At 38.6% G+C, this 115,343-nt stretch carries 106 protein-coding genes and 2 pseudogenes (1 of these 108 running past the window's edge); 94 read left to right on the forward strand and 14 right to left on the reverse strand.

Features of this window, described 5'->3' with window-relative positions; translation table 11 throughout:
* Positions 1 to 185, reverse strand: a pseudogene (locus tag M028_RS29600) (transposase); the annotation flags it as partial.
* A gap of 549 nt (positions 186 to 734) precedes the next feature.
* Between M028_RS29600 and M028_RS0107655 the strand changes: the two are divergent.
* The 7 genes from M028_RS0107655 to M028_RS0107685 all read left to right on the forward strand — a co-directional run bounded on the left by M028_RS0107655 (position 735) and on the right by M028_RS0107685 (position 8,343).
* A complete protein-coding gene (locus tag M028_RS0107655) occupies positions 735 to 1,982 on the forward strand; it encodes an NAD(P)-dependent malic enzyme (protein WP_026573387.1) in 1,248 nt (415 codons plus the stop codon).
* A 158-nt stretch (positions 1,983 to 2,140) separates the two neighbouring features.
* Complete coding sequence (locus tag M028_RS0107660; RefSeq protein WP_026573388.1) at positions 2,141 to 2,893, forward strand: sulfite exporter TauE/SafE family protein; 753 nt, start codon at positions 2,141 to 2,143, stop codon at positions 2,891 to 2,893.
* A gap of 130 nt (positions 2,894 to 3,023) precedes the next feature.
* Entirely contained in the window at positions 3,024 to 4,652 is a 1,629-nt protein-coding gene (dcuS, locus tag M028_RS0107665; RefSeq protein WP_026573389.1) for a DcuS/MalK family sensor histidine kinase, read from the forward strand.
* Positions 4,624 to 5,331, forward strand: coding sequence for a response regulator (locus M028_RS0107670; protein ID WP_026573390.1), 708 nt, complete (start codon positions 4,624 to 4,626; stop codon positions 5,329 to 5,331). The genes dcuS and M028_RS0107670 overlap by 29 nt, the downstream gene beginning before the upstream one ends.
* A 120-nt stretch (positions 5,332 to 5,451) precedes the next feature.
* The gene (locus M028_RS0107675; RefSeq protein WP_026573391.1) at positions 5,452 to 6,798 is read left to right on the forward strand and encodes a 2-hydroxycarboxylate transporter family protein; all 1,347 of its coding nucleotides are present in this window, start codon (positions 5,452 to 5,454) and stop codon (positions 6,796 to 6,798) included.
* A gap of 277 nt (positions 6,799 to 7,075) precedes the next feature.
* Entirely contained in the window at positions 7,076 to 7,591 is a 516-nt protein-coding gene (locus M028_RS0107680) for a DUF1456 family protein (protein ID WP_026573392.1), read from the forward strand.
* A 227-nt stretch (positions 7,592 to 7,818) separates the two neighbouring features.
* A complete protein-coding gene (locus M028_RS0107685; RefSeq protein ID WP_026573393.1) occupies positions 7,819 to 8,343 on the forward strand; it encodes a DoxX family membrane protein in 525 nt (174 codons plus the stop codon).
* Positions 8,344 to 8,426: 83 nt separating this feature from the next.
* Here the strand turns inward: M028_RS0107685 and M028_RS0107690 are convergent, their stop codons facing one another.
* The gene (locus tag M028_RS0107690) at positions 8,427 to 9,665 is read right to left on the reverse strand and encodes a MerR family transcriptional regulator (RefSeq protein ID WP_026573394.1); all 1,239 of its coding nucleotides are present in this window, start codon (positions 9,663 to 9,665) and stop codon (positions 8,427 to 8,429) included.
* A gap of 176 nt (positions 9,666 to 9,841) precedes the next feature.
* On the opposite strand from M028_RS0107690, the gene M028_RS0107695 reads away from it, so the two are divergent.
* The 16 genes from M028_RS0107695 (at position 9,842) to M028_RS0107770 (ending at position 27,022) form a co-directional block, all read left to right on the forward strand.
* Positions 9,842 to 10,036 carry a DUF3311 domain-containing protein gene (locus tag M028_RS0107695; RefSeq protein ID WP_026573395.1) on the forward strand — a complete coding sequence of 65 codons (195 nt, stop codon included), beginning with the start codon at positions 9,842 to 9,844 and terminating at the stop codon, positions 10,034 to 10,036.
* Positions 10,033 to 11,505 (forward strand): sodium:solute symporter family protein, encoded by a 1,473-nt coding sequence (locus M028_RS0107700; RefSeq protein ID WP_026573396.1) that lies wholly within the window; start codon positions 10,033 to 10,035, stop codon positions 11,503 to 11,505. Before M028_RS0107695 ends, M028_RS0107700 begins: the two co-directional genes overlap by 4 nt.
* Before the next feature lie 47 nt (positions 11,506 to 11,552).
* Complete coding sequence (locus tag M028_RS0107705) at positions 11,553 to 12,728, forward strand: M20 metallopeptidase family protein (RefSeq protein WP_026573397.1); 1,176 nt, start codon at positions 11,553 to 11,555, stop codon at positions 12,726 to 12,728.
* A gap of 249 nt (positions 12,729 to 12,977) precedes the next feature.
* Positions 12,978 to 14,924: a GTP-binding protein gene (locus tag M028_RS0107710; RefSeq protein ID WP_026573398.1), complete on the forward strand. Its 1,947-nt coding sequence runs from the start codon at positions 12,978 to 12,980 to the stop codon at positions 14,922 to 14,924.
* Between the two features lie 216 nt (positions 14,925 to 15,140).
* Positions 15,141 to 15,707, forward strand: coding sequence for an RNA polymerase sigma factor (locus M028_RS0107715; protein ID WP_035423932.1), 567 nt, complete (start codon positions 15,141 to 15,143; stop codon positions 15,705 to 15,707).
* On the forward strand, positions 15,685 to 16,461 hold the full coding sequence (locus tag M028_RS0107720) for a hypothetical protein (protein ID WP_026573400.1): 777 nt from the start codon (positions 15,685 to 15,687) through the stop codon (positions 16,459 to 16,461). The genes M028_RS0107715 and M028_RS0107720 overlap by 23 nt, the downstream gene beginning before the upstream one ends.
* Positions 16,451 to 17,323, forward strand: coding sequence for an ABC transporter ATP-binding protein (locus M028_RS0107725; protein ID WP_026573401.1), 873 nt, complete (start codon positions 16,451 to 16,453; stop codon positions 17,321 to 17,323). Before M028_RS0107720 ends, M028_RS0107725 begins: the two co-directional genes overlap by 11 nt.
* Positions 17,320 to 18,444, forward strand: a complete 1,125-nt coding sequence (locus M028_RS0107730) for an ABC transporter permease (RefSeq protein WP_026573402.1) — start codon at positions 17,320 to 17,322, stop codon at positions 18,442 to 18,444. The genes M028_RS0107725 and M028_RS0107730 overlap by 4 nt, the downstream gene beginning before the upstream one ends.
* A gap of 133 nt (positions 18,445 to 18,577) precedes the next feature.
* Positions 18,578 to 19,507 (forward strand): glutaminase A, encoded by a 930-nt coding sequence (glsA, locus tag M028_RS0107735; RefSeq protein ID WP_026573403.1) that lies wholly within the window; start codon positions 18,578 to 18,580, stop codon positions 19,505 to 19,507.
* Between the two features lie 392 nt (positions 19,508 to 19,899).
* Positions 19,900 to 20,805 (forward strand): heme o synthase, encoded by a 906-nt coding sequence (cyoE, locus tag M028_RS0107740; protein WP_026573404.1) that lies wholly within the window; start codon positions 19,900 to 19,902, stop codon positions 20,803 to 20,805.
* A gap of 752 nt (positions 20,806 to 21,557) precedes the next feature.
* Positions 21,558 to 21,695 carry a cytochrome c oxidase subunit 2A gene (locus tag M028_RS32700; RefSeq protein ID WP_133337487.1) on the forward strand — a complete coding sequence of 46 codons (138 nt, stop codon included), beginning with the start codon at positions 21,558 to 21,560 and terminating at the stop codon, positions 21,693 to 21,695.
* A 13-nt stretch (positions 21,696 to 21,708) separates the two neighbouring features.
* Positions 21,709 to 22,176, forward strand: a complete 468-nt coding sequence (locus M028_RS0107750; RefSeq protein WP_026573405.1) for a cytochrome c oxidase subunit II — start codon at positions 21,709 to 21,711, stop codon at positions 22,174 to 22,176.
* Positions 22,177 to 22,190: 14 nt separating this feature from the next.
* Positions 22,191 to 23,888 carry a cbb3-type cytochrome c oxidase subunit I gene (locus M028_RS0107755; protein WP_035423935.1) on the forward strand — a complete coding sequence of 566 codons (1,698 nt, stop codon included), beginning with the start codon at positions 22,191 to 22,193 and terminating at the stop codon, positions 23,886 to 23,888.
* Between the two features lie 658 nt (positions 23,889 to 24,546).
* Positions 24,547 to 25,179 carry an SCO family protein gene (locus M028_RS0107760; protein ID WP_026573407.1) on the forward strand — a complete coding sequence of 211 codons (633 nt, stop codon included), beginning with the start codon at positions 24,547 to 24,549 and terminating at the stop codon, positions 25,177 to 25,179.
* A gap of 3 nt (positions 25,180 to 25,182) precedes the next feature.
* Complete coding sequence (locus tag M028_RS0107765; RefSeq protein WP_026573408.1) at positions 25,183 to 25,740, forward strand: hypothetical protein; 558 nt, start codon at positions 25,183 to 25,185, stop codon at positions 25,738 to 25,740.
* 211 nt (positions 25,741 to 25,951) lie between these two features.
* The gene (locus M028_RS0107770) at positions 25,952 to 27,022 is read left to right on the forward strand and encodes a branched-chain amino acid aminotransferase (protein WP_026573409.1); all 1,071 of its coding nucleotides are present in this window, start codon (positions 25,952 to 25,954) and stop codon (positions 27,020 to 27,022) included.
* 100 nt (positions 27,023 to 27,122) lie between these two features.
* On the opposite strand, the gene M028_RS0107775 is transcribed toward M028_RS0107770, so the two are convergent.
* Genes M028_RS0107775 through M028_RS0107785 form a run of 3 tightly spaced genes read right to left on the reverse strand, consistent with a single transcriptional unit; the run spans position 27,123 to position 30,720 of the window.
* Positions 27,123 to 28,208 (reverse strand): GerAB/ArcD/ProY family transporter, encoded by a 1,086-nt coding sequence (locus M028_RS0107775; protein ID WP_026573410.1) that lies wholly within the window; start codon positions 28,206 to 28,208, stop codon positions 27,123 to 27,125.
* A 49-nt stretch (positions 28,209 to 28,257) separates the two neighbouring features.
* The gene (locus M028_RS0107780; RefSeq protein ID WP_026573411.1) at positions 28,258 to 29,460 is read right to left on the reverse strand and encodes a Ger(x)C family spore germination protein; all 1,203 of its coding nucleotides are present in this window, start codon (positions 29,458 to 29,460) and stop codon (positions 28,258 to 28,260) included.
* Between the two features lie 45 nt (positions 29,461 to 29,505).
* Positions 29,506 to 30,720: a Ger(x)C family spore germination protein gene (locus M028_RS0107785; protein ID WP_026573412.1), complete on the reverse strand. Its 1,215-nt coding sequence runs from the start codon at positions 30,718 to 30,720 to the stop codon at positions 29,506 to 29,508.
* Between the two features lie 233 nt (positions 30,721 to 30,953).
* Here M028_RS0107785 and M028_RS0107790 point away from each other — a divergent pair, with 233 nt between their 5' ends.
* Together M028_RS0107790 and M028_RS0107795 are read left to right on the forward strand one after the other, a co-directional pair.
* A complete protein-coding gene (locus tag M028_RS0107790; RefSeq protein ID WP_026573413.1) occupies positions 30,954 to 31,187 on the forward strand; it encodes a hypothetical protein in 234 nt (77 codons plus the stop codon).
* 17 nt (positions 31,188 to 31,204) lie between these two features.
* Entirely contained in the window at positions 31,205 to 32,317 is a 1,113-nt protein-coding gene (locus M028_RS0107795; RefSeq protein ID WP_035423937.1) for a GerAB/ArcD/ProY family transporter, read from the forward strand.
* Between the two features lie 46 nt (positions 32,318 to 32,363).
* On the opposite strand, the gene M028_RS0107800 is transcribed toward M028_RS0107795, so the two are convergent.
* Positions 32,364 to 33,968 (reverse strand): spore germination protein, encoded by a 1,605-nt coding sequence (locus M028_RS0107800; protein ID WP_026573415.1) that lies wholly within the window; start codon positions 33,966 to 33,968, stop codon positions 32,364 to 32,366.
* 206 nt (positions 33,969 to 34,174) lie between these two features.
* Between M028_RS0107800 and M028_RS0107805 the strand changes: the two genes are divergently transcribed.
* Positions 34,175 to 35,290 (forward strand): GerAB/ArcD/ProY family transporter, encoded by a 1,116-nt coding sequence (locus tag M028_RS0107805; RefSeq protein WP_197031386.1) that lies wholly within the window; start codon positions 34,175 to 34,177, stop codon positions 35,288 to 35,290.
* A gap of 149 nt (positions 35,291 to 35,439) precedes the next feature.
* On the opposite strand, the gene M028_RS32705 is transcribed toward M028_RS0107805, so the two are convergent.
* Complete coding sequence (locus M028_RS32705; RefSeq protein WP_155925514.1) at positions 35,440 to 35,580, reverse strand: hypothetical protein; 141 nt, start codon at positions 35,578 to 35,580, stop codon at positions 35,440 to 35,442.
* A 378-nt stretch (positions 35,581 to 35,958) separates the two neighbouring features.
* Between M028_RS32705 and M028_RS0107815 the strand changes: the two genes are divergently transcribed.
* The 3 genes from M028_RS0107815 (at position 35,959) to M028_RS0107825 (ending at position 40,275) form a co-directional block, all read left to right on the forward strand.
* On the forward strand, positions 35,959 to 37,347 hold the full coding sequence (locus M028_RS0107815; RefSeq protein WP_026573417.1) for an amino acid permease: 1,389 nt from the start codon (positions 35,959 to 35,961) through the stop codon (positions 37,345 to 37,347).
* A 319-nt stretch (positions 37,348 to 37,666) separates the two neighbouring features.
* A complete protein-coding gene (locus tag M028_RS0107820) occupies positions 37,667 to 39,268 on the forward strand; it encodes an FMN-binding glutamate synthase family protein (protein ID WP_026573418.1) in 1,602 nt (533 codons plus the stop codon).
* A 125-nt stretch (positions 39,269 to 39,393) separates the two neighbouring features.
* Complete coding sequence (locus tag M028_RS0107825) at positions 39,394 to 40,275, forward strand: fumarylacetoacetate hydrolase family protein (RefSeq protein ID WP_026573419.1); 882 nt, start codon at positions 39,394 to 39,396, stop codon at positions 40,273 to 40,275.
* A 51-nt stretch (positions 40,276 to 40,326) separates the two neighbouring features.
* On the opposite strand, the gene M028_RS0107830 is transcribed toward M028_RS0107825, so the two are convergent.
* The gene (locus tag M028_RS0107830; protein ID WP_442852777.1) at positions 40,327 to 40,956 is read right to left on the reverse strand and encodes a GntR family transcriptional regulator; all 630 of its coding nucleotides are present in this window, start codon (positions 40,954 to 40,956) and stop codon (positions 40,327 to 40,329) included.
* Positions 40,957 to 41,183: 227 nt separating this feature from the next.
* Here M028_RS0107830 and garR point away from each other — a divergent pair, with 227 nt between their 5' ends.
* The 26 genes from garR to M028_RS33835 all read left to right on the forward strand — a co-directional run bounded on the left by garR (position 41,184) and on the right by M028_RS33835 (position 71,657).
* Entirely contained in the window at positions 41,184 to 42,077 is an 894-nt protein-coding gene (gene garR / locus M028_RS0107835; protein WP_026573421.1) for a 2-hydroxy-3-oxopropionate reductase, read from the forward strand.
* A 3-nt stretch (positions 42,078 to 42,080) separates the two neighbouring features.
* On the forward strand, positions 42,081 to 43,502 hold the full coding sequence (locus M028_RS0107840; RefSeq protein ID WP_026573422.1) for a four-carbon acid sugar kinase family protein: 1,422 nt from the start codon (positions 42,081 to 42,083) through the stop codon (positions 43,500 to 43,502).
* Positions 43,503 to 43,574: 72 nt separating this feature from the next.
* Positions 43,575 to 44,897: a gluconate:H+ symporter gene (locus M028_RS0107845; RefSeq protein ID WP_026573423.1), complete on the forward strand. Its 1,323-nt coding sequence runs from the start codon at positions 43,575 to 43,577 to the stop codon at positions 44,895 to 44,897.
* A gap of 336 nt (positions 44,898 to 45,233) precedes the next feature.
* Positions 45,234 to 45,428, forward strand: a complete 195-nt coding sequence (locus M028_RS0107850) for a YezD family protein (protein ID WP_155925527.1) — start codon at positions 45,234 to 45,236, stop codon at positions 45,426 to 45,428.
* A gap of 138 nt (positions 45,429 to 45,566) precedes the next feature.
* Positions 45,567 to 46,604 carry a sulfate ABC transporter substrate-binding protein gene (locus M028_RS0107855; RefSeq protein ID WP_026573425.1) on the forward strand — a complete coding sequence of 346 codons (1,038 nt, stop codon included), beginning with the start codon at positions 45,567 to 45,569 and terminating at the stop codon, positions 46,602 to 46,604.
* Positions 46,605 to 46,618: 14 nt separating this feature from the next.
* Positions 46,619 to 47,455, forward strand: coding sequence for a sulfate ABC transporter permease subunit CysT (gene cysT / locus M028_RS0107860; protein WP_026573426.1), 837 nt, complete (start codon positions 46,619 to 46,621; stop codon positions 47,453 to 47,455).
* A gap of 15 nt (positions 47,456 to 47,470) precedes the next feature.
* On the forward strand, positions 47,471 to 48,319 hold the full coding sequence (gene cysW / locus M028_RS0107865) for a sulfate ABC transporter permease subunit CysW (protein ID WP_081810685.1): 849 nt from the start codon (positions 47,471 to 47,473) through the stop codon (positions 48,317 to 48,319).
* A 34-nt stretch (positions 48,320 to 48,353) separates the two neighbouring features.
* The gene (locus M028_RS29605; protein ID WP_051590962.1) at positions 48,354 to 49,424 is read left to right on the forward strand and encodes a sulfate/molybdate ABC transporter ATP-binding protein; all 1,071 of its coding nucleotides are present in this window, start codon (positions 48,354 to 48,356) and stop codon (positions 49,422 to 49,424) included.
* Between the two features lie 123 nt (positions 49,425 to 49,547).
* On the forward strand, positions 49,548 to 49,778 hold the full coding sequence (locus M028_RS0107875; protein WP_026573428.1) for a hypothetical protein: 231 nt from the start codon (positions 49,548 to 49,550) through the stop codon (positions 49,776 to 49,778).
* Between the two features lie 350 nt (positions 49,779 to 50,128).
* Complete coding sequence (locus tag M028_RS29610) at positions 50,129 to 52,063, forward strand: PhoX family protein (RefSeq protein WP_035423940.1); 1,935 nt, start codon at positions 50,129 to 50,131, stop codon at positions 52,061 to 52,063.
* A 210-nt stretch (positions 52,064 to 52,273) separates the two neighbouring features.
* Positions 52,274 to 53,647, forward strand: coding sequence for a YncE family protein (locus M028_RS33310; protein ID WP_197031388.1), 1,374 nt, complete (start codon positions 52,274 to 52,276; stop codon positions 53,645 to 53,647).
* 12 nt (positions 53,648 to 53,659) lie between these two features.
* Positions 53,660 to 55,027, forward strand: coding sequence for an alkaline phosphatase family protein (locus tag M028_RS33315; protein WP_197031389.1), 1,368 nt, complete (start codon positions 53,660 to 53,662; stop codon positions 55,025 to 55,027).
* A 138-nt stretch (positions 55,028 to 55,165) separates the two neighbouring features.
* Positions 55,166 to 58,258: an efflux RND transporter permease subunit gene (locus tag M028_RS0107890; protein ID WP_026573429.1), complete on the forward strand. Its 3,093-nt coding sequence runs from the start codon at positions 55,166 to 55,168 to the stop codon at positions 58,256 to 58,258.
* Positions 58,259 to 58,435: 177 nt separating this feature from the next.
* The gene (locus tag M028_RS29620; protein ID WP_051590963.1) at positions 58,436 to 59,059 is read left to right on the forward strand and encodes a nucleotide sugar dehydrogenase; all 624 of its coding nucleotides are present in this window, start codon (positions 58,436 to 58,438) and stop codon (positions 59,057 to 59,059) included.
* Positions 59,060 to 59,121: 62 nt separating this feature from the next.
* Positions 59,122 to 59,643: a phosphatase PAP2 family protein gene (locus tag M028_RS0107900; protein WP_035423961.1), complete on the forward strand. Its 522-nt coding sequence runs from the start codon at positions 59,122 to 59,124 to the stop codon at positions 59,641 to 59,643.
* 317 nt (positions 59,644 to 59,960) lie between these two features.
* A complete protein-coding gene (locus M028_RS0107905) occupies positions 59,961 to 60,578 on the forward strand; it encodes a sugar transferase (RefSeq protein ID WP_133337625.1) in 618 nt (205 codons plus the stop codon).
* An 18-nt stretch (positions 60,579 to 60,596) separates the two neighbouring features.
* On the forward strand, positions 60,597 to 62,054 hold the full coding sequence (gene tuaB / locus M028_RS0107910) for a teichuronic acid biosynthesis protein TuaB (protein ID WP_026573432.1): 1,458 nt from the start codon (positions 60,597 to 60,599) through the stop codon (positions 62,052 to 62,054).
* A gap of 2 nt (positions 62,055 to 62,056) precedes the next feature.
* Positions 62,057 to 63,232, forward strand: a complete 1,176-nt coding sequence (gene tuaC / locus M028_RS0107915) for a teichuronic acid biosynthesis protein TuaC (protein WP_026573433.1) — start codon at positions 62,057 to 62,059, stop codon at positions 63,230 to 63,232.
* Between the two features lie 18 nt (positions 63,233 to 63,250).
* Entirely contained in the window at positions 63,251 to 64,585 is a 1,335-nt protein-coding gene (tuaD, locus tag M028_RS0107920; protein ID WP_026573434.1) for a UDP-glucose 6-dehydrogenase TuaD, read from the forward strand.
* A gap of 65 nt (positions 64,586 to 64,650) precedes the next feature.
* Positions 64,651 to 66,012: a teichuronic acid biosynthesis protein TuaE gene (tuaE, locus tag M028_RS29625; protein WP_051590964.1), complete on the forward strand. Its 1,362-nt coding sequence runs from the start codon at positions 64,651 to 64,653 to the stop codon at positions 66,010 to 66,012.
* Positions 65,996 to 66,682: a hypothetical protein gene (locus M028_RS0107930; protein WP_026573435.1), complete on the forward strand. Its 687-nt coding sequence runs from the start codon at positions 65,996 to 65,998 to the stop codon at positions 66,680 to 66,682. Before tuaE ends, M028_RS0107930 begins: the two co-directional genes overlap by 17 nt.
* Positions 66,683 to 66,849: 167 nt before the next feature.
* The gene (gene tuaG / locus M028_RS0107935) at positions 66,850 to 67,608 is read left to right on the forward strand and encodes a teichuronic acid biosynthesis protein TuaG (protein ID WP_026573436.1); all 759 of its coding nucleotides are present in this window, start codon (positions 66,850 to 66,852) and stop codon (positions 67,606 to 67,608) included.
* A gap of 16 nt (positions 67,609 to 67,624) precedes the next feature.
* The gene (gene tuaH / locus M028_RS0107940; protein ID WP_026573437.1) at positions 67,625 to 68,782 is read left to right on the forward strand and encodes a teichuronic acid biosynthesis protein TuaH; all 1,158 of its coding nucleotides are present in this window, start codon (positions 67,625 to 67,627) and stop codon (positions 68,780 to 68,782) included.
* A gap of 28 nt (positions 68,783 to 68,810) precedes the next feature.
* On the forward strand, positions 68,811 to 69,701 hold the full coding sequence (galU, locus tag M028_RS0107945) for a UTP--glucose-1-phosphate uridylyltransferase GalU (protein WP_026573438.1): 891 nt from the start codon (positions 68,811 to 68,813) through the stop codon (positions 69,699 to 69,701).
* A 407-nt stretch (positions 69,702 to 70,108) separates the two neighbouring features.
* Positions 70,109 to 71,068, forward strand: coding sequence for an NAD(P)H-hydrate epimerase (locus M028_RS33830; RefSeq protein WP_051590965.1), 960 nt, complete (start codon positions 70,109 to 70,111; stop codon positions 71,066 to 71,068).
* Positions 71,040 to 71,657 carry an NAD(P)H-hydrate dehydratase gene (locus M028_RS33835; RefSeq protein WP_051590966.1) on the forward strand — a complete coding sequence of 206 codons (618 nt, stop codon included), beginning with the start codon at positions 71,040 to 71,042 and terminating at the stop codon, positions 71,655 to 71,657. The genes M028_RS33830 and M028_RS33835 overlap by 29 nt, the downstream gene beginning before the upstream one ends.
* On the opposite strand, the gene M028_RS0107960 is transcribed toward M028_RS33835, so the two are convergent.
* Positions 71,654 to 72,742, reverse strand: coding sequence for a GIY-YIG nuclease family protein (locus tag M028_RS0107960; protein WP_331280310.1), 1,089 nt, complete (start codon positions 72,740 to 72,742; stop codon positions 71,654 to 71,656). The two genes, M028_RS33835 and M028_RS0107960, sit on opposite strands and share 4 nt — an antisense overlap.
* Before the next feature lie 58 nt (positions 72,743 to 72,800).
* On the opposite strand from M028_RS0107960, the gene M028_RS32000 reads away from it, so the two are divergent.
* Both M028_RS32000 and M028_RS0107965 read left to right on the forward strand, forming a co-directional pair.
* A complete protein-coding gene (locus tag M028_RS32000) occupies positions 72,801 to 73,124 on the forward strand; it encodes a YnfA family protein (RefSeq protein WP_081810686.1) in 324 nt (107 codons plus the stop codon).
* A gap of 113 nt (positions 73,125 to 73,237) precedes the next feature.
* Complete coding sequence (locus tag M028_RS0107965) at positions 73,238 to 73,849, forward strand: class I SAM-dependent methyltransferase (RefSeq protein ID WP_026573440.1); 612 nt, start codon at positions 73,238 to 73,240, stop codon at positions 73,847 to 73,849.
* 360 nt (positions 73,850 to 74,209) lie between these two features.
* On the opposite strand, the gene mqo is transcribed toward M028_RS0107965, so the two are convergent.
* On the reverse strand, positions 74,210 to 75,718 hold the full coding sequence (gene mqo / locus M028_RS0107970; protein WP_026573441.1) for a malate dehydrogenase (quinone): 1,509 nt from the start codon (positions 75,716 to 75,718) through the stop codon (positions 74,210 to 74,212).
* Between the two features lie 709 nt (positions 75,719 to 76,427).
* Between mqo and M028_RS29635 the strand changes: the two genes are divergently transcribed.
* The 17 genes and pseudogenes from M028_RS29635 to M028_RS0108055 all read left to right on the forward strand — a co-directional run bounded on the left by M028_RS29635 (position 76,428) and on the right by M028_RS0108055 (position 89,948).
* A complete protein-coding gene (locus tag M028_RS29635) occupies positions 76,428 to 77,858 on the forward strand; it encodes an amino acid permease (RefSeq protein ID WP_231510784.1) in 1,431 nt (476 codons plus the stop codon).
* Positions 77,859 to 77,909: 51 nt separating this feature from the next.
* The gene (gene phnW / locus M028_RS0107980) at positions 77,910 to 79,043 is read left to right on the forward strand and encodes a 2-aminoethylphosphonate--pyruvate transaminase (RefSeq protein WP_026573442.1); all 1,134 of its coding nucleotides are present in this window, start codon (positions 77,910 to 77,912) and stop codon (positions 79,041 to 79,043) included.
* Between the two features lie 150 nt (positions 79,044 to 79,193).
* Positions 79,194 to 79,979 (forward strand): DeoR/GlpR family DNA-binding transcription regulator, encoded by a 786-nt coding sequence (locus M028_RS0107985; RefSeq protein WP_026573443.1) that lies wholly within the window; start codon positions 79,194 to 79,196, stop codon positions 79,977 to 79,979.
* Between the two features lie 69 nt (positions 79,980 to 80,048).
* Positions 80,049 to 80,567 carry an MgtC/SapB family protein gene (locus tag M028_RS0107990; RefSeq protein WP_026573444.1) on the forward strand — a complete coding sequence of 173 codons (519 nt, stop codon included), beginning with the start codon at positions 80,049 to 80,051 and terminating at the stop codon, positions 80,565 to 80,567.
* Positions 80,568 to 80,831: 264 nt separating this feature from the next.
* Positions 80,832 to 81,031 (forward strand): annotated as a pseudogene (locus M028_RS32710) (saccharopine dehydrogenase); the annotation flags it as partial.
* 158 nt (positions 81,032 to 81,189) lie between these two features.
* Positions 81,190 to 82,002 (forward strand): phosphonoacetaldehyde hydrolase, encoded by an 813-nt coding sequence (phnX, locus tag M028_RS29640; protein WP_051590969.1) that lies wholly within the window; start codon positions 81,190 to 81,192, stop codon positions 82,000 to 82,002.
* Positions 82,003 to 82,065: 63 nt separating this feature from the next.
* Complete coding sequence (locus tag M028_RS0108005) at positions 82,066 to 82,560, forward strand: BMC domain-containing protein (protein ID WP_231510785.1); 495 nt, start codon at positions 82,066 to 82,068, stop codon at positions 82,558 to 82,560.
* Positions 82,560 to 84,032, forward strand: a complete 1,473-nt coding sequence (locus M028_RS29645; RefSeq protein ID WP_081810688.1) for an acetaldehyde dehydrogenase (acetylating) — start codon at positions 82,560 to 82,562, stop codon at positions 84,030 to 84,032. The genes M028_RS0108005 and M028_RS29645 overlap by 1 nt, the downstream gene beginning before the upstream one ends.
* A 24-nt stretch (positions 84,033 to 84,056) precedes the next feature.
* Entirely contained in the window at positions 84,057 to 84,338 is a 282-nt protein-coding gene (locus M028_RS0108015; protein WP_026573446.1) for a BMC domain-containing protein, read from the forward strand.
* A gap of 3 nt (positions 84,339 to 84,341) precedes the next feature.
* The gene (gene pduL, locus M028_RS0108020) at positions 84,342 to 85,124 is read left to right on the forward strand and encodes a phosphate propanoyltransferase (RefSeq protein ID WP_026573447.1); all 783 of its coding nucleotides are present in this window, start codon (positions 84,342 to 84,344) and stop codon (positions 85,122 to 85,124) included.
* A 5-nt stretch (positions 85,125 to 85,129) separates the two neighbouring features.
* Entirely contained in the window at positions 85,130 to 85,948 is an 819-nt protein-coding gene (locus M028_RS0108025) for a hypothetical protein (RefSeq protein ID WP_026573448.1), read from the forward strand.
* A gap of 7 nt (positions 85,949 to 85,955) precedes the next feature.
* Positions 85,956 to 86,237, forward strand: a complete 282-nt coding sequence (locus M028_RS0108030; RefSeq protein WP_026573449.1) for a EutN/CcmL family microcompartment protein — start codon at positions 85,956 to 85,958, stop codon at positions 86,235 to 86,237.
* Positions 86,238 to 86,262: 25 nt separating this feature from the next.
* Positions 86,263 to 87,396 (forward strand): alanine dehydrogenase, encoded by a 1,134-nt coding sequence (gene ald, locus M028_RS0108035; protein WP_026573450.1) that lies wholly within the window; start codon positions 86,263 to 86,265, stop codon positions 87,394 to 87,396.
* A 209-nt stretch (positions 87,397 to 87,605) separates the two neighbouring features.
* Positions 87,606 to 87,881, forward strand: coding sequence for a hypothetical protein (locus M028_RS0108040; protein WP_026573451.1), 276 nt, complete (start codon positions 87,606 to 87,608; stop codon positions 87,879 to 87,881).
* 241 nt (positions 87,882 to 88,122) lie between these two features.
* Entirely contained in the window at positions 88,123 to 88,266 is a 144-nt protein-coding gene (sda, locus tag M028_RS0108045; protein WP_155925518.1) for a sporulation histidine kinase inhibitor Sda, read from the forward strand.
* A gap of 389 nt (positions 88,267 to 88,655) precedes the next feature.
* A complete protein-coding gene (locus tag M028_RS0108050) occupies positions 88,656 to 89,549 on the forward strand; it encodes a DMT family transporter (protein ID WP_026573453.1) in 894 nt (297 codons plus the stop codon).
* A gap of 18 nt (positions 89,550 to 89,567) precedes the next feature.
* The gene (locus M028_RS0108055) at positions 89,568 to 89,948 is read left to right on the forward strand and encodes a RidA family protein (RefSeq protein ID WP_026573454.1); all 381 of its coding nucleotides are present in this window, start codon (positions 89,568 to 89,570) and stop codon (positions 89,946 to 89,948) included.
* Positions 89,949 to 90,147: 199 nt separating this feature from the next.
* Here the strand turns inward: M028_RS0108055 and M028_RS0108060 are convergent, their stop codons facing one another.
* Complete coding sequence (locus M028_RS0108060) at positions 90,148 to 90,342, reverse strand: hypothetical protein (protein ID WP_026573455.1); 195 nt, start codon at positions 90,340 to 90,342, stop codon at positions 90,148 to 90,150.
* 449 nt (positions 90,343 to 90,791) lie between these two features.
* On the opposite strand from M028_RS0108060, the gene M028_RS0108065 reads away from it, so the two are divergent.
* From M028_RS0108065 to M028_RS0108085, 5 genes are all read left to right on the forward strand, one after another.
* Complete coding sequence (locus M028_RS0108065) at positions 90,792 to 91,268, forward strand: DinB family protein (RefSeq protein ID WP_026573456.1); 477 nt, start codon at positions 90,792 to 90,794, stop codon at positions 91,266 to 91,268.
* 72 nt (positions 91,269 to 91,340) lie between these two features.
* A complete protein-coding gene (hemG, locus tag M028_RS0108070) occupies positions 91,341 to 92,723 on the forward strand; it encodes a protoporphyrinogen oxidase (protein WP_026573457.1) in 1,383 nt (460 codons plus the stop codon).
* A gap of 532 nt (positions 92,724 to 93,255) precedes the next feature.
* Positions 93,256 to 94,695: an N-acetylglucosamine-specific PTS transporter subunit IIBC gene (gene nagE, locus M028_RS0108075; protein ID WP_026573458.1), complete on the forward strand. Its 1,440-nt coding sequence runs from the start codon at positions 93,256 to 93,258 to the stop codon at positions 94,693 to 94,695.
* A gap of 172 nt (positions 94,696 to 94,867) precedes the next feature.
* Positions 94,868 to 95,533, forward strand: coding sequence for a hypothetical protein (locus M028_RS0108080; RefSeq protein WP_197031391.1), 666 nt, complete (start codon positions 94,868 to 94,870; stop codon positions 95,531 to 95,533).
* A gap of 1 nt (position 95,534) precedes the next feature.
* Positions 95,535 to 96,239, forward strand: a complete 705-nt coding sequence (locus M028_RS0108085; RefSeq protein ID WP_026573460.1) for a hypothetical protein — start codon at positions 95,535 to 95,537, stop codon at positions 96,237 to 96,239.
* Positions 96,240 to 96,396: 157 nt separating this feature from the next.
* Here M028_RS0108085 and M028_RS0108090 read toward each other — a convergent pair whose 3' ends face one another.
* Positions 96,397 to 97,137: a class I SAM-dependent methyltransferase gene (locus M028_RS0108090; RefSeq protein WP_026573461.1), complete on the reverse strand. Its 741-nt coding sequence runs from the start codon at positions 97,135 to 97,137 to the stop codon at positions 96,397 to 96,399.
* A 255-nt stretch (positions 97,138 to 97,392) separates the two neighbouring features.
* Between M028_RS0108090 and M028_RS0108095 the strand changes: the two genes are divergently transcribed.
* From M028_RS0108095 to M028_RS0108105, 3 genes are read left to right on the forward strand one after another with little or no spacing between them, the layout of a single operon-like run.
* On the forward strand, positions 97,393 to 98,751 hold the full coding sequence (locus M028_RS0108095) for an APC family permease (RefSeq protein WP_026573462.1): 1,359 nt from the start codon (positions 97,393 to 97,395) through the stop codon (positions 98,749 to 98,751).
* Positions 98,752 to 98,764: 13 nt separating this feature from the next.
* Positions 98,765 to 100,378, forward strand: coding sequence for an amidohydrolase (locus M028_RS0108100; RefSeq protein ID WP_026573463.1), 1,614 nt, complete (start codon positions 98,765 to 98,767; stop codon positions 100,376 to 100,378).
* Positions 100,375 to 101,247 carry a carbon-nitrogen hydrolase gene (locus M028_RS0108105; protein ID WP_026573464.1) on the forward strand — a complete coding sequence of 291 codons (873 nt, stop codon included), beginning with the start codon at positions 100,375 to 100,377 and terminating at the stop codon, positions 101,245 to 101,247. Before M028_RS0108100 ends, M028_RS0108105 begins: the two co-directional genes overlap by 4 nt.
* A 40-nt stretch (positions 101,248 to 101,287) precedes the next feature.
* Here M028_RS0108105 and M028_RS0108110 read toward each other — a convergent pair whose 3' ends face one another.
* Positions 101,288 to 101,653, reverse strand: a complete 366-nt coding sequence (locus M028_RS0108110) for a DoxX family protein (RefSeq protein ID WP_026573465.1) — start codon at positions 101,651 to 101,653, stop codon at positions 101,288 to 101,290.
* 583 nt (positions 101,654 to 102,236) lie between these two features.
* On the opposite strand from M028_RS0108110, the gene M028_RS0108115 reads away from it, so the two are divergent.
* From M028_RS0108115 to M028_RS0108180, 12 genes are all read left to right on the forward strand, one after another.
* Positions 102,237 to 102,842, forward strand: coding sequence for a hypothetical protein (locus M028_RS0108115; protein ID WP_155925522.1), 606 nt, complete (start codon positions 102,237 to 102,239; stop codon positions 102,840 to 102,842).
* 148 nt (positions 102,843 to 102,990) lie between these two features.
* On the forward strand, positions 102,991 to 103,488 hold the full coding sequence (locus M028_RS0108120; protein WP_051590973.1) for a shikimate kinase: 498 nt from the start codon (positions 102,991 to 102,993) through the stop codon (positions 103,486 to 103,488).
* The gene (gene aroD / locus M028_RS0108125; protein WP_026573468.1) at positions 103,488 to 104,252 is read left to right on the forward strand and encodes a type I 3-dehydroquinate dehydratase; all 765 of its coding nucleotides are present in this window, start codon (positions 103,488 to 103,490) and stop codon (positions 104,250 to 104,252) included. The genes M028_RS0108120 and aroD overlap by 1 nt, the downstream gene beginning before the upstream one ends.
* A gap of 307 nt (positions 104,253 to 104,559) precedes the next feature.
* A complete protein-coding gene (locus M028_RS0108130; protein WP_026573469.1) occupies positions 104,560 to 105,573 on the forward strand; it encodes an ABC transporter ATP-binding protein in 1,014 nt (337 codons plus the stop codon).
* A complete protein-coding gene (locus tag M028_RS0108135) occupies positions 105,554 to 106,522 on the forward strand; it encodes an ABC transporter ATP-binding protein (protein WP_026573470.1) in 969 nt (322 codons plus the stop codon). Before M028_RS0108130 ends, M028_RS0108135 begins: the two co-directional genes overlap by 20 nt.
* Positions 106,523 to 106,578: 56 nt before the next feature.
* Positions 106,579 to 108,192: an ABC transporter substrate-binding protein gene (locus tag M028_RS0108140; protein WP_026573471.1), complete on the forward strand. Its 1,614-nt coding sequence runs from the start codon at positions 106,579 to 106,581 to the stop codon at positions 108,190 to 108,192.
* Between the two features lie 88 nt (positions 108,193 to 108,280).
* On the forward strand, positions 108,281 to 109,288 hold the full coding sequence (locus M028_RS0108145) for an ABC transporter permease (RefSeq protein ID WP_026573472.1): 1,008 nt from the start codon (positions 108,281 to 108,283) through the stop codon (positions 109,286 to 109,288).
* Positions 109,289 to 109,300: 12 nt separating this feature from the next.
* Entirely contained in the window at positions 109,301 to 110,203 is a 903-nt protein-coding gene (gene nikC / locus M028_RS0108150) for a nickel transporter permease (protein ID WP_026573473.1), read from the forward strand.
* A gap of 798 nt (positions 110,204 to 111,001) precedes the next feature.
* Positions 111,002 to 111,658 carry a GntR family transcriptional regulator gene (locus M028_RS0108165; RefSeq protein ID WP_051590970.1) on the forward strand — a complete coding sequence of 219 codons (657 nt, stop codon included), beginning with the start codon at positions 111,002 to 111,004 and terminating at the stop codon, positions 111,656 to 111,658.
* Between the two features lie 15 nt (positions 111,659 to 111,673).
* The gene (lhgO, locus tag M028_RS0108170) at positions 111,674 to 112,891 is read left to right on the forward strand and encodes an L-2-hydroxyglutarate oxidase (RefSeq protein ID WP_026573477.1); all 1,218 of its coding nucleotides are present in this window, start codon (positions 111,674 to 111,676) and stop codon (positions 112,889 to 112,891) included.
* A 306-nt stretch (positions 112,892 to 113,197) separates the two neighbouring features.
* On the forward strand, positions 113,198 to 114,136 hold the full coding sequence (gene glaH, locus M028_RS0108175) for a glutarate dioxygenase GlaH (protein ID WP_026573478.1): 939 nt from the start codon (positions 113,198 to 113,200) through the stop codon (positions 114,134 to 114,136).
* 215 nt (positions 114,137 to 114,351) lie between these two features.
* Positions 114,352 to 114,807 (forward strand): N-acetyltransferase, encoded by a 456-nt coding sequence (locus M028_RS0108180; protein ID WP_026573479.1) that lies wholly within the window; start codon positions 114,352 to 114,354, stop codon positions 114,805 to 114,807.
* Between the two features lie 47 nt (positions 114,808 to 114,854).
* On the opposite strand, the gene M028_RS0108185 is transcribed toward M028_RS0108180, so the two are convergent.
* Positions 114,855 to 115,343 carry the end of a sigma-54 interaction domain-containing protein gene (locus M028_RS0108185; RefSeq protein WP_026573480.1) on the reverse strand. It continues 906 nt past the right edge of the window, so 489 of the gene's 1,395 nt are visible here — the last part of the coding sequence; its start codon lies beyond the right edge, outside the window — the gene reads right to left on this strand; it ends in the stop codon at positions 114,855 to 114,857.

Here is a 115,343-nt window from a genome sequence, read left to right on the forward strand (position 1 = left end):
TTTAAGGAAGGGGCATAAGGACGTTGTCCATTGGGGGAATACAACGGCTCACAAAGTTTATCTGCAAAGGTAAAGTCAACCACTTGTTCCACTCGGCTCCAAAAAGGATGGGGAGGAACCGAAGAGAAGACTTCATAATCTGATAGGGTTAACTGACCAAATGATTTATATTGAATGTGCGCCATCACGATCACTCCATACGTAAGATATATCTTAATTTTACCGTACATATGGAGTGAGGTGATTAGTAGATTGGAAAATTTGGATAAAGTTTGTGAAAAAGGGGTTTTTTATGAGTTAATCGACGGTCTCAAATATTCGTCTATTTAAAGCTTTTTTTATGAAAATTTCTAATTAAGCGAAATTGCTCCGTCTATTTCTCTGATCGGGTGCTTAACCTAATTCCCCAATCTATAAACAGTGCTGCAAATGACAGAAGTCTTACCCGAAAAAGGAACCCTTTAGAAAATCGCTCTGAGCGTTTTTTATTGGAGGGCCAGCTACAAGTTAATGGATTGCTAATCCTGTTTTTGAGTGGAAATATACGAGGTCAAAAAGTAGCATTTTTGAATCCTTTGCTTTTTTTAATTACAAAATCTATCAAAAATTGGATGGGGAGACTAAGATATAGGTAGAAAAACAAGGGTCCACTAAAAATGGAAACGTTTACCGCGGTGGAATTATAAACACTGTTAAAACATCGCTACAATAAACTTTTTTGGGGGAATATCAAAATGTCAACTTTAAGAGATGCAGCATTAAAAATGCATAGGGATAATCAAGGGAAGCTTGGGGTCTATTCCAAGGTCTCCGTCCAGAATGCAAACGATTTAAGTTTAGCCTATTCACCTGGTGTGGCCGAGCCTTGTTTGGACATTCATGAGGATGAGTCTAAAGTCTATGATTACACTTCAAAGGGGAACCTTGTTGCAGTTGTTTCAAATGGAACAGCGGTTCTCGGGCTTGGAAAAATTGGACCAAAAGCGGCAATGCCAGTAATGGAAGGAAAGGCAGTACTATTCAAATCCTTTGCAGATGTGGATGCATTCCCTATTTGTCTGGCAACAACAGACACAGATAAAATAGTCGAGACGGTTAAGCTGCTAGAACCCACTTTTGGGGGAGTAAACCTGGAGGATATTGCCGCACCGCAATGCTTTGAAATTGAGGACCGTCTGCGTAAAATTTGTGATATTCCAGTTTTTCATGACGATCAACATGGGACTGCGATTGTAACAGTAGCCGGTTTAATTAATGCATTAAAGTTGGCTAATAAGAAAATTGAAGATATCCAAGTAGTCGTCAATGGTGCAGGTGCAGCAGGGGTAGCGATCGTGAAACTCTTATTACATATGGGAGTCAAAGATGTCATTTTATGTGATACAAAAGGGATTATCTATGAAGGCCGAACCTCCGGAATGAATCCATTCAAGGAAGAAATGGCGCAAATAACCAATTGGGAGAAAAAACAAGGAACGTTGACGGATGCTCTTGAGGGTGCTGACGTGTTTATTGGTGTATCCGCAGCAGGAGCAGTAACGAAAGAGATGGTTCGTTCCATGCAGTGCGACCCAATTATTTTTGCAATGGCCAACCCAGTACCAGAAATTATGCCGGATGAGGCAAAGGAAGCAGGGGCCCTTGTAGTGGGAACAGGCCGATCTGATTTTCCAAACCAAGTCAATAATGTGATTGCTTTCCCGGGGATTTTCCGTGGCGCATTAGATGTTAGGGCAAAAGAAATTAATGAAGAAATGAAACTTGCTGCTATTTATGCGATTGCTGATTTAATTTCCGATATAGAACTTCATGCAGATTATGTAATTCCTGACCCATTTGATCCAAGGGTTGCAGCTCATGTAGCGGCCGCTGTTGCCTCTGCTGCAATGGAAACCGGGGTGGCTCAAATAAGTATAAATCCAGAAGAAATTAAGCAACGTTTATTAGAGCAGGTTGGTGGTAAAGAACTAGAGCTCGTATAGCTTAAAAGCATAATTTTTCAAGGTGGACTATCCCATACTAGCTGTGGGATAGTCTTTCAAATTATGGTTGCAAAAAGTCTAGTATAATAAAAACATAGATTATCTTGGATGGATTGACACTATGATCATCAAGGCTTTTACACACGGAGGGGATGGAATTGGCGATTGCGCTTACGATGTTTGGTTTAGGGGTATTACTAGGATTTGTCGGGGCAGGAGGATCTGGCTTTATCATTGCCATACTTACGGTTTTGTTTGGAGTTCCTATCCATACCGCTTTAGGCACCTCGCTTGCGGCAATGGTATTTACTACGTTGTCAGGAGCATACAGTCATTTCCGTCAAGGAAATATTTCAGTAAAAACCGGGCTCATTGTCGGAGGATTTGGGGCAGTAGCTTCCTTTTTTGGTTCCAAGCTGGCCGGCTTGATACCGGTCCAATCCATGCATTGGTTAACAGCAGGGATGTTGTTCTTATCCGCCGTTATCCTAATCGTCCGTTTGTTTATGGTTCAAAAAATAACGGGCAACCTCAGAAATGCTTCCACAAATCCTCTAAATTCTATTAGGAGAGCCGCCTTTGTAGGTATTATTACAGGATTGCTATCTGGTACATTTGGGATTGGGGCTGCACCCTTCATCCAAATCGGGCTTTTGGTCATCATGGGGCTTACGCTTAAACAATCTGTTGGTACAACCATGCTTGTAATCTTACCAATTGCATTGGCAGGAGGAGTTGGTTACTATTTCGAGGGATTTCTGGACTTCGGATTGTTACTAGAAGTAGTTGCCGGAACGATGATTGGTTCATATGCTGGGGCAAAGTTCACAGGACTAGCTCCGCAACCGGTATTAAAAAGCGCAATGGTTATTACACCCATTGTGGCAGGGGCCATTCTTTTAATAAAGTAAAGATGACCTAAAAGACTGCGAAGTAACTCCTAACAGGAAGCTTCGCGGCCTTTTTGTGTTTACTAAGAGATTTACCGACATACTAGGATTAGTATGAAATGTTGGGGAAACCTGCCAGATGGAGGGGAATATGAAAAAAGGAAGATGGAGCTTACAGTCGGTTATTATTGTTTTCGTATGTGTGGTGGTTGCACTTTCACTTTTAATAACAGACATGCTGATCAGTTCGAGGGTGGCTTCAGGGACGAAGGAGAGCCAGGAAGAAAAAGCGGGAAATATTGCTCGAATGGTCGCGCATAGTCCACTTGTCATTGATGCATTGAGTGGCAAACGGGATGACAAGGCGATCCAAAAATTCGCAGAGGAAATGAGAAAGGTAACGAACGTCTACTTTATTGTAGTAATGGATATGAAAGGGATTCGTAAGTCTCATCCTGAATCTAAAATGGTAGGAAAACCTTTTAAAGGCGGAGATCAGGGACCTGTCCTGAAAGGAAAAGAGTACACATCCATTTCGAAAGGCTCTCTCGGACCGTCCTTACGCTATTTTACGCCAATAAAGGACGGGGCTGGGAGACAGGTTGGTGCGGTAGCTGTCGGGATTTCCTTGGATAATGTTGAAAAGGCCGTTCAAAAGAGCCGAACCGGGGTCTATATCGGGACAGTGATTGGTATCTTAATTGGTATAGCGGGAGCGGTCATTTTAGCTAGATATATTAAAAAAATCCTATTAGGACTTGAGCCATTTGCAATTTCCAAGTTATTGGAAGAGCGTAGTGCTATGCTGCAATCCGTGCACGAGGGTATTGTCGCTGTTGATCAGGAGTCGAAGGTAACTCTCGTAAATCGGGCGGCTTTAAAGTTGTTTGAAAAAGCAGGCCTTCAAGGAAATCCAATCGGTAAAAGTATAGAGGAGTATATGTCCTCCGACCGCTTAAGCGATCTATTAAAAAAAGGTAAAACCGAGTTGGATGAAGAACAAAATTTAAATGGCATTACCCTATTAACTAATCAGGTACCTGTTATTGTTGGCAATAAAGTAGTGGGAGCGATTGCGACCTTTCGTGATAAGACAGAAATGCAACTGCTTGCTGAACAATTGACAGGAGTGCGGATATATGCTGATGCACTTCGGGCCCAGGCACATGAGTTTATGAATAAACTTCATGTGATTTTGGGGATGGTTCATATGGGTTATTATGAGAAAGTTGTTGACTACATTAATGAAATGGCAGGCCATCGTAAAAATGAAATCAGCTTTGTAACAAATAAGGTAAAAGATCCTGTGTTAGCAGGATTTATCATTGGAAAGTTGAGTTATGCTAGGGAGTCAGGGGTGGAATTATCGGTTTCCTGTGATCTCCCGCTTCCACTGCCGGCGAATGCCAATGTTAGTCACGAACTGATTACGATTGTTGGAAATTTAGTTGATAATGCGGTTCAGGCTGTAGATAATTGTTCAACTAAAAAAATAGCCATAGACTTTGATTATGGCGATGATATTTTAACCATTGTAGTAAAAGATACAGGAAAAGGGATGAATGAAGAGTTACAAAACAAAATTTTTCAAAAGGGCTTCTCAACAAATGGAGAAAATCGGGGGTTAGGACTGTATCTTGTCACGCAAGCAATTAACAAGCTGGAAGGCGAATTAATTCTCTCATCCAAACCTGGAAAGGGAACTGTTTTTACCGTATATCTACCATATAAAGTTGAGGGGGGGAAGCAAAATGATCACCGTAATGATTGTCGAAGATGACCCTATGGTAGCGGAATTAAATAAACGATACCTTGAGCAAGTGGAGGGATTTAGATTAACCGCAATGGCACCATCAGTGAGTGAGGCAATAAGATTGTTGGAGAATCAAGAGGTAAATCTAATTCTCTTGGATATATTCATGCCCGGCAAACAAGGTCTGGAACTGTTAACTTATCTTCGTGAAAAGAATAAAGAGACAGATGTAATCATCATATCGGCTGCGTCGGATATGGAGCGGATCAAAAAAGCATTAAGATATGGTGTTGTTGATTATTTAATTAAACCTTTTGAATTTGAACGGTTTAATATAGCATTGTCTTCTTATAAAGGTCAAGTAACGGTTATTCAAACACAGCCTGTGATCAGCCAAGAGGTACTCGATACGAAACTTTTGCACCGCGAGGACAGGCCGCTGATTGAAGAACTTCCAAAAGGGGTAACAAAGGATACATTGAAACAAATTTGGGAAGCGATTCAGAAGCTAAAGAATGCTCCCTTTTCAACTGAGGATGTTGTAAACCTTGTGGGGATTTCTCGAGTATCCGTACGGAAATATTTAAATTTTTTAAAAGAAATCGGCATTCTGGAAGTAAAAGTGATTTATGGTACTGTTGGAAGGCCCGTTTATCAGCATGAATTCAACCGATTTAAGGAACATCTCATCAAAAACTTTCTGTAAGCAGTTTAAAGGCTGCTTACTTTTTTTATTAACAAAATTACTTTCTAAACTTACATAAACTATGAAAGCGCTTTTAGCAAGAATATTATAGAATTATAAATCAAGCAGGGGGATGAACGTATGGAACCGGTAAGAAAGCTGGAACCGCTTACTGCGGTAACGGGGGAAACAAAAGAAAATAAAAGCTTTTTATCCAAATTAGCTAGTATCAAAATCGGAGTAGTACCGCTCCCGCTTTATATCATTATCGCAGTTGTTGTTTATGCAGCTGCTGTTTATAAACAGCTTCCGGCAGATATGCTCGGCGGATTTGCCGTTATTATGGTCATGGGAATTTTTCTAGGGGATTTAGGAATGAGAATCCCAATCTTAAAGGATATTGGCGGACCAGCCATTCTATCACTCTTAGTTCCTTCTATTTTAGTCTATTTAAATGTAATTAATACGACTGGGATGGATGCTGTTACCCAGTTGATGAAAACATCCAATTTTCTATATCTTTACATTTCCGTTTTAGTGGTAGGTAGTATTCTTGGAATGAATCGCAGGGTATTGATTCAAGGGTTTACCCGCATGTTTGTACCGCTTATTGTTGGGACCATTTCCGCTGTAGTCGTTGGAGCTTTGGTTGGCTTACTTTTTGGATACAGCATTAAACATACGATTTTTTACATCGTTGTTCCGATTATCGGAGGCGGAATTGGAGAGGGAATTCTTCCTCTATCATTAGGTTATGGTCAAGTACTTGGAAAAGCATCTGAAACCTTTGTTGGACAATTAATCCCAGCTGCAGTTATCGGAAATACAGTAGCCATCATTTGTGCCGGTCTTCTGTCACGCTTAGGTGAGAAAAAACCAGAACTTACTGGCAACGGAGTGTTAGTCAAAACAAAAGGCGGCGATGGCATTACGGGAGCAACGTCGATTGATAAACCAATTGATTTTTCATTAATGGGTGCCGGACTTCTTATTGCCTGCAGTTTCTTTATTTTAGGTGGTCTTGGGAATAAATTTCTTGGTATTCCCGGTCCGGTGTTAATGATTATTGCAGCGGCTGTTGTAAAAAGCATTAAAATTATGCCAGTAAAAATGGAACAAGGTGCTTTTCACTTATATAAATTTGTATCAGGCAGTTTGACCTGGCCGTTAATGGTTGGCTTAGGAATGCTTTATATTCCACTTAAGGATGTTGTGAAAATTGTAACTCCTGCCTATGTTATAATTTGTGTTGCTGTTGTTTTAGCCATGATGAGCTCCGGTTATTTTGTAGGAAAATTGATGAAAATGTTCCCCGTTGACGCAGCGATTGTTACAGGATGTCACAGTGGGTTGGGTGGAACAGGGGATGTAGCGATTCTATCTGCTTCAGGCAGGATGTCATTGATGCCATTTGCCCAAGTTTCCACAAGAATCGGCGGTGCCTCAACCGTAATTTTGGCAATTATGTTACTGAAACTATTTAGTTAAATTAAGTAAATTTTGACCCAGTTATCATACTGGGTCTTTTTGTATACAAGCAAACAGTGTCGTACTAATGCTAACCTATATGGTCAACTAAATTGACATCAAATAGAACGTTTTGTATAGTAAGGGCGAAGATGATAATGGGAGTGAATCGTTTGATTTCTAACTCTGAATTACAAAATTTAGATCTTATCGATTTAATAAGCGAGCGTCATAGCTGCCATTTATAATGGCGAGAGCTGGAGATATAATAGTAAGGATTGTATGAGGAGGTTTCATAATGAGTATGACAAATAATGATATCTTAATTCGATTAAGATATGCTCTAGATATTAAAAATACCGATATGGTAGAGATATTTAAACTTGGCGGCATTGAATTAACAAAGGAAGAAGTACTAAAGGTCTTAACAAAATCAAATGACGATTACAATGATGTTGATATAGAGGAAGATGAAAATACTATTAAATGCAATAATTTCATGTTCGAGTCATTTTTAAATGGACTTATTATCTTTAAAAGAGGGAAACAAGACCCAAAACCCGGACAGCCTGAAAGACCAGCCATGACTATTAAGGATCATGGAAGTGTTAATAATGTATTACTGAAGAAGTTAAAAATTGCACTATCGTTAACAAGTGAGGATATGATTGAAATATTAGAAGATGCAGGTGTCACGATCACAAAAGGAGAATTAAGCGCACTATTACGAAAAGAAGGACATAAAAATTACAAAGTGTGCGGGGATAAATACGCTAGAAATTTCTTAAAGGGATTAGCAATTCAATACAGGTAATAAGGTAAAGATCCTCACTAATTGGTGAGGCTTTTTTAATTTCATCCTATTTCTTTTACCTATAAAATGGAGTTTCCACTACATTTGTGTAACAAATATTTAAAAATGATAAATTATTTAAGTTGTCTTTAAGAGAATGTTAAATCATGAACAAACCCCCCTTTTGTGAAAATAAATCTGTTAAGTTAAGGAGGTACTTTAAACTAATTTCCTAGGGAGTGTTGCAAATGGTAGTAGATTGGTTAAGACAAAATAAAATAGCATCAGGTTTCTTAACAGTTCTTCGTTTATATATTGGTTCTGTATGGATTACTGCAGGTGGGCAAAAATTATTAAGTGGTGGTTTCGATGCTTCTGGATTCTTAAAAGGAGCAATTGCCAACCCGGTCAAAGGACCGGACGGGGCGGTTGAATTTGGGTGGTATGTTGACTTCTTAAAACATGTAGCATTGTCTAATGTTGATGTCTTTAATAAGGTTATTCCTGCCGGAGAGTTTTTAGTTGGTTTAGGGCTAATCTTGGGCTGCTTAACAACTGCTGCTATGTTCTTCGGTCTTTTAATGAACTTCTCTTATCTGATTGCTGGAACGATTTCTTCTAACCCAATCGATATTTTACTAGGAGTGATCATCCTCTTTGCGGGCTTTAACGCCGGAAAACTCGGTCTTGATCGCTGGGTGATTCCATTTATTCGCCAAATATCATTTAAAAGAAATAAAAAGTTGACAATCCTAAAATTGGAGAATGACTAAATTGTAAAACAGTTTTCATAGAACAAGTTAAATTTTGGAATTAAGTAAAAAATAATCCTCACCTGATTGGTGAGGCTATTCTTTTATTTTGCAATGGAATATGCTGCTTTGTACGCCAATAAGTTCATTTTTTCATTTTCATCATGATAGGAGAAATAACTGCCAGGTTTTTTCGTAAAGCCTACTATTTCCTTATTAAGGTTAGTGAGATGATGTTCATGCATTTCTTCTTCCAAAAAGTTTAGTTGCAATGCCTTCGGGTTTGGCGTCGGATAAATTGATTGAATTTTTTTCAATGATTTTGAATTCGCTTCATAAAAAACAGCAATCCCTATTATGAAAGAATTATCTTTTAGATACCGTGTTAAAATTTGAATCGGTGATTCCTTATAAATCAAGGAATACTGAGTAAGAGACAAACTATCGATGAAAAAATCGATTGAATGATGTGCTAGTGGTAGATGCAAATCACTATTGACGATGTATAAAACCGATAAATCTGGATGAAGTTTTTCAATGCATTGCTTTAATGTTTTAATCGTTTCAAGAGAGTAGCACGTAAAAATATAGGATGTATTTTTAGAAAGGGAAGAAAGATATTTTGGCAACATCATCAAAATTTCAATGTTTGTTTCTAGCACTATTTTATTTTCCAGTTGTTGTAGTGTTAATTCGTTATACATCCATAATTTACTCTTTTCAAGTAAACTTATAAAACCAGGATTCCATCTCTCTACATCAGTCTCATAAATGGAATATTTAAAGGGCGACGACTGCAGGTTGCTTGTAAACAGAATGCCATCTTGAATTTCGGCTAGGTAGCCACAGCTGCAGTGGAGATTCCCTTCAAAGATCTGATGCCCCTGTAGGGAAGCATTTTGCAAACTTAATCCACTTTGGCAATACGGACAAGAAAGAATGGGGACAAAAAGTAATGGAACTCCCTTTTTCTCATTATCTTGTTCGAAATTTTCACATACCTCTGTATTAATCTTTGTATCAATTGAATGAATGACATCTAAAATTTGATCCTTTTCTTCGATTAACTGGATCTTTTTTTCAACGAGTAAGTTTCTAAAGTAGCTTGCATCTCCATTATTCCCGTTGTTTGTTAATCGTTTAAGAGATAAGATTTTATGAATTTCTTTTAATGAAAAACGATAGAACTTAAGTTCATTAATTAAGGCCATGTCTTCAAGACAGATGGTATTCATCTGATATTGTGTGTTATTTTTTTCTGGAATCAAAAGTCCCTTTTCAATATAATGTCTTACTGTATCAATCGAAACATTAAAGTGTTTAGCGAACTGTCCAATCTTCATAAAGATTCCTCCTGCTTGATTCCGATTAAACAAAAAATGGTGTTACACCATTTTTTTATCACAAATCCCTCTAAAATAGCGCTTGCAATTGTGTTAACCCTATTTATTAAACTAATTATACAGAAAAGTTAAATTAATTCGGAATAATGCTTTAAAAAATTTTGAGGGGGTTATTTATGAAGAAAATCTGTATTTTGTTATCGATTATCCCATTTATTGGCTCGTTGACTGTTATTAATAAGGTAGAGCCCTATGTCTTAGGGATGCCCTTTGTCATGTTCTGGGCAACCCTATGGCTTGTTCTATCTGCCATCGGTATGGGGATTAGTAATTTACTTTACCCAATTGAAGAGGATGGTGAGGAATCATGAATGTTTCTCTACTTATTATTTTAGTTTTTCTCGCTTTTTCCATTTATATAGGAATTCGGGCGAAAAAAGGAAAAGAAATGAATCTAGATCAGTGGGCAGTAGGCGGACGAGCCTTTGGAACGATTTTTGTGTTCCTGTTAATGGCCGGCGAAAACTTTACTACCTATACTTTCCTTGGGGGAAGTGGTGGGGCATATGGTCTTGGCGGCCCAATGATTTATGTATTTAGTTCGCTTTGCTATATTGTCATGTATTGGTTCTTTCCTCCTATTTGGAAGTATGCAAAGAAAAACAATATTTTGACCCAATCTGATTTCTTTGTCAGCAAGTATAATAGCACAAAATTAGGTGTTCTTACAGCTGTTGTAGGAATTATTTCTCTTATTCCATACCTAGTTCTTCAATTTAAAGGGTTAGGGATTATTGTTTCAGAGGCTTCTTACGGGGCGATTTCACCGGCGGTTGCCATATGGATTGGGGCGGTTTCCGTTTCAATTTATGTAACAGTTTCAGGGATACATGGTTCTGCGTGGACAGCGATTGTAAAGGATATCTTGATGTTAGTTGTCATTTTAGTTATGTCTATTTACTTACCTTACCATTATTATGGTGGATTTACGCCAATGTTTGAAAAAATTAATGCTGCTAAACCTAACTTTTTAACTCTTCCTAAATCCGGTTACGGTTTATCCTGGTATATTTCAACGTGCATCCTTTTTGCCCTTGGTGCATCGATGTGGCCGCATTTGTTTGCTGCTAGTTTAACAGCCAAAAATGCACATATTTTGCGACGTAATTCAGCCTTAACGCCACTTTATCAGATTGTCCTAATTCTAGTATTATTTATTGGCTTTGCCGCTGTTCTAGTAGTTCCCGGATTAAAAGATCCAGATTTAGCCCTATTTGAACTAGCTAAAAAATCATTTGACCCATGGTTTATTGGAATCATTGGAGGGGCCGGATTATTAACGGCGCTTGTACCAAGTTCAATGTTATTAATGACTGCATCCACGCTAGTAGCGAAAAATGTGGTCAAAGTTTTGAAACCGGATACAACGGATCAACAGATTGCCCGTATTGCCCGCACATTTGTACCAATCCTTGCCCTATTGTCTGTTTATTTTACATTTAGAGGCGGGGAAATGATTTTCATGTTATTAATTATGGCCTATGGATTTGTAGCTCAGTTGTTTCCAGCCTTATTTTTTAGCTTATGGAAGAAGAACCCTGTTACATTGCAAGGAGCATTTGCGGGAATCATCGCTGGTGCCGTAACAGTTGCTTTAATGACTATTACAAATTCTACCATTGCGACATTATTTCCTCACTGGCCACAAGTCATTAAGGACATTGACAGTGGAATTGTAGCGCTGGGAGTTAACCTGATTGTTACGATAGGAGTTAGCGCTATAACAAGAGTAAAAAATGTTTCAGAAAATCAACTTGAAAATGTGGATGTTAATTCTTAATCATGCTTCACAGTTTAGGTGAAAAGTTAAAGGAGAGAGATAAATTGATAACCAAACAAATTACTATAAAAGATGAAGTGATTACATGGAGAAGGCATTTACATGAAAATCCAGAACTTTCTTTTAAGGAAGTTCAAACATCTGAATATGTTTATAATCTATTAAAATCTTTTACAGGATTAGAAGTAACAAGACCAACAAAAACAAGTGTTTTGGGAGTGCTAAAAGGCGGAAAACAATTGAGAGAAAAACAGCCGACTATTGCTTTTCGTGCAGATATGGATGCACTTCCAATTCAAGAGGAAGCGGATATTGAATTTCGATCAAAGAATCCTGGAGTCATGCATGCCTGTGGGCATGATGCACATACCGCTATGCTGTTAGGTGCAGCGAAAGTCCTTTCTGAAAAGAGAGATGAAATAGCCGGAGAAATCAGATTTATTTTCCAACATGCTGAGGAAATGCCTCCAGGCGGGGCAATCGAGCTTGTTGAAAAAGGCGTTGTGGATGGCGTTGATTATGCTTTTGCCCTTCATGTCACACCATATGAACAATCCGGTTCGATCTGCATGAGGGAAGGTGTGCTTTGTGCATCCAATGATGACTTCGAAATAAAGGTCATCGGTTATGGGGGACATGCCTCCACACCTGAATTAACAGTTGACCCGATTGCGGTAGGGGTAGAAATTGCCTCCAACATTCAACATATTGTATCAAGGAAACTACCAGCCTTACATTCACCGGTTATTTCTATTACAGAATTCCATGGGGGGAGTGCCCTCAATATTATTCCAGAGACGGCAGAGCTTGGTGGTACCATACGTGCAATCGACCCAGATATCCGTATAAAGGCTAAAAACTATGTCAACCAAATTGTAAAAGGTATTACCGAAGCACACGGCGCTCAATATGAAATTGTTTGGCATGAAGGCTATGAAAGTGTGGTAAATGATAAAGAGGCAGTTGAGATTACAAGAGAGGTAGCAAAAGATATTTTTGGAACAGAAAATGTAATCCAGGTAGAGGAGCCTTTATTTGGCGGAGAAGATTTTTCAGCCATCGCCCAAAAAGTTCCTTCCTCAATGCAATTTATTGGTGTTCATCATGAAGGTTTTGGTGAAGCCTATCCACTCCATCATCCAAAATTTAAAATCGATGAGTCCGCCTTACTATACGGGGTCGATTATTTTGTAGGGATTGCAACAAAATTATGTGGTAAGTAAAAGAAAAAGGCATGCACCTTAATACAGTTGGATGTGACAGTATTTTCTATTAAAAAAAACAAAATACATTTCAACGAAGTATTATAAATAAAAGCCGATAAATTGTGGGATAAGGACAGGAACCTTGTCCCTATTTTTTTTATAAATAGTCCGACTCTTTCATGTCTTTCATTATAAGTGCATCCATGATAATACTGATATAATGGTTAGGATGATAACTGTAGCGATAGAATAGGAGCACCTCGGAATATGAACAAAACAATTGGAATTTTAGCACATGTGGATGCAGGAAAAACCACTTTTTCTGAGCAGCTGCTTTTTCATACAAAAAGTATTAAAAAACTTGGGCGAGTGGACCACCAAGATGCCTTTCTTGACAGTCATGAGATTGAAAAGCAGCGCGGCATTACCGTTTTTGCTGACCAAGGTATGTTTGAATACGGAAATTCAACCTATTATCTAATTGATACACCCGGGCACGTAGATTTTTCCCCAGAAATGGAGCGGGCCATCCAAGTGATGGATTTTGCGATTATCCTGATTAGTGCAGTTGAAGGCATTGAAGGGCATACAGAAACGGTTTGGAATCTGCTAAAAAAACACCATGTGCCCACCTTCTTTTTTATTAATAAAATTGATCGTACCGGTGCAAATGTCGAAGAGGTACTTAAGGAAATTCGCAGTAATTTCACCAAAGATCTTTGTGATATATCAGCATCCTTATCAGATAGAACAATGTCAGAAGAATTGATGGAATTTATCGCCGAGAGGGACGAAGAAGTATTTGAGTACTATATGGAAAATGGGTATGAACCAGAATTATGGCTGGAAAAAATGCAATCCATGATTCATTCCGCGGAAATTTATCCTTGTGCGAGCGGTTCAGCACTGCAGGATATTGGGGTGAAAAACTTCCTGGAAAAGTTTGATTTATTAACGGTTACAGACTTTGATAGCAATACACCACCTTTTGCAGGCCGGGTTTATAAAGTCCGTTATGATGAAACCGGCACAAGAGTCACTTTTATCAAAGCATTAAGCGGTACGTTAAAGGTACGCGATGGGATTGCATGTGGAAATGGTGAGTTGGAGAAGGTAACGCAAATCCGTATGTATAATGGCAGTCTATACCGGCAAATCGACCAAGTTTCTGCAGGCGAGCTTTTTGCAGTTACCGGTATCACAAATGCTTCTGTTGGTGACGGGATAGGCGCCCTAGAGGAAAAAGCCGTATATGAGATGGTCCCAACACTAAGGTCCAAGGTCGTATTTGAGCCCGGGGTGAATCCAAAGGAAGCATTAAAATATTTTCTTATGCTGGATGCTGAGGACCCTTCGCTCTATGTAACTTGGGAGGAGCGCCTGCAGGAAATTCATCTTCAAGTCATGGGCGCCATTCAATTAGAAGTACTTGAGCAAATCATATTCGAAAGATTTCATTTAAAGATCGCATTTGAACAGCCAGAGATTCTTTATAAGGAAACAATTGAAAACGAAGTTATTGGGTACGGTCATTTTGAACCACTAAAGCATTATGCCGAAGTGCATTTAAAAATCGAACCTGGAAATCGAAACAGCGGAATTCTTTATGAAAGCAGCTGCCATACCGACGATTTATCCATTGGCCTGCAAAACCTAGTAGGACAGCACCTAGTTGAACGGGAACATCACGGTCTCTTAACCGGTTCACCGATTACTGATTTAAAAGTAACGCTCTTAACGGGAAGAGCACATAATAAGCATACTCATGGCGGGGATTTTCGGGAGGCCGTATTTCGTGCCTTGAGGCAGGGATTGGAAAAGGCAAATAACATCCTGCTCGAACCTTTTTACCACTTTAAAATTATCGTTACGAGTAATCAAATGGGTCGTATCTTATCAGATGTGCAAGCTGCCCATGGCCGGATTGACTCCCCAATGACTCATGGCGATAAAGCCATCTTAACTGGAATCGTTCCTGTTGCGACCTTTATGAACTACAGCATGGAACTAGCCTCTTTTACACAAGGGAAAGGGCGAATGAGTCTAACCTTTGCTGGCTATCACCTCTGTCATAATGCAGAGGAGGTAATTGAACACATTGGATATGATAAAAATGCTGATCCGGACTATACTTCTTCCTCGATCTTTTGTTCAAAGGGACAAGGCTTTACCGTAAAATGGGATGAAGCCGAAGGAATGATGCATTGTTTATAATTATAATTTTTTCAAAGAGTGCATTCACAAGAAGCCAAAAGTGTTATTTCTAAACACTTAAAATCAGCCAGCCTGTAATCTCCATCATCCACGGTGGGGATTATTTTTTGTTTTGACCCATCGCTAAATTTGGGTATTTAATAGAAATGTAAAAAAGTTTTCGATTTCTTAAATCTTTTTTTAACTCAATTTCGTTACCTTATCGGAGGTGTAGAGATGACCGATTTAGAACTAATTGCTGAGGTGAAGAAGGGCAGCAGGTCTAGCCAAGAAATATTGGTGAGGCGACATTATAAGCTGGTCTATAGTTTTCTTTACCGAATGATCGGGGATAAAGAGCTGGCAAAAGATCTGACGCAAGAGACATTTATTAAACTCTTAAACAATATAACAAAATTTCAGCCATCCTCCGATTTTAAAAGCTGGCTTTTAACTGTAGCGAGTAATCATGCAAAGGACTTTTTAAAAAGCAAGGCTCATAAGGAAAGCCAAAATACCTATGAGTTGTATGAAAATGATGATATGAGAACTGTGAAAAGTGTTTCCTCTATATTTGAAAAAAATGAGAAGAGAAAAGAGATGAAGCGGGCACTTGAGGCGCTTCCTGATTTCCAAAGAGAGGCGATTCTGCTTAAATACTACAATGAAATGAAGATTTCGGAGATTGCCGCAGTGACGAATGCGAGCGTTCCAACCGTGAAATCCCGGCTAAAGCAGGGCCTTAAGAAACTCGAACATTACTTGAAACGGGGTGACCTAAATGAACAACATCGAAATGGATAAGGAAATCAAGGAGTTTCTCGATTCTTATAAAGTCGACTTCCCCGATGTGGAGGAAATGGAGACTTCGATTGAATATATCATGTCTAATGTTAACCCGATTGAAACCAGGGCATTGGTTTTTCAAAAACGAGCAAGATCACTGATTGTTAACTGTACACGCGAAATGTTGAATTTTGGCTGGCTATTTTGGGGTCTTAATGGAATGTTTGTCCTGCTTGGCGTTATCAGCCTTATCCAGTGGAGGGCCAATCCATATATAACAGTATTTACTCTAGCTCCTTTGCCGTTTATTGTAGGGATATTTGAAATTCTGAAAAGTAAAGATGAAGGGTTAATCGAGCTTGAAATGACCTTAAAATACAATACTCAGCAAATCTTTGTTTCGCGGCTTCTTGTGGTTGGGGTGTTTAACTTACTGATTAATCTAACCATATCGTTCATTTCCTCCATGGTGAACCCGGATATTATTTATACAAGACTGCTTATGTCTTGGACGGTTCCTTTTGTTGTAGTATCAGGTCTTGCCTTTCTTTTTGCCATGAAAACAAAAGGGAATGTGGCAAGTGGAATTATGCTTGCTGTTTGGTTTGCTGTTTGTTATGGAATGATGCAAGTTGAAGCGGTAAGGGAAATTCTTTTAAATATGAATATCCGGGAAATGATCGGAATTCTTCTAGTTGGAGTATTTCTTTGGGCATTCCAGATCATGAAAATAAAAAGAATGGAAATGAGAGGGGAAAACTATGAAACTTAAAATAAATAACCTATCCAAGGTATTTGGGGATAAACGAGCGGTAGATGGTGTCAGTGCAGAACTGACAAATGGAGTTTACGGATTTCTGGGGGCCAACGGGTCAGGTAAAACAACCTTGATGAGGATGCTCGCGACCGTATCGAGACCGACATCAGGGACGATTACATTTAACGGGGAAGATATCACAAAAATGGGTGACCGCTACCGTGATCTTCTTGGATATCTCCCGCAGCATATCGGTTATTATAAGAATTTTACCGTTGAAAAATTTCTCTATTATATCGCCAGCCTAAAGGGAATTGAAAAAAATGAGGCGCAGCAAAGAGTAGCGGAGTTACTTGAGATTGTAAATCTATATGATAAAAGAAAAGTGAAGATGGGGAAATTATCAGGTGGAATGAAGCAGCGTGTCGGTATTGTCCAGGCGCTGCTAAATGACCCGAGAATATTGATTGTGGATGAACCGACAGCTGGGCTTGATCCGAAGGAAAGAATTCGTTTCCGTAACCTTCTCGCGAAAATCGCTTATGACCGGATTGTTCTTTTATCGACCCATATTGTGTCCGACATTGAGTACATTGCAAAGGAAATTCTGATTATGAAAAACGGGCTGCTGATTGAAAAAGATACGCCTCGAAATTTATTAGGTCAGATTCAGAATATCGTCTGGAGTGTTCCTGCAGAGGAGGCCGAAATACCATCCTTCCAGGAATCCTTTAAAGTGGGGAATATCGCAAGGAAACCAGAGGGAATTGAATTAAGAATTATTTCTGAGGAGAAACCGGCCGATGTCGCTGTCAACGTCCCTGTTAATCTAGAAGATCTATATCTCTATTATTTTGATGAGGGGGTGGGGGCATGAGTTTGCTTAAATGGGAGCTAATGAAGATCTTTAAACAAAAAAGTCTTTATATTATTGGGATTTTTTTGTTTGGCTGGTTTACGATGATAGCCATGGATGTAGAGAATCAGAAAATCACACAGGAGGTCTTTAAGAAGTGGGAGGGTCCGATTACAACCGAAAAGGTAGAAAAGGCGGAAAAGGTAAACCGTCAACTAACAGAATTTTTTTCGAAACAGCATTCTCCTGATCAACGAAAATCTGCGGAATCTGCGGTTGTAGAAAATATCGCGTATAGCCAAAATATTAAAACAAGGATTAAGGAATGGAATCAGGATCTTAATAAATTAATCATAGAGGCTCGTGAAAAAGGAAATACCTCCTTAGCTAACAAACTTGAACTTCAGAAAAAAATGTACAATGAAGTGAAATTAGACAGAATTTCTTATTCGGCTGCCCCGAGGGAAGCAATCGATTTTGTGAATGTTTTTGGGTTGATTATATCAGGGGTGTTCTTGTTAATTGGTTTATCCGGAATTTACTCGAATGAGCATTCTTCAGGAGTTGAAAATTATATCCTCAGTACAAAAAATGGCCGAGTGAAGACGATGAGGGCGAAGCTTTTGGCAGCATTTATTTTTGCTGCAGTGGTAGTTTTCAGTTGGGAAGGTTTTAATCTTATGATAAGAACCCTTATTTATGGAACAAAAGGTTGGGACCTTCCAATTCAGTATTCGTATAAATACTTTACATCTCCTTACAGCTTGACGTTTATGGAGTATCACCTGATTCAAATTGGCATCCATTTACTTGCGGCCCTTGCTTTTGCAGGAGTGATGGTGCTTGTATCGACTCTATCAAAATCAACGGTTATTTCCTTTTTCGTCTCTGGATTCCTTTTCGGTGTGCCGCTTCTCACCCAAAGTATAATGGATGTTGACTCGATATGGCTTAACAAGGCATTGACGTTCACCCTTACTAACATTATGAAGGTAGAAGATATGTATATGAATTTTGTTTCGGTGAACATTTTCGGGTTACCTGTTCTTGCTCCATATATCGGAATTATGGTGTCGGTCATAACTCTTTCTCTATCCATCTTCCTAGCAAGATTTTTGATAAGAAAGAAGCAGATTGCATAATGGGGTCTCTGTTAAGGGGGCTGACCTCCATCGTTTTAAGTGGTGGAGGGTTTTTCTGTTCTCATTCTGCCCATTTTTATTCTGTTTTTCATAATCGCTATATTATTTGCTCATACTACTATGGGTGATGGATATGCCATGTCAATCAAGTGACGAATTAAAGCTATTGGTAAAAGAAGCAAAAGCGTGTACAAATTACGGTAAGGTTGCAGACTATATACCTGAGCTAGGAAAAGCGAACCCTTACGATTTGTCCATTGCGATTAACTATCCTGACGGGAGATGTATCTCAGCTGGAGATATAGATAAAAAGTTTACATTGCAAAGTATCTCGAAGGTTATTAGCCTAGCACTTGTTCTAATGGAAAGAGGCTCTCCTTATGTGTTTGAGCGGGTGGGGATGGAACCAACTGGAGACCCGTTCAATTCAATTGCAAAATTGGAGACGATGGCCCCAGCCAAACCGTTAAACCCAATGATCAACGCTGGGGCCCTTGTCGTGACACATATGATTAAAGGGCCTACTGTAGAGGAGCGGTTTCATCGGCTATTAACATTTATCCGCGAATTGATCGGAGACGATACTATTGGCTATTGTGAGAAAGTAGCCCGTTCCGAATTTGAAACAGCTAATTTAAATCGTGCATTATGTTATTTCTTAAAGCAGCATAAAATCATTCAAGAGGATGTCGAGACATTACTCGATTTATACACAAAGCAGTGTGCCGTTGAAATGAACTGTTTGGATTTAGCAAGGATTGGAATGATTTTTGCGATGGATGGTGTCGATCCACTTACCGGGAAACGGATTATGCCGGATGATGTCGCCCGAATTTGCAAAACCTTTATGGTAACGTGCGGAATGTATAATGCTTCAGGCGAATTCGCCATAAAAATTGGGATTCCCGCTAAAAGTGGTGTTTCTGGTGGGATCATGGGAGCTGTTCCGGGGAAATTTGGAATCGGAATTTTTGGCCCTGCACTGGATGAAAAAGGTAATAGTATTGCAGGGATCAGGCTATTAGAGCTTTTATCAAATAATTATCGGTTGAGTATGTTTTAGCAAAGGCATGAATCTTTCTATGCCTTTGTTTTACTTTTTAAATGATAATAAGTCCAACTTAACCTATAGGAAAATAGTTAATTAAGTTTCGGAAAATTCAAGCCAAAGTGATAATATAAATATAGGTGAATTTTTATCACGAGGGGGAAATTGTATGAACATGGTTGGCATTGTAGGAGGAACAGGGCCGGAGTCTTAATGAAAAAATTAAAAAGAGTAAGCAATAGTAAGCGGGTTCTAGTTTTTTTGAAAGGGGAAAATTTCTCCACAGGAAGTGTGGGATGAAAGTATGGTAATATAGGGGAAGGGAAAATGATATATTCACAATGGATTCTATATTAACTTCCTTATGAATAAACTTTTTCCAACCACTTTTTAAGGGACGGTTTTAAATGAACACTATTTTAGCGAAAGAACGAAATACTTCTACTTTTTTTGCGGATTTAAGGTTGATTATAAAGGCACCGGTGTTAATCGCAAATGTACTTCCTGTTTTTACCGGGTTTTGGCTGGCACTTTATTTTACCAATGAATCATTAACCAATCATTGGGGGTTATTTTTACTAACCATGATTGGCAGCACATTGGTAATGGCCGGAGCACTTATTATCAATAACTGGTATGATGTTGATATTGATTCTGTAATGGACAGAACGAAAAATCGTCCAACCGTAACGGGGCATTTTTCACTAAAAGCGGTACTGGCAATGGGAATCACTTTAACCCTACTCGGTTTGGCCCTTTTACTTTTTACCTCCATTGAAGCAGCTATTTGGGCATTTATTGGTTGGTTTACTTATGTCATCTTGTATACGATGTGGTCAAAACGGAAATATACGCTTAATACTGTAATTGGTGCTATTTCAGGTGCCGTTTCTCCTGTAATCGGCTGGACAACGATTGAAACTAGTTATCATATCGTACCGATTATTTTGTTTCTGATTTTATTTATTTTTCAAATGCCGCATACCTTTGCAATTGCAATGAAGAAATATAATGAATATAAAGCAGCAGGTGTTGCGATGCTTCCTGTGGTTCGTGGATTTGAAATGACGAAGCGGCAAATTTTTGTTTATAGTGCCTGTTTGTTACCATTGCCATTTTATTTAGGGTCACTTGGCGTATCCTTTATTGTCATTGCCACACTGCTTAATTTAGGGTGGCTGGGTGTGAGTATTTCTGGGTTTTTCACTAAAAATGACCATAAATGGGCTCATTTCGTATTTCTTTATTCAGTCAATTATATAACGATCATGTATCTGGTAATGATTATTGTGACATTGCCGATATTTAAGTAAAGAAAAGGTCTTATCAATTTATATTGATAGGGCCTTTTTGTTGTGAGATGGAAGGTTAGTGGTTTAATTGCCCTGCGGATAGGAATATTCACTTATACGGGAATCAAGAGCCGTCCTCAGTGCCCGTGGAAGCTTGAATTTCACAGACATGGGAATCAAGAGTCTATCTTGATGCCCGTGACCTCTTAAATTTCACTAACATGGGAATCAAGAGCCGTTCTCGGTGCCCGTGGAAGCTTGAATTTCACGGACAGGGGAATCAAGAGTCTTTCTAGATGCCCGAAACCTCTTAAATTTCACAGACATGGGAATCAAGAGCCATCTTCGGTTCCCGTGGAAGCTTGAATATCACAGACATGGGAATCAAGAGTCTTTCTTGATGCCCGAGACCCCTTGAATTTCACAGATATGGGAATCAAGAGCCGCCCCCTGTGATCAAGACAAAAAACGTGTTAAAAAAGCCCTCCAACGATCTTCAAAATTATTTGTTCATCAATTTGTCAATTTTGCAAACGAGAACCCAATTTACTTTTCTTTTAATAATATTATCACCGTGAAAAGTCTTATAAACGTGATAATGACGCGGCTTTGGTTTACCCCGACGAAAGAGAAAGAATATCCTCGGAAATTAAAAAAACCCTTATTTTTCCAAACCTACTGAGAATTACAATCAATGTGTGATTCACCTCATATCTGTAAAATGAATTCAAAACTAAGATGTAAGTAAGAAAACAAAAAGGGGTTGATTTTAGGTGGGAGTTAAAAAAGTTAACCAGAAAAAAGAGCAGGAGGCACCACTAAAAGGAACATGGATTTCCGTTGGTGTGGTTGGAGTGGTCATTCTTGCAACTTATTTACTACTATATGGGCTCTATATGTCCAGAGTATAAGGGGGGAAAAAAAATGAAGATGCATCTTGATGAAAAAATATGGCTAACCTTAAGCTTCGGAATGATAATGATTTTTATGTTAATTACCGGGTATCAAGCATTTGCCTTAGAAATGGGACCACCAAGTAATATGGAAACGATTGACCCGCAAAAAGTGGATCAAACAGCGCCATTCGATAAACCTGGTATTAAGCAAATAGGCGAAAAAGAATACGAAGTCGTAATGACGTTACAAGCTTTTAGCTTTAATCCCGGAAATATCGAAGTACCTGCAGGATCAACTGTACATTTTACCCTAACCTCAAAAGATGTGGTCCACGGATTCGAAGTGGCGGGAACCAACTTAAACACAATGATTGTACCGGGACATATTCAAAAAATCACCCAAAAATTTGAGAAGCCGGGTACCTATTTAGTTTTATGTAATGAGTATTGTGGAGCCGGTCACCAAATGATGAGTACAACGATTAAGGTGAAATAAAGGAGGGAAGTAAAGTGGAAACAGGGATACCGCAATCTGGATATTCAAAAACAGTAAATGGAAAAATTAACAATGTAATGGGGATTAGCCATGAGGATGCAAGGCTGTCAAAATCATATATATTTGTCGCGTTTGCAGCAATACTTCTCGGTGGTATTTTAGGACTTGTACAAGGACTGAATCGTGCAGGACTATTGGAATTACCATCATGGGTGAACTATTATCAAGTTTTAACCGCACATGGATTATTATTAGTAGTTGTTTTAACAGCATTCTTTACCATTGGCTATTTCTATGCAGCTCTTTCACATAACTTAGGCGGGCTCCTGCCGAAAGTAAGAATGATGGCCTGGATTGGCTTTGGAGTGAAAATTATTGGATTTGTTTTAGCTGTTATTCCAATCATCATGGGCGATGCATCTGTCATGTACACCTTCTATCCGCCAATGGCAGCTGCACCAATGTTTTATATTGGATTAGCATTAATTGTTGTAGGTGTTTGGATGTGCGCATTTGGAGCCTTTATCCAAGTGGCTAATTGGAGAAAGAATCACAAAGGACAGCATGTTCCGATTCTTTCTTACTTTGCAACGGGAGTTTTCGTTCTGTTATTCTTTGGTACTCTGCCCGTAGCGATCGAAGTAATCGTCATGATTATTCCTTGGTCATTCGGATGGGTTAAGACGATTAACGTTATGGTGGCTCGTACACTCTTCTGGGCCTTTGGACACACATTAGTTAACATCTGGTATTTAACCGCGGTTTCTGCTTGGTATGTCTGCGTTCCAAAAATTATCGGTGGCAAGCGCTGGAGTGACGTATTAACCCGTGTAGTTATTATTGCATTGGTTATCATGAATATTACTGGTGGATTCCACCACCAAATCGTTGACCCTGGTATTAAAGAATCCATTAAATTCATGCACGTATTTATGAGTTTAGCCATTGGATTCCCATCTTTAATGACTGCATTCGCATTGTTTGCTGTATTTGAACGTACTGCAAGAAAGAAAGGCGGAAAAGGACTAGTTGGCTGGTATAAAATGATGCCTTGGAAAGATGTTCGCTTCCTTGCTCCATTTATCGCAATGGTTGCCTTTATTCCAGCTGGTGCAGGCGGTATTGCTCAAAGCACAAACCAGTTAGACCAAGTAGTTCATAATACAATGTGGATCGTAGGACATTTCCACTTAACACTCGGAATGTCTGTTGTCATGACTTTCTTTGGAATTAGTTATTGGTTAGTTCCATATATCTCAAAACGTGTTCTAACACCAAAAATCAATCGATTAGGCTTGATTCAAACTTGGATTTGGACCATTGGAATGGTTTGTATGTCAGGAGCCATGCACTGGGTAGGTTTACTCGGTTCTCCACGGAGAACTTCTTTTACAACCTATGGTGACAATGCAACAGCATTAAGCTGGAGCCCGTATCTGTTTTTCTTGGCAATTGGCGGAACATTGTTAATGATTGGTGTTATCCTCCAAGTAGTTGCCGTATTTAATATGATGTTCTTGGCACCAAAAGGTGAAACTGAATTCCCAATTGCCGAAGAGGAAGAAAACGCAACTAAAACACCTTATATAACAGAGCGTTGGGGACTATGGATTGTAATCATGCTTATTGTTGTTGCGATGGCCTATGTCATCCCGTTAACTGAATTTATTGTAAACGCACCTCCGGGTTCACCACCATTTAGAACTTGGTAAAAAGCAGGTTGAAAAAGAGATAGCTCGAGGGTTGGGCTATCTCTTTCTACTCTAGGCTATGTTAAAGAACGATGTTGATTTTTAAACAAGGCTGTTTTCGTAAAATTTGTTGCTTTCTTACTAATTTATACTCACATAAATACTATTGTATAAAGCTGACGATTTCAAAGATATTCGAGTCCGAATGGAGCTCTGATTCAGACAGGGATTTTGATTTCGAAGCCGATTGGGTCCGAATGGAGCCCTGATTCAGACAGGGATTTTGATTTCGAAGCCGATTGGGTCCGAATGGAGCCCTGATTCAGACAGGGATTTTGATTTCGAAGCCGATTGGGTCCGAATGGAGCCCTGATTCAGACAGGGATTTTGATTTCGAAGCCGATTGGGTCCGAATGGAGCTCTGATTTAGACAGGGATGTTGATTTCAAAGATGGTCGAATCCGAATGGAGCCCTGATTCAGACAGGGATGTTGATTTCAAAGACGATTGAGTCCGAATGGAGTCTTAATTCGGACAGGGATAATTGATTTCAAAGACGATTGAGTTCGAATCAACAGGCTCTTTAACCTATTATAAAATCAACAACCAAGTTTAACAGAGCTATACTCTATAGGAAAATGCACAAAGGTAAAAACAAAAGGTTTGGGAAGTGATCTCCGTGATCAAGCGTTGGCATAGTAAAGTAGCAGTTTCTATTGTTATATTATTTGGTTTTGTTTTGTTCTACACAGGTACAGATGGGTTTCATGCATTTACTGCCGAAACAGCAAGAGTAAATAAACTAATCGAAAATAAACCGAAATTCCCCAAAGTTACCTTAGAGGATAGCAATGGAAGAAAATATTCAATTTCTGAATTTGAAGGAAAATATGTATTTATTACATTTTTATATACAACATGTACGAGTGTTTGTCCGCAATTAGAAATGAACATGTCTCAGGTTTATCAAAAGCTGCCGAAGAAATATATTGGTAGAGACATTGTTTTCTTAAGTATCAGTTTTGATCCTTCAAGGGATGACCCTGCTGCATTGGACAGATATAAGAACGCCTTTCATAGTGATGGGGAAACATGGAGGATGGCGAGAATTCCAAACAAGGCGGAGCTGCATGCCTTGTTAAAAGAGTTTGGAGTGATTGTCATTCCTGATGGAAAGGGGAATTTTACCCATAATACTGCATTTTACTTAGTGAATCCGAAGGGCAGTTTAGTTAATGTTATGGATTATAAAAAAATTAATGAAACAGCAAAGACACTCGGAAACATACTTGAAAATAAAACGGGGGAGTAATCAATGAAACAGTTTATTTATGGTTTGCTTTTATATATGGCCTTAATGATTCCCCCTGTTGCTCATTTTTTAGAATCGATTATGATTGTCCATATGCATATGCAAATGCCGCTTTTGGTCTTTTCAGGATTTTTAATGGCACGATTATTTCAAATAAAATTCCCTCGTTTTTTTGAAAAGTGGAATGGCAATGGTATTCCGGGAATTATGTTATTTTTAATCATCGCTGTTTATTGGACGATCCCGAAAACCATGGATGAAACCTTAACAATCCAGAGCGCCGAAATATTTAAATTTATCAGTTTGCCATTCATTGGAGGAATCTCGCTTCGTGATAGTTGGAAAAAACTTAGTGTGATGGGAAAAAACACTGTTATTATCATTTTTACTGTTAAATATTTTGGCATGGGTTTGTTATATATTGAAACACCCGTGCAATTATGTAATAACTATTTGATCATTGACCAATTAACTCTCGGCTGGGGGTTTTTGACAACGGCCATTTGCTTAGTCATCTATTTAATCTACACCGCTGTGATTGATCGTTCGAAATATGAGTAAAATAGAGAGACAGTATTTAATTACTCACGTATGTAAGGAGTGTGTCTGCTCTTTTTTCTTTTTCCAGAAACTATTCATTTTTGTTTGATTTATTTTTTAACACGAAATGAATTAAATGTTGTAAAATAGTCATAAGATTATCATTATTATGTAAATATAATTCATGATAAAAGATTAATGGTAGGATAGGACCTGGATAGGAGATAGGAAGATGAAAGAATTACAAATTGACGTTACACTTAGTTCAACAAGAAAACAAAAACCAGACTTTGACAACCTTGTATTTGGAACGGTCTTTACGGACCATATGTTTATCTGGGATTACACAGAGGGAACGGGCTGGCATGATCCGCAAATTATTCCTTATCAACCAATCACTCTCGATCCTGCTGCGATGATTTTTCACTATGGTCAAACGGTTTTCGAAGGACTTAAAGCATATTTGACAAAAGATGAGCAGGTTTTGTTATTCAGACCTGATGAAAATATGAAAAGGTTAAATCGCTCTAATGACCGTTTATGTATGCCGGCAATTGATGAGGAATTGGCTTTAAGTGCATTAAAACAATTAATCTCTATTGACCGGGAGTGGATTCCGGGAGTAGAAGGCACATCTCTTTATATTCGGCCATTTATGATTGCGACAGAACCACATCTTGGGGTTTCACCTTCCAAGAGCTACCGATTTATGATTATTCTTTCACCAGTAGGTGCTTACTATAAAGAAGGAATTAACCCGGTTAAAATTGCGGTTGAAAATGAGTATGTTCGTGCAGTAAAAGGTGGAACCGGAAATGCGAAAACGGCTGGTAACTATGCAAGCAGTTTAAAGGCTGGGGAAATTGCCTATAAGAACGGTTACTCTCAGGTGCTATGGCTAGACGGGAAAGAGCAGCGCTATATTGAAGAAGTGGGAAGTATGAATATCTTCTTTAAAATCAATGGAGAGGTGCTTACCCCTGAATTAAATGGCAGCATTCTAGAGGGAATCACTAGAAAATCAATTATTGAGCTTTTAAAATATTGGAATGTGCCGGTTGTAGAACGGAAAATTTCAATCGAAGAAATTCAGCAGGCTTGTCACGAAGGTACTTTAGAGGAAGCCTTCGGGACAGGAACAGCAGCTGTTATTTCACCAATCGGAGAACTCCTTTGGAAAAACGAAAAAATGGTTGTCAATAATGGCCAAATCGGTTCAGTATCCCAAAAATTATATGATTCCTTAACCGGAATTCAAAATGGAACCGAGCCTGATCCGTTTGGCTGGACCGTTAGAGTATAAGAGTAAATTATATCTAAATTAAAGAAAGGCATCCGCAGTAAAATTGCGGATGCCTTTTGCATTTCTCAGTGTAACAAATGTGGTAAACAAATAAGTGGAACTAGCCCTTTTTCCTCACCATACCCACGACCAGCAGTATTAGTGGAATAAGAAGGCCAAAAGGGAGGGAAAATACTGTCCACCATTCAGCTTGCTGATTTGACTCAACAATATTTTTATTTACAATAAGGGTGAGAATAAGCGTGATGAACCCTAAAGGAAAAGTTAAACATTTATATTCTCTAAGTTTTAAAATTTGACCCATACATAAAACCGATGCATAAAAATAAAGTGTGATTTTAATATAGGTTGTTGTGAACCATATGAACGCCATACCCGCTTCAATCCGTTGCCAAAAGCCAGCAATATTAATTTGTAGGGCTAGAACATAGGATACAAATTGCTGATTTTCGGAAAAATAAGTTCCGAGGCATAGAATACTGATTAATGTAACAAGAGTTAAAGCACTGCCACCCATTATTGTTCCAAGTAAAAAAGATTTTTTCGCTTTTATTGTTCGGTTTACAGCAGGAAAGACCATTAAAAACAACACTAATTGCAAATAGGGGGTTCCAATTGATTTAAAGGCTGTTGCTATTACTGGCTTTATTCCATTTCCTAAGATTGGTTGTAGTTGCTGAAATTGAATCTCCGGGAAAATCGAAATGATAAAAATAACAAAAAGTAATAAAACAAATGGAAAGAAAATTTCAAAAGCGCGTGAAAAGGGCTCTAATCCATAACGGACGCCCATCATCACAATGATGATAAAAAGAATATGAATCGCAAGAATGGGAGTATCCGGCAAAATTTGTACGGTAACGAAATCTCCAATTTGTCGAACAAAATTGGCAGTACTAAGAAAAAAATAAATAAAATAGAGAAGGGATATGATTTTTCCAAGCCATTTTCCACATATTTTTTCGCTATACTCAGCAAGGGTCATCGTTGGAAAACTACTTCCTAGTGTATTAAATAGTAATACCAGTAAAAGTCCCAGTCCGACCACAAGAATATTTGCTAGCCATGCATCTTGCTTCGCAGTATGTATGAGCCCGGATGGGACATACAAAATACTGCCGCCGACGATAAATGAAGCAACCATTATTGTAAATTGATGGGGTGAAATCTTACCCTTCTCAAGCATGCTTGTTCCTCACTTTTCCATTTGGGATTAATCCCTTTAAGACTAAGACCTATTTATTTTCCATTTTATTAAGAGGAGAATTATTGATTGTACCAGTTTGCCGGATCTTCATATCAACTTTGACGGTTACAGGCATCTGTGAAAACGTTTGGTCCCAATCCTTTTTATATTTTATCCAATCATTCGGTGCAGAACGATCGAGTGCTTCACCGAATCCGAAAATATCCGTTTGATAGTCTTTTTGAACATGGTGTATTGCCGTCTTAATGATTTCAGTAAGCTCTTTTTCTGTTTCTTTTTCTATATAGGAAATTGATTTTGGATTAGTTAAATCTAAGCCCTGACATTCAACTTCGGCAACATTTCCTTTTATTTTAGCCTGTACAAACCCATGTGGTTCTCCCTTAATCATCTCTGTCTTTAGTTTGGATTTTGTGTGAACCACTTCAATTACTACTTTTCCACCTTGTGGGCATTTTATATATCCTACGCTGCTCTTCACTTTTCCTAAGGCGTAATGAATGGCTCTACCTTCTCTTTCATTCATCCATCCAATCAGTTTATCATTTTTAAAGATCGCCATTCCTTTATATTGCAGGATGGTATTTGGTTTTGTCTGATCTAAATTTTTATTCGTTTCACCTGCATGTTCGTTTCCTATTATTTCAATCCCAGTTAAGATAGGGTTATTTCCTTCGCTCACCATGTTAGATGTTAGCTTATCTAATGTAACCCCCTCGGTTGGAGACCATGAGTTCGCTGATGTCTCGAGTGAAGCAAATAAACTATTCGCTGGAATCTTTTCTAATGGGGTTAATATTTTTAAAACAGCTGATGCATTAGAATTCTTGGATACAGCAATATAAAAATCATTCCGTACTTCTGAATTTCTTAATAGAAGGTCAATGGTTTCGCCAATCCCTTCTTTTGCTAATTTTTCTCCGATGACAAGAATTCGTAAGTGGGCAAAATAAAGCTTTCTTGGAGCAACCGTTGTCACTTTTCTTAATGCTTCGAATAATGTTTCTCCCTTGCTTTGATAAACAACTACGGGTGCTTTTCCACTGCCGCCTTTCTTAGAAGCAATTTCACTAGGATTCACCACTTGAGCCGTTATAATAAATTGATCATTTTCTTTATCTATTCCTAATCCTAATAAAATGGAAAGTTCATTTAATTCTCTTCGGTTCCAACAACCAGAAAGAAGGATAATAGAGCAGAAAAAAATGGTCATAAGGATTTTTCTTTCCATATAAATCCTCCAATCTGAATCAAAGATTCATAAGCAAATCATTCATTATGAGTCAGGTTTGTCCTTAATTTTATTTAAGGGAGAGTTTTTAATCATACCTATGTCATGTAAATTTACTGTTACTTCGATCTCTACCGGCATGGTTTCAAAGATTTGTATCCAATCATTTTTGATCAAATGCCAGTAATCCGGGTTGGAACGACGAGCGGCTTCACCAAAACCAAATGGATCTATCCTATATTTCTTTTGTGAAGCATTTAAAGCCATACGAATGTTTTGTTGAATTTTTTTCTCTGTTTTTATTTCTAAATGACTGATTGTTTCTGGTTTGGTTAAATCCAGTGTCTTACACTGTACATTCCCAACATTCCCTTCTGCCAATATCTTTATCATTCCATTTGGCTTGTGGTTTAAAATCTTTGTTTTTAAATCAGCTTTTGTATGAATCAATTCAATGTCGGTCGTACCTTTTTTTGGACAGGGTAGGGTTACAATCGTATCTTTAACATTTCCTAAAGCATAGTTGAGGCCTTTGCTCTCGTTATCTTGTAACCAGCCGATTAATTTATCCTTGCGAAATACTCCAATCGCATCATATTGCAAAAATGCAGCTGGTTTTGAGTGTTGGGTATTCTCTAATGTTTCTCCTGTTTGAAAATTTCCTTTAAGCATAATCCCAGTTAATTTAGCATTCATACCTTCACTTAATATATCGTAAATCAATTGATCCAGCGTGATTGGCAGAGTTGGTGCCCATTCTTTTTCCGATGTCAGAAGCGAATCAAATAATTGTTGGACTGGTATTTTTTCCATGGTAGTTACTATTTTTAAGATATCTCCTGCTTTATTATTTTTAGCTACTGTAATATAAAAATCTGTTCGCATCTCTGGATCCCTAGATAAAAAGTCTAATGTTTTTCCTATCCCCTTTTTTGCTAATTCCTCTCCAAACACAAGAAGCCGAAGATGGGAAAAATATAGGTTTCTTGGTGAAACTGTCGTTATTCTTCTAATTGCCTCGAACAATGTATTCCCCTTTTCTTGATAAATAACTACGGGGGAGTTTCCACTTGTTCCTTGTGATTCAGCAATTTCTCCGGGGTTAACGACTTGTGCAGTCACGATAAATTTACCATCTTCTATATCAATCCCCATTCCAATCACAATGGCTAGTTCATTTAATTCTTTTCGGTTCCAACATGAAGTGAGGAAAATAATAGAGCAGATGGAAATGATGATGAAAAGGAAATTTCGGTTCATGCCATTACTCCTTTAAGCTTTGAAAGCTAGTTATATACTCCCCAAAATATGGCTGTTTAAGCAATTAAAAATAGTAATTATTTTTGTGCCTCGACATAAGTCGTCAAAAGCTGATTAAAACAATTTGTTAAGCATACCAATAGAATAGAATGGTTCAGTAAAGAATTGGATATTTTAATTAGAAAATTAGTTAGGAAAATAAGGTGATGAAATTTAAATAAGGAGAATGTCAGATGCTAGGTGTTGCGGGGACAATAGTGGCAGCCATTTTGATGATGGCTTTTGAAATTCCTAACCTGTGGAAAAAAAAGTTAAGGAAAGAATTATGGGTATTTTCTATTTTAATGCTTATGGCTGCAGGATTAGGTATAGCACATAGTTTAGATTTACCCATTCCGAATCCAATTAATGGAATTACGATTATTTTTAAGCCATTAAGTGATTTTGTTTATGGGATGCTTAAATAAACGTGGTGGAGAGTATCGTGAAAAACATTACCATTAGCGCCCGCCAATTTGCAATATTTGTAATTTTGTATTCTGTAGGGACTACCATCTTAGTGATCCCTGGAATTCTTGCTCATGAAGTAAGACAAGATGCGTGGATTGCTGCAATAATCGGTACAGCTATTAGTTTTTTGATCGTGGCTTTATATATTGCTATAGGGAGAATGTTCCCTACGATGACACTAGTTGAAATCGTTGAAACATTACTTGGAAAATGGTTAGGTAAAGCCGTTTCTCTTACGTTTGTTTTCTTCTCATTTATCAACGTTCAAGACTTATTGTACTATGTTGGAACATTCTTAACGACTCAAATCATACCGGATACACCACACGAAGCAATCCATATTCTATTTGCATGCATCCTGATCATGGGCATTCGACTTGGTCTAGAAACACTGGCACGTTCTGCAGAACTGTTCTTTCCTTTATTTGTTTTTTTGTTCCTGTTACTAATAGTTTCCGTATTATTAACTTCCGATTTATGGGAATTTAAAAATATACAGCCTATATTTAAAACGGGAGTAAAACCGATGATCCGTGCGGTTTTTGCTTTTACAAGTATTTTCACTTTACCTTTAATTGTATTATTGATGATTTTTCCCATTTCCGTAACTCAAGTAAAGAAAGCTGAAAAAACCTTTTTTATTGCAATATTTATAGCAGGAATATGTTTAATCATTTTGATCATATTAACTATTTTAGTTTTAGGACCTGAGACTAGTAGTAGAGAAATGTTTCCAAGCTATACTTTAGCTAGAAGGATAAATGTTGGAGGTTTTTTGCAACGGATAGAAGCCATTTTAGCAATTATGTGGCTAATAACAATTTTTTTTAAGATGTCGATTTATTTTTACGCAGCGGTCATAGGTTTTGTACAAACATTCAACTTAAAAGATTATCAGCCATTTACATTACCTTTAGGGATGATTTTGGTTACGATCTCCTTTTTTTCACATCCAAATGTTACTCATTCAGCAAAGTTTGACAATGAAATTTGGCCAATTTATTCTTTGATGTATGGAATTGTTCTTCCTCTAACCTTATTAGCATTGAATGTAGTAAGGAAGTTAATAAATCTGGATAAAAAATGATAAAGCTACCTTTTGAAGGTAGCTTTATCATTTTATGACCACCTACCTAATTTGAGTCAGGTTTAGGTGCAGGGGTATCTTCACGTGTTATATTAGTTTGACTTATTAATCGTGGCCGTTTTGACATTGCCCATCTAGGGAATCGGAAAATGGCATCCTTTTGATCGTCTTTAATGAAGGGACCGAACGGTGCCATATAAGGTACCCCAAAAGAACGTAAACTGCACATATGAAGAACCAAAGCAATCAAACCTACAATGATTCCAAATAAACCAAATGATGCAGCAAGTCCCATGAAAGGGAAGCGTAACATTCTGATTGCAATAGCTAATTCATAATTACTAACAATAAAGCTGGATATGGCCGTAATCGCGACAACAATAACCATGGCAGCAGATACAAACCCCGCTTCAACAGCTGCCGAACCAATGACAAGTGTTCCGACGATGGATACTGCTTGGCCGATCGCTTTCGGCATTCTTAACCCTGCTTCACGTAATATTTCAAAGCTAACCTCCATTGCGAGTGCTTCAATAAAGGCTGGAAACGGGACACCTTCCCGCTGGGCCGCAAGAGTAATGAGTAATTGCGTTGGCAGCATTTCTTGATGAAAGGTGGTAATAGCAATATAAAAGGAAGGTGCTAATAATGCGATAAAAAAACCGACATAACGAAGGATCCTAAGAAGTGTAGTAATATCCGCCCGGTTATAATAATCCTCAGGCGACTGTAAAAACTGTGCGAACATGACTGGAACAGTCATCACAAAAGGTGTGCCATCAACTAGAATGGCAATACGGCCCTCTAGCAGATCGGCTGCGATGGCATCAGGTCGTTCTGAATGGTATATGGTAGGAAAAGGTGACCATTTAGCATCCTGAATTAATTCTTCGATATAGCCTGTCTCTAAAACACTATCGATCTTAATTCGATCAAGGCGTCTTCGGACTTCCTCGATTATTTTCTCATTTGCAATTCCTTTTATATACATGATGGAAAGGTTTGTTTTTGATACTTTTCCAATTTTCCTGGATTCAATCCATAGGTTGTGGTCTCTAATTTTCCGTCGTAATAATGAAGTATTGACCCGTATATTTTCTGTAAACCCTTCTCGAGGTCCTCTGATTGTCGTTTCTGTCGTGGGTTCCTCAACTGATCGTTCTTTTCCCCCTTTCATTTCAATTGCGAATCCTTGAGTATATCCATTAAATAAAAGAATGACTTTCCCATTTAAAAGCGAATCCAGCAGAAGCGTAAAATCATTTATATCTTGAATGTCTCCGACTGTTAAAACCCTTTCTTTTAAATAGGGTAAAAGGTTTTCTTCGGTGAAGAGTTCTGATTCACCATATGATGTTCGCAAATCAATCATTAGTGATTCCATAATGAAGTTTTGAATGGATTGACTATCTATCAAGCCGTCTGTAAAAACGATGCAAGCCCGAGTCTTTCCTTCCTTACCGATTCTGATTTCCCTCATAATAATGTCGTCGCTGTTTCCAAACAATTCTTTAATTATTTGGATGTTATCCATTAGACTTGGCCTTAAAAATTCACTATTTTGTTCAGGTTGTTTCGGTTGACTTGTTTGTTCTGTTGCCTTTTTTTGTAAATCTTTCCACTTGTCCTTAAACGACCTTTTGCTTTTCATTTTGAAATAATTCAAGGTTTTTCCCTCTTATTTCTACTATATTTAATGTTATTATTTCCGCTTGAATGAGGCATATTCTATTTAAAAGAGGATAATTAGGATTCCATTTATAAAAAGATGGAGGAAGAATGAGGTTTAATTTACCAGTGAATAGTTGAAAATAATAAATGTTAATTTTTTTACGAGTAGGGAAGGATTTTAACCAAATGGAAAATGCGAAGATTGATCCAAAGCAATTGTTTTCTCTCATGTTTTTATTTCAGTTAGGAACGGGAATTGTTACAAGAATGGGGATGCAAGCGAAACAAGATTCTTGGATATCCATCTTTATTGGCATGTTCGGAACACTCATTCTATTTTTCTTGGTTTACCTACAGATATTCAAACAGTATCCTACTCTTCCTTTTACAGGAATTTTAGTAAAAGTATTTAGTAAATATATCGGGATTCCTTTAGGCCTGGTTTATATTAGCTATTTTTTCTTTGTAGCCTCAGTAAATGCGCGTCATTTAGGGGATACAATGGGGACTTATATTTTACCGGAAACTCCGGTTCCTGTTATTATTTTCATCAGTCTCGTCCTGGTTTCTTATGCCTGCTTTTTAGGAATTGAAGTTATAGGGAGAACGGCGGAGATATTATTTGCTGCAATGGTTGTTTTTGGCTTAACTGGTAATTTAACTGTGTTTGCTTCCGGTATTATAAAACTTAGGAACTTGCAGCCCATTTTAGAATTCGGCTGGCTGCCAGTTCTAAAGCACTCAGTCCCATTAATGATTTTTTTTCCATTTGGGGAAATTTTCCTCTTTCTTATGTTTTTCCCTTATTTAAATAAGCCCGATTTGGTGAATAGAACTGGTTTATTGTCTATTTTTTTAAGTGGTTTAGGTCTTTCTTGGACCTTTCTCCTGATCATTAGTGTAATAGGTATTGGAGCACAAGCTGTTGAAATCCCGTTGCTTAGTGCGGTTGAAAAGATTAATGTTGGTCATATTATCCAGAGGATGGACTCCATCGTGGTTGGGACATTTGCTGTCGGATTTTTCATTAAAATGATTCTCTATGTTTACGCAGTAGTGATTGGGTTAACAGAAATTTTTAAATTTAAACGATATCAGCCCTTGATTTTTCCCGTAGTTTCCCTCATCTTTATTTACTCTTTGGTATGGGCGAACAATAAAGTTACTTATCAAGGCTTTTTTTATAATAAAATGCCTTACTTGGTTGGGTTCCCGCTTTTAGTTGGGATGCCTATCATTGTACTGATAATGATATTAGTTCGTAACTATTTTGGTACAATACGAGCGAATATACCAAAGTAGCACAAGTTAAAAAAGATAGATAAATGATGTCGATAATTGGTTGTAGTTATTGGCGGCTTCAGTGTTTGGTCTATCTTAACATGATGGCTGATTCCAAAAAACGGGAATCAGCCGTTTTTTCATTCTTGAGGTCTTGTAGTAAGTAACTTCTACTCTCCCTGAATAGAGTTTAGAAAAGCCTGGATGACATTTGAATCTGGGTCAACAAGAAAAATCGGAAGACAAACAAGGACGAATAATAAAAGGACATTGGAACCGACTACAATTTGAACCATTTTTTTTGCGTTCATTTTATTTTCCCTCCGTTTTTATTCCAATCTTAATTATTTCCTCTCACCTCCATGAACTTAAAAAGTAGGCTGTTATTTTCCCTTTCTAGCTAGTACAACTATTGTACTCTATTTTCCTAAACTATAAAATAAAAATTTGCAATTTTTAGATAAATGGAAGAAAGAAAAATTATTATTTTTAAAAAATTTTAAGTCTTTATTTTTTATTTTTGATATAATTTTTTTAAGCAATTTTATTAATAAATAGTGCGTTATCTATTTATTTAATCTTGTTTTGAATAATATTGTAAAGTGAATTTATTATTGATTTAATATTAAATTTCTGAAGCAATAATTAGTAAAATTAACAAGTAACTTGATTATCAGGAGGGGATGAGTTTGTCTAAGAAAGAGTTAAAAAGAGGACTAGAGGCTAGACATATTGAAATGATTGCTTTAGGCGGCACCATCGGCGTCGGCTTATTTATGGGATCAGCGAGTACGATTAAATGGACAGGTCCATCTGTCATGCTAGCTTATGCGATTGCCGGAATCTTTATTTTTTTCATTATGCGCGCAATGGGTGAAATGCTCTATTCAGAGCCAACCACCGGATCCTTTGCAACTTTTGCCCATAAATATATTCATCCATTAGCTGGTTATATGACAGCATGGAGTTATTGGTTTCAATGGGTTCTTGTTGGAATGGCAGAAATTACCGCGATAGGAATGTATATGAATTATTGGTTTCCGCATCTTCCTCAATGGCTGCCAGGAATCATTGCGATGGTCATCTTAGGACTTGCGAATCTAGTTTCAGTTAAGTTTTATGGAGAATTTGAATTTTGGTTTTCTCTTATTAAAGTAGTAACGATTGTCCTCATGATTATTGCAGGTCTTGGTTTAATATTTTTTGGATTAGGGAACCATGGACATGCCATAGGGTTATCGAATATTTGGAAACATGGCGGCTTTTTCACAGGCGGCTTTAAAGGATTCTTCTTTGCATTATCTCTTGTAGTAGCTGCCTACCAGGGAGTGGAACTTATCGGTATCACGGCAGGGGAGGCAAAAAATCCGACTAAAACCTTAAAAAAGGCAATTAATAATATCATTTGGCGAATTTTAATTTTCTATATCGGTGCAATTTTTATCATTGTTACTGTGTATCCTTGGAATCAATTAGGGACAATTGGCAGCCCGTTTGTTTCGACCTTTGCTAAGGTAGGAATTACAGCTGCTGCGGGTATTATTAACTTTGTTGTCATCACAGCAGCTTTATCCGGTTCTAATAGTGGAATTTATAGTGCAGGTCGAATGCTTTATACTTTAGCCATAAACGGCCAAGCGCCAAAAAGTTTTGCTAAAATCTCAAAAAATGGGGTTCCGGCAAACTGCATTTATGCAACACTGATCGGCTTATTTATTGGGGTAATTTTGAACTATATTGCTCCAAAAGGTCTATTCCTTTATGTTTATAGTGCCAGTGTTCTCCCAGGAATGGTGCCTTGGGTTGTCATAATCATTAGTGAGCTTAAATTTAGAAAAGAAAAAGCTGCTGAAATGTCCAGCCATTCTTTCAAGATGCCACTTTCTCCAATCAGCAATTATATGACGATTGTATTTTTACTATTCGTCCTTGTAGGAATGTGGATCAATACTGACACTCGCGTTTCGTTGATTGTAGGTCTGGTATTCCTTGCGATTGTTGCGGGCAGCTTTTATCTTTTTAAAATGGGTAAACGTGTTCCGTTAGAGGATTCAAATAAAAAGCAAAATATTGCTTAATAAAAAGGGCTGATGGTGAAGTAACAACAACGCCATCAGCCCTTTTATTATGAGAATCCGACGCTTCCGCATAGGACCAGATGATAAAAATTTTTTTGGAATGCAACCTATTCATCATAAAGAAAAACATCCATCAGAAAGCTCCTACCGTACCCTCCCCTCACCAGCAAATATCGCATAGACAATTTCTTTCGAAGTTTTCACATGCATTTAATAACAATCAGTCCTTAAAGGTCAAATACATAAATAAAGGAAAGCATAAATTTTTCCAATACAGAGCAAATTATAAAGAATTCAACTCATGTCTAGGAGGATTTGGATGAATATCGCGGATATCTTCACGATTATTGGATTTATCGTTTTTGCTGTTATTATTATTGGACTATTGATTTTACTTGTCTATTTGTTAGTGTTGGATCGAAATCAAAAGATGCATTCCATTTTAAGGAATTACCCGGTATTAGGAAGGATGCGCTATTTTTTAGAAAAAGTCGGTCCGGAGTTTCGCCAATATTGGTTCAACAGCGATACAGAAGGAAAGCCCTTTTCGAGGGATGAATATGAACATATCGTAAAAAGTGCCAAGTACAAACGGGATGTTGTCGCCTTTGGGTCGAAACGTGATTTTGAGGAAGAAGGGCTTTTTGTCCGTAATGATATGTTTCCAAAATTGGCGGAAGAAGAGAAAATGGATCGGGAAACAAAGGTGAACACCAAAAGGTATCTATTATTGCGAGATCCGCTTTTTTCACAAAGAAAGGAAAAATGGGAGGACGAAGAGGCACTTGCCTATTTATTGCACGATGATGATGCCGTAGTGGTAGGTCCTAATTGTAAGCACCCTTTTGTATTAAAGGGATTAATCGGTATGTCTGCGATGAGCTATGGTGCTCTTGGGAAAAATGCAGTTACCGCCCTTTCTAAAGGCCTGGCCTTAGCAAAAGGGACATGGATGAATACAGGTGAAGGCGGCTTATCCCCGTACCATTTAGAGGGCGGAGTAGATATTATTATGCAGATTGGTCCTGGTCTTTTTGGAGTACGTGATAAAGATGGGGGCGTGGATTGGGATGAGTTGAAGCGCAAGAGTGAGATTCCGCAGGTAAAAGCATTTGAACTTAAACTTGCCCAAGGAGCGAAAACGCGGGGCGGTCATATTGACGGAGAAAAAGTCACCCCTGAAATTGCCGAAATTCGGAAGGTTGAACCGTATAAATCGGTAGATAGCCCGAACCGTTTCCATCAGTTCAGTGATGTTCCTTCGATGTGTGAGTTTATTGAAAAAATCCGCGATACAACAGGAAAACCAGTCGGAATGAAGATTGTTGTCGGTGGGAATGACAGTGTAGAACAATTAGCAAGATATATGAAAGAAACCGGAAAAGGCCCGGACTTTATTACAGTGGATGGCGGTGAAGGCGGAACAGGAGCATCATACCAGGAACTGATTGATAGCGTTGGATTACCACTAAAGTCAGCTCTTCCCATTTTGGTCTCCACACTTCATAAATATGGGGTACGCGACCGGGTGAAAATCATCGCATCAGGGAAACTGTTTACCCCTGACCGCATTGCGATTGCGCTGGCCATGGGAGCAGATTTAGTGAATATTGCCCGTGGTTTTATGATAACGGTTGGATGTATTCAGACCTTAAAATGTAATTCCAATACTTGTCCAGTTGGGGTCACAACAACTGATCCCGACCTGCAAAAGGCACTTGTAATCGATGAAAAGAAATACCGTGTTGTGAACTATCTTGTCACATTACGAAAGGGTTTATTTCGAGTTGCAGCCGCAGCCGGTATTGACTCACCCGTACATTTTAAGCCTAGACATATTAGTTACAAGGATGAAAAGGGTGTAGTAACTTCTCTTGAGAGTATTCTTAATGAAATCGAGCAGCATATTGGTGCAAGTTAAAATGAGTTTTGCCCCCTTAGAAATGAGTTTCTAAGGGGGCAAATTTTTTTATAAGTTGATTTTGAGTAAAGTATGTACCAATATATAATTTGAATAGTCAAAAAGCTAAGAGGAGATGTGGCACGATGAAACTGCTTCAATTTAAGAAAAACGATGAGATTCGTTTAGGGGTAAAAACAGATTTCGGCATTTTAGATATTAAAGAGGCAGCCAAAGCTTTCGAGCAGTCCGTTCCTGTTACCTTTCAGGAGGTAATCTCTCTTTCTAAGGATGGGCTGGCTAAACTTACAAGTTTAGTAGAACGGTCAATATCACACAGAAATGATGAATTATTTATTTCAGACGATGCTGTAATCTACGCACCAGTTGTGACGAATCCGGAAAAAATTATTTGTGTCGGCTTAAATTATATTAATCATGCCAAAGAGTCTAATATGGATATTCCAACCTCACCGATTTTATTCAGTAAATTCAATAATACGTTAGCGGCCCACCAACAGCCTGTTATTATTCCAGAAGGTGTTGAAAAAATGGATTATGAGGCAGAGCTTGTTCTTGTAGTCGGCAAAACAGCCAAAAATGTTTCAGAGGAAGAAGCATTGTCCTATGTCTTTGGTTATACGGCTGGTAATGATGTTTCTGCGAGAGATTGGCAATTCAAAACTGGACAATGGCTACTTGGAAAAACTTCGGACGGGTTCGCTCCTGTTGGCCCATATATTGTGACAAGTGATGAAATCAATCCCAACTATTTAACGATTGAATGCCGAGTGAATGGAGAAGTTCGCCAAAAAGCGAATACAAAGGATATGATTTTTGACTGCGCAACATTGGTAAGTTATATTTCCCGGCATATGACATTAAGGCCAGGAGATCTGATTTTTACAGGGACCCCTGATGGTGTCATCCTGGGCTATCCAGAGGAAAAACAAAACTGGTTAAAATCCGGTGATGAAATGGTCGTTTCCATTGAGTCCTTAGGGGAATTAAAAAACGTTTTACAATAATGAAAAAGCCTGCTCTCCAACATTTAATCGGGGAGCAGGCTTTTCTTCATTCTATTGGTCAATTAAGTGCAAACAGAATTCTAAGTCTGCCTGTAAATGTTCTTTCATAAGGGTCTCGGCTTTTTGCCCATCACGTTCTTTAATCGCGATATAAAGTTGTTCATGCTCGTCGATTAAATGAGGTCGGTTATAAAATACAACAGTCTTTCTGAAAAGGTAAATAATTGATTGCATTCTGTCAATAATATCAATCATGACCGGATTATTGCTGGCTCCGACAATAATTTCGTGAAAGCGGGCATTCGCCTCCATGATTTCTTCAACTGTTCCGGTCCTGCCAATTTCAACACATTCATTTAATGCCTGCAGTTCGTTTTCCTTTAAATAAAAAGCTGCGCATTTTGCTGAATACCCTTCCAATAGAATTCGAACTTGGAACATGTTCCGTAAGTCCTTTTCTGTAGGTTTAACAACCCTCTTATTGACAATAAGCCCTTCCTGCTCCAATTTTCGAATCGACTCTCTGATTGGTGTTCTGCTTACGCCGAGTTCTGAGGCGATTTTCTCTTCTACAATTTTTGTACCGCCATGTAATTCGCCATTTAAAATCTTGTCCCGAATGATTTCATAGGATTGATGGTAAGCAGGGCGAGATCGATCATTTCCAACCACTTTTTTCACCTCGATATCCTTCCACTAACTCCTAATAATCTTATCAAATTTTATTTTAAAAAAATATAGCCCTTACATAGGTTTGATAAATTCGTATACAAAAAATATAAAAATGTATACAAAAATTATAATTTCGTGTACAATTGGTTTTGTAAACGAAAACTGAAAGCGATTGCACCTTAATGGGTAATCCAAAAAGAAAGGCAATTGCTTATAAATAGAAAGAAGGAATAAAAATGGAACGTCGAGTTGGTTTTATTGGATTAGGAATCATGGGAAAACCAATGTCATTGAATCTAATTAAAGCGGGGCATACACTTACTGTTTTTGATTTAAATCAAGATGCAGTAAAAACGGTAGTAGAAGCTGGAGCTGCAGCAGCTCATTCTCCTAAAGAGGTTGCTGAGCAAAGTGATGTCATTATTACTATGTTACCTGCTTCTAAACATGTTCAAGAAGTCGTTCTAGGTCAGAACGGAATCTTAGAAGGCGCTAAAGAAGGATCCGTCATCATTGATATGAGTTCGATTACGCCAGATGTTTCTCGTGAACTTGCTGCAGAAGCGGCGAAAAAAGGTGTTGGCATGCTGGATGCACCTGTCAGCGGTGGGGAACCAAAAGCAATCGATGGTACCTTAGCAATTATGGTTGGCGGTAAAGAGGATGTTTTTGAAAGCGTTAAATCAGTGTTATATGGCGTAGGGAAAGACTTGACTTTAGTGGGGGATAATGGATGTGGGGTTACCGCAAAACTGGCCAATCAGATTATTGTAAACCTAAACATCGCGGCCATGTCTGAAGCACTTGTTTTAGCAGCAAAGGCTGGCATTGATATTGAAAAAATGTATCAAGCCATTCGCGGCGGACTTGCCGGTAGTGCCGTACTTGATGCAAAAGTGCCAATGATTCTGGACCGCAATTTTGTTGCCGGCGGAAGCATTGCCATCAATCTTAAAGATATTTCTAATGTAATGGACACCGCCCATGAAATCGGAGTTCCACTTCCATTATCCAGCCAGTTGTTAGAAATTTTCCATTCATTAAAGGTCGATGGGAAAATCAAGGATGACCATGGCAGCATTGTCCGCTATTATGAAAAACTTGCGAATGTTGAAGTAAAGAGGGCGTAAATCATGAAGGAAAAAATCGAGATACTTGAAACAATCCCACAGGTCAACAAAGAAGCTGTAAATGAATTATTGGCAAAGGCCCTTAAAAACTTAAACAAAAAAATTATTGTTTTAGATGATGATCCGACCGGAGTTCAAACAGTTCACGATATCTCTGTTTTTACGGATTGGTCTATTGATAGTATTGAACAAGGCTTTAATGAAGAACAATCCATGTTTTTTATTTTGACTAACTCGAGAGGTTTTACCGCAGAAGAGACGGAAAAAGCTCATCGTGAGATTGCAGACAATATTTTAACCGTAGCAAAGAAATTAAACCGTGAATTTATCATCATCAGCCGTGGAGATTCTACCTTAAGAGGACATTATCCACTTGAAACAAAGGTTTTAAAGGAATCTCTTGAATCTGCTTCTGAATTGAAAATAGATGGAGAGGTGATTCTACCATTCTTTAAAGAGGGTGGGCGCTTCACCATCAATAATATCCATTATGTTCAATATGGCGAAGAACTTGTACCGGCTGGGGAAACGGAATTTGCCAAAGATCGCACCTTCGGTTATACCAAATCCAATCTAGGTGAATGGATAGAAGAAAAATCGAATGGGGAATTTTTAGCGGAAAACACACTTTATATTTCGCTTGAGCAATTGCGTTCAATGAAAGTTGGAGAAATTGCTGAACAGCTTATCCAAGTAAGCGGATTTAATAAAGTCGTTGTCAATGCTGTCGATGAAATTGATGTAAAAATCTTTACGATTGCACTGGCACAAGCCATGAATGCCGGGAAGAATTTTCTCTTTAGGAGTGCAGCCGCTTTACCAAAGGTTTTGGGTGGAGTAAGCGATAAACCGCTGCTTACCAAAGAGGAATTAGTACAGGGGGATACAGGGAATGGCGGATTAATTATTATCGGTTCCCATGTGAAGAAAACAACTGAACAGCTTGAAGAACTGAAAAAACTAAGTGATATTCAATTTATTGAGTTTAATAGTCATCTTGTTTTACAACCAGAAGAATTTAAAAAGGAAGTAATTCGTGTCATTGAGACAACTGAATCGTTGATTTGCTCCGGAAAAACAGTTGCCGTATATACAAGAAGAGAAAGGCTAGACCTTGGTGAGGATAAAAAAGAGGAAGAGTTAAAATTATCCGTTGCCATTTCTGATGCAGTCACAAGTATCGTAACTCGTTTGCAGGTAAGACCCAACTTCCTTGTGGCCAAAGGCGGAATCACTTCAAGTGATGTCGGAACGAAAGGTCTTCAAGTTAAGCGGGCTACCGTAACAGGGCAAATCAGACCGGGAATCCCTGTGTGGAGAACTGGGGCTGAAAGTAAGTATCCAGGAATGTCCTATGTCATCTTCCCTGGGAACGTCGGTACAAAAGAAGATTTAAAAACAGTGGTTGAAATTTTAAGCAAGTAAACATCATTAAGGAATACCATTTAGTTTCTAACTGGTATTCCAAATTTCTAAAGGGGAAAAGAGGGAGAAAAAATGCCAATTGTATATATTTGTATAGGGGTTGCACTATTACTATTATTAATGGTCGTCTTTAAGTTAAACGCTTTCATATCGTTAATTATTGTCGGGTTGCTTGTCGGAATTATGGAGGGCATGTCTCCTATCCAAGCGATGACATCTGTCACAAACGGTTTAGGGGGAACACTTGGAAGTCTCGCACTGGTCATTGGATTCGGGGGAATGCTTGGTAAATTAATGGCTGATTCCGGGGGAGCTCAGCGGATTGCAACAACCTTAATCCATACATTTGGGAAAAAGCGTGTTCAACTAGCTGCTGTCCTTACTGCGTTCATTGTTGGAATCGCTTTATTTTTTGAAACCGGCGTTGTCGTATTAATTCCGTTAGTATTTACGATTGCTGCTGAAGCAGGTGTGCCAATTCTATATATCGGAATGCCGGTCATTGCTGCACTTATTACGATGCACGGTTACGTTCCTCCACACCCAGGACCAACAGCAGTTGCAGGAATCTATCATGCTAATTTAGGAAAAACCTTATTATATGGAATTATCATTGCCATTCCTGCTGTTATTATCAGTGGTCCATTATATACAAAACTATTTAAAAAAGAAGATTTAGAAGTAGAAATTCCAAAGGGATTATTTAACCCGAAACATTTTAAAGAAGAAGAAATGCCTAGCTTTGGTATTAGTGTGTTTACTGCTCTTATACCAGTCATTTTGATTGCGTTCCAGGCCATTGTAGAAATCCTAATGCCTAATTCATCTTTAGTGCCAACTGCACAATTTTTAGGAAATCCAGGGGTGGCTCTATTAATCGCAGTTATTGTTGCCATCTTTACTTTTGGTCTAAATCGCGGTAAAAAAATGCCAGAAATCATGAATTCGATTACAGAATCAGTAAGCAGTATTGCTATGATCCTCTTAATCATTGGCGGCGGCGGTGCCTTTAAGCAAGTTTTGATTGATAGCCATGTAGATAAATATGTTGCTCATATGATGGAAGGATCGACGATTTCTCCGTTAATTTTGGCTTGGTTAATTGCAGCTATTTTACGTATTGTATTAGGTTCAGCAACCGTTGCAGGTATGACGGCGGCCGGGATTGCAGCACCTCTTGTCGCTGCAACACATGTAAGTCCTGAACTCATGGTACTTGCCACAGGCGCTGGCAGCATGACTTTTTCCCATGTGAATGATGCTGGTTTCTGGATTTACAAAGAATTCTTTAACCTCTCCATCGGTAAAACAATCAAGACCTGGTCGGTGATGGTTACGATTGCCTCTCTTGTCGGTTTGGCTGGTGTCTTAATCATTAATGCAATTATTCACTAATTAAACAGATTAAAAAAGGTAATCCCCCCTATTCGTAATGGATATTAAGGGGATTACCTTTTTCTATTTTAAGGATCTGTCTACATAAATTTTACTGAGGGAGAAAAATTTGATTTTAAAAAAAATTAAAAAAAGATATTGATTTTTCAAAAAATCCATATTAAGATATGTAAAAGTAATCATATAAGATTAATCGGAATTAAAATCAAACAAAGACTGTGACCGATCAGACGAACTGAAGGACACTTATCTCATCATCGGATAAGTGCCCTTTTTTTTAACCTTCAAAAGGGAATTGCTATGATTGGCCAAATTAAAGAGAGGATTGATGTTTTGATGGTAAAAGGGCGTTTTAATCAGGAAGTGATGGAAAAAATAGTTAGCTTGTTAGAAGGATTGGAGTTTGGGTCTATTCAAATAACGGTCCATGATTCGCAAATCACCCAAATTGATCGATTAGAAAAATATCGGTTTCAGCTGCAAAGTAAAAAAAGCTCTCAGATTATAACAGGTAAGCAAGTAGGTAATTAATTAAATGATGCCGATCGGACGCCCGAAGGCCCTTTAGTTTTACGTGATAATGTACGTAACTAATGGGGCTTTTTTATTTAGAGAAAGCCCGTAAAAAAACATATTGGCATTTTTAGCCTAAAGGGAGAGAAAATGAACATGAAAAAAACATGGATTGCTTTATTAACATTCCTTCTTCTTATAGGGACTGTCGGGTGCTCCAACCAAACGGCAACCAAAGAGAACAATGGAAAAAGTGCAAAAAAGGACATTGAACTATTAAATGTATCCTATGACCCGACACGAGAGCTTTATGAACAATACAATAAAAGCTTTGCAGCTCATTGGAAGAAACAAACAGGACAAAACGTAACCATTAAACAGTCTCATGGCGGTTCTGGAGCGCAGTCGCGGTCTGTTATCGATGGCCTTGAGGCAGACGTTGTAACATTAGCGCTAGCATATGATATCGATGCAATTGCGGATAGCGGAAAAATTTCAGCGGACTGGCAAAAACGATTAGACTCCAATAGTTCGCCTTATACCTCCACCATCGTGTTTCTTGTCCGCAAAGGCAATCCGAAAGGGATAAAGGATTGGAATGACTTGGTGAAAAAAGGCGTTTCGGTCATTACGCCTAATCCGAAAACCTCTGGAGGGGCAAGGTGGAATTTCCTAGCTGCATGGGGATATGCCTTAAAGCAAAACAATGGTGACGCAGTAAAGGCAAAGGAATTTGTTGCAAAATTATATAAAAACGTACCTGTATTGGATTCAGGTGCAAGAGGTTCAACCACTACCTTTGTGGAAAAAGGAATCGGTGATGTGTTAATTGCATGGGAAAATGAGGCCTATCTTGCTATTAATCAACTAGGAAAGGATAAATTCGAAATCGTTAATCCATCCGTAAGTATTTTAGCAGAACCACCTGTCTCTGTTGTGGATAAAGTAGCGAAAAAACACGGCACTGAAAAAGTGGCACAGGCTTATTTAGACTATCTCTATTCAGATGAAGGCCAGGAAATTGCCGCAAAAAATTATTACCGACCACGATCACAAAAAGTTGCTGAAAAGTATGCTGCCCAATTTCCGAAAATCAACCTGTTTACTATTGATGATCTTTTTGGCGGTTGGAAAAAGGCGCAAAAAACCTATTTTGATGATGGCGGGGTTTTTGATCAAATCTATAAACCATAAAGGAGATCATGTTCATGGCTAAGAAATTCAAACAGAAACAAGTCTTGCCGGGGTTTGGTCTTTCGATGGGATATACGTTGATTTATTTAAGCTTAATCATCCTGATTCCACTCGCGGTTCTCTTTTTAAAGGCGTCAACACTTAGTATACAGGAATTTTGGGACACTGTAACAGATGCGAGAGTAGTAGCTTCCTATAAACTGACCATCTATACATCCTTTATCGCGGCCCTGATAAATGCCGTCTTTGGAACCCTGATTGCCTGGGTACTAGTCCGATATGAATTTATTGGTCATCGGATTATAGATGCAGCTGTTGACCTGCCATTTGCCTTACCCACTGCAGTGGCGGGAATTGCTCTTACAACTATTTACGCACCAAATGGATGGATTGGACATTATTTTGATGCGATTGGGATGAAGGTTGCCTATACCCCACTTGGAATTATGATTGCACTGACTTTTATCGGATTGCCATTTGTTGTCCGATCTGTCCAGCCGATTTTGCTGGATTTGGATCATCAATATGAGGAGGCAGCTGTATCACTTGGTGCTAATCCTATACAGATTTTTTTCAAAATAATCTTTCCTGCTATCTTCCCTGCCATCCTTACGGGTTTTGCCCTTGCCTTTGCAAGGGCATTAGGGGAATATGGATCGGTTGTTTTCATTTCCGGTAACATGCCGATGAAAACGGAAATTGTTCCCTTGCTGATTATTACGAAACTGGAGCAATTTAACTATGCAGGCGCAGCGGCCATTGCCAGTGTCATGCTTGTATGCTCGTTTATTCTATTATTCTTAATTAATTTTTGGCAGTGGAAAATAACAAAAAAACATCGACTGACCTAAAGGTGATGATGATAAATGGTGGTTAAAGAACTAGTAGTTCATGAAAAAAGAATACAGGCTGATTGGGCAGCTCAATTACGAAAATGGCTCCTAATCGGAATTGCCCTTATCTTTTTAGGTTTATTTATCCTGCTGCCATTGCTGGCGGTGTTCTCTGAAGGATTGAAAAAAGGAATTCAGTTATACTTTTTATCCCTTATAGAGCCGGATGCACTGGCTGCGATTAAGTTAACGTTGCTCACAGCTGTAATTGCTGTTCCGGTTAATACCGTTTTCGGTGTGATTGCAGCTTGGGGGATTGCAAAATTCAATTTCAAGGGAAAAAATATCCTCATTACGCTGATTGATATCCCCTTTGCCGTTTCCCCTGTGATTGCAGGCTTAGTTTTTGTCTTGTTGTTTGGTTCTAGAGGCTTATTAGGCCCTTTCCTCGAAGCAAACAATATCAAGATTATCTTTGGTGCAACTGGAATCGTTCTCGCTACTGTCTTTGTTACATTCCCATTTGTTGTTCGAGAATTGATTCCAATCATGCAAGAACAAGGAGTATCAGAAGAGCAGGCAGCTATTACGCTTGGAGCAAGCGGTTGGCAGATGTTTTTTCGTGTCACCCTGCCAAATATAAAATGGGGATTGCTTTACGGAGTGATTCTTTGTAATGCGCGGGCCATGGGGGAGTTCGGAGCTGTTTCCGTCGTTTCAGGCCATATTAGAGGAGAAACAAATACGATCCCGCTTCAGGTTGAAATTTTGTATAACGAGTATAACTTTTCTGCTGCCTTTGCGGTTGCATCTATACTGGCACTTCTTGCCTTGTTAACTCTTGTCTTAAAGAGCATCGTGGAGTGGAAGACCAAAAGGTAAGTATATGTTTTTGTATAATTGGGAGATGAAAAAAATGGGGATTAGCATAAAGGCTGTTTCTAAATCATTTGGTACTTTTTCAGCAGTTAATAATGTGAATTTAGAAGTGCAAACTGGAGATTTTGTTGCATTATTAGGGCCATCAGGTTCAGGAAAAACCACTCTTCTTCGGTTAATTGCCGGGTTAGAGCATATCGATTCAGGAAATGTTTTGTTTAATGGTGTTGATTATACACATAAAACCGTAAAGGAACGTCAGGTAGGGTTTGTTTTTCAAAACTATGCTCTGTTTGAACATATGAACATCTTTGAAAATGTGGCCTTTGGTCTAAAAGTAAGAGCTAGAAAATTACGTTTGTCCAAAATTAAAATAAAGGAAAAGGTCTTTGAACTCTTAAAACTTGTTAAGCTTGAAGAGTTTGCTGACCGGTATCCATCCCAGCTTTCAGGAGGGCAAAAGCAACGGATAGCGTTAGCAAGATCTCTTGCTGTCGAGCCGGAAGTTCTTCTGCTGGATGAACCGTTTGGGGCATTGGATGCAAAAGTTCGACTCGAGCTTCGGCATTGGTTAAGGGAAATCCATCAAAAACTCAACATTACCACCATTTTTGTCACGCATGATCAGGAAGAAGCCCTTGAAATGGCTGACACCGTCGTTGTTATGAATAACGGGAGAATCGAACAAATAGGCTCACCAGAAGATGTCTATCATCATCCTGTAAATGCCTTTGTTTATAGCTTTTTGGGGAGAGTGAACGAATTTAAAGGTGATGCCCTCGTTAATATGAATAATCAAATAGATGTAACGGAGGAAACTATAGGTTACATCAGGCCCCATGAAATTGTGCTTAGTAAGGTGGCGAAGTCAGGCAGCGTTCCATCTGAAGTTAGGCATATTCATACCGTCGGTTCCATTGTCCGGATTGAATTAAGGCGAGTTTTTTCGGAGGATTTTTTTGAAGTAGAAATGAATACGGATAAATACCGGGAAATCGGACCATTGGAAAAAGGGGAGACAGTTTACGCCGAGTTTAAAAATCTAGTAGTGTTTGGGAATAAAAAAGAGGGTCTTCCCATTGAAAATCAACTTCGGGCTATTTACTAAAAAGACTACTAACCCAATTTGGCAATCATTATTTAAGGCATTACCCTATGGATAAATACCATAACGATATATGAATATCCTGGTAACTTAGGGAGAACTCTAACAGTAAAGGAGGTTTTCCCTATGTGTGCCAATTTATTTAATAGAGATAAGGGCGAAGAAAAGGAAAAACTTGAAGAAGTTCTTGAGCATTCGATTGAGGTTGAAGAAGATCTAATGCGTACATATCTGATAGCAGCAGAGCGGGTCCATGATGATGAAGAATTGAAAGAACGCCTCGAAAATTTTGCCGAAGGAAATGCGAAAAGAACAAAACAGTTGCTGGATGAACTGAATGAACAAAACGAGAAATAGATAAATGCTGCGGGACTATGGAGTCTCGCAGCTTTTTCATTTTTGGAAAATTTACCCTGATAGGCAGCGATTTCTAAATGAAAAGGTGCCATTTTGTCGCCAATAAGTAGTCTAGGCTACAATATCAAATGGAACTTGGACCGAAATGTCGCCAATAAGTAGTCTAGGCGACAACTTCAAAAGGAACCAGGGCAAAAGTGTCACCAATAAACCTAATAATGCCCCCTCAACTCTTAAATTTACACCCTCTTAAAAATTAGTTAGCAAATCTTTACAAAACGAAAATGCTACCTTTACATTCATTTTATTTAATGAATATATAAATAATCGCTTTTCGAGGGGGAATAAGAATGAAGAAAAAACGCTTTAGTAAAAAAGGGGCAGCATTGGCACTGGCATTCGCACTGACGATTCCAGCTTTAACACCTGCAGCTGCAGCTGGCAATGGGCATGTGACGATTGACTCCGTCCGTTTTAATGGGATGGATGCACCGAAGACAATTGATCAGATGGTTCAAACCTATACAAACGCATCGCTTGAAGTAAAGTATAGCAATGGTGAAGTGAAGCAATTCCCACTATCATATAAAAAGCTTTTTAAATCTGAAGATAAAGTTGCAATAAATAAAGGGCAGTTAATTCCGGCAGGAACACCAATTGATGTAAACGGTAATCCAATCATCGATACCAGTGTAGAAGGAAAACCTACATACTATGTATCAGATGCTCCCGACTCCAATAGTTTATTGAAACCAATTAATGGACAACTTTACATGGTGACCCATTATGAATATCAAACCATTGATGCTGCAGGTAAATCAGCATATGGTGTGGTTCCTGCATCGATGTCCCTATCAACACTTGAACAACATAAGAAAACAGGGGAATTAACACCAAAAGAGGTTAAGAAAATTGATTTTTCAAGCGTAAATGGACTTTGGATCCCATGTAACGGTTCACTATCACCTTGGAATACCCATTTAGGTTCAGAAGAATATGAGCCTGATGCTCGGAATTTTGAAATGGATGCAAACTCATCTGCAAGAACTCAAACGGAAAGCTTTGCAAAACTTTATTTTGGTGACAAATCAAAAGCAAATCCTTACTTCTATGGATTTGTACCCGAAATTAAAGTCGACAAACAAGGGGTTGCATCCGTTAAAAAACATTATAGTATCGGCCGTTTCTCTCATGAATTAATGAAAATGATGCCGGATCAACGGACAGCGTTCTTTGGTGACGATGGTTCTTATACGACGATGTTTATGTATGTAGCTGACAAAGCAAAAGATCTTTCTGCTGGAACACTTTATGCAGCAAAGTTCCATCAAACTGGTAATGAAAACGGCGGTTCGGGGAACTTGGAATGGATCAAGTTAGGTCATGCATCTGACAAGGAAGTAAAAGCTATTATCGATAGCGGCATTAAATTCAGTGATATTTTCGAAACATCTGCTGAACCAAAAGAAGGTTTCAAAGCGATTAAACAATACTCCTATGGCAAAACTGAGTACCTAAAGTTAAAGCCTGGAATGGAAAAAGCGGCTGCGTTTTTAGAATCACGCCGATATGCAGCAATGCTTGGTGCGACATCTGAATTTAACAAAATGGAAGGTGTCACACTAAACGAAAAGGATAAAAAAGTTTACATCGCAATCTCCGACCAAAGCAATGGAATGTTGGCCAATGCTGCTGACCCAACGGATGATATTCAACTGCCAAAAATTAAATCGGGTGTTACCTATCAATTAGATTTAACAGCTGGCCAACAGGATCGCGATGGGCAAAAGATTAATAGTAAATATGTCGCAAATTCGATGTCTGGTCTAATCGTTGGTAAAGATATGCCGTCAGCGGATGCATACGGGAATACAGCAGATGTAAATTCAGTAGCTAATACGGATAATTTAAGCTATTCCGAAGCACTAAGAACCTTATTTATCGGAGAGGATAGCGGCATGCATACGAATAACTTTGTATGGGCTTATAATGTTGATACAAAAGAATTATCGAGAATTCTATCGGTTCCTGCCGGGGCTGAATCAACAGGTTTGTTTGCAGCGGATAACCGGAATGGATTCTCTTATATCATGTCCAATTTCCAACACCCAGGTGATGAAATAGATAGCAAGAAGATTACTGCCGTAGATAAAGGGGAATTGGAAAAAGCGATGGAAGAACAAATCGGGATTAATCGTACCGGTGGAGTAGGATATATTTCCGGTCTCCCTTCATTGGAAGCTTTACAAAAAAATAGTGATGTAAAAAGTATTTTTAAAAAATAGTTTTAAATCAATCATTCATTCAGGAACTCGATTTTTGACATCGGGTTCTTTTTTTACTGTTTTTTATTCGTTTAAGCGACCTAAACTAGTCCGATCGTAATAGTTTAAAAGGATGAAATTTCTTTATTTGTAATTTACTTGAACTACATAAGAGATTAACAAAATAAGAGTAATCTATTTTTGTACAAAAAATAGATTGGAGTGAAAAGGATGTTAAAGAAGTTTAGAAAAAAGAAAAGACTTCTGGCTGGATTGACCTTAGGAGCTTTCCTTCTTAGTTCTGCCGGTGTCTATGCTGCACAGGATGGGGCATTTGGAAGCAACCTTGTAGGAGAACAAGCAGATGGTTCCGTTCAGACCCCTGTAAACCAATTAATCACACCTGCGGGAAAACAAATCGAATTTGGCGGGAACCCAATTTCTGTTGCGATTCATCCAAATGGGAAGACGGCTGTAACAATCGTTGGTCGAAATAATTACGGTGGAAAAGGTATCAATGTTGTAGATTTGGCAACGGGGAAAATGGCCGCAACAGATTTTTCCATTGGCCTAACTACTATGTGGGGACTAGCTTATTCCAAAGACGGAAGCCAGCTTTATGCAACCGGTTCTAAGAGTGGTACGGGTAAAGTTGTCGTTATGTCCATTGATGAAAATGGTAATCCTTCAATCAAAAAAACTTATAATCTTCCAAAACCGGCTGTAGGTGGAAATATCAACCCACTTGATCTAGCAGTGGGACCGCAAGGCCAGTTATTAGTAGCTCTAAACCGGGACAACAGCCTTGGAGTTTTAGATCCACAAACTGGAACATTAACTGCTAAAATTCCGGTAGAAAATGCCCCAACCAGTGTTTTAGTAGATGGAAATACGGCATACGTTACCAACCAGGGTGGTAGAATTGCAAAGAATAGCGACACGACAGTGGATTCCTCCGGAACAAAAGTGGTCGTTGACCCGAAAACCGGTGCTACTACTACAGGAACTGTCTCTGTCATTGATCTTACAACAAATACGGTAGAAAAAAACATTGAGGTCGGTGTCCAGCCAGAGCGTATGACCCAGTCAGGTCAGTACATATTTGTAACCAATACGAATAGTGACACCGTTTCTGTTATTGATACGAAATCAAAAAAAGTTGTCCAAACTATTGATATTAAACCATATCCGGATTCAGCAAAAGGAGCAGCACCGAATGCAGTCAAGGTAATCGATAACAAGTTAATGGTCAGCCTTGGCCGGGATAATGCGGTTGCCGTATATGACTGGCAGGGACCAGATAAAACTCTGGAACTGCAAGGGTTATTGCCAACTGCATGGTTCCCGGTAGATTTAGCAGTTGATCAGGAAAATAAAAATCTTGTAGTTGCAAATGCAGACGGAATCGGTTCCCGCGGCCCAGCGCGTGATTTAACGATTCAAGGGATTACAGTAACGGGACACTCTTCTTATGCACAAATGGGTTCACTTTCATTGATTCCTTTCCCTACAAAACAAGACCTTATTAAAGGTACCAAGCAGGTATATGCAAATAACAATTGGTTTGGCTTGAAAGACTTGAATGCAAAGCCGAGACATAACTAGAAACCAGTTGCCATGCCTGAACGTGTAGGTGAGCCTTCTACTATTAAACATGTATTCTATATTATCAAAGAAAACCGTACCTATGACCAAGTCCTTGGTGATTTAGGTAAGGGCAATGGCGAACCAGCTTTAACGCAATTTCCTAGAACGGTTACTCCAAACTTTCATAAATTAGCTGAAACATACCCGCTTTTAGATAATTTTTATGTTTCCGGTATCCAGTCCGCCAGTGGGCATCAATGGGTCATGCAAGGAACCAATACCGATTATGAAGATAAAGAAACCGATACTGCAAATGTTCGAAGCTACCCAGGTGGTGCCGGCGATCCGATGGCCTATGCACCTACAGGACATCTATGGGACCAAGCCATTAAACATGGCGTATCCGTAGAAAATTTCGGGGAAGATACGATAAGTTTTGTTGGTTCCGCACCATTCGGTACCTGGACAGATTGGTATAACGATTCATTAATTCTTGCCGGCAAAAAACAAGGTGATCTCCATGTTCCAATTGGAAATTATCAAGCAACTTATGATATACCGTCCCTTGGGCCGATTACACATAAAACATTTCCAACCTTTGATATGAATATTCCAGATCAGTATCGTTTTGAAATTTTTAAGCAGCAGTTTGAAAAGCATGTTAAAAATGATGATTTGCCAGCGTTGAATACTTTATGGATTACCAATGACCATACGTCAGGTAACGCAACCGGTTCTCCAACACCACAAGCCATGGTGGCGGACAATGATTTAGCTGTCGGAAAAATTGTGGACTTAATTTCCCACAGTAAATACTGGAAGGATTCCGTCATCTTTGTTACAGAGGATGATGCGCAAAATGGTTTGGACCATGTGGATGGCCATCGTGAACCGGCGTATGTGATCAGCCCTTGGGTAAAAAAAGGCATTACGGATAGTCATTACTGGACAGTCATCAATATGGTCCGCAGCATAGAGCAGATTCTCGGACTTCCTGCCATGAACCAAAATGATGCGGCTGCAGAACCGATGAGTGAGATTTTTACCAATAAGCCTGACTTTACACCGTACAATTTCGAAGCAAATCAAATTCCGCTTGATACCTTAAATGGTTCGCCAAATTCTAATACAGCAGCACTTGCTAATACAGATAAGGTGACACCGGAGGCAAAGGAACTTTCGAAAAAATGGACAGAATGGTCCAATAAGAACAAGAAGAAATTAACTGGACGTCATGCATCACCGGATGATGTGAATGCAAACATGTTGAACCATTCCGTTTGGTACGCGACAGAAGGATTTGATAAACCATATCCTGGTGAGAAAAAGGTTCACACACCGGATGAAGTGGCAGAACAGCCTGAAAGCTTTGCACCATCACCTGCTGATAATGACTAATGTGGAGTGATATATAACCGAATCTAACAATAGCTGCTCAATCGGGTAGCTATTGTTATAATTTGTATTTTAAAAATATGGTAGTTTTAGTCAAAAAAGGGGGGACTTTTCCGGCAGCCTTGCACGGAGAAAAGTAAAATGGGCCGAATTATAGATGAAACAATAAAACGTGCCGTTCTGATTGTAACCTTAATCGTCTTAATCCTCGTTTGGGGTGGGATGTCCGCCATACATATTCAACGGGATTATCTTCCCGAAATTAATAATCCAACCTTGATGGTCACAGTGCGTGCAGAGAATTACCAAGCACAGCAAGTAAGAGCAAAGATTTTGGAGCCAATCCAACAGGCTGTACGGGTAGTGGACGGCCTGCAAGATATTGAGACAAATTCTTTTAATGGCGGATCACTGGTCAGTCTCAACTTTCCGATGAATTTTGATATGAAAAATGCTGAGGAACAGGTATCGAGAGCTTTAGAAAGGACCTCACTTCCGGCAGGTATCGAAAAACCGTTAGTGACCAGACTAAGTACCCACTCTCTTCCAATCATGAGAATAAGTCTAATGAGTTCTTCTGACAATATTACGGAAAATACACTCCGAACAGCCATTCAAGAAGATATTGTCAATCGCTTAAAAACTGTTCCCGGTGTTAAAGATGTTCTTGTTTCCGGTGGTGGAATGGCGGGCTATGCGGTTCATCTTCGTACGGACGATTTAAAGAAATCAGGTATATCTATTGCTGACATAAAACAGTCACTTGAAGAAAATTATACAACTGGACTGGAGGGCCAGGTGTCAAACCTACAAACTTCTATACCCATCCAAGTTTCAGGTTGGAGGTTGACGGGACAAGACTTGATGCAGCTTCCTATCCATTCTCATGAAGGCAAAACTGTCCCTCTATCTTCTGTAGCTGACATCTCAAATTCGATTGTCAATTTGCAGACGATTTCAAGAACGGACGGAAAACCTAGTGTTCTTTTAGACATTTTGAAAACACCTTCATCCAATATTACAAATGTATCCGATCACATTAAAAGCAGAATAAAGGATATTCCGGCATTGAAAAATAAGGATGTACAACTTGCTATTCAATTTGATCAAGGAGAACAGATCAATTCATCGTTAAAAGGTCTCATAAAAGAAGGGTTGTTAGGTTGCTTATTCTCGGTAATATGTGTTTTTCTATTTTTCCGTAAAATACGTTCAACACTATTAATTGCTATTTCATTACCCATCTGTTTATTAGCCACAACCGGCTTATTAAAAACAATGGGAATTAGTCTTAATCTGCTTACCGTATCAGGACTTATTGTTGCGATGGGCAGAGTGGTCGATGACTCGATTGTCGTCCTTGATAATATGAACCGAAAAGTATTTGAGAAAAAAGAGAAAAATAGCGTTCATTTGTTAACGAGCGCTGTTTCCGAAATGATTCCTGCGATTGTCTCGTCAACGGCTACAACCATTGCGGTTTATCTCCCAATCGCCCTAATTGGCGGCATGGTGAGTGCGGCATTTTCCGGGTTTGCTTGGTCGGTTGTCATTGCATTAGTGATTTCCTTGTTTGTTTCTATCATGGTGGTTCCGGCTCTTTATCATCTTTTTTGGCGGGGAAAACCTGTTGCCGTAAAAGATAATCTAGAACCATTTGGACATAAAATTTTCACATGGGTGTTCAAACAAAAGGGGAAAGTAGCACTGATCACGCTGGCATTATTTTTGCTCACATCTGTGGGAGCAGCTTTTCTTCCAGTCAATTTTTTACCAACGACGTATCGTACAGGTCAACTGGGAATTCAAGTGGAAATGCCGCAAAATACTGCATTAACTGAGGTTGATGCAGAAGTGAAAAGATTGGAGGCTTTATTGACAGAAAATCCTAAAGTAGATTCATTCTCTTCTGGGTTAGGTTCATCTTTTACGCCTCAATCCGATGACGTTTTTGATGCAGGAGGCGGATGGATACAGAAGCCAAATATTGCGAATTTGTCGATAACAGTTAAGAAAAATATTGACGTGAATACCCTTATGCCGGCATTACAGAAACAATTAAACTCTCTATCTAGTAAAGCCGTTTACACAGTTTCAAATCAAAGTATTGCCGGCGATGATTCGCAATTAAAGATTAATCTTACGGGATCGGATAGTCAAACATTGGAAACAATGGCGCAAACGATACGAAACCAGCTTAAGCTTGTACCGGGTCTCTCTATACAAGGGGTTGCCGATGGAGAAAATCAAATCACTCAGTATGAAGTTACACTGAATCGTAAGGCAATTGAAAAATATGGTATTAAACTGAACGATGTATTAACTCGAATCCAGCAATATACCGCCGAAGGAACAAAAGGAGTAATCTCCATTAACCAAAATACTTTTCCAATTGTGATTCATTCCGATGTGCAAAAAAGTACCGGGAAAGATATTTTTTCTTTTATGGGTGGGGAGAGATTTCAGACTAGGGACGGACAAGAAGTAACATTAGATCAGCTTGCAATTCTTATCCCTTCAGGTTCATCCGTGATCGAAGAGAAGGATGGAAAACCGAATGCAGTTGTTACGGCCAATATCATTTCAAGTGATATTGGAAAAGTGACGAAGGAGGTTAAAACCACGCTTAAGAAGATTTCGTTGCCAGAGGGGATTCACTATTCTTTCGCAGGTGCACCGCAGCAGGTATATGAAATGATGTATGAAATGGCACTCGCTTTATTCTTCTCCATATTACTTGTATTGATCATCATTAGTGCTGTTTTTCGAGGATGGAAAGCGCCGCTATCGGTATTACTTTGTATTCCATTCGCGTTTATCGGTTCAGTGATTGGTATGTTTATGTTTAGATTGGAATGGAATCTGGCTGCACTAGTGGGACTCTTGATGCTAACAGGAATTGTTGTTACAAACGGAATTGTCCTTGTAGATAAAATTGAAAGGAATTTAGCAAGTGGGATGAAACTAGAAGAAGCGATTTTACAAGGAACACTGTCTCGGGTAAGACCGATCCTGACAACGGCACTCACAACGGTTTTAACCCTGCTCCCACTTGCATTTTCCTCGAGGTCAGATTCAGTGATCTCTCAAACGCTTGGAATTGTCGTTGTCGGAGGAATGATTAGTTCGACTTTTATCAGTTTATTTATGATCCCAATTTGTTATCGCTGGTTGCATCAACTGCGAATAGGTTCTTCTGTATCGTATAGGAAAGAGGAGCAATTAATTTCTTGAAATCAGTAAATTATACAAGTGAAGTATAGGAATTGTTTAATCCCTGAAATACAAAATTCAGGGATTTTTTTTCATTCGTTTTATTTACATTTTATTTACAATCCTTTTACACCAGGTTTAGAAAAAATCCCCTAAAATCAAATACAATAAAGATAAATAAACGTTTGGAGGGATTGGATGAAGATTACCGTTGCAGGTGCAGGATTAGTTGGATTAGTAACTAGCGCTGGATTAGCAGAATTAGGCCATCAGGTGACATGCATAGACATACAAAAAAAGAAAATTGACTTGCTTCAAAACGGTCGTACTCCAATTAATGAGCCTGGGCTTGATCCTCTTTTAGAAAAAAATCTTAATAACGGAAATCTACATTTTACAATGAGCCCTTATCAAGCTTATTCAGATACTGAAGTCATTTTTATTGCAGTCGGAACAAAAAATAAACAAGACGATTTTGTTGATCTAAGAAACATACATGTAGTTTCAAATACGATTGCCCATTTTATCGAAAATAATGTGGTTTTGTGTATAATTAGCACCGTTCCAATAGGAACGAATGATTTAATTAATAAAATCATCGACAGAAGCAAACCTCCTAATCTTCGTTGTGATGTAGTATCGAATCCAGATTTTCTTCGAAAGGGATCGGCCATTAACGATTTCTTCTATGGTGAACGAATTGTAATTGGGGCTGATAACCATGAGTCTGCATCAATGATAAAACAAATTTATGAACCATTAAAAATCCCAACCATCATCACGGACATCCTAAGTGCAGAAATGATGAAATATGCGATTTAATGTTAAACAGTAGAGTAGAGATAGAATGATAACGGTTAAAAGGGGAATGGATTATGAGCAGAATGTTGCATGTGTTTTATGGATTTGAATGTAGAATATTTCAAAAGGTAAATCGTCATTTTGATAAGAAGCTATTAAATCTTTTTTTTCGTGCCATTACACACCTTGGAGGAGCGGAATTTACCATCATTTCTACTTTCCTCCTGCTGATTTTATCACCAAGAGAGACAAGACTGATTGCTATTTCTAGTGCAGTTGCATTATCAGCAAGTCACATACCTGTTCAAATTGTGAAGCATATGTTCCCGCGAAAAAGACCCTATTTAATGATTGAAAAAACAAAGTTTCCTGATAACCCATTACAAGACCATTCTTTTCCTTCGGGTCATACAACTGCGATATTTGCGGTTGTCACCCCATATATAATTTTTGTTCCTCCATTAGCTATTGTCCTTATTCCGTTAGCAACTTGTGTAGGTGTATCTAGGATTTACTTGGGTCTACACTATCCTTCAGACGTATTTGCAGGTGGCATCCTTGGAAGTTTAACAGGTGTTATAAGTTTTTTTATACTCCTTTTTTGAAAGTACTCTTACTAAATTCCTTTGGAAATACATTAAATAGAAATCACCTTCTAAACCATCTGGCTTTTAAGAAATCCAGATGGTTTTTATTTTACATGGGTTATTTTACCTATTATTTGTAACTCTCTTTACAAAAAATTAACAATTTTAACGAAGATTCACAATTGTTCACTAACTCTTAATCCCAGCTCAACGAGTCCTCTAAATTCCCTCCTTATAATCTTTCATAACGGGCCGCTTAATGAATTAAATAATCTTTGAAGGTGGGTTTAATTGTGAATACACAAAGAAGCTTAAATCTTTTCCATGATTACACTATGACCCAAACCCCTAAACTGCTTTTATCGAAGGAAGCGGAGCAATATCTTTATTTAAAAAGAGCTTTAGACGTTTTCTTTGCTGTAATAGGGATCATTTTCGCATTACCGATTGTTGTTGTTTTTGCCATCCTTATTGTTCTAGAAACAACTGGTTCCCCGTTTTATGTCCAAGAAAGAATGGGGAAAAACGGAAAAATATTCAACATGATCAAGTTGCGATCGATGACCATAGATGCTGAAAAAGAGGGGGCTAAGTGGGCTGAGGTAAACGATCCGCGCGTTACAAAAGTCGGAGCGTTTATTCGAAAAACTAGGATTGACGAACTTCCACAATTTATTTCTGTCTTAAAAGGGGATATGTCGATTATAGGTCCAAGACCCGAAAGGCCTTGTTTCACCGAACAATTTGAGCGGGAAATTAAAGGATTCTCCAATAGGCTGCTGGTGAAACCGGGGCTGACAGGACTAGCCCAAATTAGCGGGGGATATGACATTTCCCCAAGAGAAAAGCTTCAATATGATTTGAAATACATACAAAATCTTTCGTTTTCACTTGAAATAAAAATTATCTTGAAAACTTTTAGAGTGGTTTTTACAGGTGAAGGTGCACGGTAATGGAGGCAGGGGAGACAGATGTCCGCAATTAGAAGAGAACTGCATAAAGGGATAAAGTGGACAGGAATTTCTACTCTACTTATTACAGGGATTCAAATCTTTCAGTTTGCTATCCTTGGAAAAATTATGAGTATATCCCAATTTGGCCTGGTTGGCATGCTGACTACCATTGTGGTATTTGCACAAATTGTATTGGATTTGGGGCTTGGTTCTGCCGTCATCCAAAAGGAAGAGGTCCATAAAAGGACATTATCAACTTTATTTTGGCTAAATCTGATGATGGGGCTTGGAGTTTGTTTAGTGCTTTTCTTTACAAGCCCGTTTTTGGCTAACTACTTTCATCGCAAGGATCTAACGGATCTTATTAAGATTCTTGCGATGATGTTTCTGATCGCTCCCATTGGACAGCAAAGCCAATATTTAATGCAAAAAGAATTACGGTTTAACATGCTTGGTGCAATTGAGGCAGCGGCAACGATAATCTCTTTTTTTACGCTTGTCATCCTCATTTTTATGATTTCTCCCATAAAAGCCTTTGTCATATCTCAAGTAGTGCTTTATGGGCTTAAAGGGATTCTTTACTTTATCTGTTACCAACGGGTATGGCGACCTTCATTGGTATTTGATCTTTCAGAATGCAGAAGCTTTCTCTCATTTGGAGCCTTTCAGCTGTTTTCAAGAATCGTGAACCGAATTGGATCAAATATCGATGTGATTTTAATCGGTAGGTTTATGGGGGCAGAAGCATTGGGGGTTTATAACCTTGTTTATCAAATCGTTACGATTCCGGTATTGAAAATCAATCCCGTTATTACAAGGGTGGCCTTTCCCGTTTTTTCAAAAAATCAACAAAGTCATACTGCTTTAAATGATGGTTTCTTACACATGACAAAGCTTTTAAGTCTTGTTACTTTTCCGCTTTTAATGGGGCTAACGGCAGTTTCAAATGTTTTTATTCCTGCCATATTTGGTGAAAAATGGCTGGATGCTGTTCCGATTTTGCAAATTATGTCGATCGTCGGCATTCTTCGGGTTTTGATGAACCCGAATGGCTCTATTATTCTTGCAAAAGGCAAAGCCAATATTGCGTTTTATTGGGACCTTGGTGTGCTAGTTCTTTATGGCTTATCGTTAAATTTTGCCGTTGCATCGAACAGCTTGAAGGTCGTTGCTTGGACTTATGTAATGGTAAGCATCGTGAACTTTCTAATTGGAAGGTGGTTATTAACATGGTTAATCCAGCTGCAATGGAAGCATTATCTGAAAACCATTATGGTTCCACTGTTATTCTCGATTCTAATAACAGCCATTGCGTATGTTACGAAAGTATTTAGCGCTTTGTATTTTCAAGCAACTGCCATTTTGCCGTTAACGATTTCAGTAGGATTTAGTGCTGGAGTATACTTGCTGCTTTTGTTAAAAGTGTATCCAAATTACTTCTTGAGGATTGTAAATAAACTAGCTAGAGGGCGATAAGAATGAAAGCATTATGGATTACAAGTGTGTATCCAAGTGGTTGTCAGCCAGGGAGCGGCGTCTTTCATGAAACGCAGGTGCAGGCGTTACACCGTTTGGGAGTAGAGGTTACGGTCATTAGCCCGGTTCCACGCAGTCTGACATTTATTCGGAATTTTCGTAAAGCCGATAAGGCCAATAAACAAATCCCTGCGGTCTATGAGCGAAATGGAGTGAAGGTTTATCGGCCAAATTATTTAGCACTGCCCGGACAGCTTAGATGGGCGCAGCCAGACAGGCGGATTGCGGCAGCAGTTCTGAAGACCATAGAAGATTATGGTCTTGCTCCGGATTTAATTCATGCTCATTTTGCGATGCCATCTGGCGGGGCAGCAAGAATTGTTGCCTCTGAAAAAGGTCTGCCATGGATTTTAACGTTACACGGTAGTGATGTAAACGTATATCCGCATTACAGCTCTAGTGCAAAAAAGGCATTTCTTCAATCAGTCAATATGGCAGATTCGGTTTTAACAGTTGCCGAAAATTTACAAAGGAAAACGAAGGAGCTGGCAGGCAGGGAAAGTGCTGTACTCCCAATTGGGATTGATCTTTCCCAATTTCAGCAGCCGGAACAAACCAAGCAGCAAATGAGACGGATGCTTGGGCTCCCTGAGGATAAAAAGATTATTACATTTGTTGGCAGGTTAACGGAAGCAAAAGGTGTATTTGAACTTGCCCAGACGCTTAAGTTTCTATCAAATGAAGTCGCCATTGTCTTCGTAGGGGACGGTCCCGCTAAAGATAAATTAAGCCGGAATCCGGAATTCAATAGCAGGCTTTTCATAACGGGGCAGGTTGCAAATGAAAGTGTGAGAGATTACTTATTTGCTAGTGATTTATTTGCCCTTCCATCCTATACGGAAGGAATGCCGACTGTAGTACTTGAAGCCATTGCTTTAAAAATCCCTGTTATCTGTACAGCTGTGGGCGGTGTCCCGGAATTATTTGGTGAACATCGTGATCTATTAATTGAGCCGAAGTCTGTATCAAGTCTAGTACAGAGAATTCAGGATGTATTAAACCGCAGTCTATATTCACCAAAAATTCTGCTGGATCTCTATGAGCAGGTACAACAAAATTATTATTCCCATAAGAACGCAATACAACTGAAAGAGAATTATAGAAACCTATTAAATTAAATGGAAGGATGATGGAAATTGAAGAAAGTTACGGTGATTGGAACAGGTTATGTAGGTCTTGTATCGGGCACATGCTTTGCGGAAGCCGGCAACCAGGTTACTTGCTGTGATATTAATCAAATGAAAATTAATGATCTCCTGCAAGGCGTTATGCCGATTTATGAGCCTGGATTAAAAGAACTTGTCGATAAAAATGTAAAAAGGGGCACTCTTCATTTTACCTATCAAATTACCCAAGCCATTCAAGAAGCCGAGGTCATCTACATTGCGGTAGGAACTCCCATGACATCGTCGGGAAAAGCAGATCTTACCTATATTAAACAGGTGGCCAAAACCATTGGTGAAAATTTAAATGGTTATAAGGTAATTGTTACGAAAAGTACAGTGCCTGTTGGTACGGGGAAACTGATAAAATCTGTCATCCAAGAACATTCCTATGAACAGATTCCTTTTGATATTGTAGCGAATCCTGAATTTTTACGTGAAGGTGATGCCATTAAGGATTCCATGAATATGGAACGTGCGGTAATTGGCGCAACCAGTGAAAAGGCGTTTCAAATTATTGCAGAGCTGCACCAGCCCTTTACATCCAATATCGTAAAAGCTTCTTTGGAAACAGCGGAATTAATAAAATATGCGGCAAATGCATTTTTAGCTACAAAGATCTCATTTATTAATGATATTGCTAATATTTGTGAGCGTGTCGGGGCTGATGTCACCAAGGTTTCGGAAGGTATTGGGTTAGACAGCCGAATCGGCAATAAATTTTTACAGGCAGGAGTAGGCTTTGGCGGATCTTGTTTCCCAAAAGATACATCAGCTCTTCTACATATCGCGAAAGAGTGTGGATATGAATTTAATTTAATTAAGTCTGTAATTGAAACGAATGAGGGACAGCGGGTCCAATTAGTGAAAAAACTCGAGAATGCTTTAGGAACCTTAAAAGGGAAGACGATTAGTATTTTAGGATTGGCCTTTAAACCAAATACAGATGATATCAGATCTTCACCGGCAATAGACATTATTCCATATTTAGCTGTTCATGGGGCAAATCTCCAGGCTTTCGATCCGATTGCCATTAAGGAAACGAAAAAGCAGCTGGGATACCAGTGTGCCTATTCTGAGAACATATATGAATCGATTCAAAATAGCGATGCCTGCGTGATTTTAACCGATTGGCAGGATGTCAAAGACTTGGATTTAATCAAAGTAAAGGAATTAATGAAACAGCCGCTTATTGTAGACGGAAGAAATGTCTTTGATTTGGAAACGATGAAAGATCTTGGTTTCACCTATCTTTCAGTTGGGAGGCCGGAAGTTCGACAGAAAACTGCCGCGTCAAAGTCACTTTAGGAGTTTTTCAAATGAAAAGATTTTATTTTGTGACAAGATCGAGATAAAAGGGAGAAAAAGGTTTTATGGAAGGTAATAACAGTGTTGCACGTGGAGTTGGTACGCCAGCTTTCCTAATGGTAAGACCTTATGTAGAAACGAACCGGCTGTTTTGTGGTGTGATGTTTTTATTAGTAGCGACCACCTTTCTCAACCAGTCTGTATTAAGTATTCATTTTGGTTTTTTTAGTTTGTTTTTATATCGATTGATATTGATCTCTGCGGCGACTCTCTTCATTGTTTCCATTGTAAAAGAAAAGAACCTCTCACAATATTGGAAGCAAATAAAAGTAAAAGAGGTTCTGCACTTTTTGATGTTTTGGCTTGTTTACGGAACCGTTTCGCTTTTATGGGCGAAATCATACGTTGATGGGATTAAGTATTTATTCCTGCTGGGGACGGGTATCTTATTTGTCTTTTTGGCAGTGTTTACGTTCACAAAAATATCTAGATTGCTCGTTTTTTATGGAATATGGCTATTCATGACGCTGATTCTATTGTGTATTGGCTTAATCAATCATTTTACTCATATTCAGCTCCCAAGCTCAACGTTGTATGGAGGGCCGGAATATAAGTTGTCTTATCCAACTGCGGTGTTTTTTAATCAAAACGACTTTGCAACGTTTCTTACTATCTCGTTTTCTTTTTATGCAGCGGCAGCAAAAAATAGTCGGAATGTGTGGATTAAAACTTCAACAATATTACTTGGATTGTTATGTGTTTATATCATTTATTTAACTGAATCACGAGCTAGTTTGCTAGGGGTCTTCGTAGGTTTGATTTTCTATTTATTTATCCACCTGCCTTCCTATTTAAAGAAGGTGACATTGAACATTGGTTTGATTGCAATGGTTCTTTGTTCCGTGTTTTTTTTCAACAAGGTGTCAAATATCATTGCAGCGAATGATGGGCATTCATCGAATGTAGTAAGGCTGAATTTATTGAAAAATGCCTTCCACTTTATATTAGATACATTTGGATTTGGTGTAGGGGCGGGCAATATTCCATACTACTTGAAAAATGAAGCTATTTACGACACCAACCATGTTGTTGAAGTGCATAATTGGCTGATGGAAATTTTAGGTAATTTCGGAATTATTATATTTTTAGGTTATCTCTTTATGTATGTTTATCTATTTTGTTGCCTTTATAAAGCCTTCAAAAAAACGAGGGATGAAAAGGAAAAAGGAATCATTGAAGCATGCATGATTGGGCAAATTGCCTTCCTTATTTCCAGTATTAGTCCGAGCTCCGTAAGCAATCTATATTTCCATTGGGTTTTCCTGGGGTTTGTCATTGCTACGGTAAATGTATATAACAACAAAAATAGAAAAATTAAGAGTGAAAATAAGCGAAGGAGTAAGCTTCGGAATGGAATTAATCGTTAATAGACTGGCGCAAAGAAGTAAAAAATATCTTTTAATTTTAATAGCAATTCCAATTGTTCTCGGATTGGTGGGATGGTTACTTCCTGTTGGGAAAGAAGCAACCACGTATACTGCCGAAGCGACGCTTTCTTTAGGGAGTTATGATTATGATGAATTAAATAATTCCAAAAATGTAATGATTTTATTAACTAACCCTCCTTTCTATCTAGATAATTTATCAGATCTATCGAATGAGGAACGGGCTGAGATTTTAAGCAAATTACAAGTAACGGCTGTAACGGATAAAATCATTAAACTTTCTTATACAGATTCTCCAAAAGAGAATGCAACTGAAGTAATAAACCAAATTTCAACGGCATTTTTGAAGATGGATAAAATAAGTTTTCAAGAAAAAAAGGAAATCACTCAAGATTCCATTCAATCATTAAGCCAGGAGAAGGTCAGCGAAGATACAATAGTTGACCAACAACGCTTTCTTAATGAACTGAAAACGACACTTTTTGAAATTAAACCGGCGTCATTACTAGAATCTTCAGATCCAAGAGAGGTAATGACGGACAATAAAGCCCTCAACTCAAAGGAACGAGCGGTAGCAGGGATTTTAATTGGAATTACACTCGCTTGTGCTTGGGTTTTGATTCCTGAACTGGTTCGGGGACAGTCAGAATAAAGTGAAACTTCAATCAGTGGGGGTTTTTTTCATCCACCACTGATTGTTAGTTGAACCAATCGGGCTTTGTACGGGCAGTTGACCCCCACTTATGCTTCCTGTTTCCGCTAACCCTTGAAGTGGGGGGCTTACTGCCCGTTAATGCGGGATAAAAGGAGGATAACCTTATGATTCAAAAGCAGCCAACTATTTCCATTATTACCCCGTCGTATAATGCCAGCAAATTTATCGATAAAACAATCGATTCTGTTTTAATGCAGACTTATCAAAATTGGGAAATGATTATTGTCGATGATTGCTCAACTGACGAAACACCGGATATATTAAACCGTTATGCTGAAGAGGATGAAAGAATACGAGTTATTTTTTCAAAAGAAAATAGTGGTGCTGCGATCGCCAGAAATCTTGCCTTACAGCATGCACAAGCAAGATATGTTGCTTTTTTAGATAGTGATGATTGTTGGAAACCAGATAAATTAGAGCGCCAGCTAACCTTTATGCAGAAAAATGACTATGCTTTCACTTTCACTGGGTACGAATTTATTAATAATGATGGTGTTCGTTTGAATAAATACGTACCAGCACCAGAAAAAATTACCTATGAGGATATGTTAAAGAATACAATTATCGGATGTCTAACGGTCATGATTGATCGCCGTAAAGTAGGCCGAATTCAAATGCCCAATATTCGAACAAGGCAGGATTTGGCAATGTGGCTTGCGATTTTAAAAAAGGGATTTAAAGCCTATGGATTAAATGAAAATTTAGCTGAGTATCGAATTGGAAATCCCTCGATTTCAAAAAACAAATGGAAAGCTGCCAAGATGAATTGGTTTGTGTATCGCAAGATTGAGAAGTTGAATTTTCTTAAAGCATTTTGGTGTTTCTCTCATTATGCTTATCATGCAGTAGTTAAAAGAATATAAAAGAGGTTTTGGATAAATGGAAAAAATTCATATTGTGGTAGCAACAGGGGAATGGGAAAATGATGGGCTCCGTTATCGAAGACATCGACTTGCAGAATTTTTGCAACAACAACCGGATACGAAAGAAGTGATTTGGGTTTGTCCAAGCCCAAATCGTAAGGAAGTTTCTGCAAAAACACTGCCAAACGGAATCGGACAATGGTCGGTACAAGATTTGCTGCCAAATAAGATGTTTCGGTTTGGACGCTATATGGATGGATTCTATAAATCAAAATTGCTCCCTTTCCTTTCCTATTTAAAAAAATTCAAAGGACAGTATATGATCAATCTTTGGTACACCTTTCCCGGTTTCCCATTACTTTCAGATCTGTTTCCATGGGACAGGGTCATATATGATTGCAGTGATTTATGGGCTTCACCCATGAACGGGAAAAGTTCAGTCGTATCTACTCTTAGACAGAACATTATTGCAAAAGCAGAAAATCGGATTATTCAGAGGGCCGATACCATCTTTTGCACTTCTGAATATTTACGTGATCAAATGATAGAAAAAACAGGTTCGACTCAAAAAGTCTTTACATTTGAAAATGGAGTTGAATTCGAGCTATTTGCAAGCGAACATACTCAAGTTGAACATGTTCTTCCGGAAAACTTTAATGGCACTGTTTTGGGATTTATCGGGGGAATTAAACCGAAGCTTGATTTTGAGCTAATCCAGCAAGTGGCAAGAAAAAAGCGGGAGTGGCTATTTTTGTTCGTAGGTCCAGATGGAACAAATCAAGATTCTGATTTTAAAAAGTTACTAACGGAACAGAACGTATTATGGACCGGCAGTGTTTCTCCTGCTGATGTTCCGAAATATATGAATTTAATCGACATTGGGATCATGCCATATAAACCCTCCCAATACAATCAGGCCGTATTCCCGTTGAAATTATTTGAATTTCTGGCAGCAGGTAAACCGGTTGTAGGGATTAATTTACCTTCAACCAAAAAGTATGTTCAAGAATCGGTTTATAGCTATATAGAAAACAATCAACCAAGTGAATTTATCTATGAATGTGAAAAATTAGCAAGTTATAAGAATCAAGATAACAATATGCTTATTCGTAAGCAGGTAGCGAAAGCGAAAAACTGGAGCGATGTATTCGAAAGCATGCTTTCTTGTGTTTAGGTTTTATTTTGGAAAAGGAGTGAGAGTAGTGAAGCAAATTCGTAAAGCTATTATTCCTGCGGCAGGATTGGGTACAAGATTTTTACCGGCTACGAAAGCTATGCCAAAGGAAATGCTTCCTATAGTGGACAAGCCAACTATCCAATATATCGTTGAGGAAGCAATGGAGTCAGGAATTGAAGATATAATTATTGTAACGGGAAAAGGAAAACGGGCAATTGAAGATCATTTTGACAACTCTTTTGAGTTAGAAGAGAACCTTGTTACAAAAGGGAAATTTGATCTTCTTGAAAAGGTAAAGGAATCATCTAAAGTTGATTTACATTATATTCGGCAGAAAGAACCAAAAGGACTCGGTCATGCCATCTGGTGCGCACGTAAATTTATCGGAGATGAACCATTTGCCGTTTTGCTGGGGGATGACATTGTACAAGCGGAAACTCCCTGCTTGAAGCAAATGATCAATGTTTACAATAGAATTCAGACCTCTGTAATTGGCGTTCAAACCGTTTTAGAAAGCGAAACCTCTAGATACGGGATTATTGACCCATCAGAACAAGATGGTCTATTGTATCAAGTTAGGAATTTCGTGGAGAAGCCTTCCTTAGGATCAGCTCCTTCTAATTTAGCCATAATGGGTAGGTATATTTTGACTCCTGAAATTTTTATGTTCCTAGATAAGCAAGAAGAAGGCGCTGGTGGTGAGATTCAGTTAACAGATGCTATTCAGCAGCTCAACAAAATACAAAGGGTCTTTGCTTATGAATTTGAAGGAAAGAGATTTGATGTAGGAGATAAACTAGGGTTCATTCAAACAACGATTGAGATGGCTCTTCAAACGAATGAACTGCGATCAGAATTATTGACGTTTTTAGAAGAAATTTTAATGAAGCAAAATTTAATGATTACGAACGATTAATTTAATTTAATGGATGAACTCTCTTACATATAGGAGGGTTTTTTATTTTGGAGCAAAAAAAAAGAGCAACGCTAAATATTATTTGCATTAGATCTGCTTTTTTCGGGGAGCAAAAAAGGAGTAATAAAAAATCTTACCAAAGCAAATCACCAGAAATAATTCGAACATACCATTAAGTAAATTATGCATATTATCCCTCCATATGGAAAGTTTGGTGAGAAAGGGTATAAACTTAATACTGTTATGTCATTTGAACGCTTATGACTTTATCTATACTCTATATTCTAAATTGAAAATACTAAGGCATAGTTAAAGAGATGTAAATCTACTGTAAAAAAGAGGCCATGAATCGTATAAAAAAATTTCTTATTAATGATAAAAATGGAAGTATAAGGGACGTGATTTAAATGTTCATTGCAGGGCAAAAGGAAATGCAGCAAATGGATCAATATACAATGGAAAAAATCGGGGTGCCTGGTATAGTTTTAATGGAAAATGCCGGAGGGAGAGTAGTAGAAGAAATTCTCGCAGGCACTCCATGTGAAAATCCTAGAATTATTGTGCTTGCTGGGGGAGGAAATAATGGAGGAGACGGTTTTGTGATTGCCCGAAAACTGGTTGATGCAGGCCTGAAGCCGCTGCTCTGTTTGTTAGTAAAACCTGAGAAAATAAATGGTGATGCGAAAGTCCACTTTGATGTATACATGAATCGGAAGCTTCCGATTTTCTATTTACATGAAAATACGCAAGAGGCCCTTCGGATGGAGTTAGTTCAAGCTGACATTATCGTTGATGCGATTTTGGGAACGGGAGTGAACGGACCAGTTCGAGAGCCTTTCAATCAGGTTATTTCGATGGTAAATGAATTGTCCGATAAGAAGTGGGTTATTGCGGTCGATATCCCTTCGGGGGTAAGCAGTGATACTGGGAAAGTGGAAGGAACGGCAGTGAAGGCTACAAAGACAATAACCTTTGTTTTTCCGAAAAAGGGATTTTTCCTGCAAGACGGTCCCATGTATGTTGGAGCGTGGAAGGCAGTAGATATTTCCGTACCTCCTTCGGCTTGTGAGGAATTGGGACTTGATATGCCAAGGCTAATTACAGAATCACTGGCTGAAGCCGCAATGCTGGTGCGTCGGAAAAATGGTCATAAAGGAACATTTGGGCATTCACTTGTTCTAGGTGGATCTCGTCATTATGTGGGCGCTCCCATTTTTTCTGCCAAGGCTGCCCTCCATTCAGGGGCAGGATTGGTTACATTAGCCATTCCAGAATGCATTTACTCCATGGCGGCCGCACAGTGTCCGGAATCGTTACTGTTGCCATTATCTGCTGAAGATGGTCATTTCCGCAGGCAGCTCCGTTGAAGAGCTTCAGCCTCGTCTGGGGCAGTTTGATAGTATTGCAATTGGTCCGGGGATTAGTAGATTTTCCGGAGGTGAAGAGTGGGTAAAGAATATCATTGGCGGGTTAACAGGTCAACCGATTGTAGTTGATGCGGATGCGCTTTATCTACTTCGAAACGAGTTAGAATTCGTTCGTGACTATAATGGAGATGTTATTTTCACTCCGCATCCGGGTGAAATGGCGAGTTTATTAAATTCTTCGGTAAAAGAAGTGGAAGCAAATCGAGTAGGGGTGGCTAAAAGTTTTGCAAAACTTTTTAATGTTTTCTTGTTATTGAAGGGGCATCGCACGGTGATTGCTAGTCCAGATGGAGAGATTTATATCAATCCGTACGGTCATGATGCTCTTGGAAAGGGCGGCAGCGGGGATGTACTGACGGGGCTAATTGCTTCATTTCTCGCTCAAGGTGCTACGCCGATAGCGGCAATGATTGCGGCAAGTTATTTTCATGCAAAAGCTGGAGAAGAGAAAGCTAAAACTTTATCCCATTATGGAGTCATGCCTTTTGATATAGTAGATGGGGTTAGAGAGCTTTTAAATAGGTTTTAGCTCTCATCCCCCATTAATAATTTTTTTATTTCACGATCTAAAGCATCGTTTTCTGAATTAAGCCAATAACCAGGAATTATCAGATGTTTGCTGGTGCTGCTTTTTAAATAACTGTAGATAATCTGGGCTTCATCGATTTCATCTTTACTGATTTTGTGGGATTCATCTGAATCTCCCTTTTGAAAATAAGTCAAAATGTCTTTTTTAATGAGTGGACACAGTTCAATTAGGCTCGCAAAGCAATATTTGTCACTGTAAAGAACTCTGTTTCCTTTAATAAGAAAAAGCTTTAATGTGCGATCCTGTAAATATTCGATTACAGCAATATTTTTATTTGCTTCCGTAAATTCGATTACTTTTTCCTTATTTAAAATAAAATTGATGGAATCTATAAAATCCCGATATTTCGAGGCCATTTCAAAGTCAAAAATTTCGGATGCCTGGACCATTTTTTCGTTCATTTCTCCAAGAATGCTTAGGTCAGTGCTATTTAATAAAGCGATGATGTCATTTATGCTGTTATTGTATTGTTCGAGGCCTGTGGGATGGCCTAGACAAATGCCATTACATAAACCCAATGAATAGTTCAGACAAGGTGCGTTCCTTTTGGTTAGATTCGTACACAAGATTTTCTTAAATTCTTTTAAGTTTGAGATTGCTTTTTCAACAGTGTACTTGTTGATGTATGGTCCGAAATATAAGTGTTTCTGATTGAAGATTAGATTATTCGTAACATCAATATTTGGAACTTTTTTATCCGTTTTAATCACAATATAGGTATAGGAACGCGGGTTTTTCATTTTTCGATTAAAAAATGGCTTTGTTTCCTTGATTAAATGACACTCGAGCATAAAAGCTTCGAATTCAGTGTCGGTAAGGATATAGTCAAGATCCTTTATGTTATTTTTTAGTTTTACAATTTTTTGTGAATGGGCTTTTGAGTTTTGGAAATAAGATTGAACACGGCGTTTCAGGTTTTTTGCCTTTCCAACATATATAATATTGCCGTGGGAATCTTTCATGAGATAGACTCCTGGAGATGTTGGGAGGCATTTGATTTTATCTTTTAAAATTACGATCTCCACCGTTCACCTGAAAATATTCTTTATTATTCTAGCACAAGATTTTTAGGAGTGATTTGATATTTATACGATTACCTTATTCATTTTAGCAGGGATTGCAGAAATCGGGGGAGGTTATCTGATCTGGCTTTGGCTGCGCGATGGCAAGCCTCTTTGGTATGGGATTATTGGCGGGATTGTTTTAATTCTTTATGGTATCATCCCGACGCTTCAGAAGTTTCCTTCATTTGGGAGAGTGTATGCTGCCTATGGCGGTGTTTTCATTATTCTATCTGTATTGTGGGGATGGGGTGTGGATAAGAAAACCCCGGATACCTATGATTGGATTGGTGCGGTAATATGTATAATTGGGGTATCTGTTATGCTTTGGGGGCCAAGACACTAAATGTCACAAGGTTGATGATGCCCAAAACTAGAGGAAAAGAGTTAGAAATGGTCCTCATAAGTAGATGAGGACCCAACTCGCAGGAAACCCATCGAAATGTTAGGAGTAAAACTATGAAAGAACATCTATATGACAAACAACTGAACATTAAAACCGGCGCGGATCAAATGACTCCCACGAAATCCTTTCATTATCATCGATATGAGCCAACTCCTTATCAGGCACTGGAAACATTTTTTGACCAATATAAATTAAAAAGCAGTGATCGGGTTGTTGACTTTGGTTGTGGAAAAGGGAGGCTTCTATTTTTCACCCATCATTTATTCCATTCAACGGTAATCGGCGTTGAAATGAACGAGGGGTTATTTCAAGAGGCCATTGCGAATCGAGAGCGTTATTTACAAAAAGCAAAACTGCGGACTGAAAAAATTCAGTTCCATTGCTGTTTTGCTGAAGAATACCCGATTAACCCATTAGACAATTGCTTTTATTTCTTTAATCCCTTTACGATTCAAATTTTCATCAAAATCGTAAATAATGTCTTACTTTCAGCAGAACAATCACTACGTGAAATCGATTTAGTTCTATATTATCCATCGGAAAACTATATTTACTATCTCGAAAACCATACCCCATTTGAACTTCAGGAGGAAATCGTACTACCGGGGCTTTTCGAACACAATCCGAATGAGCGATTTCTGATCTACCGGCTTAGAAAAAATTAATTCTTGAAGTCTTTCAAATATAAGAATAATCTTAAATTAATACTTCAATCGTTATGACAGGAAGAAGGCTTACTGTGAAATGTCAGTACTAAATTTAGGGTAGGAATATCCCCTTAATTTATAGAAGATAGTAGCTGGTTTTGAAGGCCAAAAACCCATAGATTATGGGTTTTTTATGTTAGTAGTAAACAATAATTCCAGCAACCCTTGATATCCTGATGACAAAGATTGAATGAACTTTACTTTCCTCCTTAAGGGATGGATGGTACGCAAGGTAGTATAATGTTTTTTAATTTTTCGGAACGGAAGGTAAGGAGGATAGGATGAAACCTTTGCAATATGGTTTCTATTTGGAAATAATTAACTAAATACCGGCTCTTTTTCTTTTTCGATAAGACCAAGCGTCTGAGATGTTGAAGTATGAATTTCGTGAAGAAGCTCTGGGTTTTCCATGAGTGACATGCCATAAGAAGGAATCATTTCTTTGATTTTCAGTTCCCACTCTTTTATATATTGTGGGAAGCATTTTTTGATTACCTCAAGCATAACGTAAACAGCAGTTGATGCACCCGGAGAAGCGCCTAGTAATGCTGCGATCGAGCCATCAGCGGAAGTAATCACTTCCGTACCAAATTGAAGCGTGCCTTTTCCGCCAGTTTCAGTATCTTTGATAACTTGCACACGTTGGCCCGCCACGACAAAATCCCAATCCTCACTTTTGGCGTTCGGGATAAACTCACGCAGCTCTTCCATGCGCTCTTCTTTCGATAACATAACTTGCTTAATCAGGTATTTTGTCAATGACATCTCTTTTACTCCTGCCGCCAACATAGTTAAGACATTATTCGGTTTTACGGAAGTTACTAGATCAAATATTGAACCATTTTTTAAGAACTTTGGTGAGAAGCCTGCAAATGGTCCAAATAGCAACGATTTTTTATTGTTGATATATCTTGTGTCAAGATGCGGAATAGACATTGGAGGAGCACCAACCTTAGCTTTGCCGTAAACTTTTGCATGATGCTGCGCTATAACTTCCGGATTATTGCACACCATAAATATTCCGCTTACCGGAAATCCTCCAATATGTTTTCCTTCAGGTATCCCGGTTTTTTGCAGTAAATGCAGGCTTCCTCCTCCGCTCCCGATAAAGACGAATTTTGCAGTATGGCGTTCGACAATACCGCTATCTAGTTTCTGCACTTTCAATTCCCACAAGCCGTCACTAGTACGTTTAATATCCTTAACATTATGTTTGTGGTTTATAATGACACTTTTACTCTTTAGGTGGTCAAACAACATACGTGTTAAAGCACCAAAGTTGATATCAGTTCCAGAGTCCATTTTTGTTGCAGCGATAGGTTCGTTTGAGACGCGGTCTTGCATAATAAGCGGAATCCATTCCATCAGTTGTTCTGGTTCATCGGAATATTTCATCTCCTGGAATAGGGGATTGTTTGATAGCGCCTTAAAACGATTTCTTAAAAACGTTACATCTTGTTCCCCTTGTACTAAACTCATATGGGGCAGAGGCATGATAAAGTCCTGAGGATTAAGGATTTGCCTGCTGTTTACAAGATAAGACCAAAACTGCATTGAAACCTGAAACTGTTCATAAATTTTTATTGCTTTATTAATATCTACAGATCCATCCGATTTTTCAACTGTGTAGTTAAGTTCGCACAGTGCAGCATGCCCCGTTCCTGCATTATTCCATTCGTTAGAGCTTTCCTCTCCTACGTTTGCGAGCTTCTCAAACACTGTAATTTCCCATTCCGGTACTAATTCTTTCAAGAGTGTCCCCAAAGTTGCACTCATGATACCAGCGCCAATTAAAATCACATCAGTTTTAGCTTCTCTGTCAATCATTCTTACAACCCCTTCCTCTGAATTTTGCAGAAAAGATGTTGGTGTTACACCAAGCAAGGTATGCCTAGTCACAAATCATTTCTGTCTCTAACTATTTCATAGGTTATTACCATTTTTAAGATTAAAATATTTATAATTATATGATAATTTCAAATCATTGAAAAGTAGTAAAAACAAAAAAACAAAGGAAATCAAAACTAAATAAAATAAAAACCAATCAAAATGTTGTATTTAGTTGGTTTTTTTATATTTAAAGTGATTATTAAGAATATTAAAATTATCCATTATCAGGGCCAGAAAAGCTTGCAAAGCCAGAATTAGAATTTTCCTATTTTCCTTTAATGAAAAAATACCCGATTCTACATCTTTTTTTACTGAAAAACTAAAATACCAATAAAATACAACTTAAAAACAAACATAAACAAATTAAATAAAGGGAAATATCGGAAAAACTATTCACAATTGTCAGATAACATGTTATTCTTATTTGCGAGGTACAAACCGAAAGCGCTTCCAGTTGTAGCTTATATTTAGTTAAGGAGGAGGTTTTTTATGGCCGCAAAGCAAAAGAACATCTAAAGAAGGTGAATGCAAAAGCATTAGTTGCAAGTTTAATAGGTAGTTCAATTGAATATTATGATTACCTGCTAATTTTAGAGGATCCATACCAACTGGAAATACTTCTAAAAAGAGCTCTTACTACTATTATATGAGGAGGAGCAGTATGAGTAATTCGTTACACAAAGGTCTAAAAATGAGACATATGACAATGATCGCATTGGGTGGAACCATCGGTGCAGGTTTGTTCGTGGGTAGTGGCACTGTCATTCGATCCGTCGGTCCGGCGGCAATTGTCTCCTACTTCTTGGCTGGTTTGTTGGTCGTTTTGATTATGCGCATGCTGGGAGAAATGGCAGTAGCCAATCCCACTCTTGGGTCGTTTGCTCAGTATGCCAGAACCGCACTCGGGGATTGGGCTGGTTTTTCGGTCGGTTGGTTATATTGGTTTTTCTGGGTCATTGTTCTGGGAATAGAAGCAACGGCCAGTGCAGCGGTCTTGCATTCCTGGCTGTTGCCGAATGTACCCCAGTGGCTTTTGAGCACAGTACCGCTCATTTTGTTAACCCTGACGAACTTAGTATCCGTTCGAGCTTACGGGGAATTCGAGTACTGGTTTGCGTTCATAAAAGTGGCAACGATTGTATTGTTCTTGGTTGTTGGAGGCTTATTCATCTTAGGAGTGTGGCCTGAAACACACTTTTCGTTTGAGAATCTTACCGCGCATGGTGGTTTTGCACCTCATGGTGTAGGGGTTATGTTTTCGGGGATTATCACCGCGGTTGCGGCATTTATAGGCGCCGAGATTGCTACAATTGCGGCAACCGAATCGGACGAGCCACGAAAATCGGTTGCAAAAGCAACTAGTTCCGTCATTTGGAGAGTGCTAATTTTTTATGTTGGTTCTATTTTTGTAGTCGTTACCATTGTGCCCTGGAATAACACCCAAATCTTAAAGAGTCCATATGTCAGCGTCATGAATGTATTGCATATTCCATCCGCTGGGGTAATCATCAATATCGTTGTTTTGGTAGCGGTCTTGTCGTGTCTGAATTCGGGCATTTATACAAGTTCACGAATGCTTTACGCAATGGCGAATCGCGGGGAAGCCCCGAGTCGATTACTCGATGTTAACTCCCGGGGGGTTCCCGTAAAGGCAATACTATTTTGTGCAATAATAGCTTATATAACCGTGATTTTAGCATATGTTTCTCCTAACGCCTTCGCGTTTTTACTCAATGCGTCTGGGGCAGTGGGACTGTTTATCTATCTGTTCATTGCTGTATCTCAATTCAAGATGCGAAGAAAATTAGAGCAAGAAGCACCTGACAAATTGATTGTGAAGATGTGGGGGTTCCCCTATTTAACCATCATTTGTATCCTAGCGATGATAGGCGTATTCATTTCAATGGCCTATGATGCGGATACTCGTTCACAACTCATCTTGAGTTTAATCAGCTTTGTCATTGTACTTGCGATTTACTTTATACGTGCAAAACTTTCACTCCGTCGGGGTGGCAAATCCCATCCTACAAATCCAGATGTGGTTGAAGACACAGAGCAAGAAAATATATTTTTATAAATATCCTACAAACTTACTTGAAAAAATTTAATTTAAAAGGAGATAAAAAAAATGACCCAAAACGATTTCACAAACAACCCTTACCTTTTACTTACACCTGGTCCACTAACAACAACGGATACTGTTAAGCTTGCGATGATGAAGGACTGGTGTACATGGGATGATGATTATAATAATATTGTCCAGGGAATCCGCAAAAGCCTTGTACAGTTGGCAACAAAATCGGTCGATCAGTATTCTTCAGTATTAATGCAGGGGAGCGGCACTTTCAGTGTTGAATCCGTAATTGGGACCGTTGTGCCGCGGGACGGCAAATTGTTGGTAATTGCAAACGGGGTATACGGAAGCCGGATTGTTAAGATTGCCAAAACCCTTGGAATTAATACAGTGGTTATTGATAGCAGTGAAGTGGAAGCCATTGATTTGAATCGGTTAACGGTCCAATTAGAAAATGATACCGAAATTTCCCATGTTGCAATTGTTCATTGTGAAACGACAACAGGTATGCTCAATCCAATAGATAAAGTAAGTGAAATTGTTAAACGTTATAACAGAGTGTTTATAGTAGATGCTATGTCAAGCTTTGGCGGGGTTGAATTGGATATCGCCGATTTAAGTATTGATTATATCATTAGCAGTGCTAATAAATGTATTGAAGGTGTCCCTGGATTTGGCTTTGCGATTGTAAAAAAGGACGAATTTGAAAAATGTAAAGATAATGCCAGATCGGTTTCACTAGACCTTTATGATCAATGGAAAACAATGGAGGAACAAAATGGCAAGTGGCGTTTTACTTCACCAACCCATGTTGTTCGTGCATTTGCTCAGGCGTTAAAAGAACTTGAAGAAGAGGGCGGTATTAAGGTTAGAGCTAGCAGATACAAGAACAACCAAAAGGTTCTTTCTGAGGGAATGAAAAAGCTTCAAATCCAGCCTATTTTACCTGAAGAGTTGCAGTCACCAATTATTACATCATTTTATTATCCTAATTCTGAAAGTTTCGACTTCAAGGTGTTCTATCAAAAATTAAAAGAAAAAGGGTTTGTAATCTATCCTGGCAAGGTTTCTTCATTAGATACATTCCGAATCGGCAATATAGGAGATGTTCACCAAGAAGATATTGAGGACCTTCTTCAGGCAATTGAACAAAGCAGCTATTGGCTTGATACCGTTTCTGAAAAGTAATCCACCCAAATCGATTCCACTTATTCACTATAATATTGGTAACCGGTAAAATTTGGTGGTAATATAAATGAATATTCAAATAAAATCGCTATCTTTTCCAATTATTATAGAAAGATTATAGTGGATTATCAAATCGTGGGGTGAATGGGTTTGTCATTAGTAGGAGAGGAAAGGAAAAGGAAAATACTCGAGCTCCTTGACGTCAGCGGCAAGGTTAAGGTAAACGAACTTTCAAATATATTAAAGGTTTCTACGGAAACTGTTCGTAAATATTTAGATCAACTTCAAAAGGAAGAAAAATTGAAAAAAGTTTATGGAGGTGCGATCAACATTTCGTTTTTTAACGAAGAGCCCCCTACCGTAGAACGAGAGGTGACTCATTCTGAAGCCAAACATCGAATCGGAGAGTTGGCAGTGAGCCTGATCAATGATAATGAGGTCATTGCGATTGATGAAGGCAGTACACCAATGCATCTTGTTAAAAATTTACGTAATAAGCAGAATATAACGATTTTTACTACCTCCATTTCAGCACTTTCTGTGTTAATTGAGCTACACCAGAATAATATTTTTACCGGAAAAATCATTATGCTAGGCGGCGAAATTAATACAACCCACTATAGGGTTACAGGAAGCCTTACAATCGAAATGCTGGAAAATCTATATGTTGATAAATATTTTATCTCGGCTGACGGTTTAACAAGGGAAGCAGGGATTACGAGTTTTGACTCGTCCAAAGGTATGGTAACCAAGAAGTTAATTGAGCATTCCGGCCAATCCATTGTTTTAATTGATCAATCAAAAATCGGGAAGCGAACCCATTATAAAATGGCAGATTTAATTGATATTGATATCATCGTTTCAGATCATGAGCATCCTCAAGACTGGGAATACCTGTTGAAAGAAAACAATATTCAATGGCTGGTTGCTAATTAAAGATAGGGAAAACTAATTGATAGACTCTCCATACCTATGGAACAAGCTCCCGGGGAAGGGGGAAAACGAATGGGCCATTTGGGAATCTTATATGAAGAGCATTTTTCGAAAAACATTGAAATCTATTTGCGATTACTCATTAGCGCACTTCTGGGAATGTTTATAGGCTGGGACCGCAGTGCCAAAAATAAGCCGGCGGGCCTAAAAACCTTTACCTATGTTTCTGTTTCATGCACACTTATTACGCTGGTGTCCATTTATAGTGCTGAGATTTTTGGCGGCTCAAATGCAAATAACCGAATGGATCCAATGAGGCTCGCTGCACAAATTGTTTCTGGACTTGGTTTTTTAGGGGCCGGCTTAATTTTAAAAGATGGATTACAAGTAAAGGGATTGACTTCTGCAGCGATGATTTTTTTTGCAGGGGGAGTTGGAATAGGTATTGGAGCCGGTTTTTACGGCTTGGTTTTTACTTCCGTATTAATTACATTTCTACTGGCAAAAATTAGCCAGATAATTGAACACCGCCATCCTATGACATTGGACAAAGAAGAAGCGAAGCGGGGATATCACAGTAGTTCTGGATAATATAGAAGCCAGGTTCTAGTTTAACTAGGATCTGGCTTTTTATTATCCGTGGTAAATTGGCCATTTGAGGGTAAATTTCCTAAAAACTACTATTTTATAAATACCCCAATATTATTTATATAAAACTACAAACAAAAACCAATAAATTAATAAAATTTTTTAAAAAATAACAACTAAAACCAAGACAAACCAAATAATTTATGATACAATCAAATCACATCAAGAGTTGAGTGAATATTTTAAATTTTATAAAGGAGGCAAAGGATGAAAGTATTTCTTCTGGGTGAAGCAGGAAGAATTTGCCGTGAGGCGGTTTTGGATTTGGTTAAAGTATTCTGATTTTACTGTCATCAGAATTGGTGAATTTAATGAGGAATTAGGGCTTGAACTGGTAAAGGAGCTAGATGATCGCCGAGTAAACTTTGGAAAAGTAAATGTTTAACCATGAAGAAACAGTGAAAAAATTTAATGCATAATTTTTCTAAATTTGTATTGAGGCAGGTATTTTACATAAAAGATTTTTTTCGGGATACCTGCCTTATAAAAAAACTACCAGCCAATAATTATGATAAATCCGAATAAAAACGGCAGTATTGGTTTGTTGAATAAGGAGGTTCGTCATTTGAGTAATCAATCTCCCCAAATTGAAGCAGTTATTTTTGATTGGGCAGGTACAACAGTGGATTATGGTTGCTTTGCACCATTAAATGTATTTTTAGAGATTTTTAGAAAAAGAGGAATAGAAGTTACAGACGAGGAAGCCCGTGCGCCAATGGGGCTTTTAAAGTGGGATCATATCCGCGCAATGTGTGATATGGACCGGATTGCCGGGTTGTGGAAGGAAAAATTCGGCAGAGTTCCGACCGATAAAGATGTCGATGATTTATATACCGACTTTGAACCATTGCTATTCGCCAGCCTCCGAAATTATTGTACACCGATTCCGGGTGCTCTTGATTTAGTCGCAAGACTTCGACAGAAGGGAATTAAAATTGGCTCTACAACCGGATATACATCAGAAATGATGGCTGTTGTTGCACCTGAGGCAAAGAAACAAGGTTATGCACCAGATTATATGTTTACACCGGATGATGCACCAGCGGGACGTCCTTATCCTTGGATGTGTTACTTAAATGCTATGAATTTAGGAGTATTCCCAATGAAGCATATCATTAAGGTCGGGGACACGGTAAGCGATGTAAAAGAGGGCGTTAATGCAGGTGTTTGGAGTGTTGGAATAATCAAGGGCGGAAGCGAGCTTGGCTTAAAGGAAGAAGAAGTAAATTCCATGGATCCAGACCTTTTAGCGGAAAAAATGGAGGTTGTGGCCAAACGCTTTAAAGATGCGGGAGCCCATTATGTGATTGATAGTATTGGAGAATTAGATAAACTAATTCCAAAAATTAATCTGCGTCTAGAAAATGGCGATTTTTAGAAAATAATTAAAAAATTTAGAGCTTTTGGTGAAATTTAAGTTTTTTTAGCCAAGAGGTAAGAGGTGAATGGATTGCAAAAACACGCCTATGCACTGGGAATGATCGAAACCATTGGCTTCCCGGCACTGATTGCTGCGGCGGATGCTGCATCAAAGTCGGCAGATGTAAAGGTTGCCTCCTACCAAGGGGCGGATTCGGGCATTGTTACCATTTATATTATCGGCGATGTTGCAAGTGTTAAAGCATCTGTCGAAGTAGGGGCAGATGCTGCAAAGAGGGTTGGCCAATTACGCCATTCTCATGTCATAGCTAGACCAGATAACCATATTATTCAAATGGTGTTTCCAGGTTTGTTAAAAAAAGAGCAATCAGAAAAAAAAGAATTAAAAATCGATAAACCAAAAGATTGGACCAAAAATAGTCTTCAAGAGCTAAGAGAACTTGCTAATTCGTATAAAGGTTTTCCTTTATCGTCCGAAGAAATTTCTTCTGCTAAGAAAGAGGATTTATTGAAACAGATTAGCAAGTTCCTGGCTGAGAAAGGTGGCGATAAATAATGAACCTGGATAAGGATCTTGAGTCAATTCAGGAAGCGAGACTAAATCTCGAGCAGGCAAAACTTGCGCAAAAAAAGCTAAGGACGTATACACAGGAGCAAGTGGATCAAATTGTCCAAGCAATGGCACATGCCGCGATGAAAGAGGCTGGAAGGCTTGCATCGATGGCTGTAGAAGAAACAGGGTTTGGAAAAATAGAAGATAAGGTGACGAAAAACCTATTTGCGGCAAAAGATATTTACGAGTCCATTAAGGATCGAAAAACGATTGGGATTATTTCGCGTGATGATGCTAAGCAGGTTTGGGAGGTTGCGGAACCGGCAGGAATTATAGCGGGGATTGTGCCAACAACCAATCCTACTTCAACTGCTATTTTTAAAGCATTGATTGCAATCAAGTCAGGAAATGCGATTGTATTTAGTCCGCACCCATCTGCGGCAAATTGTACGAATGAGGCTGTGAAAATTTTAAAAGAAGCAGCGATCCGGGCAGGTGCTCCTGAAGGTGTGATTTCGTGCATTACAAAACCAACGCTTGCCTCTGCACAGGAATTAATGAATCATAAGTTGACTGATCTAATCTTAGCGACAGGCGGCCCTGGAATGGTCAAGGCAGCTTATAGCTCTGGAAAACCGGCATACGGAGTTGGACCTGGGAATGTGCCTGTTTACATTCATTCCAGCGCCAATATTCGTAAAGCGGCCAGTCAAATTGTTCATAGTAAAACATTTGATTACGGAACCATCTGCGCTTCGGAGCAGGCGCTGGTAGTTGATCAATCCATCAAGCGAAAAGTTAAAGCTGCTCTTGAAGAAGAAGGTGCATACTTCCTTGATGATTATGAAAAGAAAAAGATTGAAGAGATTATTTTGAAACAAGGAAGCCTAAATCCAGAAATTGTAGGAAAATCGCCGCAAGCCTTAGCAAAAATAGCTGGAATACTTGTTTCAGATGATACAAGACTACTAGTTGCTGAGGAAGAAAACATTGGAAAATTTTATCCGTTTTCCCTTGAAAAGCTTTCTCCAATTCTTGCATTCTATACAGTTGAAAATTACACAGAGGGAAGTAAGGTGTGTAATGAGCTATTAGAAGCAGGCGGTTTAGGGCATACCCTTGGAATTCATTGTGAAGACAAAACAATTATTGAAAGCTTTAGTCTAGCGCAACGAGTCTCTCGGGTTGTAGTTAATACTGGGACAACTTTTGGCGGAATTGGTGCCACCACCGGTATTTGGCCATCGTTAACACTCGGCTGTGGTACTTACGGAAACAATATTTCATCTGACAATATTAGTCCGGAGCATTTATTGAATACAAAACGGGTTGCTTTTGGTGTCAGAGAAATGAAAAATGAGACACCAGCAGCACCAGCAGCTTCACAGCAAAAGGCTTCAATCGATGAAACGCTTATTTCCAAAGCTGAAGTAATGGAAATCGTAAAAAGTATTTTAAAAGAATTAAAGAATTAAATTTTAAATGAGGAGGAATAAAAAATGAGTGGAGAAGCTTTAGGAATGATTGAAACAAAAGGTTTGGTAGGTGCTGTAGAGGCAGCAGATGCAATGGCAAAGGCTGCAAATGTAAGGTTGATTGGGAAAGTCCATGCTGGCGGCGGGCTTGTAACGGTAATGGTACGCGGGGATGTAGGGGCAGTTAAGGCTTCTGTTGATGCTGGGGCTGCAGCAGCAGAAAGTGTTGGGGAATTGATATCTGTACATGTTATTCCACGCCCGCATTCAGATATTGAGTTAATTCTTCCAAAAATGGAAGGATAGGCCATGGCGGTTATTACGGAATCCAAACTAAGAGCCATGCTGAAAAATGGGATTCCTAATCCTTTCATCCTGGAGGAAGGGGAGAAGCTTACCCCTTCCGCGAGGGATTTTCTTCGCGAAAGACGAATTGAAGTGAAACAGCCCCATGGGATGAAAAAAGCTAACAACGGCAATCAAATAGCTGAAAGTCCGCTTATTCCTGTCGGGGTTTCTAATCGGCATATACATCTATCGCCCCATGATGTGGAGGCCCTTTTTGGAAGCGGTTATCAGTTAACGCCGCTTCGTGAATTATCACAGCCGGGTCAATTTGCTGCGAAAGAGCTGGTTACAATACTTGGCCCAAAAGGGATTATTCAAAATGTAAGAATCTTAGGACCAGCACGGGGGGAAACACAGGTGGAAATTGCCATCTCGGATGGGTTTCAAATTGGAATCCATCCCCCTGTGCGCTTATCTGGTTCTATTGAAGACACTCCCGGCCTTACTTTAGTTGGTCCAAAAGGGTGTGTGGTCCTAGAAAAAGGAGTTATCATCGCGAAACGCCACGTCCATCTTTCGCCTGATGATGCAAAACAACTCAATGTTGAGCAGGGTGATCGGCTATTACTGGAAACAACCGGTGAGCGGCGGATCATTTTTTCAGATGTAATTGTCCGGGTTAATCCCGGCTATCGAAAGGATTTCCATGTTGATCTAGATGAGGGAAATGCCGCTGGGTTAAAAACGGGGGATCTCGTTAAAGTCATTGGGAAAAATGACCGATTTTATTTGAATGGGAGGTGAGGAGGATGGATATTCGATCAATGATTGAGTCGGTTGTAAAGGATGTTGTGCAATCGATGAAGGTTGAAAAAGAAAATGAAAAGGTTGGAAAAGTGCTATTTGTTTTTTGTGACAGCTCGGCTCATGAGCGGTTTACTGATCAATTTATTAAGTTGAAAAATAACAAGATCGGATACGACCTTTTATTTCTGGATGGTGAAACATCATCATGGCTAGGAATGCAAAGGGTTGAGTCAAGCGGGTCTGATCGAATTATTGCGGCTGATGAATATTCCCCAGCAGCAATTGAACTGCCAAAGGGTTATGACGGAATCATCATTCCAGAGATTGACTTGGACAATGCTGCTAGGGTGGTTACCGGTCTAAAGGGAACGATTAAAGCTGAAATCATGTTTTCGGGAATTTTACTGGAAAAGTTCCTCATTGTCGGAGAGGATACTCCTGGAATTAAAAGAGCTGACCGCCTCTGCTTAAAAGTGACTTCTTTACCTGGCCCTTATCGCAAACAGTTTGAATTCTATGTTAAGGCAATGAAGGAACTAGGAATTGAGTTTTCCGCTCAAAAGGATTTAGCGGATGTGATTATTGATAAATTCCGCGGGAAATTGGAGGAATCTCCAACTGCTTTGATTGAGGAAAGCGCCGGGGGTCTGGAGAATGGGTTAACCTTTAAGAAAAAACTTCTAACCCCCGAATGGATTCAAGCTCAGAAGGAATTTCCAAATCAAACCCTTTACCTTCCTAAGGGGGTCATCATCTCTCCTTTAGCTAAGGATTTAATTAAGGAGAAAAAATTGGCCATAAAGTTTACCGGTAAAGGATGATGTAAAAATGAGACTCGCACGGGTGGATGGAAGCATTTGGGCGATTCAAAAGGAAAAAGGAATGGAAAACATTAAACTTCTCATTGTTCAGCCCGTTAACGTGGAGAAACAGCCTGAAGGAAATGTGATCATCGCAATGGATCGGATTGGAGCGGGGATTGGAGAGTACGTCATCATCTCGCAAGGGACACCAGCTCAGAAATTGACGGGTGAAAAAAATTCACCTATCGATGCTGCGATTGTTGGTATTATCGACTCGTTTGAAATAGGGTTTCAATCGACTAATTAATGAGTTTAAAGGGAGGATGTTCATCTTGATTATTGGTGTACCGAAAGAAATTAAAAATAATGAAAACCGAGTGGCCTTAACACCAGCTGGAGTGATTTCATTTATAAATGCAGGTCATAAAGTTCTGGTTGAAAAGGAAGCTGGTTCTGGAAGTGGCTTCACAAATGAAGATTACGTAACTACTGGTGCTGAAATTATTGAACATGCAGAGGATGTATGGAATAGGTCCGATATGATTATGAAAGTGAAGGAGCCTCTTCCTCAAGAGTATCGTTATTTCCGTAAAGATTTAATTTTATTTACTTATTTACATTTGGCAGCTGAACCTTTCTTAGCTGAAGCGCTTAAAGAAAAAGGAGTCCTTGCCATTGCCTATGAAACGGTCTCAGTTAATCGTACCTTACCGCTGCTTACTCCAATGAGTGAGGTTGCTGGTCGAATGGCTGCACAGATTGGCGCACAATTTTTGCAAAAATCTAATGGCGGGAAAGGTATTCTTCTTGCAGGTGTACCTGGTGTTAACCGTGGGAAAGTAACCATCATTGGTGGGGGGATAGTTGGAACGAACGCCGCTAAAATGGCAATCGGCTTGGGAGCGGATGTAACCATTATCGATCTTAGTGCGGAACGTTTACGTCAATTAGACGATATTTTTGGTAATCAAATTAAAACGTTAATGTCCAATCCATTTAATATTGCGGAGGCAGTTCAGGAGGCTGATCTTTTAGTTGGTGCCGTCTTAATTCCTGGAGCAAAAGCTCCGAAGCTCGTCACTGAAGAAATGGTAAAAAGGATGAAGCCGGGTTCAGTCATTGTTGACGTGGCGATCGACCAAGGTGGAATCGTTGAGACGATTGATCATATTACCACCCATGATCAACCAATATATGAAAAGCATGGTGTCGTTCATTATGCTGTTGCAAATATGCCTGGTGCCGTTCCACGAACTTCCACTATAGCCCTAACAAACGTTACCATACCATTTGCCTTGCAAATAGCTAATAAGGGAATATATAAAGCAATCTCAGAAAGCGAACCACTAAAGCTTGGGGTTAACGTGGCAAAAGGTAAGATCACATACGAGGCAGTTGCTAAGGACCTTGGTTTTGACTATGTAAAAGTCGAAAAGGCTTTAGAAAAGGAATTGGTTACAATATAGGGTGTGTATTGCATTTTTATTTAGATAGAATAGTAAAACAACAAACAGAGCTTACTTGAGGCTGTTTGTTGTTTTAAGAATATTCCTTAGCGATTTAAAAAAGAGTTCACTTCGGATCGTCATCTTCACGAGCATAAGATTGTATAAATCTAAGAATTTTTATGATAGTTTACTTTCTATAATGAAAAGCTTTGAGAGGAAGATAAACCATGAGAATACAAGGTGAGATTGTTCGTAAACGTCATTACAAAAAGAATGGTAATCTAAATTATTACCTCTTATTTCTCAGAATTCATGATGGGGTAATGGTCAATGGGTTAAGGATTCATTATATACCGGCACTCATATCAAATAAAATGAATTTTAAGTTAGGCCAACAAGTTGATATTAAAGGTAAAATAAAATTCCAACGGATTTTTACCCCTTCTGGAACTCTTAGTTTTTCTCCGGTCCCTGTCATGATTACTTCAGATTCTGGATTATAGAATATAAAAATAGAATGATGGAAGGGGAATTTCCTAGTTATCTCTCCCTCCGGAATGCTTAGAATTACTAAAAATATAATATTAAAACATTTATCAAAGCAATTATAATAAATTCGATTTTTTATAACAAATATGATATTGGATTGACATAATTTATTCCTGGACTTTGAAGAAACTGGTGGAAACAATCGTGATAAATCATGTATTCATTAAGAAAAAGAAGGGATGGAGTAAAATAATTATGGAGAATCTTAACACTAAACAATTGCTAGAAGTTATTAATAAAGCAGTTGAATTAAACTTAAGCCAAGCGTTTATTGATTTACTGCGTATTGAGGTAAATAAACGATTACACATTTATTATATAGAGGATATTACACTATAAAATTTTTAAATTTAAGTTGCAAACGGATCGCAGTACTTTGGGTCTTGTGCTGCGGGTCTGAATGATGAAAGTTATTTTCAATGAGGGTGTTCCGAAAGTAAAACTTTTAGGAGCATCCCCTTTTTTATTTATGCGTCTTTGAAACTTGTCTCTTGATTTCCACTCAAGGCATTTTGCTTTCCGTGCGCGTGCAGAGGAACCTCCTCGGCGCTCTAGCTCCTGCGGAGTGTCCCTTGCCCCGTACTCTCTCAGGTCAACAGAGTAAAAAATATATTTATAAACTCTGAACAAAGAAATAAGAAAATCATTCCATTTGGTATAATGAAGTTACCACACAAACAAAATACCAAAAAGGAATGATCTTCTGTTAGAGCAGAAAGGAGCTTACTGTGAAAGGTCAATTAAACATAATTATTGCCATGCTCATATGGGGGAGTCTTGGCATTTTTGTAAAAAATATTAATCTATCCTCAAGTGAAATTGCACTATTGCGGGGAATAATTGGAAGTATATTTCTAATTTTTTTCTTAGTGATTGCAAAACAGAAGCCCTCCATTCAAGCTGTTAAAAAGAATCTAGTGCTTTTGGTTTTTTCCGGAGCGGCCATCGGCTTTAATTGGATTCTTTTGTTTCAATCCTATCGCTATACAACAGTCTCCAATGCAACCTTGAGCTATTATTTTGCACCAGTTTTTGTCATGGCTTTATCTCCTTTTGTATTAAAGGAAAGACTGACTCCTGCGAAGGTGGGCTGCATCATCACGGCGATGATTGGCTTGTTCCTAGTAGTAAATATTGGGGGAGACGGTGGCGGGGGAAATTACCACCATGTAACTGGAATTCTTTACGGTCTATCAGCAGCAGCCTTATATGCGAGTGTTGTATTAATTAATAAGTTTATTAAAAACCTGTCCGGATTTGAAACTACGTTCGTTCAGTTACTCGTCGCATCTGTCGTTCTATTTCCATATGTTTTCCTAAAAGATCATTTAGATTTTTCTGGAATTACTTCAAATTCGATTGTATTTATTTTAATCATTGGGATTATCCATACGGGGATTGCTTATTTCCTTTACTTTACATCTATTCAAGAACTAAAGGGACAGAGGATTGCCGTCTTAAGCTATATTGATCCAATTTCAGCGGTAATATTTGCGGCAATTTTCTTAGGAGAAGGTATGGGCCTTATGCAAATGATTGGCGGAATCCTGATCCTTGGTTCAACTTTCCTAAGTGAAAGGATTGAAATTCGAATTCAAAAGATTCATAACAGTAAGGCATAAAGATTGGAGGTTTTTAAGATGACAAGAAAAGCATATAATGCGGAGGGTGCGGCAGCTATCGGTCCTTATTCACATGCTGTTGATTCAGGTGAATTAATCTATCTTTCGGGTCAAACGCCAATTGATTCCGCAACAGGCGAGTTGGTCAAAGGTGGTATCGGTGAACAAACAAGACAATGCTTTTTGAATTTATTCAAAGTTCTCGAGGCTGCAGACTTAACGCCGGATGATGTGATTAAGGTGAATGTTTATTTAACAGATATGAAAAATTTTAAGGCTATGAACGAAGTATACGAAACACAGTTCAGCCAACCGTTTCCGGCAAGAACGACAGTCGCCGTTGCTGCCCTGCCGCTTGCAGCAGAGATTGAAATTGAAATGATTGCAAAGAGATCATAAGATATGTTCTAAGTTTTGGATGCAAAATAACAATTTACCTTAAATAAGTGAGCTAAACAAAAGTAAATTAATGCTCATTTCACGCTTCGAATATCAACAAAAAAAGCTTTGAACATTTCAAAGCTTTATTTTTATTGAAGTGCTTAGTTCATGAAAATAGACCGTCACAGACGGTCCTCGTTGTTGAGAGAGTTTCCCTTTAGTCTGAGTGAATAACACTCTCTTTTTTGTTCAACTCTAAAACGTCGAGTTTGCTTGAAATCTCTTTTAATACAACATTTCGCTCTCTTTGAGCTCTTATAAGGCTTACTGCAAACCAAATTGTAAATCCAAGTACAGCTAAATAAATAATAATCATAAGGAATATCGGTAATATAGCTAATGATGTGTTCACTAAGCAACCTCCAATCATAGTATTAATGGAGCCTCTTTAGATATGAAAATGATCTTAAAAGATTATAATAATTATTTATTCACTAATCGATTATTATATGCAATGGAAGTAAGCTACTGGTTTAACTGACTTGGAGCAAGTAATTTTGTCTAAAACTCTCTTTTTATTGGATGTACAACCTGTTGAACGAAAACGTGGTTGTTAATAGATAAAGGCTCTTTTCGTAAACTTTGTTGCTCTTGGTATAAAAAGTGTTCCATTTAGAGGCTTTTCGGACAGCTTCGATGTAGCCAAGTGCAAACGTGTCCGAATCAAGGGCGCATTCGGACAGCTTTGATTAACCCAAAGGCATCGAGTCCGAATCCCTAGGTTAATATTAATTCTGTTCGAAAAACAACAATCTTTGCGAAAACAGCTTAGATACAAAGCTAAATAGGGGAGTGACTGCATTGATCAAGTTTTTTGAGTATAACTGGCAAATAAGAGATGAATGGTTTGATTGGTGTAAGCAACTACCGATAGAAGAATTGTTAAAGGAACGCAGTGGTGGAGTAGGGAGTATTTTATATACTCTTTTTCATATTATTGATGTGGAATATAGTTGGCTTCGTGGCAGTCAAGGTAAAGAAGATGTGGCAGTTCGGTTTGTTGATTATAATACACTTGATAAGGTTAAATTACTATCAGATTCGTATCGAAAAGAAATAGTTGGATTTTTAAAAATAGATTTTGCCAAATTAAAACAGAAACTTGTTAGTGTTCCTTGGGATGAACATACATATACATTTGATGAAATCCTACATCATATCATTTCTCACGAGATCCATCACATTGGTCAACTTTCCATTTGGGCAAAAGAATTAAAACTTAGTCCTGTTCCTGCTAACTTTATAGGGAGAGAGTTAAAATCTATCCATTCTTATTGAGGTAACGGCTACCTCCCTTGATATGATAAACTGTAATGGACTAAATATAGAACTATATAAGAGGTGGCAGAAGTGAAAACAGTCGTAGTAATCGGTGGCGGTATTACGGGGTTATCGGCCATATATGAATTACATAAATGGAAGAAGGCGAATGGGGCAGATGTCAGGCTGATTCTTACAGAAGCTTCCAATCAGCTTGGAGGGAAAATCCGAACCGTCAAACAAGATGGATTTGTAATGGAAGCAGGAGCGGATTCCATTGTCGCCCGTAAAATGGAGAACATAACGGTGATCGAAGAACTTGAGATGGAAAAAGAAGTGGTTTATAATGCGACAGGTATTTCCTTTATTTACAGTGATGGAGAATTGAATCCAATTCCAGAGGATGCAGTGTTTGGAATTCCGGCAAGCATTGAATCGCTGGCGAAGAGCACGCTCGTTTCTGCAGATGGAAAAGTGGCAGCACTAAAGGATTTTTATACAAAAAATGAAACATTTACAAAAAATGACTCCATCGGATCCTTTCTTGAGCATTTCTTAGGAACAGAATTGGTTGAAAAACAAATTGCCCCAGTCCTCTCCGGCGTCTATTCCGGAAAACTCAGTGACTTAACGATCAAATCTACTCTTCCATATTTGATTGATTATAAGGAAAAATACGGAAGCATCATAAAAGGACTTGAAGCTAATAAACAAAAATTTAAAGGCGGAGAAAGGAAGTTTCTTTCTTTTCAAAATGGTTTAGGTTCACTGATTGACGCGTATGAGCAAAAGCTGGATGAAGCTCAAATTTTAAAAAATACAAAAGTCAATAAAATTGAAAAAGAGGGCAGCCGTTATCAGTTGTTTCTAAACAATAAGGAAGTTATCGAAGCGGATTACATCGTGCTAAGTATTCCAAATACGGCTGCTGAATCGTTAATCAATGACCAGGATCTTCAAAGCAGGTTTTCAGGATTGAAAAATAGTTCGTTAATTAGTGCGTATCTAGGCTTTGATATCCCCGACAGTGTACTTCCAGCGGATGGAACGGGATATATCACTGCGAATACGGATGAATTGTCCTGCAATGCCTGTACATGGACAAGCCGGAAATGGGAGCACACTTCAAAATCCGGAAACCTGTTGGTCAGACTCTTTTATAAAAGCAGCCATCCTTCATTTGCTTCGTTAGAGAAAATGAATGAAGAAGAACTGCTCGAGGTTGCGCTTGGCGACATCCGTAAAAGCCTTGGAATCCAAGCAAAGCCAGTTGCCAGTGAAATCACCAAATGGACTGATCAAATGCCGAATTATTTAATTACCCATCCAAAAAGTGTTGAAGCACTTGAAAGCAAAATGGCGGCTGATTACCCTGGAATCATCCTTGCAGGTTGTTCTTATTATGGTGTGGGGATCCCTGACTGTATCGAAAATGGGGTGGATTCGGCAAGGAAAATCATTCAAATGTTTTAATATTGAAGAGGATAGCTGATGTGTGTAGCTATCCTTTTTCTTTTTTCTAGGCTTTGTAAAAGACAATGTTGATTTTTAAACAAAGTTGATTGGAGCGGAAGGTGCGAGACTCCTCGAAAATGCTAACGCATTTTCTTCGTGCGTGGGTGGATTCAAGGATGTCATTCAATGTCCTGCGGGAACAGCGGGACAGGTGAGACCCCACAGGCGCTAAAGCGCCGAGGATGCTCACCGCCCGCCCCGCGGAAAAAGAGCATCCTGGAGCGGAAATCAACAACCAAATATAACACTGCCTCTAAAAAAGAAATCTATTAAGTACTTTTTCCTTTCACCCTATGAATTTGACTAAATATGTATTTTAACGGTTGTGGAGTAATAAAATAGTAAAAATTATGATGGAGGGGGTGGTCCATGGCGAGCGAGACCTAAGGTAATTTACTATTTAAGGGCATTATATTTTCTCATTCTTAAACTATTTTTTGATGTTAATTGGTTGTTAGCTTTCTAGAATCTTTTAACAGGAGGAATTAACATGAAGAAATATCTGCAGAGAATTGGTCGTTCCTTAATGCTACCTGTTGCTGTATTGCCGGCCGCAGCCATCCTCATGGGGATTGGCTATTGGATTGACCCAACCGGATGGGGGGCTGGCAGTCCAGTAGCGGCTTTCTTAATTAAAGCAGGAGGCTCAATCATCGATCATATCCCGATTCTTTTTGCCGTTGGAGTTGCATTGGGTATGGCAAAGGAGAGGGATGGTTCGGCGGCACTAAGCGGCTTGGTGGCTTACCTGGTCGTGACCACCTTGCTTTCAAGCGGTTCTGTTGCGATGTTACAAGGTATTGACGCAGCTAAAGTCGACCCTGCTTTTGGAAAAATCGAAAATGCCTTTGTTGGGATTCTCTCAGGTCTTGTCGCTGCCCGTACGTATAATCGTTTTAGCCATGTAAAATTACCGGATGCACTAGCCTTTTTTAGCGGTAAACGGCTCGTACCGATCATGACCTCTCTTGCCATGTTGCTCATTTCCCTCGTACTTTACTTTGTCTGGCCAGTAATTTTTACCGGTCTGGTTTCCTTCGGTGAAGCGATTAGTAAATTAGGTGCTCTTGGTGCTGGTCTATATGGATTCTTCAACCGATTATTAATTCCATTAGGATTACATCACGCCTTAAATATGGTCTTTTGGTTTGATATTGCCGGAATTAACGATATTGGGAACTTCTGGGCGAGTAAAGGGGTTAAAGGTGTTACCGGTATGTATCAAGCAGGCTTCTTCCCTGTAATGATGTTTGGTTTGCCTGCTGCAGGGCTCGCCATGTATCATACCGCAAAAACGAAGCATAAGAAACAAGTTGCCTCTTTAATGATGGCAGCAGGATTTGCTTCATTTTTTACAGGAGTGACAGAACCAGTTGAATTTGCTTTTATGTTTGTCGCACCGGTCCTTTATTTGGTTCATGCTGTATTAACGGGTATATCTTTAGCTGTAGCAGCTTTATTCCATTGGACCGCCGGATTTGGCTTCAGCGCTGGATTGATTGACTTTGTTTTAAGCTTGAAAATTCCAATCGCCAATCAACCGTATATGCTCCTTGTCCAGGGGTTAGTTTTTGCCGTTATTTACTATTTCTTATTCCGTTTCATCATCGTGAAATTTAATTTGATGACACCTGGAAGAGAAGAGGATTTAGATGAAGAAGCCGTTGGGTCCGTTATGAGCGGAGGAAAATTTGCAGGGCTTGCAGCCAAAATTTATAAAGGCTTGGGTGGAGATGCAAATGTATCTTCTGTTGAAAATTGTGTAACCCGATTAAGAGTTGAAGTAAAAGATATGAGTGCTGTGGATCAAAACAAGATTAAGGCAACGGGTGTTCCGGGTGTGATAGTTGTTGGGCCGCAAAACATTCATGTAGTGGTTGGAACTCAAGTGCAATTTGTGGCTGATGAAATCGATAAATTGAGGAAATAAGGTTCTAATGGTGTCCTGAAAGGAATTTTGGGACACTTATTTTTTATAGATTGCTAGATGATATATGTGTTATTGTAGTTTTACTAGTTGTTAAAATATTCCTTTCTGTTATATAGGGAGGTGCTTCAACATAATAAAATTTGATTTTTCCTTTTCTATGGTCGGTTTATTAATGGGAGCAGTGGCATGGGCTATCATTGTCACCATTGCCTTGCAAATGTATAAAAAACGGACTGTTAAGCCAACGAAATGGAAAGCGATTGTTGCCATCATTATCGGTATTTTTTCGTTTACGATTAATTGGAATATGTCTGGGACGCAGATTAAGTTTCCGATTTTGCCGCTTGGGGTGTGGATTTTATACTGGATATTAAAAGGAAGGGGGGATTCCTGGACGATTTATCGTCAATTTGCTTGGCTGGGGTTTTGGGCGAATTTTATATTTTTACTTACATCTTTTGTTACCCTCCCTGTTCAGCAAACGTTATATCCTCAAAACGAGGTATCAACCTATATTTCCAATATTAATCAGGCTTCGCTTGTTAAAATTTATTCCCCAGCAAAAGATGATTCTCTAAATAAGGAGAACTTACAAAAGCAGCTTGATACTATGATACAAGAACCTCTCTATAGTGAAGACTGGTTTTATTCCAACATGGATTCAAAGAAAAAATATGAACGATTTCCTTACCAGCTTATTGGCTCCTCACCTAAGTTTGGCAGCGGCTTGAAGGTAATAGTTTATGTTAAAAATGAAGGTAAAGGATTACTAATTGTTACACCGAATGAACAGCTTTATTTTCGCTCCCAAAATTCGTTGTTACAAAGGGGGAATTAAGTTGTTGAAAAAAAGTTTATGGGTTGCTGGAAGTTTAGTCTTATTAGTCTTCGCAGCTGTCATGGTTTATGGGTATTACTTTCAAATTCTAAGCCCATTCCCTGCAAAAAAACAATTAATTAGCGAGATTAATAAACTTTTCCCCGAAGCTGCTGCAAGCAAGATTCAAGATACAATCCCCCTTGATAAAAAACATGTATTTGTGCCGTATATATCAAAAGGAGACAAATACGGTGCAAGTTCATGGGCGTGGAATCAACGTAAATGGGAACTTGAATCGATCAATACAACAGGTGAACCACAATTATGGAAAATTAACCTCGATGACCCGTCAACGTACTATTTTACTTGGAATATGGATCCGGATAGTAAATTGAGTGATGGTAAGTTTTATATGTTGAGAGACAGGGGATTTTTTATAACAGACGGGAAAGAACATTATTTACCTAGGATTCAAATGGAGAAGAACATCTCATTCCAGACCAAACCATATGGGGTGTTGAAAATCCCAATGGAATGGGTGGTAGTATTGAATTCGTTTATTGACCAGGGTACATCTAAAAATGATCAGCTGAATTTTGGCTGGGTTCCCTATGATTCAAAAAACAAGGTGCTGTCTCCTAAAGATCTAATCGGTAATGGGTTTTCAAATTATGGAGATCACATTGAAATGGTAAGATTTTTGGATAAAGATGAAATCGAATGAGGAACAGGACTTGGGAACCTGTTTCTTTTTTTAAGCCTCATCAGCGCGAAGAAATTGACTCCAGTCACTGTGAAATTTCTAAATCAAAATAGCTATACTTATGCGGTACTGCATAGAAAAAGAAATTCCCCATATTTTGAGGGGGAATTTCTTTGCTTTAATCTACCTTTTGAAATAAATAAAAAACGTATCCATAATACTCATGATAGTTTCGATATAAATCAATTTCCTGCTGGGTATCGTCAATTACTTTTAGAGCATCCTCATGGTCCTTGTATTTTTCTCGAAGCAATGAGAGCCGGTCTTCCAAAGGAGTATAGTAATCTTTCCACCATGCGGACTCGGGTAAAACAAACGAATCAATGAGCCGATATCCCAGTGACTCAGCCACTTGTACATTCGAGTCAATGGTACCCGCTCCAGGATAGGCTTCGTCCCAAAAATCTCTTGCTTCCTTTGGGGCATTGTCTTTCAACCAGGTAAATTCCGTAACGGCCACAATCCCATCCTGTTTAACAAACCGTTTCCATTCCTTTAATCCCTTTTCAAACCCAATAATGTAAATCGCTCCTTCCGACCAAATTACATCGAATTTTTCCTCTTCGAAAGGAAGATTGCACATATCAGCCTTTTGAGGGTCAATTTTTTTCGAAAACCCTTGCTTTTCAGCACGCTCAGCAAGGACTTTCAAAAAATCTTCATTTAAATCAGCAGCTAAAATACTGCCGTCCGTAATACCGGCAAGCTCAATCGTTTGCATTCCAGGGCCGGAGCCAATATCTAAAATTACTGGTTGTGAAACATACTTTCCAATTAATTGATAGGCTTTTCTAGTAGACTCATTATTTCCAGGACCTTCTCTAGGAATATCTCTGTGTATTTCAAAAAATATATTCATTTCTGACACTCCAATCGTTTACACTTATTTTACAATGGGTGTCTGAAAATAATGACGAATTGTACCTAAAATCGTTCGAATACAAGAGAATTTTTCTGGTAAAAAAGCAAATTATGCATTTTTACATATATTATTTAATTATGCATAACTAAGGGGCTCGAAATATAATGTGTTTTCTGAAAAGTCAGTCACCAATAGCGCTCTCGGGATTGGCACAAAAATTGCATTTTATTTTAAAAAAAGGAGGAATGATAGATGCAAAAACCCGTTCAATTACAACGGTCGTTAACTTTCTTTCATCTGGTATTGTTAGGCCTTGCTTACATGGCACCATTGACCGTCTTTTCCACCTTCGGAATTGTTGAGTCCATTTCGAAAGGCGCAACACCCTCTGCTTACATAGTTGCCCTTATTGCCATGCTGTTTACCGCTTACAGCTATGGAAGAATGGGAAAGGTTTTTCCGATTGCAGGTTCAGCTTATTCCTACACACAAAAATCGATCAGCTCACACCTAGGCTTCATGGTTGGCTGGGTTATTTTAATGGATTATTTATTTATCCCGATGATTAACTTTCTCATCATAGCTCTATATTTAACAGATTATTTTCCGTCCATTCCCTTCAGTGTCTGGATAATTAGCATGATTGTTCTTGTAACCGTCTTCAATGTGATAGGTACGAAGGTAACAGTGACTATGAACATGCTTCTTCTCGGTTTTCAATACCTCGTACTCATTTTTTTCGTAATCCTAAGTGTAAAGGCTCTTTTAGGTGGAACAGGGCAAGGAACATTGTTTTCAGTAACACCATTTGCGACTGAACATACTTCATTGATAGCCGTATTTTCAGGGGCATCAATTCTCTGTTTATCGTTTTTGGGGTTCGATGCTTTAACGACGTTTGCCGAAGAAACGATTAAACCGGAAAAAACGATCCCGAAGGCCATTATGTTTGTAACGCTTTTTGCCGGAGCTTGTTTTATCTTCATTTCATATCTTTCACATTTAATTCACCCGGATTTTACTTCATACAAAAATCTTGATACGGCTGCGATTGAAGTAGCAAAATTGATTGGCGGAACCTTTTTTAATGCACTTTTTATCGCTGCAATGGTTGTTTGTGCCTTTACCTCTGCAATGGCTTCACATGCGAGTGTATCAAGAATTTTATTCGCAATGGGCAGAGATTCCGTTATACCGAAAAAGTTTTTTGCCTATATCCATCCAAAATTTAAAACACCTGTTAACAATATTGTCTTAGTAAGTATTTTTGCCTTAGCGGCGTTGTTTACGGACCTTGTCACGATTACTTCCTTTATCAATTTTGGAGCCTTAATCGCTTTTACCTTTGTAAATTTAAGTGTAATCGCTCATTATTTTATAAAAGGAAAGCAAAGGTCGTTAAAAGGAATTGTATTGTATTTGATTATTCCATTAATTGGAGCCATCATTTCGATAAAACTATGGAGTGATTTGGATATTAAATCAATGACTTTAGGAGGAATTTGGACTGCTGTAGGGATTGCCTATCTGGCATATAAAACAAAATTATTTCGTGTTCAGCCGCCACAGCTAGATTTTACTGAAGATTCTAGCAATGATTTAACTATATAGGGAGAGATAGAAATTGGAACTTAAAGCAGACATTATGATTCGTGGGAACGCAGTTTTCACAGGTGCTTCAGATGTACCGGTACCAGCGTCCATCCTCATAAAAGAAAATAAAATTGTTAAAGTCATAGAATCACAGGATGTTTCTGATTATATTGGTAATCAGACGAAGATTTACGATTTTGAAGATCAATTAATTATGCCTGGTTTTCATGACTTTCATATTCATCTCCTAATGGGAGGTTTATTGAATGATAGTGTCAGACTTCATTTAGCCAGATCGGCAAAGGAAGCGGCCCAGATGGTGAAGGAATATGCCGATTCAAAAAATGATGATCCTTTTGTTATTGGCTGCAGCTGGGAGCAGAATGAATGGGAGGAAGGGGAACCGCATCGATTCTATTTGGACGAGGTTATTCCGAATCGCCCAGTCCTTCTGTATCAAGCAGAATTCCATAGTGCCTGGGTGAATTCTAAGGCACTGGAATTAGCTGGTATCGATCGATATACGGAAAACCCGCCATATGGGGAAATCGTTAAAGATGAAAACGGTGAGCCGACTGGATTATTACTGGAACATGCTGTTGGACTTGTTACGAAGGTACTGCCGATTAGTCTCGAAGTAAAAGAGAAACTGCTAAATAACTTTTTAACGGAGGCCGCAAAATGCGGGGTGACTTCGGTCCATGACTTATTGCGGATTCCGGAAATGAGTACAGAAGAAGCAGAACTCTACGCTGACTATGAAAAAGAAGGAAAACTGACGACACGAATTCATTTCGTTGCTCCATTAAACGGTGATCTGGAGCTCGCTAAAAGTTTACGAGAAAAATATAAAAGTAATATGGTTCAATTCTGCGGTTTTAAGCAGTTTGCTGATGGCGTAACCACCAGCTATACTGCTTATTTGCTAGAACCTTATACCAATAATCCGGCAACCAAAGGGAGCACCGTTTTTCCGGAGGAAACAATTAAAAGGTGGACAGTTGAGGCGGATAAGGAAGGGTTCCGGGTGCGGTTCCATTGTATTGGGGATGGAGCTGTTCAATTGGCTTTGGATTCATTTGAAGCAGCACAAAAGGAAAATGGGGAAAGAGACTCCCGCCATACGATTGAGCATGTGGAAATGATTGATCCGAATGATATTGAGCGTTTCCATCAACTAGGTGTGATTGCCTCTGTACAGCCAGAGCATATTAATGTGACAGCAAGAGATGTTTACGAGGAATTAATTGGGCCAGAAAGAATGAAACATAATTATTTATTAAAGACGATGCTGGATCAGGGTACAAAGGTTATTTTTGGTACGGATTATCCTGTCGTTAAATTGGATCCGTTTCCAGGAATCTATCGCGCGGTTACTAGATTGGATGATGATGGAGTAGTGTGGGATGCGAAGGAGAGAATTTCTCTAAAGGATGCACTCCTTTCCTATACGTCTGTACCAGCATATGGCTCATTCCGTGAACAGGAACTTGGGACGATAGAAGCTGGTAAATTAGCAGATATTATTGTCCTTGATCGGAATCTATTTGAGGTTCCGTATGAGGAAATTAAAAATACAAAAGTAGTTTTTACCATGGTTGACGGAAAGGTTGTCCATGAAATAGTTGAGGAGGTTTCTTTATGAGTACTGTGAAAATTGGATTGGTGCAAATGACATGTGATGAGAGGGTCGAAATCAATATCGAAAAGGCAAAAGCAAAGGTGAGGGAAGCAGCAGCGCAAGGTGCAAACATTGTTTGTTTGCAGGAGCTCTATCATGCGCAATATTTTGCCCAGACGGTTTCGGTGGATCATTATCAGTTAGCTATCCCGCATGATCATGAAGCGATTGTGGAAATGCAGGAGCTTGCCAGAGAACTTGGAATCGTGTTAATTGTCCCATTCTATGAATGGGCAGCAAAAGGAGTTTATTTTAATAGTGCAGCAGTTTTTGATGAGGCAGGCAATCATTTAGGAACAACCCGAAAAAATCATATTCCGGATGGTCCGCAATATCATGAAAAGTATTATTTTACACCGGGAGATACTGGTTACCCGGTATATGATACGAAATTTGGAAAAATCGGGATCGGTATTTGTTGGGACGAGTGGTTTCCTGAAGTTGCTAGGATTTTGACATTGAAGGGTGCGGATATCCTTTTCTATCCATCTGCAATCGGATCCGAGCCGGATCATCCGGAGCTTTCGACGAGGACTGCATGGACGAAGGCGATTTCCGCACATGGAATTCATAATGGTGTCTTTGTAGCTGCAGTCAACCGGGTTGGCCAAGAAAAAGACATGAACTTTTACGGCGGCAGCTTCATCAGCAACCCGATGGGAGAAATCATCCTTTCCTTGGATGAACAAGAAGGAATACTAGTTCAAAGCATCAATTTAAAAGAAATCGAATTTGCCAGAAACCTATTACAGTTTTTACGAGATCGACGAACCGATACTTATGGGCCGATTCTTGAAAAGTCATTGGTGCCTGTCACCACCCGAAATTTGTAGGTTTATGTCAAAAAAATCCCCCTTGGCAAAGGGGGATTTTTCAATTTGGATTCCGATTATATAGAACAATAAGCAGGATTAGCATGACAATATCCAAGCGTGCATTGAAGGCAAACTGTAAAATACTTGTGTGGATGGTTGGTACTTTGGTTAAAATGATAGCAGCGATCATGATAGCGATTAACGGAATCACTGCATTTCGAACGCTCTTGTTGAGCATGATTAGGATCCCGCAGACAATCTCAAGGAGAATAACAGTGTTCAGTAGAATATTCGGATAAGGCAAGCCTAATACGATAAAATGATTGGCTAAGTCTGCATTCAGTAATTTCATAAAACCGGAAGTAATAAATACGTAGGCGACAGCATAACGAATAAGTTTAAAGGTTGTAAATGAACGAAACATGGCAATCCCCCTTTATAAAAGGGTATGCAAGTAGGAGGACAAACCATTACAGAAAAATTATTTGAATGATTTCTGATCATACTGGAGTGAAAAAAGTTGAAGAATGAGAAGAAATGGGTTATTTTTTAACATTAACAAAGGAATAATAAAAGATTTTGAAAAAACATGAGGCCACATACGTTAGGAAAAGAACATTCAGAAATTGGTGCAAGCCCCTATCCCTCCTTAGAAATCTATCTTTATAGTTTCATTTTAACCAGAAAATGCAAATTAATAATCAAAGCAATGTAAATATTTGGTTAAGTTTAGCTGAGGATAGGAAATTAAATTGATTGAGAGGGCTCAAAGCAGGATGAATATTCTGTCTTCTTTAATATATACCTTATTCATTAGTTTTATAGAACTGTTATATCTTGTAGGAGCTATAATTGTTGTCGGTTTGATCCTTGGGATACTTGAGAAATACTCGAACAAATTTTTGATTCGGACTTTTGGAGTAAGAGGTGTGCTTTGGACAGCCTGGATTGGTACACCGATTCATGAACTCGGTCATTTAATCATGTGCTTTATATGGGGGCACAAAGTGTCTAGAGTGAAATTCCTGCAGTTTAATAGCCCGGATGGAGTCCTAGGATATGTAGAGCACTATTACAATCCCAATAGTACCTATCAACAGATAGGGAACTTTTTTATTGGTTTAGGGCCAATCTTTAGCGGTATTGGTTCCTTGCTTTTGGGAATGTACCTTTTGCTGCCGCAATCCTTTGACACCGTAAGATCTGAAATACATTTGCATGTATCTTTTGAAACCATGGATGTAAATGTTTTAAAAGCCGTTGGTGCTTCTGTTATTTCAATCATCAAAAGTATTTTTACTCTTGAAAATTTAATCAATCCATTGTTTTGGATTTTCCTAGTTCTCGCTGTCTGTATTTCCGGACATATTGGCTTAAGTAGGGCAGATATCCAAAATTCAACAAAAGGACTTCAAATGATCTTCTTTGTGTTAATTTTAGTTAATTTTGCGGCGGGAATTTTTAAAATGGATACGTTTACCATTATTAGCAGAATCGCAGAATACAATGCCTATGTGCTTGCATTCTCAAGTATCGCTATAATCCTTTCACTTCTAACCTTTTTGATCAGTTTCGCTCTTTATAGAAATTTCGCTTACTTGAGGAAAATTTAAATGAGGAAACAGTTGTGAAACTTTTTCAGAATTATCAATTGTTTTTACCATCATCCAAAGCTTATACTTTATACAAGTTGCTATTTTAGGCTTTCGGGAGTGAAGAATTTTGCAAAAAGAAGAAAAAAGCATTGTCTTAATCGGTTTTATGGGTGCTGGGAAAACCACGGTTGGAAAAATCCTAGCTGAAAAATTAAATCGGGAATTTATTGATATAGATGAAGAAATCGAGAATGAATTTAATCTACCTGTATCGCAAATATTCAAGCAATATGGAGAGAGGACATTTCGTGAAAAAGAAAAAAGTCTTATAACCGATAAATGCAATCAGGGCAGGCAGATTATTTCGGTTGGCGGCGGGGCATTCCTGCAAGAGGAAATCCGTCAAATCTGTTTATCCACTTGTACGGTTCTATTCCTAGATATATCCTGGGAGTGTTGGAAGGATCGCATCAGCCTTATTATTGATAGCCGTCCTGTATTGCAAGGAAAGTCTTTGGAGGAAATGGAAGAACTATTTTATAAACGGCAGGAAGTTTATGTACGACACCACGTTAAAATTCAAACGGATCATAAGGGGCCGGAAGAAACTGCTGAGGAAATCATCGACTCATTAAAGTTGGTCGAAAAAAGGAATGGGTTATAATGAAAAAAACGATTACGGTTCGGGGAAATACACTTGGAGAAGGCACGCCAAAGATTTGTGTTCCATTAGTAGGAAATACATTAGTAGAATTAATAGAAGAAGCCGAATATTTAAACACAATTGACGCTGATCTCGTAGAATGGCGTGTTGATTTCTTCGTTCATGTTGAGCAGATCGAAAAAGTGAAGGAAGCACTTAGTGAGATCCGAAAAATTCTAAACGGCATGCCCCTTATTTTTACCTTTCGAAGTGCTAAAGAAGGCGGAGAAAAGGAAATCAATCTGGCTGATTATCTAGAATTAAACAAAAGAATAGCCGAAACAGGATTAGTTGATTTGATTGATGTTGAGCTATTTAATGAGGAATCAACAGTTAAAAGCTTAATTGAATTTGCCCATGCGCATAATGTGTTGGTCATTCTATCAAATCATGATTTTGAAAAAACACCGCCAAAAGAAGAAATCATAACAAGGTTGCAAAAAGCTCAGGAATTAGGTGGTGATTTACCGAAAATCGCCGTCATGCCAAGAAGTCCTGCAGATGTATTAACCTTATTAGATGCAACCAACACTATGAATGAACAGCATGCTGATCGTCCTTTTATCACCATGTCAATGGCTGGAAAAGGCGTAATCAGCCGATTAGCAGGAGAACTGTTCGGTTCAGCACTGACTTTTGGAGCCGCAAAGAAATCTTCTGCTCCAGGTCAAATTGATGTAATTGAATTAAGAAAAGTATTATCACTTTTACACAATAATTTATAATCAGTAGGTTAAAAGAAAAAACTCTTTTTTTAAACGTTATATTAGAATTAGATTAAAGATTAACCAACTAGAAAATAGTAGTAAAGAACAATTCGATCTGTCTCCAGCGCTTTAAAGTGAAAATGCGTTGGAGCAGGTCTTTTTTATTTTATTTAAATAAAGATATTAATATTTTTAAAATTATTGCCATATTCAGAAAATGTCGATATAATAAAAATATGTCATAATTCCCATAATATTTATTATATTATAATATTTTCAAGGCTCAGAAATACATAAAATAATTTACTTACAGGTAGGTGTAAACGTGAGCAAAGACCCTATTCTAAAAATTAAAGACCTAAAAGTTTCCTTTCTATCAGGAAAGAAATACGTCCCTGCGGTAGATGGAATCAGCTTCGAGTTAAAAGAGGGAGAGATTCTTGGAATTGTTGGGGAGTCAGGCAGTGGGAAAAGCGTAACCTCCTTAACCACCATGGGCTTAATTCCAATTCCTCCGGGAAAAATTGAAGCCGAAGAAATTTCCTTTGAAGGAAAGGATTTAACCTCATTATCGGAGAAAGAGTGGCGAAAAATCCGCGGGAATCAAATTTCAATGATCTTCCAGGAACCGATGACATCACTAAATCCGTTATTTACCATTGGAAATCAACTGATTGAAGCCATTCAATTACATACAGATCTTTCCAAAAGAGAAGCAAATCTGAGATGCATTGAATTATTAAAGCTAGTTGGTATTCCACGGGCTGAGGGAATTCTTAAAGAGTATCCACACCAGCTGTCCGGTGGGATGAGGCAGCGTGTGATGATTGCAATGGCCATGGCCTGTAACCCAAGAATGCTGATTGCCGACGAACCGACAACAGCTCTGGATGTAACCATTCAGGCACAAATCCTTGCATTAATGAAGAATCTAAATAAAAAAACAGACACATCCATCATTCTTATTACCCACGATTTAGGAGTCGTAGCCGAAATTTGTGAACGAGTCATTGTAATGTATTCCGGCCAAATCGTCGAACAAGGCGATGTACGAACCATCCTTAAAAATCCGCAGCATCCGTATACAAAGGGATTACTAAAATCCGTACCAGATCTGAGAGGAAAAAAAGAAAGATTATACAGCATCCCAGGAAATGTTCCGGCACCAGGAACGATAAAAAAGGGATGCCGATTTGCGGCGAGATGTTCGGAAGCGTTTTCACAATGTTTTGAAGAATCACCGGAATTGTACCAAATGGATAAAGACGGGCATGTTGTGAGATGTTTATTACATTCATCAGGGGAGAGGAGTGACAAACATGTCGGAGTTACTTCTTGAAGTTAACGGTTTAAAAAAATACTTCCCAATAACGGGCGGTCTTCTCGGCAGAAAAAAAGGAGAAGTTAAGGCAGTCGATGATGTTTCTTTTTATGTTAGAAAGGGAGAAACACTAGGAATCGTCGGCGAAAGCGGCTGCGGAAAATCCACAACCGGAAGGCTGTTGATGCGTCTGATTGAGGCTAGTGATGGGAAAATTATTTTTGAAGATAAAGAGATTACGCGCATGTCGAAATCTGAATTACGAAGAACGCGCAGGGATATCCAAATGGTGTTCCAGGATCCCTATGCTTCTTTGAATCCCCGCCATTCTGTTGAACAGATTCTTGAGGAGCCATTGATTGTCCACGGCATTGGAACAAAAGAAGAAAGACAGAAACGGGTAAAAGAAATGCTTGAAGTAGTTGGATTAAGCAGCTATCACGCAAAGCGCTATCCACATCAATTCAGCGGCGGCCAGCGTCAGCGGATTGGGATTGCAAAAGCATTGATGACGAAACCGAAGCTGATTATCGCTGATGAACCTGTATCCGCTCTCGATGTATCGATCCAGGCTCAGGTATTGAACCTGATGAAAGATATCCAACAGGAATTTGGCCTTACATACATCTTTATCGCCCATGACTTAGGGGTTGTCCGGCATATTAGTGACCGGGTCGGCGTAATGTATTTAGGTAGATTAATAGAATTAGCTGATAGTGAAGAACTATACGAAAATCCATTGCATCCTTACACAAAAGCACTTCTTTCAGCCGTACCCATTCCGGATCCTGATATTAAACGGGAAACCATCTTAATTGAGGGAGAGCTGCCAAGTCCGGCCAATCCTCCTTCAGGATGTGCTTTTCATACAAGATGTTCGGAATGTATGGACATCTGTAAAACGACACGACCAGAAGAACGAAATGTGAATGGTCATTACGTTGCATGCCACTTGTTTAACGAGTAAAGTATGAGGCGTTTATGATAAAAATTATTAAAGAGAAATTGGGGGTAAAAGAACGCATGAAAAAAACAATGAAATTGTTACTGATTTCCATTCTGGCAATCAGCATGTTCCTTGTTGGCTGCAGCAGTAAAACAAGTAATAATGCCGATAGCAAAAAAGACACTGCAGGGAGTGGCGGATCGAAAAAAGATACGCTTGTCTTTGCACGCGGTGGTGACTCCACTTCATTGGATCCAATTACGACGACTGAAGGGGAAACCTACAGAGTAACAGAGAACGTTTTTGAAACTCTTCTTGATTATGGTCCGCAGGATACAATTGTAAAACCAGGACTTGCTGAAAAGTGGGAAGTATCGAAAGATGGCTTAACTTACACCTTCCACCTTCGTCAAGGGGTTAAATTCCATGACGGCACAGACTTCAATGCGGATGCTGTTGTATTTAACTTTGACCGTTGGATGAACGGGGATGCTGATAAATTCCCATATTATACAATGTTTGGTGGATATAAGAAAGATAAAGGCCACGTGATTAAAGAAGTGAAAGCCCTAGATACAAATACCGTTCAATTTGTATTAAAAAGACCTTTAGCTCCATTCTTAAAGGACTTGGCAATGTCTCCATTTGGAATTGCCAGCCCAACAGCAGTTAAGAAATATGGTGATAAATTCAGAGAAAATCCGGTTGGTACAGGTCCATTTAAGTTTGTTGAATGGAAACAAAATGACCGTATTGTTCTTGAAAAGAACCCTGACTACTGGCAAAAAGGTTTACCTAAGTTAAACAAAATCATTATTCGTGTAATTCCTGAAAATACTGCTCGTCTTAACGCGCTAGCGAATGGTGAAATTGATATCATGGATGGCCTTAATAATTCTGACGAAGCTACCGTTACATCGAATCCGAATTTACAAGTAATCGAGCGTCCTTCCATGAACGTAGGTTATATCGGTTTAACTGTGACTCGTAAACCGTTTGATAACAAGCTTGTTCGTCAAGCATTAAACATGGCCGTTGATAAAAAGGCTATCATAGAGTCATTCTACGGTGGTAAAGCTGTTGCTGCGAAAAACCCAATGCCGCCATCAATTGAAGGCTATGACGATGCGATTCAAGAATATCCATATGATTTAGAAAAAGCGAAAAAACTATTGGCTGAAGCGGGATATCCAAACGGATTTAAGATGGATCTATGGGCAATGCCTGTAGCACGTCCGTATATGCCTGAAGCACAAAAAGTTGCTGAGGTTATTCAAGAAAGCTTTAGCAAAATCGGTGTAAAGGCTGAAATTAAATCTGTTGACTGGGCTACTTACTTAGACAAGGCAAACAAAGGTGAGTTTGATGCCTATATGCTTGGCTGGACAGGTGACAACGGAGATGCTGACAACTTTATTTATACATTATTAGATAAAGACAGCATTGGAAGTAATAACTATTCCCAATATAGCAATGACAAGTTACATGACATTCTAATCAAAGCTCAAACAGAGACAGATCAAGCAAAACGTAATGATCTTTATAAACAAGCTCAAGAAATCATTCACGAAGATGCACCGTGGATTCCGCTTGTTCACTCAACACCATTAATGGCAGCTGCAAAGGATGTTGCTGGATATCTTCCTCATCCAACAGGATCTGAGCCATTTACAAACGTATACTTCAAGTAATTTTGTTGCGGAAGGGGAGCTTGGCCTCCCCTTTTGTTAGCTACAGCATCGGACTCATAAACCATCATTGAAAAAAGAGGGTGAGAAAGTGTTTACATATACGGTCCGCCGTGTCTTTTCATTAATCCCAGTATTATTTGGAATGACCCTAGTCGTTTTTGCCATTATCCACGCTATTCCCGGAAACCCTGCACAGGTAATCCTCGGCCAAAGAGCAACAAAAGAAGCGATTGCTACGCTTACCGAACAATTAGGCTTGAATAATCCTTGGTACATACAATATTTTGACTATATTAAAGCACTCCTTCATGGTGACTTAGGAACTTCATTACGGACAAGGGGTCCAATCAATGAAGAAATTTGGCCCTATCTAGCAGCAACGATTGAACTTGCCGTTGTGGCAATGATTATCGCTGTTGTTATTGGGGTGAATGCAGGGATTATCAGTGCATGGTTTTCAAAATCATGGTTTGATTATGTGGCAATGGTCCTTGCCCTTGTAGGAGTTTCCCTTCCGATCTTTTGGCTTGGTTTAATGGAGCAATGGGCGTTTTCTATCCACTTAGGCTGGTTTCCAACCACTGGACGCGAAGATGTCCGAGACCCGGTTTCGGCAATTACAAATTTATATCTAGTCGACACCTTACTACAAGGTAGGTTTGACCAATTTGCTACCGTTTTAAAGCATTTGGTTTTACCAAGTTTCGCCCTTGCAACCATTCCAATGGCCATCATCGCAAGGATGACACGGGCTACTATGCTTGAGGTCATGCGGTCTGATTATATTCGAACAGCGAGGGCAAAAGGGCTTAGAATGTTTTGGGTAGTGTACAAGCATTCATTGAAAAATGCCGTTATTCCTGTTTTAACCGTAATCGGTTTACAAATGGGACTATTGTTAGGTGGAGCAATCCTAACCGAAACCATTTTCGGATGGCCTGGAATTGGGCGTTACTTATACGACGCCATTGCTTATCGAGACTATCCGGTAATCCAGTCCGGGATCCTGATTATTGCAGCAATCTTTGTTTTAATCAACTTAATTGTGGATCTGATGTATGTATTTGTTGATCCACGAATAAAGTACACGAAGTAGGAGGGATTTTAAGTGGCTGAACTTGCAAAGAATACAGTCGAGATTAATTCGGCAGCCGTTGAAGAAGAAAAGCTTACACCTCCGTGGAAGGAAGCAGTACAAGCGTTTTACAAAAATAAATTAGCTGTTATTGGTTTAGCGATTGTTCTATTTTTCATTGTTTTAGCGATAGTAGCACCTTTAATCGCACCGTATAGCTATAAAGATCAGGTGCTGGCTGAAAGGCTACAGGCTCCATCCGGAAAACATTGGTTTGGAACGGATGATTTTGGACGCGATATTTTCTCACGGATTGTCTATGGAGCAAGAATCTCTTTATGGGTAGGATTTTTCTCTGTGTTAGGATCTGTAGTTATTGGGACACTTTTAGGAATTGTCGCTGGTTATTACGGCCGCTGGGTAGATACGATTATTTCTCGTAGTTTTGATATTATGCTGGCTTTCCCTAGTATTCTATTAGCGATTGCGGTTGTGGCAATTTTGGGACCTTCATTGCAAAATGCGTTAATTGCGATTGCAGTTATTAATATCCCAAACTTCGGCCGACTTGTACGTTCAAAGGTTCTTAGTGTTAAACAGGAAGAATATATTATGGCGGCACGGGCAGTAGGAATGAAGGATACGAGAATTCTGTTAAAGCATATTCTGCCAAACAGTATCTCGCCAGTAATTGTACAGGCAACACTTGCAATTGCAACAGCGATTATCGAAGCGGCAGCATTAGGTTTCCTTGGTCTGGGGGCTCAAGCACCAACGCCAGAATGGGGGAAAATGCTTTCGGATTCCAAGCAATATCTTGTACAGGCACCGTGGACATTGTTTTTCCCTGGTATCGCTATTATGCTGACAGTACTAGGATTCAACCTAATGGGTGATGGATTGAGGGATGTCCTGGATCCGAAGATGAAGCAATAAAAAAAGAGACTCGATGAGAGTCTCTTTTTTTAGTTGGCTAAATCTAAGATTTCCACTCAATAAGGGAGAAGCGGAAGGTATTTTACTAAAAGCGGTGGGTAAAAGAGGAGAACCGGAATGTAAATGCTCCAAAGTGGTAGGTAAAGAGATAAAACTGGTGGGTAAACGAAATGAGGTTTCAAAATCCCAATGTTATTTTACTAAAAATGGTAATTTTCTATCCGAAAAGGTATTTAAATAAGAAAGATACCTTAGTTCTCAATAGATTAAATGATAAGCGGAAGGTATTTTACCAAAAGCGGTGAGTAAAAGAGGAGAACCGGAATGTAAATGCTCCAAAGTGGTAGGTAAAGAGACAAAACTGGTGGGTAAACGAAATGAGGTTTCAAAATCCCAATGTTATTTTACTAAAAATGGTGATTTTCTATCCGAAAAGGTATTTAAATAAGAAAGATAACTTAGTTTTCAATAGATTAAATGATAAGCGGAAGGTATTTTACCAAAAGCGGTGGGTAAAAGGAGAGAACCGGAATGTAAATACTCTAAAGTGGAAGATAATGAGGAAAAACCGGTGGGTAAACAAAATGCGTTCAAATTCTAAACAGATGTTCACTAAAAATGGTAATTGTCTCCTTCAAAAGTAACTTTAAAAGAAAAGATGCTTCGGTCTTAAAAAAACTAAATTGGATACAAATAAAAATAATTGTATCCAATATTATAAAAAATATATTGAAAATTGCCTTTTTTGCTGATATATTGATTATATTGTATCCAATCTAGAGAGGAGTGGATAAAATTTTGGGTAAAACAAGTGAAGATAAGTCAACAATCGTAAAATTCGTAACGAAGAGACTCCGCAAAGCGATTTTGAATGGAACATTGAAAAAAGGCGACCGTTTAATCCAAGAAGAGTGGGCAGAACGACTAGAAGTTAGCCGAATGCCGATTCGTGAAGCGCTAACACAGCTTCAGATGGAAGGTTTAGTAGAAATGATTCCCCATAAGGGAGCCGTAGTTACTCCGATTACAAAAGACAACATTGAAGAAATCTACCATACACGTGCATTATTAGAAGGATTGGCTGTTGAAAAATCACTTCCTTTTTTAACAGAGGATGATAAAAAAAGATTAAAAGATATCCTTATTCAAATGGAAGAACTGGAAATATCAGATGCTACCAATGATCAATATATTCAGTTAAATGCTGCTTTTCACGAAACATTGCGGAAGGATTGTCCATGGCCGAGGGTTCAAAAAATGGTGGAAACCCTTGGAATCTCACCAATTGCACCGAATCTACTAGTTGATTATTACCATGAAACACAGCGGGAGCATCGGATGATTTATGAAGCTGTTCTACGGGGGGATGCTGCAGAACTCCGTGCAGCCGTGGAATTTCATATTTTACGAACAAAGAATAATTTAATTCAGTATATGGAAGAGCTGAATAACTAAAAAGGGGGATTTGCAATGTTTGATTTTGCGATTATTGGAGGGGGAATTGTTGGTCTATCCACAGGTATGGCCATTTATCAACGTTTTCCCGATGCAAAAGTGGTTGTAATTGAAAAGGAGTCCGCTGTTGCACAACATCAAACCGGTCATAATAGCGGGGTAATCCATTCTGGTATTTATTATAAGCCAGGCAGCTTTAAGGCTCGCTTTGCGCGACAAGGAAGCCAATCGATGAGGGAATTCTGTGAAACGCATGGGATTGAACACGATATTTGTGGAAAAGTCATTGTCGCAACCAAACAGGAAGAAATTCATCTTCTAGAGAATCTACATAAACGGGGACTAGAAAACGGTTTGAATATACAGCGCATTGGATCCGATGAATTAAAAGAAATTGAACCCCATGTAAATGGAGTTGGTGCTATACGAGTACCAATGGCAGGGATCGTAAATTATCGCCAAGTCAGTGAGAAATTTGCTGAGATCATTAAAGCAAACGGCGGTGAGATTCAATTAAATACAAAAGTAGAAAAAATCCACGAGGAATCAGATCAAGTGACGATTGAAACCTCACGAGGCACAATCAAAGCAAATATGGTTATCAATTGTGCCGGACTGCACAGTGACCGTGTCGCTGAAGCTGCAGGCTATAAAACAGACATGAAAATTGTCCCGTTCCGTGGTGAATACTTTAAATTAAAACCGGAAAAACGCTATCTTGTAAAACACCTTATTTATCCTGTTCCCAATCCTAAATTCCCATTCTTGGGCGTTCATTTTACCAGGATGATTTCCGGTGAAGTCGATGCAGGTCCTAATGCCGTATTAAGCTTTAAACGGGAAGGGTATAAAAAAACAGATTTTAATGCGAAAGACCTTGCTGAAGTTTTAAGTTACGGAGGGTTTTGGAAACTTGCCGGCAAATTTATGAAAGAAGGATTAGAAGAATATGTCCGTTCCTTCAGTAAAAAGCAATTTACCAAAAGTCTTCAAGAATTAATACCGGAAATTCAGGAAGATGATCTGATTCCTGCACCGGCGGGTGTTCGTGCCCAGGCCTTGAAGTATGATGGGAATATGGTAGACGACTTCAATATTATTATGGGAAAACGCTCGATCCACGTGTGTAATGCCCCATCACCGGCAGCAACTGCATCAATAGAGATTGGGAAAGAGATCGTAAAACGGATTCCTGCAGAAACAAAAATAATAAAATCCGCTATAATCGTTTAAATATTAAAAAGAGTTTGACAAGTGAGTTTATAAGTTTTATAATATAAGTAACTTATATTTATAGTATGCTCTCCTTTTGAAAACTACCAATTCAAAATCGGGAACAATTATAAATAATCGAAAATGGGAAAAATAATAACAGACTGCCTATTCGCTACGATTCTATTTCCGTAGAACGATCAAGTGAATCCAAGCCAGTTGCAAAAAAGTAAATTCCTTATTGTTTAGGAATCCTTTTGCAACTGGCTTTTTTATATTTCCTGTTTTTTAAAATACTAAATTCATTAAAAATCGGAGGAATGAAACATGAGTATTGCAGAAAAAACATTCGCGAAATTTGAAAGAGTAACGGAAAACTATGAAGTAAAGGTTCATCCACAGACGAACCGTTTATACCACATTCAGCTGTCAAAAGATAGCATTGTTAAATTTCTTAATCGTGTAGCCCAGGAAAATTATTCTGTTCAGCACTTGGAATACACACCATATGCTCGTATTCTTGTAGCTTCCTATTTATTAGACCAGGTAGGAGAAGAGTTTGGTGAAATCCTTCGCGGCATTGTTCATGACAGGGAATCAGGTGGCTTTACCCTTGGTTTAGAAGGTGTCACCGAAAATACAGACGAATATGTTATTTTTGCAACAGCCATCTCTCATTTATTAGGAAGTCCTAACCATGATTCTATGTCAGGAAAATATTATGCACGGTTTAGCGTAAAGGATACAGATAGCAGTGATTCGTATTTGCGCCAAGCGTATCGTTTATTTACCCTCCATACGGATGGTACGTTTGTGGATGAACCTACCGATTGGTTATTGATGATGAAGATGGTGGAAGAAAATGCAGTTGGCGGGGAATCACGATTATTACATCTTGATGACTGGAAGGAGCTCGACTATTATACTAGCCATCCGTTAGCAAACTACAAATTTACCTATAAAGCACCAAGAAGTAAAAATGTCGACCAAGAGATTGAGCGCCTAACTTTTTTCAATTATAATAACAAACCTGGTATGTGTTTTATCGATCAATTTGTGTACCCTGAAACAATTGAACAAGCAAAATATCTTCGTGACTTGTCTGCCTCAATGGAAAATGACGAGAGTGTAACGGAGTTGGAACTTCCAGTTGGAGATCTTGTTGTTGTTAATAATATTTTCTGGCTTCATGGCCGTGCAGCGTTTGAAAAGAATCCAAACTTAAATCGGGAATTACTTCGTCAGCGCGGACGATTTAATCAATAAAAATCATTATTTAGTACCCAACCCCTTTGGGTAAATATACAGACAAATTCATTTTACTGGACCTTTGTTCAGGAATTGAATTTGTCTTTTTTATTTAAAGAATCATTTGTGGAAAAATAGAACACGATAAATATATTGTATTTTTAAAATATTTTCATTGAGTAAAAATACATATAGTTGTATATTTATAATATTATTGCAAAAGGAGCAATCAGATGGATATTTATCATGCAGTTACCAGTGATGTAAAAGATATTTATAAATTAATTCAAATTTATGCTGAAAAAGAAATTGTATTGCCGCGTACGTACTTATCACTTTATCAGCACTTACAATGTTTATATGTTATGAAAGAAAATAATAAAATACTAGGTGTTGCGGGATTACATGTATTAGGCCAAGATCTTGCAGAGATACGCTCTTTGGTTGTATCTCCGGAGCATGCCGGGAAGGGGATTGGCCGTAAACTAGTAAATCGCCTCGTAGAGGATGGACCTGAACTTGGAATTAGCCGTGTAATGTCCTTTACCTACGAAACAGAGTTTTTCAAAAAATGTGGCTTTGAGATTGTGGCAAAGGAGACTTTGCCTGAAAAGGTTTGGGTCGATTGTATGAACTGCCCCAAGTTTAATTGCTGTGATGAAGTAGCGATGATCAAATATATCGGATAAACGCAACACCTCATTCTGAACGAATGAGGTGTTTTTCATAACAAGGTTTATTGGAAATTATCTAAGTCTTCTTTGTGTTTTTTTAGTTTACGAATAACCGATGGCTGGCTGATACCAAGATATTTAGCTATTTCATAAGTGGATTTGCATTGCTTTTGAGCTTTTTCCAGCATCCATTTTTCCACTAGATCTAATACAGTTTTAAGATTCGTTTCTTCTGTTATCAGATTTTCAATCAGGGAGACATCCTCCTCGTGTGTGGATCCCTCACCCAGAATGGAAGTGGGGAGTGAATGCAGACGAATAATGGGTTCTTCGGTAGTTAAAACAAGTCTTTCAAGTAAGTTCTCTAATTCTCGAACATTCCCGGGCCATTTATAATTAAGTAATTTTTCAAATAAGGAAGGGTGTAATTTTTTCGCCGTTTTATATTTCTTGTTCATTAACTCGATATAATGGTTAATTAATAGAGAAATATCTTCCTTTCGATTGCGTAGGGGAGGTATGGAAAGAGGAATTACATTTAATCTATAATA

Origin of the sequence: Bacillus sp. UNC438CL73TsuS30 (assembly GCF_000482325.1) — a bacterium.
Classification (GTDB): Bacteria; Bacillota; Bacilli; order Bacillales; family Cytobacillaceae; genus Neobacillus.

Bases quoted from the DNA above. Each gene is read 5' to 3' on its own strand.
- M028_RS29610 (WP_035423940.1), top strand. From the start codon at position 50,129: ATGAAGAAAAAACGCTTTAGTAAAAAAGGGGCAGCATTGGCACTGGCA.
- M028_RS0107930 (WP_026573435.1), top strand. From the start codon at position 65,996: ATGGAATTAATCGTTAATAGACTGGCGCAAAGAAGTAAAAAATATCTT.
- M028_RS0107785 (WP_026573412.1), bottom strand. From the start codon at position 30,720: ATGAACCGAAATTTCCTTTTCATCATCATTTCCATCTGCTCTATTATT.
- M028_RS0107790 (WP_026573413.1), top strand. From the start codon at position 30,954: ATGCTAGGTGTTGCGGGGACAATAGTGGCAGCCATTTTGATGATGGCT.
- M028_RS29605 (WP_051590962.1), top strand. From the start codon at position 48,354: ATGGGGATTAGCATAAAGGCTGTTTCTAAATCATTTGGTACTTTTTCA.
- aroD (WP_026573468.1), top strand. From the start codon at position 103,488: ATGAAAAAAACGATTACGGTTCGGGGAAATACACTTGGAGAAGGCACG.
- M028_RS0107840 (WP_026573422.1), top strand. From the start codon at position 42,081: ATGAAGGAAAAAATCGAGATACTTGAAACAATCCCACAGGTCAACAAA.
- M028_RS0107770 (WP_026573409.1), top strand. From the start codon at position 25,952: ATGAAAGAATTACAAATTGACGTTACACTTAGTTCAACAAGAAAACAA.
- garR (WP_026573421.1), top strand. From the start codon at position 41,184: ATGGAACGTCGAGTTGGTTTTATTGGATTAGGAATCATGGGAAAACCA.
- M028_RS0108090 (WP_026573461.1), bottom strand. From the start codon at position 97,137: ATGAATATATTTTTTGAAATACACAGAGATATTCCTAGAGAAGGTCCT.
- M028_RS0107965 (WP_026573440.1), top strand. From the start codon at position 73,238: ATGAAAGAACATCTATATGACAAACAACTGAACATTAAAACCGGCGCG.
- M028_RS0107905 (WP_133337625.1), top strand. From the start codon at position 59,961: ATGACCCAAACCCCTAAACTGCTTTTATCGAAGGAAGCGGAGCAATAT.
- M028_RS32705 (WP_155925514.1), bottom strand. From the start codon at position 35,580: ATGAACGCAAAAAAAATGGTTCAAATTGTAGTCGGTTCCAATGTCCTT.
- cysT (WP_026573426.1), top strand. From the start codon at position 46,619: ATGGCTAAGAAATTCAAACAGAAACAAGTCTTGCCGGGGTTTGGTCTT.
- M028_RS33830 (WP_051590965.1), top strand. From the start codon at position 70,109: ATGTTCATTGCAGGGCAAAAGGAAATGCAGCAAATGGATCAATATACA.
- nagE (WP_026573458.1), top strand. From the start codon at position 93,256: ATGAAGAAATATCTGCAGAGAATTGGTCGTTCCTTAATGCTACCTGTT.
- M028_RS0107850 (WP_155925527.1), top strand. From the start codon at position 45,234: ATGGTAAAAGGGCGTTTTAATCAGGAAGTGATGGAAAAAATAGTTAGC.
- M028_RS0107820 (WP_026573418.1), top strand. From the start codon at position 37,667: ATGAATATCGCGGATATCTTCACGATTATTGGATTTATCGTTTTTGCT.
- M028_RS0107675 (WP_026573391.1), top strand. From the start codon at position 5,452: ATGGAACCGGTAAGAAAGCTGGAACCGCTTACTGCGGTAACGGGGGAA.
- lhgO (WP_026573477.1), top strand. From the start codon at position 111,674: ATGTTTGATTTTGCGATTATTGGAGGGGGAATTGTTGGTCTATCCACA.
- M028_RS0107900 (WP_035423961.1), top strand. From the start codon at position 59,122: ATGTTGCATGTGTTTTATGGATTTGAATGTAGAATATTTCAAAAGGTA.
- M028_RS0108040 (WP_026573451.1), top strand. From the start codon at position 87,606: ATGAGAATACAAGGTGAGATTGTTCGTAAACGTCATTACAAAAAGAAT.
- M028_RS0108140 (WP_026573471.1), top strand. From the start codon at position 106,579: ATGAAAAAAACAATGAAATTGTTACTGATTTCCATTCTGGCAATCAGC.
- tuaB (WP_026573432.1), top strand. From the start codon at position 60,597: ATGTCCGCAATTAGAAGAGAACTGCATAAAGGGATAAAGTGGACAGGA.
- M028_RS0107730 (WP_026573402.1), top strand. From the start codon at position 17,320: ATGAGTTTGCTTAAATGGGAGCTAATGAAGATCTTTAAACAAAAAAGT.
- M028_RS0107775 (WP_026573410.1), bottom strand. From the start codon at position 28,208: ATGCTTGAGAAGGGTAAGATTTCACCCCATCAATTTACAATAATGGTT.
- M028_RS0107710 (WP_026573398.1), top strand. From the start codon at position 12,978: ATGAACAAAACAATTGGAATTTTAGCACATGTGGATGCAGGAAAAACC.
- M028_RS29620 (WP_051590963.1), top strand. From the start codon at position 58,436: ATGAAGATTACCGTTGCAGGTGCAGGATTAGTTGGATTAGTAACTAGC.
- M028_RS0108030 (WP_026573449.1), top strand. From the start codon at position 85,956: ATGAGACTCGCACGGGTGGATGGAAGCATTTGGGCGATTCAAAAGGAA.
- M028_RS0108180 (WP_026573479.1), top strand. From the start codon at position 114,352: ATGGATATTTATCATGCAGTTACCAGTGATGTAAAAGATATTTATAAA.
- M028_RS0107875 (WP_026573428.1), top strand. From the start codon at position 49,548: ATGTGTGCCAATTTATTTAATAGAGATAAGGGCGAAGAAAAGGAAAAA.
- M028_RS0108080 (WP_197031391.1), top strand. From the start codon at position 94,868: ATGGGAGCAGTGGCATGGGCTATCATTGTCACCATTGCCTTGCAAATG.
- tuaG (WP_026573436.1), top strand. From the start codon at position 66,850: ATGATTCAAAAGCAGCCAACTATTTCCATTATTACCCCGTCGTATAAT.
- dcuS (WP_026573389.1), top strand. From the start codon at position 3,024: ATGAAAAAAGGAAGATGGAGCTTACAGTCGGTTATTATTGTTTTCGTA.
- M028_RS0107890 (WP_026573429.1), top strand. From the start codon at position 55,166: ATGGGCCGAATTATAGATGAAACAATAAAACGTGCCGTTCTGATTGTA.
- pduL (WP_026573447.1), top strand. From the start codon at position 84,342: ATGGCGGTTATTACGGAATCCAAACTAAGAGCCATGCTGAAAAATGGG.
- M028_RS0107990 (WP_026573444.1), top strand. From the start codon at position 80,049: ATGGGCCATTTGGGAATCTTATATGAAGAGCATTTTTCGAAAAACATT.
- M028_RS0108015 (WP_026573446.1), top strand. From the start codon at position 84,057: ATGAGTGGAGAAGCTTTAGGAATGATTGAAACAAAAGGTTTGGTAGGT.
- cyoE (WP_026573404.1), top strand. From the start codon at position 19,900: ATGAACACTATTTTAGCGAAAGAACGAAATACTTCTACTTTTTTTGCG.
- M028_RS29645 (WP_081810688.1), top strand. From the start codon at position 82,560: ATGAACCTGGATAAGGATCTTGAGTCAATTCAGGAAGCGAGACTAAAT.
- tuaC (WP_026573433.1), top strand. From the start codon at position 62,057: ATGAAAGCATTATGGATTACAAGTGTGTATCCAAGTGGTTGTCAGCCA.
- phnW (WP_026573442.1), top strand. From the start codon at position 77,910: ATGACCCAAAACGATTTCACAAACAACCCTTACCTTTTACTTACACCT.
- M028_RS0107685 (WP_026573393.1), top strand. From the start codon at position 7,819: ATGGTAGTAGATTGGTTAAGACAAAATAAAATAGCATCAGGTTTCTTA.
- M028_RS0107690 (WP_026573394.1), bottom strand. From the start codon at position 9,665: ATGAAGATTGGACAGTTCGCTAAACACTTTAATGTTTCGATTGATACA.
- M028_RS0108105 (WP_026573464.1), top strand. From the start codon at position 100,375: ATGAGTACTGTGAAAATTGGATTGGTGCAAATGACATGTGATGAGAGG.
- M028_RS0107680 (WP_026573392.1), top strand. From the start codon at position 7,076: ATGAGTATGACAAATAATGATATCTTAATTCGATTAAGATATGCTCTA.
- cysW (WP_081810685.1), top strand. From the start codon at position 47,471: ATGGTGGTTAAAGAACTAGTAGTTCATGAAAAAAGAATACAGGCTGAT.
- M028_RS0107765 (WP_026573408.1), top strand. From the start codon at position 25,183: ATGAAACAGTTTATTTATGGTTTGCTTTTATATATGGCCTTAATGATT.
- M028_RS0107855 (WP_026573425.1), top strand. From the start codon at position 45,567: ATGAAAAAAACATGGATTGCTTTATTAACATTCCTTCTTCTTATAGGG.
- M028_RS0107750 (WP_026573405.1), top strand. From the start codon at position 21,709: ATGAAGATGCATCTTGATGAAAAAATATGGCTAACCTTAAGCTTCGGA.
- M028_RS0107695 (WP_026573395.1), top strand. From the start codon at position 9,842: ATGAAGAAAATCTGTATTTTGTTATCGATTATCCCATTTATTGGCTCG.
- glsA (WP_026573403.1), top strand. From the start codon at position 18,578: ATGCCATGTCAATCAAGTGACGAATTAAAGCTATTGGTAAAAGAAGCA.
- M028_RS0107655 (WP_026573387.1), top strand. From the start codon at position 735: ATGTCAACTTTAAGAGATGCAGCATTAAAAATGCATAGGGATAATCAA.
- M028_RS0107780 (WP_026573411.1), bottom strand. From the start codon at position 29,460: ATGGAAAGAAAAATCCTTATGACCATTTTTTTCTGCTCTATTATCCTT.
- M028_RS0107715 (WP_035423932.1), top strand. From the start codon at position 15,141: ATGACCGATTTAGAACTAATTGCTGAGGTGAAGAAGGGCAGCAGGTCT.
- M028_RS0108025 (WP_026573448.1), top strand. From the start codon at position 85,130: ATGGATATTCGATCAATGATTGAGTCGGTTGTAAAGGATGTTGTGCAA.
- M028_RS0108135 (WP_026573470.1), top strand. From the start codon at position 105,554: ATGTCGGAGTTACTTCTTGAAGTTAACGGTTTAAAAAAATACTTCCCA.
- M028_RS0107700 (WP_026573396.1), top strand. From the start codon at position 10,033: ATGAATGTTTCTCTACTTATTATTTTAGTTTTTCTCGCTTTTTCCATT.
- sda (WP_155925518.1), top strand. From the start codon at position 88,123: ATGGAGAATCTTAACACTAAACAATTGCTAGAAGTTATTAATAAAGCA.
- M028_RS0107725 (WP_026573401.1), top strand. From the start codon at position 16,451: ATGAAACTTAAAATAAATAACCTATCCAAGGTATTTGGGGATAAACGA.
- tuaE (WP_051590964.1), top strand. From the start codon at position 64,651: ATGGAAGGTAATAACAGTGTTGCACGTGGAGTTGGTACGCCAGCTTTC.
- M028_RS0107720 (WP_026573400.1), top strand. From the start codon at position 15,685: ATGAACAACATCGAAATGGATAAGGAAATCAAGGAGTTTCTCGATTCT.
- M028_RS0107825 (WP_026573419.1), top strand. From the start codon at position 39,394: ATGAAACTGCTTCAATTTAAGAAAAACGATGAGATTCGTTTAGGGGTA.
- M028_RS0107670 (WP_026573390.1), top strand. From the start codon at position 4,624: ATGATCACCGTAATGATTGTCGAAGATGACCCTATGGTAGCGGAATTA.
- M028_RS0107805 (WP_197031386.1), top strand. From the start codon at position 34,175: ATGGAAAATGCGAAGATTGATCCAAAGCAATTGTTTTCTCTCATGTTT.
- M028_RS0107845 (WP_026573423.1), top strand. From the start codon at position 43,575: ATGCCAATTGTATATATTTGTATAGGGGTTGCACTATTACTATTATTA.
- M028_RS0108120 (WP_051590973.1), top strand. From the start codon at position 102,991: ATGGGTGCTGGGAAAACCACGGTTGGAAAAATCCTAGCTGAAAAATTA.
- mqo (WP_026573441.1), bottom strand. From the start codon at position 75,718: ATGATTGACAGAGAAGCTAAAACTGATGTGATTTTAATTGGCGCTGGT.
- M028_RS33835 (WP_051590966.1), top strand. From the start codon at position 71,040: ATGGTCATTTCCGCAGGCAGCTCCGTTGAAGAGCTTCAGCCTCGTCTG.
- M028_RS33310 (WP_197031388.1), top strand. From the start codon at position 52,274: ATGTTAAAGAAGTTTAGAAAAAAGAAAAGACTTCTGGCTGGATTGACC.
- M028_RS0108110 (WP_026573465.1), bottom strand. From the start codon at position 101,653: ATGTTTCGTTCATTTACAACCTTTAAACTTATTCGTTATGCTGTCGCC.
- glaH (WP_026573478.1), top strand. From the start codon at position 113,198: ATGAGTATTGCAGAAAAAACATTCGCGAAATTTGAAAGAGTAACGGAA.
- M028_RS0107800 (WP_026573415.1), bottom strand. From the start codon at position 33,968: ATGAAAAGCAAAAGGTCGTTTAAGGACAAGTGGAAAGATTTACAAAAA.
- M028_RS0108095 (WP_026573462.1), top strand. From the start codon at position 97,393: ATGCAAAAACCCGTTCAATTACAACGGTCGTTAACTTTCTTTCATCTG.
- tuaH (WP_026573437.1), top strand. From the start codon at position 67,625: ATGGAAAAAATTCATATTGTGGTAGCAACAGGGGAATGGGAAAATGAT.
- M028_RS29635 (WP_231510784.1), top strand. From the start codon at position 76,428: ATGAGGAGGAGCAGTATGAGTAATTCGTTACACAAAGGTCTAAAAATG.
- M028_RS0108055 (WP_026573454.1), top strand. From the start codon at position 89,568: ATGACAAGAAAAGCATATAATGCGGAGGGTGCGGCAGCTATCGGTCCT.
- M028_RS33315 (WP_197031389.1), top strand. From the start codon at position 53,660: ATGCCTGAACGTGTAGGTGAGCCTTCTACTATTAAACATGTATTCTAT.